At 38.6% G+C, this 115,343-nt stretch carries 103 protein-coding genes and 3 pseudogenes (1 of these 106 running past the window's edge); 66 read left to right on the forward strand and 40 right to left on the reverse strand.

Annotation, left to right across the window (positions count from 1 at the left end):
• The 4 genes and pseudogenes from POD11_RS14825 to POD11_RS14840 all read right to left on the reverse strand — a co-directional run.
• On the reverse strand, nucleotides 1-650 hold a 650-nt coding region (locus tag POD11_RS14825; protein ID WP_262457701.1), incomplete at its 3' end, for a 3-oxoacid CoA-transferase subunit A.
• Nucleotides 651-785: 135 nt separating this feature from the next.
• Nucleotides 786-1,705, reverse strand: a pseudogene (gene catA / locus POD11_RS14830) (catechol 1,2-dioxygenase).
• A 161-nt stretch (nucleotides 1,706-1,866) separates the two neighbouring features.
• The gene (gene catC / locus POD11_RS14835) at nucleotides 1,867-2,157 is read right to left on the reverse strand and encodes a muconolactone Delta-isomerase (RefSeq protein ID WP_000897236.1); all 291 of its coding nucleotides are present in this window, start codon (nucleotides 2,155-2,157) and stop codon (nucleotides 1,867-1,869) included.
• A gap of 23 nt (nucleotides 2,158-2,180) precedes the next feature.
• Complete coding sequence (locus POD11_RS14840) at nucleotides 2,181-3,287, reverse strand: muconate/chloromuconate family cycloisomerase (RefSeq protein WP_262457703.1); 1,107 nt, start codon at nucleotides 3,285-3,287, stop codon at nucleotides 2,181-2,183.
• Between the two features lie 100 nt (nucleotides 3,288-3,387).
• On the opposite strand from POD11_RS14840, the gene POD11_RS14845 reads away from it, so the two are divergent.
• A complete protein-coding gene (locus POD11_RS14845; protein WP_224992007.1) occupies nucleotides 3,388-4,302 on the forward strand; it encodes a LysR family transcriptional regulator in 915 nt (304 codons plus the stop codon).
• Nucleotides 4,303-4,383: 81 nt separating this feature from the next.
• Nucleotides 4,384-5,178: a TorF family putative porin gene (locus POD11_RS14850; protein ID WP_262457704.1), complete on the forward strand. Its 795-nt coding sequence runs from the start codon at nucleotides 4,384-4,386 to the stop codon at nucleotides 5,176-5,178.
• A gap of 68 nt (nucleotides 5,179-5,246) precedes the next feature.
• Here POD11_RS14850 and POD11_RS14855 read toward each other — a convergent pair whose 3' ends face one another.
• Both POD11_RS14855 and POD11_RS14860 read right to left on the reverse strand, forming a co-directional pair.
• Nucleotides 5,247-5,963, reverse strand: coding sequence for a FadR/GntR family transcriptional regulator (locus tag POD11_RS14855; protein ID WP_002113901.1), 717 nt, complete (start codon nucleotides 5,961-5,963; stop codon nucleotides 5,247-5,249).
• An 83-nt stretch (nucleotides 5,964-6,046) separates the two neighbouring features.
• Nucleotides 6,047-7,780, reverse strand: coding sequence for an IlvD/Edd family dehydratase (locus POD11_RS14860; RefSeq protein WP_061875033.1), 1,734 nt, complete (start codon nucleotides 7,778-7,780; stop codon nucleotides 6,047-6,049).
• Nucleotides 7,781-7,949: 169 nt separating this feature from the next.
• On the opposite strand from POD11_RS14860, the gene abaQ reads away from it, so the two are divergent.
• The 3 genes from abaQ to POD11_RS14875 are packed head-to-tail and all read left to right on the forward strand — an operon-like array spanning nucleotide 7,950 to nucleotide 11,848.
• Entirely contained in the window at nucleotides 7,950-9,254 is a 1,305-nt protein-coding gene (gene abaQ, locus POD11_RS14865; RefSeq protein ID WP_262457705.1) for a multidrug efflux MFS transporter AbaQ, read from the forward strand.
• 10 nt (nucleotides 9,255-9,264) lie between these two features.
• Nucleotides 9,265-10,263, forward strand: coding sequence for an AraD1 family protein (gene araD1 / locus POD11_RS14870; protein ID WP_031948462.1), 999 nt, complete (start codon nucleotides 9,265-9,267; stop codon nucleotides 10,261-10,263).
• A gap of 10 nt (nucleotides 10,264-10,273) precedes the next feature.
• Entirely contained in the window at nucleotides 10,274-11,848 is a 1,575-nt protein-coding gene (locus POD11_RS14875) for an aldehyde dehydrogenase (NADP(+)) (RefSeq protein WP_262457706.1), read from the forward strand.
• A gap of 52 nt (nucleotides 11,849-11,900) precedes the next feature.
• Here the strand turns inward: POD11_RS14875 and POD11_RS14880 are convergent, their stop codons facing one another.
• Nucleotides 11,901-12,797, reverse strand: coding sequence for an acetoacetate decarboxylase (locus POD11_RS14880; protein WP_262457707.1), 897 nt, complete (start codon nucleotides 12,795-12,797; stop codon nucleotides 11,901-11,903).
• Nucleotides 12,798-13,127: 330 nt separating this feature from the next.
• Here POD11_RS14880 and POD11_RS14885 point away from each other — a divergent pair, with 330 nt between their 5' ends.
• The 4 genes from POD11_RS14885 to POD11_RS14900 all read left to right on the forward strand — a co-directional run bounded on the left by POD11_RS14885 (nucleotide 13,128) and on the right by POD11_RS14900 (nucleotide 17,216).
• The gene (locus POD11_RS14885) at nucleotides 13,128-13,958 is read left to right on the forward strand and encodes an alpha/beta fold hydrolase (RefSeq protein ID WP_004792098.1); all 831 of its coding nucleotides are present in this window, start codon (nucleotides 13,128-13,130) and stop codon (nucleotides 13,956-13,958) included.
• Nucleotides 13,959-14,118: 160 nt separating this feature from the next.
• Nucleotides 14,119-15,357 (forward strand): NADH:flavin oxidoreductase/NADH oxidase family protein, encoded by a 1,239-nt coding sequence (locus POD11_RS14890; protein WP_262457708.1) that lies wholly within the window; start codon nucleotides 14,119-14,121, stop codon nucleotides 15,355-15,357.
• A 15-nt stretch (nucleotides 15,358-15,372) separates the two neighbouring features.
• Nucleotides 15,373-16,440 carry a saccharopine dehydrogenase family protein gene (locus POD11_RS14895; RefSeq protein ID WP_262457709.1) on the forward strand — a complete coding sequence of 356 codons (1,068 nt, stop codon included), beginning with the start codon at nucleotides 15,373-15,375 and terminating at the stop codon, nucleotides 16,438-16,440.
• A 200-nt stretch (nucleotides 16,441-16,640) separates the two neighbouring features.
• Nucleotides 16,641-17,216: a dihydrofolate reductase family protein gene (locus POD11_RS14900; RefSeq protein ID WP_262457710.1), complete on the forward strand. Its 576-nt coding sequence runs from the start codon at nucleotides 16,641-16,643 to the stop codon at nucleotides 17,214-17,216.
• A gap of 65 nt (nucleotides 17,217-17,281) precedes the next feature.
• Here the strand turns inward: POD11_RS14900 and POD11_RS14905 are convergent, their stop codons facing one another.
• Both POD11_RS14905 and POD11_RS14910 read right to left on the reverse strand, forming a co-directional pair.
• Nucleotides 17,282-18,088, reverse strand: a complete 807-nt coding sequence (locus tag POD11_RS14905) for a type 1 glutamine amidotransferase domain-containing protein (protein WP_262457712.1) — start codon at nucleotides 18,086-18,088, stop codon at nucleotides 17,282-17,284.
• A 76-nt stretch (nucleotides 18,089-18,164) separates the two neighbouring features.
• A complete protein-coding gene (locus tag POD11_RS14910; RefSeq protein ID WP_004792109.1) occupies nucleotides 18,165-18,581 on the reverse strand; it encodes a MerR family transcriptional regulator in 417 nt (138 codons plus the stop codon).
• Nucleotides 18,582-18,735: 154 nt separating this feature from the next.
• Between POD11_RS14910 and POD11_RS14915 the strand changes: the two genes are divergently transcribed.
• The gene (locus POD11_RS14915) at nucleotides 18,736-19,428 is read left to right on the forward strand and encodes a type 1 glutamine amidotransferase domain-containing protein (RefSeq protein ID WP_262457713.1); all 693 of its coding nucleotides are present in this window, start codon (nucleotides 18,736-18,738) and stop codon (nucleotides 19,426-19,428) included.
• Between the two features lie 91 nt (nucleotides 19,429-19,519).
• On the opposite strand, the gene POD11_RS14920 is transcribed toward POD11_RS14915, so the two are convergent.
• The 7 genes from POD11_RS14920 to POD11_RS14950 all read right to left on the reverse strand — a co-directional run bounded on the left by POD11_RS14920 (nucleotide 19,520) and on the right by POD11_RS14950 (nucleotide 26,668).
• Nucleotides 19,520-20,725: an NAD(P)/FAD-dependent oxidoreductase gene (locus tag POD11_RS14920; RefSeq protein ID WP_262457714.1), complete on the reverse strand. Its 1,206-nt coding sequence runs from the start codon at nucleotides 20,723-20,725 to the stop codon at nucleotides 19,520-19,522.
• Nucleotides 20,726-20,883: 158 nt separating this feature from the next.
• Nucleotides 20,884-21,432: an RrF2 family transcriptional regulator gene (locus POD11_RS14925; protein WP_016145382.1), complete on the reverse strand. Its 549-nt coding sequence runs from the start codon at nucleotides 21,430-21,432 to the stop codon at nucleotides 20,884-20,886.
• A 198-nt stretch (nucleotides 21,433-21,630) separates the two neighbouring features.
• Nucleotides 21,631-22,650 (reverse strand): MBL fold metallo-hydrolase, encoded by a 1,020-nt coding sequence (locus tag POD11_RS14930; protein ID WP_262457715.1) that lies wholly within the window; start codon nucleotides 22,648-22,650, stop codon nucleotides 21,631-21,633.
• 140 nt (nucleotides 22,651-22,790) lie between these two features.
• Complete coding sequence (locus POD11_RS14935) at nucleotides 22,791-23,360, reverse strand: TetR/AcrR family transcriptional regulator (RefSeq protein WP_224972240.1); 570 nt, start codon at nucleotides 23,358-23,360, stop codon at nucleotides 22,791-22,793.
• A gap of 196 nt (nucleotides 23,361-23,556) precedes the next feature.
• Nucleotides 23,557-24,867 (reverse strand): PQQ-dependent sugar dehydrogenase, encoded by a 1,311-nt coding sequence (locus POD11_RS14940; RefSeq protein ID WP_262457717.1) that lies wholly within the window; start codon nucleotides 24,865-24,867, stop codon nucleotides 23,557-23,559.
• A 12-nt stretch (nucleotides 24,868-24,879) separates the two neighbouring features.
• On the reverse strand, nucleotides 24,880-25,305 hold the full coding sequence (locus POD11_RS14945) for a DUF2231 domain-containing protein (protein ID WP_239969361.1): 426 nt from the start codon (nucleotides 25,303-25,305) through the stop codon (nucleotides 24,880-24,882).
• A gap of 430 nt (nucleotides 25,306-25,735) precedes the next feature.
• Nucleotides 25,736-26,668 carry a LysR family transcriptional regulator gene (locus POD11_RS14950; RefSeq protein ID WP_262457718.1) on the reverse strand — a complete coding sequence of 311 codons (933 nt, stop codon included), beginning with the start codon at nucleotides 26,666-26,668 and terminating at the stop codon, nucleotides 25,736-25,738.
• 99 nt (nucleotides 26,669-26,767) lie between these two features.
• Here POD11_RS14950 and POD11_RS14955 point away from each other — a divergent pair, with 99 nt between their 5' ends.
• Entirely contained in the window at nucleotides 26,768-27,202 is a 435-nt protein-coding gene (locus POD11_RS14955; RefSeq protein ID WP_004792134.1) for a DMT family transporter, read from the forward strand.
• A 9-nt stretch (nucleotides 27,203-27,211) separates the two neighbouring features.
• Nucleotides 27,212-27,670, forward strand: a complete 459-nt coding sequence (locus tag POD11_RS14960) for a DMT family transporter (RefSeq protein ID WP_262457719.1) — start codon at nucleotides 27,212-27,214, stop codon at nucleotides 27,668-27,670.
• Between the two features lie 60 nt (nucleotides 27,671-27,730).
• Here the strand turns inward: POD11_RS14960 and POD11_RS14965 are convergent.
• A pseudogene (locus tag POD11_RS14965) lies at nucleotides 27,731-29,112 on the reverse strand (amidohydrolase).
• Nucleotides 29,113-30,030: 918 nt separating this feature from the next.
• Here POD11_RS14965 and POD11_RS14970 point away from each other — a divergent pair.
• The 6 genes from POD11_RS14970 to POD11_RS14995 all read left to right on the forward strand — a co-directional run bounded on the left by POD11_RS14970 (nucleotide 30,031) and on the right by POD11_RS14995 (nucleotide 33,897).
• Entirely contained in the window at nucleotides 30,031-30,582 is a 552-nt protein-coding gene (locus POD11_RS14970; RefSeq protein WP_262457821.1) for a TetR/AcrR family transcriptional regulator, read from the forward strand.
• 135 nt (nucleotides 30,583-30,717) lie between these two features.
• A complete protein-coding gene (locus POD11_RS14975) occupies nucleotides 30,718-31,755 on the forward strand; it encodes a hypothetical protein (protein ID WP_262457721.1) in 1,038 nt (345 codons plus the stop codon).
• A gap of 224 nt (nucleotides 31,756-31,979) precedes the next feature.
• Nucleotides 31,980-32,486 carry a DUF2247 family protein gene (locus POD11_RS14980; protein ID WP_262457722.1) on the forward strand — a complete coding sequence of 169 codons (507 nt, stop codon included), beginning with the start codon at nucleotides 31,980-31,982 and terminating at the stop codon, nucleotides 32,484-32,486.
• A 66-nt stretch (nucleotides 32,487-32,552) separates the two neighbouring features.
• Nucleotides 32,553-33,032 (forward strand): SMI1/KNR4 family protein, encoded by a 480-nt coding sequence (locus POD11_RS14985; RefSeq protein ID WP_262457724.1) that lies wholly within the window; start codon nucleotides 32,553-32,555, stop codon nucleotides 33,030-33,032.
• Nucleotides 33,033-33,183: 151 nt separating this feature from the next.
• Complete coding sequence (locus POD11_RS14990; RefSeq protein ID WP_016140922.1) at nucleotides 33,184-33,324, forward strand: hypothetical protein; 141 nt, start codon at nucleotides 33,184-33,186, stop codon at nucleotides 33,322-33,324.
• Between the two features lie 129 nt (nucleotides 33,325-33,453).
• The gene (locus POD11_RS14995) at nucleotides 33,454-33,897 is read left to right on the forward strand and encodes a hypothetical protein (protein ID WP_262457726.1); all 444 of its coding nucleotides are present in this window, start codon (nucleotides 33,454-33,456) and stop codon (nucleotides 33,895-33,897) included.
• A gap of 74 nt (nucleotides 33,898-33,971) precedes the next feature.
• On the opposite strand, the gene POD11_RS15000 is transcribed toward POD11_RS14995, so the two are convergent.
• Complete coding sequence (locus POD11_RS15000) at nucleotides 33,972-34,436, reverse strand: DoxX family protein (RefSeq protein ID WP_262457727.1); 465 nt, start codon at nucleotides 34,434-34,436, stop codon at nucleotides 33,972-33,974.
• Between the two features lie 281 nt (nucleotides 34,437-34,717).
• Here POD11_RS15000 and POD11_RS15005 point away from each other — a divergent pair, with 281 nt between their 5' ends.
• From POD11_RS15005 to POD11_RS15015, 3 genes are all read left to right on the forward strand, one after another.
• A complete protein-coding gene (locus tag POD11_RS15005; protein WP_239969333.1) occupies nucleotides 34,718-35,047 on the forward strand; it encodes a serine protease inhibitor in 330 nt (109 codons plus the stop codon).
• Between the two features lie 205 nt (nucleotides 35,048-35,252).
• Entirely contained in the window at nucleotides 35,253-35,834 is a 582-nt protein-coding gene (locus POD11_RS15010; protein WP_239969331.1) for a hypothetical protein, read from the forward strand.
• A gap of 38 nt (nucleotides 35,835-35,872) precedes the next feature.
• Nucleotides 35,873-36,256 carry a hypothetical protein gene (locus POD11_RS15015; protein ID WP_262457728.1) on the forward strand — a complete coding sequence of 128 codons (384 nt, stop codon included), beginning with the start codon at nucleotides 35,873-35,875 and terminating at the stop codon, nucleotides 36,254-36,256.
• Between the two features lie 82 nt (nucleotides 36,257-36,338).
• On the opposite strand, the gene POD11_RS15020 is transcribed toward POD11_RS15015, so the two are convergent.
• From POD11_RS15020 to POD11_RS15030, 3 genes are read right to left on the reverse strand one after another with little or no spacing between them, the layout of a single operon-like run.
• Nucleotides 36,339-37,679, reverse strand: coding sequence for an MFS transporter (locus POD11_RS15020; RefSeq protein WP_262457729.1), 1,341 nt, complete (start codon nucleotides 37,677-37,679; stop codon nucleotides 36,339-36,341).
• Between the two features lie 9 nt (nucleotides 37,680-37,688).
• Nucleotides 37,689-38,501: an amidohydrolase family protein gene (locus POD11_RS15025; protein WP_262457730.1), complete on the reverse strand. Its 813-nt coding sequence runs from the start codon at nucleotides 38,499-38,501 to the stop codon at nucleotides 37,689-37,691.
• A 7-nt stretch (nucleotides 38,502-38,508) separates the two neighbouring features.
• The gene (locus POD11_RS15030) at nucleotides 38,509-39,798 is read right to left on the reverse strand and encodes an SLC13 family permease (RefSeq protein ID WP_262457731.1); all 1,290 of its coding nucleotides are present in this window, start codon (nucleotides 39,796-39,798) and stop codon (nucleotides 38,509-38,511) included.
• Nucleotides 39,799-39,909: 111 nt separating this feature from the next.
• On the opposite strand from POD11_RS15030, the gene POD11_RS15035 reads away from it, so the two are divergent.
• On the forward strand, nucleotides 39,910-40,641 hold the full coding sequence (locus POD11_RS15035; protein WP_262457732.1) for a GntR family transcriptional regulator: 732 nt from the start codon (nucleotides 39,910-39,912) through the stop codon (nucleotides 40,639-40,641).
• 210 nt (nucleotides 40,642-40,851) lie between these two features.
• Nucleotides 40,852-41,037, forward strand: a complete 186-nt coding sequence (locus POD11_RS15040) for a hypothetical protein (RefSeq protein WP_016140932.1) — start codon at nucleotides 40,852-40,854, stop codon at nucleotides 41,035-41,037.
• A 57-nt stretch (nucleotides 41,038-41,094) separates the two neighbouring features.
• On the opposite strand, the pseudogene POD11_RS15045 reads toward POD11_RS15040, so the two are convergent.
• Nucleotides 41,095-42,011: pseudogene (locus tag POD11_RS15045) on the reverse strand (LysR family transcriptional regulator).
• 97 nt (nucleotides 42,012-42,108) lie between these two features.
• Here POD11_RS15045 and POD11_RS15050 point away from each other — a divergent pair.
• The 3 genes from POD11_RS15050 to POD11_RS15060 all read left to right on the forward strand — a co-directional run bounded on the left by POD11_RS15050 (nucleotide 42,109) and on the right by POD11_RS15060 (nucleotide 46,663).
• Nucleotides 42,109-43,491 carry an aspartate aminotransferase family protein gene (locus POD11_RS15050; RefSeq protein WP_262457735.1) on the forward strand — a complete coding sequence of 461 codons (1,383 nt, stop codon included), beginning with the start codon at nucleotides 42,109-42,111 and terminating at the stop codon, nucleotides 43,489-43,491.
• Nucleotides 43,492-43,599: 108 nt separating this feature from the next.
• Complete coding sequence (locus POD11_RS15055) at nucleotides 43,600-45,168, forward strand: CoA-acylating methylmalonate-semialdehyde dehydrogenase (protein WP_262457736.1); 1,569 nt, start codon at nucleotides 43,600-43,602, stop codon at nucleotides 45,166-45,168.
• 103 nt (nucleotides 45,169-45,271) lie between these two features.
• Nucleotides 45,272-46,663 (forward strand): amino acid permease, encoded by a 1,392-nt coding sequence (locus POD11_RS15060; protein ID WP_262457738.1) that lies wholly within the window; start codon nucleotides 45,272-45,274, stop codon nucleotides 46,661-46,663.
• A gap of 59 nt (nucleotides 46,664-46,722) precedes the next feature.
• Here the strand turns inward: POD11_RS15060 and POD11_RS15065 are convergent, their stop codons facing one another.
• A complete protein-coding gene (locus tag POD11_RS15065) occupies nucleotides 46,723-47,811 on the reverse strand; it encodes an HlyD family secretion protein (protein WP_262457740.1) in 1,089 nt (362 codons plus the stop codon).
• Nucleotides 47,808-49,385, reverse strand: a complete 1,578-nt coding sequence (locus POD11_RS15070) for an MFS transporter (RefSeq protein WP_262457741.1) — start codon at nucleotides 49,383-49,385, stop codon at nucleotides 47,808-47,810. Before POD11_RS15070 ends, POD11_RS15065 begins: the two co-directional genes overlap by 4 nt.
• A gap of 165 nt (nucleotides 49,386-49,550) precedes the next feature.
• Here POD11_RS15070 and POD11_RS15075 point away from each other — a divergent pair, with 165 nt between their 5' ends.
• Nucleotides 49,551-50,171 carry a TetR/AcrR family transcriptional regulator gene (locus tag POD11_RS15075; RefSeq protein WP_262457742.1) on the forward strand — a complete coding sequence of 207 codons (621 nt, stop codon included), beginning with the start codon at nucleotides 49,551-49,553 and terminating at the stop codon, nucleotides 50,169-50,171.
• 76 nt (nucleotides 50,172-50,247) lie between these two features.
• Here the strand turns inward: POD11_RS15075 and POD11_RS15080 are convergent, their stop codons facing one another.
• The 3 genes from POD11_RS15080 to POD11_RS15090 form a co-directional block, all read right to left on the reverse strand.
• A complete protein-coding gene (locus tag POD11_RS15080; protein WP_262457743.1) occupies nucleotides 50,248-51,825 on the reverse strand; it encodes an aldehyde dehydrogenase (NADP(+)) in 1,578 nt (525 codons plus the stop codon).
• 16 nt (nucleotides 51,826-51,841) lie between these two features.
• The gene (locus POD11_RS15085) at nucleotides 51,842-53,629 is read right to left on the reverse strand and encodes an IlvD/Edd family dehydratase (protein WP_224991961.1); all 1,788 of its coding nucleotides are present in this window, start codon (nucleotides 53,627-53,629) and stop codon (nucleotides 51,842-51,844) included.
• Nucleotides 53,630-53,716: 87 nt separating this feature from the next.
• Entirely contained in the window at nucleotides 53,717-54,892 is a 1,176-nt protein-coding gene (locus POD11_RS15090; protein WP_262446807.1) for a fumarylacetoacetate hydrolase family protein, read from the reverse strand.
• A gap of 111 nt (nucleotides 54,893-55,003) precedes the next feature.
• Between POD11_RS15090 and POD11_RS15095 the strand changes: the two genes are divergently transcribed.
• From POD11_RS15095 to POD11_RS15125, 7 genes are all read left to right on the forward strand, one after another.
• The gene (locus POD11_RS15095; protein WP_224991959.1) at nucleotides 55,004-55,939 is read left to right on the forward strand and encodes a LysR family transcriptional regulator; all 936 of its coding nucleotides are present in this window, start codon (nucleotides 55,004-55,006) and stop codon (nucleotides 55,937-55,939) included.
• A 216-nt stretch (nucleotides 55,940-56,155) separates the two neighbouring features.
• Nucleotides 56,156-57,127, forward strand: a complete 972-nt coding sequence (gene denD, locus POD11_RS15100; RefSeq protein ID WP_262457744.1) for a D-erythronate dehydrogenase — start codon at nucleotides 56,156-56,158, stop codon at nucleotides 57,125-57,127.
• A 33-nt stretch (nucleotides 57,128-57,160) separates the two neighbouring features.
• Complete coding sequence (locus POD11_RS15105) at nucleotides 57,161-58,537, forward strand: MFS transporter (RefSeq protein ID WP_262457745.1); 1,377 nt, start codon at nucleotides 57,161-57,163, stop codon at nucleotides 58,535-58,537.
• The gene (locus POD11_RS15110; protein WP_262457746.1) at nucleotides 58,537-59,409 is read left to right on the forward strand and encodes an NAD(P)-dependent oxidoreductase; all 873 of its coding nucleotides are present in this window, start codon (nucleotides 58,537-58,539) and stop codon (nucleotides 59,407-59,409) included. The genes POD11_RS15105 and POD11_RS15110 overlap by 1 nt, the downstream gene beginning before the upstream one ends.
• Nucleotides 59,410-59,727: 318 nt before the next feature.
• Entirely contained in the window at nucleotides 59,728-60,348 is a 621-nt protein-coding gene (locus tag POD11_RS15115) for a TetR/AcrR family transcriptional regulator (protein ID WP_016140946.1), read from the forward strand.
• Between the two features lie 314 nt (nucleotides 60,349-60,662).
• Entirely contained in the window at nucleotides 60,663-62,057 is a 1,395-nt protein-coding gene (locus POD11_RS15120; protein ID WP_262457748.1) for a hypothetical protein, read from the forward strand.
• Between the two features lie 136 nt (nucleotides 62,058-62,193).
• Nucleotides 62,194-64,143, forward strand: a complete 1,950-nt coding sequence (locus POD11_RS15125) for an alkyl/aryl-sulfatase (protein ID WP_262457749.1) — start codon at nucleotides 62,194-62,196, stop codon at nucleotides 64,141-64,143.
• A 60-nt stretch (nucleotides 64,144-64,203) separates the two neighbouring features.
• Here the strand turns inward: POD11_RS15125 and POD11_RS15130 are convergent, their stop codons facing one another.
• Entirely contained in the window at nucleotides 64,204-65,145 is a 942-nt protein-coding gene (locus POD11_RS15130; RefSeq protein ID WP_262457750.1) for a LysR family transcriptional regulator, read from the reverse strand.
• 179 nt (nucleotides 65,146-65,324) lie between these two features.
• On the opposite strand from POD11_RS15130, the gene POD11_RS15135 reads away from it, so the two are divergent.
• The 8 genes from POD11_RS15135 (at nucleotide 65,325) to POD11_RS15170 (ending at nucleotide 74,378) form a co-directional block, all read left to right on the forward strand.
• Nucleotides 65,325-66,089 carry an SDR family oxidoreductase gene (locus POD11_RS15135; protein ID WP_262457753.1) on the forward strand — a complete coding sequence of 255 codons (765 nt, stop codon included), beginning with the start codon at nucleotides 65,325-65,327 and terminating at the stop codon, nucleotides 66,087-66,089.
• A gap of 12 nt (nucleotides 66,090-66,101) precedes the next feature.
• A complete protein-coding gene (locus POD11_RS15140; RefSeq protein ID WP_262457754.1) occupies nucleotides 66,102-66,857 on the forward strand; it encodes an SDR family NAD(P)-dependent oxidoreductase in 756 nt (251 codons plus the stop codon).
• Nucleotides 66,858-66,901: 44 nt separating this feature from the next.
• Nucleotides 66,902-67,813 (forward strand): SDR family NAD(P)-dependent oxidoreductase, encoded by a 912-nt coding sequence (locus tag POD11_RS15145; RefSeq protein ID WP_262457755.1) that lies wholly within the window; start codon nucleotides 66,902-66,904, stop codon nucleotides 67,811-67,813.
• A 2-nt stretch (nucleotides 67,814-67,815) separates the two neighbouring features.
• Entirely contained in the window at nucleotides 67,816-68,277 is a 462-nt protein-coding gene (locus POD11_RS15150; RefSeq protein WP_262457756.1) for a MaoC family dehydratase, read from the forward strand.
• Nucleotides 68,278-68,286: 9 nt separating this feature from the next.
• Nucleotides 68,287-70,110, forward strand: a complete 1,824-nt coding sequence (locus POD11_RS15155) for an acyl-CoA dehydrogenase (protein ID WP_262457757.1) — start codon at nucleotides 68,287-68,289, stop codon at nucleotides 70,108-70,110.
• Between the two features lie 156 nt (nucleotides 70,111-70,266).
• On the forward strand, nucleotides 70,267-71,640 hold the full coding sequence (locus tag POD11_RS15160; protein WP_262457758.1) for a long-chain fatty acid transporter: 1,374 nt from the start codon (nucleotides 70,267-70,269) through the stop codon (nucleotides 71,638-71,640).
• Nucleotides 71,641-71,777: 137 nt separating this feature from the next.
• Nucleotides 71,778-73,418: an AMP-binding protein gene (locus tag POD11_RS15165; RefSeq protein WP_262457759.1), complete on the forward strand. Its 1,641-nt coding sequence runs from the start codon at nucleotides 71,778-71,780 to the stop codon at nucleotides 73,416-73,418.
• Between the two features lie 75 nt (nucleotides 73,419-73,493).
• A complete protein-coding gene (locus POD11_RS15170; protein ID WP_262457760.1) occupies nucleotides 73,494-74,378 on the forward strand; it encodes a bile acid:sodium symporter family protein in 885 nt (294 codons plus the stop codon).
• A 174-nt stretch (nucleotides 74,379-74,552) separates the two neighbouring features.
• Here the strand turns inward: POD11_RS15170 and POD11_RS15175 are convergent, their stop codons facing one another.
• Complete coding sequence (locus POD11_RS15175) at nucleotides 74,553-75,440, reverse strand: AraC family transcriptional regulator (protein ID WP_262457761.1); 888 nt, start codon at nucleotides 75,438-75,440, stop codon at nucleotides 74,553-74,555.
• A 285-nt stretch (nucleotides 75,441-75,725) separates the two neighbouring features.
• Between POD11_RS15175 and POD11_RS15180 the strand changes: the two genes are divergently transcribed.
• Nucleotides 75,726-76,778 carry an NAD(P)-dependent alcohol dehydrogenase gene (locus POD11_RS15180; RefSeq protein ID WP_262457762.1) on the forward strand — a complete coding sequence of 351 codons (1,053 nt, stop codon included), beginning with the start codon at nucleotides 75,726-75,728 and terminating at the stop codon, nucleotides 76,776-76,778.
• A 75-nt stretch (nucleotides 76,779-76,853) separates the two neighbouring features.
• Here POD11_RS15180 and POD11_RS15185 read toward each other — a convergent pair whose 3' ends face one another.
• Entirely contained in the window at nucleotides 76,854-78,197 is a 1,344-nt protein-coding gene (locus POD11_RS15185) for a PepSY-associated TM helix domain-containing protein (protein WP_262457763.1), read from the reverse strand.
• Between the two features lie 324 nt (nucleotides 78,198-78,521).
• Here POD11_RS15185 and POD11_RS15190 point away from each other — a divergent pair, with 324 nt between their 5' ends.
• Genes POD11_RS15190 through POD11_RS15205 form a run of 4 tightly spaced genes read left to right on the forward strand, consistent with a single transcriptional unit; the run spans nucleotide 78,522 to nucleotide 81,803 of the window.
• On the forward strand, nucleotides 78,522-79,541 hold the full coding sequence (locus POD11_RS15190; protein ID WP_262457764.1) for an ABC transporter substrate-binding protein: 1,020 nt from the start codon (nucleotides 78,522-78,524) through the stop codon (nucleotides 79,539-79,541).
• Nucleotides 79,542-79,543: 2 nt separating this feature from the next.
• Nucleotides 79,544-80,554, forward strand: coding sequence for a FecCD family ABC transporter permease (locus POD11_RS15195; protein WP_262457765.1), 1,011 nt, complete (start codon nucleotides 79,544-79,546; stop codon nucleotides 80,552-80,554).
• A complete protein-coding gene (locus tag POD11_RS15200; RefSeq protein ID WP_199112612.1) occupies nucleotides 80,551-81,315 on the forward strand; it encodes an ABC transporter ATP-binding protein in 765 nt (254 codons plus the stop codon). The genes POD11_RS15195 and POD11_RS15200 overlap by 4 nt, the downstream gene beginning before the upstream one ends.
• Nucleotides 81,312-81,803, forward strand: a complete 492-nt coding sequence (locus POD11_RS15205; RefSeq protein ID WP_262457822.1) for a GNAT family N-acetyltransferase — start codon at nucleotides 81,312-81,314, stop codon at nucleotides 81,801-81,803. Before POD11_RS15200 ends, POD11_RS15205 begins: the two co-directional genes overlap by 4 nt.
• Here the strand turns inward: POD11_RS15205 and POD11_RS15210 are convergent.
• The gene (locus POD11_RS15210) at nucleotides 81,798-82,586 is read right to left on the reverse strand and encodes an AraC family transcriptional regulator (protein ID WP_262457766.1); all 789 of its coding nucleotides are present in this window, start codon (nucleotides 82,584-82,586) and stop codon (nucleotides 81,798-81,800) included. The genes POD11_RS15205 and POD11_RS15210 overlap by 6 nt on opposite strands.
• A 97-nt stretch (nucleotides 82,587-82,683) precedes the next feature.
• Between POD11_RS15210 and POD11_RS15215 the strand changes: the two genes are divergently transcribed.
• The 11 genes from POD11_RS15215 to POD11_RS15265 all read left to right on the forward strand — a co-directional run bounded on the left by POD11_RS15215 (nucleotide 82,684) and on the right by POD11_RS15265 (nucleotide 97,108).
• Nucleotides 82,684-83,493, forward strand: a complete 810-nt coding sequence (locus tag POD11_RS15215) for a sulfite exporter TauE/SafE family protein (protein WP_262457823.1) — start codon at nucleotides 82,684-82,686, stop codon at nucleotides 83,491-83,493.
• A gap of 181 nt (nucleotides 83,494-83,674) precedes the next feature.
• Nucleotides 83,675-84,559 carry a phosphoribosyltransferase family protein gene (locus POD11_RS15220; RefSeq protein ID WP_262457767.1) on the forward strand — a complete coding sequence of 295 codons (885 nt, stop codon included), beginning with the start codon at nucleotides 83,675-83,677 and terminating at the stop codon, nucleotides 84,557-84,559.
• An 11-nt stretch (nucleotides 84,560-84,570) separates the two neighbouring features.
• Entirely contained in the window at nucleotides 84,571-86,064 is a 1,494-nt protein-coding gene (locus tag POD11_RS15225) for a nicotinate phosphoribosyltransferase (RefSeq protein WP_262457768.1), read from the forward strand.
• 60 nt (nucleotides 86,065-86,124) lie between these two features.
• On the forward strand, nucleotides 86,125-86,892 hold the full coding sequence (ntrR, locus tag POD11_RS15230; RefSeq protein WP_262457769.1) for an ADPR responsive transcriptional repressor NtrR: 768 nt from the start codon (nucleotides 86,125-86,127) through the stop codon (nucleotides 86,890-86,892).
• 73 nt (nucleotides 86,893-86,965) lie between these two features.
• On the forward strand, nucleotides 86,966-88,360 hold the full coding sequence (locus tag POD11_RS15235) for a methylenetetrahydrofolate reductase C-terminal domain-containing protein (RefSeq protein ID WP_262457770.1): 1,395 nt from the start codon (nucleotides 86,966-86,968) through the stop codon (nucleotides 88,358-88,360).
• Nucleotides 88,361-89,433: 1,073 nt separating this feature from the next.
• Complete coding sequence (locus POD11_RS15240; protein ID WP_262457771.1) at nucleotides 89,434-90,495, forward strand: HlyD family secretion protein; 1,062 nt, start codon at nucleotides 89,434-89,436, stop codon at nucleotides 90,493-90,495.
• 24 nt (nucleotides 90,496-90,519) lie between these two features.
• Nucleotides 90,520-92,067: a DHA2 family efflux MFS transporter permease subunit gene (locus tag POD11_RS15245; RefSeq protein WP_262457772.1), complete on the forward strand. Its 1,548-nt coding sequence runs from the start codon at nucleotides 90,520-90,522 to the stop codon at nucleotides 92,065-92,067.
• A gap of 188 nt (nucleotides 92,068-92,255) precedes the next feature.
• Nucleotides 92,256-93,044, forward strand: coding sequence for a hypothetical protein (locus POD11_RS15250; protein WP_262457824.1), 789 nt, complete (start codon nucleotides 92,256-92,258; stop codon nucleotides 93,042-93,044).
• Entirely contained in the window at nucleotides 93,041-94,627 is a 1,587-nt protein-coding gene (locus tag POD11_RS15255; RefSeq protein WP_262457773.1) for a GH3 auxin-responsive promoter family protein, read from the forward strand. The genes POD11_RS15250 and POD11_RS15255 overlap by 4 nt, the downstream gene beginning before the upstream one ends.
• Nucleotides 94,624-95,952 carry a TolC family protein gene (locus tag POD11_RS15260; RefSeq protein ID WP_262457774.1) on the forward strand — a complete coding sequence of 443 codons (1,329 nt, stop codon included), beginning with the start codon at nucleotides 94,624-94,626 and terminating at the stop codon, nucleotides 95,950-95,952. Before POD11_RS15255 ends, POD11_RS15260 begins: the two co-directional genes overlap by 4 nt.
• Nucleotides 95,945-97,108: a hypothetical protein gene (locus tag POD11_RS15265; RefSeq protein WP_262457775.1), complete on the forward strand. Its 1,164-nt coding sequence runs from the start codon at nucleotides 95,945-95,947 to the stop codon at nucleotides 97,106-97,108. Before POD11_RS15260 ends, POD11_RS15265 begins: the two co-directional genes overlap by 8 nt.
• Nucleotides 97,109-97,188: 80 nt before the next feature.
• Here the strand turns inward: POD11_RS15265 and POD11_RS15270 are convergent, their stop codons facing one another.
• The gene (locus POD11_RS15270; RefSeq protein WP_262457776.1) at nucleotides 97,189-97,623 is read right to left on the reverse strand and encodes an HD domain-containing protein; all 435 of its coding nucleotides are present in this window, start codon (nucleotides 97,621-97,623) and stop codon (nucleotides 97,189-97,191) included.
• Nucleotides 97,624-98,428: 805 nt separating this feature from the next.
• On the opposite strand from POD11_RS15270, the gene POD11_RS15280 reads away from it, so the two are divergent.
• Complete coding sequence (locus tag POD11_RS15280; protein ID WP_262457777.1) at nucleotides 98,429-98,983, forward strand: TetR/AcrR family transcriptional regulator; 555 nt, start codon at nucleotides 98,429-98,431, stop codon at nucleotides 98,981-98,983.
• Between the two features lie 498 nt (nucleotides 98,984-99,481).
• Here the strand turns inward: POD11_RS15280 and POD11_RS15285 are convergent, their stop codons facing one another.
• The gene (locus tag POD11_RS15285) at nucleotides 99,482-100,072 is read right to left on the reverse strand and encodes a hypothetical protein (protein WP_262457778.1); all 591 of its coding nucleotides are present in this window, start codon (nucleotides 100,070-100,072) and stop codon (nucleotides 99,482-99,484) included.
• 144 nt (nucleotides 100,073-100,216) lie between these two features.
• On the opposite strand from POD11_RS15285, the gene POD11_RS15290 reads away from it, so the two are divergent.
• Both POD11_RS15290 and POD11_RS15295 read left to right on the forward strand, forming a co-directional pair.
• Nucleotides 100,217-101,467 (forward strand): hypothetical protein, encoded by a 1,251-nt coding sequence (locus tag POD11_RS15290; RefSeq protein WP_262457779.1) that lies wholly within the window; start codon nucleotides 100,217-100,219, stop codon nucleotides 101,465-101,467.
• Nucleotides 101,468-101,604: 137 nt separating this feature from the next.
• The gene (locus POD11_RS15295) at nucleotides 101,605-102,099 is read left to right on the forward strand and encodes a phage antirepressor KilAC domain-containing protein (RefSeq protein WP_262457780.1); all 495 of its coding nucleotides are present in this window, start codon (nucleotides 101,605-101,607) and stop codon (nucleotides 102,097-102,099) included.
• Between the two features lie 259 nt (nucleotides 102,100-102,358).
• Here POD11_RS15295 and POD11_RS15300 read toward each other — a convergent pair whose 3' ends face one another.
• Nucleotides 102,359-102,847, reverse strand: coding sequence for a hypothetical protein (locus POD11_RS15300; RefSeq protein ID WP_262457782.1), 489 nt, complete (start codon nucleotides 102,845-102,847; stop codon nucleotides 102,359-102,361).
• Between the two features lie 216 nt (nucleotides 102,848-103,063).
• Here POD11_RS15300 and POD11_RS15305 point away from each other — a divergent pair, with 216 nt between their 5' ends.
• Nucleotides 103,064-103,360 carry a hypothetical protein gene (locus tag POD11_RS15305; RefSeq protein WP_262457783.1) on the forward strand — a complete coding sequence of 99 codons (297 nt, stop codon included), beginning with the start codon at nucleotides 103,064-103,066 and terminating at the stop codon, nucleotides 103,358-103,360.
• A 109-nt stretch (nucleotides 103,361-103,469) separates the two neighbouring features.
• On the opposite strand, the gene POD11_RS15310 is transcribed toward POD11_RS15305, so the two are convergent.
• Nucleotides 103,470-104,393, reverse strand: coding sequence for an alpha/beta hydrolase (locus POD11_RS15310; RefSeq protein WP_262457825.1), 924 nt, complete (start codon nucleotides 104,391-104,393; stop codon nucleotides 103,470-103,472).
• A gap of 110 nt (nucleotides 104,394-104,503) precedes the next feature.
• Here POD11_RS15310 and POD11_RS15315 point away from each other — a divergent pair, with 110 nt between their 5' ends.
• Together POD11_RS15315 and POD11_RS15320 are read left to right on the forward strand one after the other, a co-directional pair.
• Nucleotides 104,504-105,403 carry a LysR family transcriptional regulator gene (locus POD11_RS15315; protein WP_262457784.1) on the forward strand — a complete coding sequence of 300 codons (900 nt, stop codon included), beginning with the start codon at nucleotides 104,504-104,506 and terminating at the stop codon, nucleotides 105,401-105,403.
• Nucleotides 105,404-105,733: 330 nt separating this feature from the next.
• The gene (locus tag POD11_RS15320) at nucleotides 105,734-107,038 is read left to right on the forward strand and encodes an MFS transporter (RefSeq protein ID WP_262457826.1); all 1,305 of its coding nucleotides are present in this window, start codon (nucleotides 105,734-105,736) and stop codon (nucleotides 107,036-107,038) included.
• Between the two features lie 112 nt (nucleotides 107,039-107,150).
• Here POD11_RS15320 and POD11_RS15325 read toward each other — a convergent pair whose 3' ends face one another.
• The 3 genes from POD11_RS15325 to POD11_RS15335 form a co-directional block, all read right to left on the reverse strand.
• Nucleotides 107,151-109,412: an excinuclease ABC subunit UvrA gene (locus tag POD11_RS15325; RefSeq protein WP_262457785.1), complete on the reverse strand. Its 2,262-nt coding sequence runs from the start codon at nucleotides 109,410-109,412 to the stop codon at nucleotides 107,151-107,153.
• 258 nt (nucleotides 109,413-109,670) lie between these two features.
• On the reverse strand, nucleotides 109,671-111,038 hold the full coding sequence (locus POD11_RS15330) for an NAD(P)/FAD-dependent oxidoreductase (protein ID WP_262457786.1): 1,368 nt from the start codon (nucleotides 111,036-111,038) through the stop codon (nucleotides 109,671-109,673).
• Between the two features lie 77 nt (nucleotides 111,039-111,115).
• Nucleotides 111,116-111,871: a hypothetical protein gene (locus POD11_RS15335; RefSeq protein ID WP_262457787.1), complete on the reverse strand. Its 756-nt coding sequence runs from the start codon at nucleotides 111,869-111,871 to the stop codon at nucleotides 111,116-111,118.
• An 81-nt stretch (nucleotides 111,872-111,952) separates the two neighbouring features.
• Here POD11_RS15335 and POD11_RS15340 point away from each other — a divergent pair, with 81 nt between their 5' ends.
• Nucleotides 111,953-112,549 (forward strand): TetR/AcrR family transcriptional regulator, encoded by a 597-nt coding sequence (locus POD11_RS15340; protein ID WP_016140998.1) that lies wholly within the window; start codon nucleotides 111,953-111,955, stop codon nucleotides 112,547-112,549.
• Between the two features lie 145 nt (nucleotides 112,550-112,694).
• Nucleotides 112,695-113,102: a hypothetical protein gene (locus POD11_RS15345; protein WP_262457788.1), complete on the forward strand. Its 408-nt coding sequence runs from the start codon at nucleotides 112,695-112,697 to the stop codon at nucleotides 113,100-113,102.
• A 41-nt stretch (nucleotides 113,103-113,143) separates the two neighbouring features.
• Here the strand turns inward: POD11_RS15345 and POD11_RS15350 are convergent, their stop codons facing one another.
• Both POD11_RS15350 and adeC read right to left on the reverse strand, forming a co-directional pair.
• Entirely contained in the window at nucleotides 113,144-115,144 is a 2,001-nt protein-coding gene (locus POD11_RS15350; protein WP_410374410.1) for an esterase/lipase family protein, read from the reverse strand.
• A gap of 162 nt (nucleotides 115,145-115,306) precedes the next feature.
• Nucleotides 115,307-115,343 carry the 3' portion of an AdeC/AdeK/OprM family multidrug efflux complex outer membrane factor gene (gene adeC, locus POD11_RS15355; protein WP_262457790.1) on the reverse strand. Its footprint extends 1,358 nt past the window's final position, so only the last 37 of its 1,395 coding nucleotides appear in the window; its start codon lies off the right edge, out of view; it ends in the stop codon at nucleotides 115,307-115,309.

Consider the following 115,343-nt stretch of genomic DNA (forward strand, 5'->3'; position numbering starts at 1 on the left):
ACAACGTGCTGTACAAAGATACCTGGGGTGATGATGTGTTCCGGGTCTAATCCACCTAGCTCAACCACCTCAGAAACCTGAGCAATAGTGACATCAGCAGCCATGGCCATGATCGGGCCAAAGTTACGTGCAGATTTACGGTAAACCAGATTGCCCCAGCGGTCGCCCTTGTAAGCTTTAATCAAGGCAAAGTCAGCCTTAATTGGATATTCAAGCACGTAATCTTTCCCATCAATCTCACGGGTTTCTTTACCTTCAGCTAAAAGTGTTCCAAAGCCTGTTGGGGTAAACACAGCACCAAGTCCCATACCTGCGGCCTGAATACGGCAAGCCAGATTGCCTTGTGGAACTACTTCAAGCTCAACCTTTCCGGCACGGTACAGTTCATCAAATACATAAGAGTCTGCCTGACGTGGGAAAGAACAAATCACTTTTTTAACTGAACCGGCTTTAAGCAGTTTCGCTAGACCGTAATCACCGTTACCGGCATTGTTGCTGACAATAGTTAAATCTTTAACACCCAGTTCAATTAGTCCGTCAATGAGTTCAGCGGGTTGTCCTGCGGTACCAAAACCGCCAATCAGAATGGTTGCACCATCTTTAATCTGAGATAGTGCCTCGCTTAGTGAGGACTTACTTTTGTCAATCATGTGAGAAACCCTAGAGCATGAGGTAACGTGATGTTATTACTACCGCTAAAAATTTATTTAAATTCTTAATGGTAGTAATAAATGGACTAAGTTTTGTGAGTCAAAAGCGAACTTTTAACTCACATATACTTTCAATTAAGCGCTAGCGCGACGACGTTCAACTTCAGTTGAAGGAGCAGCAGCGACATCTTTAACAAGTTCGATGTTAAATGTGATGTGTTTGAAGGCGTGATCTAAACCACGGCGTTGGATTTCAGCTGGGTCAGTCACATCAACTGCTGTTGCCACTAAACCGTCACGGGTTGCGAAAGCAAAGTCGTCCCATAAGTACTCATCACCCTCAATGTTGAATTGAGTTGTAAGCTTGCGGTAACCCGGTGCAGAAACGAAGTAGTGAACATGAGATGGACGGTTACCATGGCGGCCTAATTTGTTAAGAAGGGCTTGAGTTGTACCTTCTGGCGGGCAACCATAGCCTACTGGCATAGTGGTTAATGCCACATACTTACCATCGGCATCAGTCAAAATACTACGGCGTAAGTTGAAGTCAGATTGAGACTTATCAAAGAATGAGTAGTTGCCTAAACTGTTGGCATGCCATACTTCAACTTTAGCATTTTCAATGATATTACCTCAGTATCGGTTACCGTACCTTCAATAATTAAGGTATCGATTTTGCCTGTTTCAGTACCATCATCCATACGTGCAAAACCAACCGATTCAGGCGCACCTGCTACGTAAAGTGGACCTTCGATGGTACGAGGTGTGCCACCCGTAACACCAGCTTTTGCATCCGCTTCATCTGCACGTAAATCAAGATAGTGCTCTAGACCTAAGCCAGCTGCTAAAAGTCCAAGTTCGTTTGCTTGACCAGCATCGGTAAAATATTCCAAACCTTTCCATACTTCTGAAGGTTGGATGTCTAAATCTTCGATGGCTTGAAATAAATCCCCGAGAAGGCGCACTACAATTTGTTGGACACGTGCATCAACTTCGCCTTTTGCAGTGTCGACATTCATTTGTTTTACAAGCGCATCAATTTGTTGACGGTTCATACTAAAACTCCTTAAGTATGCAATACGGTTTTAGGTGACAGAGCTGCGGGCATTTTATTTTGCTAGCGAATAGTGCCTGCCACGTTCCTTGTTACCTTTTGAATCAGTGTATTCAATTTTTGAGTGTGCTTCAGACGGCACACTCAAACTATTTTCTTAGATTACGAATCATCATCACGAACAGAAGAAGGGTGGCGATTAAGTGCCATCACTTCGATGTTCATGTAAGGATAAAGTGGTAATCCCTGTAAAATGTTGTGCAACTCTTCATTGCTCTCAACATCAAAAATACTGATGTTTGAGTATTGGCCTGTAATACGCCAGATGTGGCGCCATTTACCTTGACGCTGTAAGTCTTGCGAATAGGCTTTTTCAACAGCCTTAATTTCATTCGCTTTGTCGGCTGGCATATCAAGTGGAATATGCACATCCATACGTACATGAAATAACATGGGAAACTCCTTATCCTGTTGCCTTAACGACGTAACTTTTCAACTTTATCTTCATCAATTTCAATGCCTAAGCCTGGAGCTGTTGGCAAGTGCAATTCAAAGTTTTCGTAGCGTAGTGGTTCTTTCAAAATTTCTTCGGTAAGTAATAATGGACCAAATAATTCAGTACCAAACGCTAGTGTTTCAAAGGTTGCAAACGCATGAGCAGAAGCCATGCTACCTACAGGGCCTTCAAGCATGGTACCGCCATAAAGATCGATTCCAGCCAAACCTGCAATCTTGGCAACTTCACATGCTTCGATCAGACCACCTGATTGTTCAATCTTCACCGCAAATACATCTGCACCATGACTTTTTGCAATACGATATGCGCTGTCAGGGCCAGTTAAAGCTTCATCTGCCATAATTGCGACATCAAAACGACGCGTTAAACGAGCAAGTGCTTCAGTATTTTGAATAGCGCAAGGCTGTTCAATTAAATCAATTCCGCCATCTTGTAGCTGTTGAATACCTTGAATACATTCCAACTCTGACCATGCACGATTTACATCAACACGTACACTAATATCTGTACCTAATGCTTTTTTAATTGCAATCACATGATCAACATCGTGTTGCAAAGGACGTGAGCCGATTTTGAGTTTGAACGTGTTATGACGTTTTAGCTCAATCATTTTGCGAGCTTCAGCAATATCTTTTTCTGTGTCGCCAGATGCGAGCGTCCAAAGTACAGGTAGACTGTCACGCAGACGGCCACCTAAAACTTCACTTAACGGTACGCCTAGTCGTTTTGCTTGAATATCAAGTAGGGCAGTCTGAATGGCACATTTCGCAAAACGGTTACCATTAATATTCTTACGAATCAGTTTTAGTGTTTGTGCAACATTTAAATCTTTAACTGATGCGAGTAATGGTGCAAAGTAAGTATCAATATTGGCTTTGACACTTTCAGGACTTTCTTCACCATAGTTCAGTCCACCAATGGTGGTCGCTTCACCCCAACCGACAATACCATCCGTGGTCGTAATTTTAACGAGCACCAAAGTCTGGGTACGCATTGTAGTCACAGACAGCTGGTGAGGACGGATAGTTGGAATATCCACAAGTATGGTTTCTATGGTTCTATACATGAAGTTTCAACTATTACGAACTTGTTTACATACCATAGAAGAATGTAATAGCCTAAAATAGATATAGAACGGTATTTTAAGATACTAAAAAGGTATATTAATGGAATTAAGACATCTACGTTATTTTGTTACCGTTGTGGAAGAACAAAGTCTCACAAAAGCGGCTGAGAAGCTTTTTATTGCCCAGCCACCACTCACACGACAAATTAAAAAACTAGAAGAAGAATTAGGTATTGATTTGTTTGTGAAAGGCTCACGTCCATTAAAAGTGACAGAGGCAGGGTTGTTTTTTTACCAACATGCTGTTCAGATTTTAACGCATACGGCTCAAGCTGCTTCGATGGCTAAAAAAATGAAGCTGGTCGAGAATGTCGTTAAAGTTGGCTATGTGAGTTCGCTTCTTTATGGGCGATTACCGCAGGTCATTTATCTATTTAGACAAAAAAATCCTGACATTCATGTCGAGCTTATTGAATGTGGTACACGAGATCAGGTCGAAGCTTTAAAGTTAGGAAAAATTGATTTAGGTTTTGGTCGATTGCCGATTAGTGATCCTGCTATTAAAAGACTTTTACTTCGCAAAGAAAAATTAAAACTCGCGATTCATAAAAAACATCCTTTAAGTGAGTTCCAAGAATCGGGAATTTATTTATCTCAAATTATCAATGAGACGATTTTTTCTTATCCAACTACACCTAAGCCGAATTTTTCGACCACTATTCAAGCTTTGTTTACCAAATTAGGTCTTGTTCCTGCCAAATTTACTGAAGTCCGCGAAATTCATATGGCACTTGGCTTAGTGGCATCTGGAGAGGGTATTTGTATTATTCCCGAAAGTGCCTGCGATATTGGAATGAAGAATCTAACTTATTTAAATATCTTGGACTTAGAAGCTTATAGTCCTATTTCTCTATCTATGCGTAATATGGACCAAAGTTCTTACATTCCTAAAATCTTAGACTGCATTGAAGAGATCTATAGCCAAGAAGAAGTGTCTAGAAATTTAAATTTATAACTTTTTAATACGTTTTAAATTGAATTATCATGTTATTTTTAAACTTTAAGATTATAGGTAATATTTAAAAGGAATTATTGAATGAGAAAAATTTTAGGGATAGCTTCTCTCATTATATCTACCGGTGTTGTACATGCTGAACAATTAAATGAACAAGAAAAAATTTCTCCATACAGTGCTAATGTCACCTTCGCAAGTCAATATATATCACGTGGTTTTCAACAAACTTGGGGCAAGCCGGCATTACAAATAGGTCTTGATTATACCAATCCAAATGGATTATTTGTGGGAACTTGGGCATCGAATGTAAGTTCTAACTATCTTAGAGATGCTTCAGTTGAGTGGGATTTCTATACAGGTTATATCAAAACTTTCGATAAGTTTTCGGCCGGAATGACGGTTTTTTATTACTACTATCCGGGAGCTGAAAGCACGCCTGAAACGGGGAGTACCAGTTATAACTATGGCGAAATTGTACCTCAAATTGGTTATGGACCTTTGACTCTTAAATATTATATTACCTATACCCCAGATTATGCAGGCTATAACTCCGATACGATGGGTGGCCCAGCAGGTAAACGTTCACGAGGAACAACTTATTTAGATCTGACTTTTACTCAGCCTATTAATGAGTCTTGGACTTTTGGTGCTCACTATGGCTATGAAAAGATTAAAAATTTCTCGGAAGCTAATTTCCAAGATATGAAAGTCGAGCTGATTAAAGATTTAGGTGATGGCTGGACTACTGGCTTAGCCTATACCAAAGCTTGGGATAAAGATGGGTTCTATAAGAAGTATAGTAATGGTGAACCCGATGCACCCATTTCAAACCCGATTGATTCGACATTTACTGTCTCAGTTAAAAAAGTGTTCTAATTAATAAATAAAAAAGCCTGATAATTTTATTTTAAATTATCAGGCTTTAAGTAATGAATATATAAAAATTATTTTTTAATTAAATCGTAAGCCATTTTGGTGTCATCCAGCTGAACAAGTGAAGCATGGCGAGCAGAAAGCGGATCTTTATTTTCAATTGCGGTTAAAATCGCTTTATGTCTCGGTAACGAATGGCCTTGTAAATTTGGACGTAGACTGGTGACTTGAATCGATTGCTGTAAAGGTAAGACCAGCATTTTTGACATATAAGCCAGCAAGTCATTATGCGTTGCTTTAGCAATTGCTAAGTGAAATTGAATATCTGGCTCTATAAATTCTTCAACTGTTGTCGCTTTTTCCATCCCATCATAGGCATGTTTAATGCGTTCAATATCTTCTTCGTTTGCCGTACTTGCCGCAATATAAGCAAGCTCAGGTTCTAAAACGCGTCGTACGGTAGAAAGTGTTTTAAAAAATTCGTGTTCAGGCGTGGTTTGAATCAACCAAAACAGTACATCCGGGTCGAGTAAATGCCATTCTTCTTTAGGTCTTACTACAGTTCCAATTTTGGGTCTTGAGTAAGTTAAGCCTTTAGCGTTTAAAACACGGATTGCTTCGCGAAAGACGGGACGGCTGACTTTATATTCCTCACATAAATCAACTTCACTTGGGAGCTTTTCATTTTCTGAGATTTCTCCAGAAACAATTTTTAATCCCAATTGTTGAACAATTAATGCATGTTGGCTTTTGCTTGGAATAGGATTTTTATAGTCAGCTTTACTCATATTTCACTATTACGACATGTTGAATATCCTATGGTATAGATGACCTTGTGTTTTAACAAGATCATCTTTTTCAAGAATAAATATTAATGGGAATGACGTGGAACTTCTGAGCCTCGGCAACCGACCAAGAAATCAAAATCACAACCTTCGTCTGCTTGTAAAACATGTTCTACATAGAGTTTGCGGTAGCCGCCAATAAAACTTGGCGGTGCTGGAGGTGCCAAATTCTCAAGACGTTGCTTAAGTTCTTCATCACTCACTTCCAGATGAAGTTTCCCTTCATAGGCATCAAGCTCAATGAAGTCACCATTTTGAACTACGGCTAAAGGCCCGCCAGCCATAGCTTCAGGGGCAACATGTAAAACCACGGTGCCATACGCTGTACCGCTCATCCGTGCATCGGAAATACGAACCATGTCCGTAATGCCTTTGGCTAAAATCTTTGGTGGCAACCCCATATTTCCAACTTCTGCCATGCCCGGATAGCCTTTAGGGCCTGCATTTTTCATGACTAAAATACAAGTTTCATCGACATCTAGATCTGGATCATTAATGCGGGTTTTATAATCATCAAAGTTTTCAAATACGACTGCACGACCGCGGTGTTTCATCAGTTCTGGTGTTGCAGCAGAAGGTTTAAGCACCGCACCTTTAGGCGCTAAATTACCGCGTAAAATACACATGCCGCCATCTTGTCGAATTGGATTATCTATTTTCCGAATCACTTCATCGTTATAAATAGGTGACTGTTGGCAATTTTCCCAAATGCCTTGACCATTTACGGTTAAAGCGTGTGGATGTGGTAAAAGATTGGCTTCGCCCATACGACGGATTACGGCCGGTAAGCCACCGCTATAATAGAACTCTTCCATGAGAAAACGACCAGAAGGCTGCAAGTCAACAATCGTTGGCATGCCTCGGCCGACACGGTTCCAGTCATCAAGTTGTAAATCAACTCCAATACGTCCAGCAATTGCCTTTAAATGAATCACGGCATTGGTTGAACCACCAATAGCGGCATTGACTTTAATGGCATTTTCGAAAGCTTCTTTGGTTAAGATTTTAGAAAGACGTAAATCTTCATGAACCATATCAACAATACGCATGCCAGAAAGATGAGCTAGCACATAACGACGAGAATCTACTGCTGGAATGGCTGCATTGTGTGGTAAAGAAGTGCCTAAAGCTTCTGCCATACACGCCATGGTAGAAGCAGTGCCCATGGTATTACATGTACCCGCTGAGCGTGACATACCAGATTCGGCAGAAAGAAATTCATTTAAATCGATTTTGCCTGCTTTTAACTCTTCATGCATTTGCCAAACGATGGTACCAGCACCAATATCTTTACCTTTGTGTTTACCATTCAGCATGGGCCCACCAGTTACTACAATGGCAGGAATATCACAGCTTGCTGCACCCATTAATAATGCAGGTGTAGTTTTGTCACAACCTGTTAGTAACACCACACCGTCAATAGGGTTACCACGAATAGCTTCCTCAACATCCATACTGGCTAAGTTACGTGTAAACATGGCAGTAGGACGTAAATTCGACTCACCATTTGAAAACACAGGAAACTCAACAGGGTAGCCGCCAGCTTCTAAAATCCCTTTTTTTACATGTTCTGCAATTTTTCGAAAATGGGCATTGCATGGTGTGAGTTCAGACCACGTATTACAAATCCCAATAATCGGTTTGCCTTGAAACTCATGATCTGGAATTCCTTGGTTCTTCATCCAACTACGATACATAAAGCCATTTTTATCCGTTGTACCAAACCAGGCAGCCGAACGAAGAACTTGTTTGTTATTCATACAAATTTCCTTATATAGTATTACTATTAGAACTAATTAAATTAAAAATACACTATAAATTTTATTTTTAAAAGGTTTGAAATTTAAATAGTATTACTATATTTTAAATTGAAAGGATAATTTACGAGCAAGATGCTCTATAAGTAAATAATAGGAAATGGAGTCGAACATGGATTTCGAAAAGGATGTAATACGGACGGTCACGTTTAAGCTGATACCTGCATTAGTCATACTATATCTGGTGGCCTACATTGATCGTGCCGCTGTTGGGTTCGCTCATTTGCATATGGGTGCCGACGTCGGAATTGGTGATGCAGCCTATGGTCTAGGAGCAGGCTTATTTTTTATTGGATATTTTCTTTTTGAAGTTCCAAGTAATTTGCTTTTAGACAAATTTGGTGCCCGTAAATGGTTTACCCGCATTTTATTGACATGGGGTTTAATCACCATGGCTATGGCGCTCATTGAAGGGCCGAAAAGCTTTTATCTCTTACGGTTTTTACTTGGTGTAGCGGAGGCAGGGTTTTTCCCGGGTGTTTTATACCTCATCACTCAGTGGTATCCCGTACGTCATCGCGGAAAAATTATGGGAATGTTTGTGCTTTCACAACCCATTGCCATGATGATTGCTGGGCCTTTAGCTGGTCTATTACTTGGAATGGATGGCATTGCAAACTTACATGGTTGGCAATGGTTATTCATTGCAGTCGGCTTACCTGCGGTTTTATTGGCTCTACCAACATTCCTGTGGTTACCAGATAATATTGATAAAGTGAAATGGTTAAGCATTGAACAAAAACAATGGCTTAAAAATGAACTTGTTAAAGATGAAGCCGAATATGATCAAACCCGACATGCCAATCCTCTACATGCTTTAAAAGACAAACGCGTACTTTTATTAGCATTGTATTACCTACCAGTGACTTTAAGTATTTACGGTTTAAATCTCTGGTTGCCTTCTATTATCAAGCAATTTGGAGGCGGTACTGATCTTCAAATTGGCTTCTTATCTAGCATTCCCTACGTTTTTGGAATTATTGGATTATTAATTATTCCACGTAGTACCGATCGTCTAAATGATCGCTATGGACATTTAAGTTTTCTCTACGCACTAGGCGCTTGTGCAATGTTTTTAAGTGCTTGGCTCAGTTCTCCAGTCATGCAGTTGGCTGCTTTGGCTGTGGTTGCGTTCTGCCTATTTTCATCAACTGCTGTGTTTTGGACATTACCTGGCCGTTTCTTAACAGGTGCAAGTGCAGCGGCTGGCATTGCCTTAATCAATTCTGTCGGAAATTTAGGTGGCTATGTTGGGCCGTTTGGCATCGGACTTTTAAAAGAATACACAGGAAATATGGCAGCAGGCTTGTATTTCTTATCTATCGTCATGCTTTTTGGTTTGATTTTGACTTACATCGTCTATGCCAAGCTCGAACGTCAAAAAACTCAAACAGTGAATATTCAAAAGCCTTTGTAAGGAATAAAACATGCAAATTATTCAATTTGAAAATCGTGCAAATCAACGTGCCGTTGCCAAAGTAGAAGGCAACATGGCATATCCGGTTAAAAATATTCAATCGGTTCGTGATTTAGCACTTTTGGCAATCCGCAATAAAGTTTCATTAGAGCAACAAGTTGAGACATTAGGGTTTGAATCAGAGACCTATGATTATTCATCTTTATTAGCAGATTTAAAGGTACTGCCACCTTTAGACCATCCAGATCCAACGCATTGTTTAGTTTCCGGTACAGGTTTAACTCATTTAGGTTCTGCATCAGCACGCGACAAAATGCATCAGCAAAATTTAAGCGATGACAGCTCAGTGACCGACACCATGCGGATATTTCAATGGGGGCTACAAAAGGGCCGTCCACCAGAAGGTCAGATCGGTGCGCAGCCAGAATGGTTTTATAAAGGTGATGGTTCAATTGTGGTGAGACCGGGAGCGGAGTTACCTTTACCTCCATTTGCTGAAGACGGCGGCGAAGAACCTGAAATCGCAGGTCTATATGTGATTGGAGAAGACTTAAAGCCTTACCGAATTGGTTTTGCACTGGGTAATGAATATTCTGACCATGTAATGGAGCGCCGTAATTATTTATATCTGGCCCATTCAAAATTACGTTTTTGTAGTTTTGGTCCAGCTTTACGAACAGGCGAATTACCAAAACATTTAGTGGGAACCAGCCGCTTGCGCCGTGATGGACAAATTATTTGGGAAAAAGAGTTTTTGTCGGGTGAGGACAATATGTGCCATAGCTTGGCAAATCTGGAATATCACCACTTTAAGTATCAACAATTCTTAAAAGCAGGGGATGTTCATATTCATTACTTCGGTACAGCCACTTTATCTTTTGCCGATGGTATCCAGGCACAAGTCAACGATGAGTTTGAAATCGAAATGAAAGAATTCGGTCTTCCTCTTAAAAACAAACTTGCTCATACACAAGCAGAGCTACCGATCGGTTCAGTTATCACACTTTAAGGAATTCAAAATGGTCATTGGACACAACTTTATTGGCGGTTCACGTAGCGCACAAAGTACAACTTTATTGAAAAGTGTGAATGCAACAACTGGTGAAGCTTTGCCTTATGAGTTTCACCATGCAACCGAACAGGAAATTAATCAGGCCTGTGAAGCAGCTAGCCAAGCCTTTAAAACTTACCGTCATACTTCACCTGAACAGCGTGCTACCTTTTTAGAAAACATTGCTGATGAACTCGATGCCTTGGGCACCGATTTTCTAGAGACTATTTCGCAAGAAACCGCTTTGCCACTTGCCCGTTTACAAGGTGAACGTGGCCGTACCAGTGGACAAATGCGCCTGTTCGCTAAAGTGTTGCGTCGTGGTGATTTCTTAGGTGCCCGTATTGATACAGCTTTGCCTGAGCGTCAGCCTTTACCTCGCCCAGATCTACGCCAGATTAAAATTGGTGTTGGCCCAGTGGCAGTCTTTGGGGCAAGCAACTTTCCACTCGCTTTTTCAACTGCGGGTGGCGACACCGCTTCGGCACTCGCCGCAGGCTGCTCTGTAGTGGTGAAAGCGCATAGTGGTCATATGGCGACAGCAGATTTTGTGGCTCAGGCAATTGAACGCGCCGTAGAAAAATCAAATATGCCTAAAGGTGTATTTAACATGATCTATGGTAATGGTGTGGGTGAACCACTGGTGAAGCATCCTTTAATACAAGCAGTGGGATTTACAGGTTCACTACGTGGTGGACGTGCTTTATGTGACATGGCCGCAGCCCGTCCACAACCGATTCCAGTCTTTGCTGAAATGAGCAGTATTAACCCGATGCTGATGTTGCCGGAAGCCTTGAAAAACCGTGGTGATAAAATTGCACAGGACTTGGCCGACTCAGTTGTTTTAGGCTGTGGTCAGTTCTGTACCAATCCGGGTTTAATTTTAGGTATTAAATCAGCCGAGTTTAGTCAGCTCATTCGTAACCTAACTGACATTATGGGTGGCAAACCTGCACAGACTATGCTGAATGCCGGAACCTTAAAGAGCTATACCGCGGGTCTTGAGCATTTAACCGAGCATCAAGGTATTAAACACTTGGCGGGTCAAACCCAGCAAGGCAATCAGGCACAGCCACAACTATTTAAAGCTGATGTTGAGCTATTATTGGCAGGTGATCAGCTTCTGCAAGAAGAAATCTTTGGGCCAGCGACTGTCATCATTGAGGTTGAAGATAAAGCCCAGCTCCTTCAAGCGCTACAAAGCATGAATGGACAGCTGACAGCAACTTTAATTGCCGATGAAGCAGACTTAACTGAATTTGCAGATGTGGTTCCTGTGCTAGAAGAAAAAGCAGGCCGTTTACTCATCAATGGTTATCCAACGGGTGTTGAGGTGTGTGATGCCATGGTGCACGGCGGGCCATACCCAGCAACCTCAGATGCCCGAGGCACCTCTGTTGGAACTTTGGCCATTGACCGTTATTTACGCCCAGTCTGTTACCAGAATTATCCGCAAAGTTTATTGCCGGAAGCCTTAAAAGACAGCAATCCATTGCAGATTTTAAGAATGGTCAATGGTGAGGTGACCAGAGCAGCGATCTAAAAATAAAAAAGAGACTACGAGTTGGTCTCTTTTTATATTCTGAATAATAAATCTATAGCGGAGTAGGCAAATTAAGCACGACCTGAGCATCGTCAATAACATCTAAGCGGAGAATTCTTGAGGCACCTAGCTCATTTAGCAATGTAGTTAAAGGTCCTTCATTTCTCTCGAGTTGAACATTCTTTGGGAAAAGTTTTTGAGCGAAAGAAAGAATATTGGATTGAACTTCTGTTTGATGCCATTTCCCATCAACAACATGTAACATAGTGGCTTTGTTGATATGTGTTTCAGAAGCGACATGTTTTAAAGCCGGTACTAAGGTTTTCAAGCTTAAATCTAATTTTCCATTAACATCGAAAATTTTAGCTTGAACCTCTTTTGAACTAATGTTGACGTCAATTTTAGTCAGCCATTTTGGAAGTTGGTAACCATATACACCACGAACTCTGGCAATTTCTGTATCGACAGGTAAAGCTAAAACATGCGCATAAAAATGACGTTGACGCATCGATTTCATCAACTCTGCAATATGTGGACCATGAGCATTAGGTTGACGTACAACAATCGCAATCGACACTTCGTTATAAGGGTCGTTATCACAAACTGAATAGGTAAAGAACGTAACAGCGACCAACCCATAACCCGGAAATGGTTGTAGTGGAGTTAAAGTCGCAGGAATTTTTGCCTTAATGAACTTAATTGGAGCAAGCATTAAAAGCTGTACATTTGCACTACGATAATAAAAGTTAGGTGCCCAGACAGGACCTACACGTGACTCTACAATTTTTTTAGGAATATGGCGGAAAAAATCGATGTTGCCCGCAGCAGGGTCTTGAGCGACTTCGTTTAGATCAGGGTTCATTCTAAAACGGTCATAATAACCATCTTTGGGTACTTTGACTTTTTGTTGCCCAAACTCAACCTCAGTAAACTGTTGTTTTATATTCATGAGAGTTCACCTTTAATATTTAATGACCGAGTAGCTACTGTTGTCCATATCCAGACATGTTAATTAATAGCCAATATGGGCACTATAAGATTAAAGCTAACTTTAAGGTCAAGGCTTTAATTTTTGATATGTCAAATCTTTGACATTTAAAAGAAATAAAATAAAAACAATTCAAGATTAAAAAGATACAAAGTTGATTAGAGTCTTCATATAAATTTTATTTTTAAAATATGATTTAAGATGATTGACCTTAAAGTTAACTTTAAGCTTAGTATAAATATTCAAACTTTTATAACGAATCTATAAACAGTTTTCAGCAGGAGAACAAAGATGGGATATGTAACGACAAAAGACGGCGTAGAAATTTTTTATAAGGACTGGGGACCACGCGATGCCCAAGTTTTATTTTTTCATCATGGTTGGCCTTTAAGTTCAGATGATTGGGACACACAATTGCTTTTTTTCCTTAAAGAAGGTTTCCGTGTAGTTGCTCATGACAGACGTGGGCACGGGCGTTCAAGTCAAGTGTGGGATGGTCATGATATGGACCACTATGCAGATGATGTTGCAGAAGTGGTTAAACACCTGAACATTAAAAATGCAATTCATATTGGTCATTCAACGGGTGGTGGTGAAGTAGCTCATTATATTGCGCGTCATGGTGAAGAAAATGTTGCGAAAGCTGTACTTGTTAGTGCGGTTCCACCATTGATGGTTAAAACAGAAAATAATCCTGAAGGTTTACCAAAAGAAGTTTTTGATGACCTGCAAAATCAAGTTCTCACAAACCGTGCGCAATTTTTCCGTGACCTTCCATCAGGTCCATTCTATGGTTTTAACCGACCTGATGCGAAGCCATCTGAAGGCATCATTTCTAACTGGTGGCGCCAAGGCATGACAGGCAGTGCAAAAGCACATTACGACGGTATCGTGGCATTCTCACAAACCGACTTTACTGAAGATTTAAAGAAAATCACGGTTCCTGTTTTGGTGTTGCATGGTGACGATGATCAGATCGTGCCTTATAAAACTTCTGGCGTGAAATCTGCTGAGTTACTTCAAAATAGCCAACTCAAAATCTATCCAGGTTTTTCTCATGGCATGTTAACCGTTAACCATGAAGTAATTAATGCTGACTTGTTGGCTTTTATTCGCGAATAATTAAAAGCGTTTAAACTTCAAAAAAGAGGCCTAATGAGAGCCTCTTTTTTTATATAAAAATTAATAAATTCAAAATATTAAATTTAGAAATACTAAAAGGTATTGACATTAAAGTTAGCTTTAATCTTAAAGTAAAGCCATACTGAATGAGGTCATTCCAATGAAAGTTTTCGAAAAATTAGTATTCCCAAATGGCTCATATGTTCCTAACCGTATTGCTAAAGCGGCAATGGAAGAAAACATGGCTGATTTAAACCACGCACCATCAGAAGAATTGATGCGTCTATATCAGGCTTGGGCAAATGGTGGTGTAGGTTTAATCATTACCGGAAATGTAATGGTAGATCGCCGCGCAATGACTGGACCGGGCGGTGTCGTGCTGGAAGATGAAAAGCATCTAGATACTTTCAAAAAATGGGCACAAATTGGCCGTTCAAAAGGCGCTCAGGTTTGGCTTCAAATTAACCATCCCGGTCGTCAAATGCAGTCAAATTTAGGGCAACAAACATGGGCACCTTCTGCTGTTGCTTTAGATTTAGGAAAAATGTCAGACCGTTTTAATACGCCCATCGAAATGACTGAATCTATGATTGCAGAGGTGATTCAGCGTTTTGCAAACACTGCGCGGTTAGGTGAAAAAGCAGGATTTACTGGTGTAGAAATTCATGCAGCGCATGGTTATTTATTAAGCCAGTTTCTTTCTCCACTGAGTAATAAACGCCAAGATCAATGGGGTGGTTCCTTAGAAAATCGCGCTCGTATCTTAATTGAAATTGTGGATGCAGTTCGTAAAGTGGTTTCGCCTGAATTTACTGTGGCGGTAAAACTAAATTCAGCGGATTTCCAACGTGGTGGATTTAGCGCTGAAGATGCTCAACAAGTGGTTAAAATGTTAAATGAGCATGCAGTCGATTTGGTGGAGCTTTCAGGCGGTAGTTACGAAGCGCCAGCAATGCAGGGCCAAGCACGTGATGGCCGAACACTTGCCCGTGAAGCTTACTTTTTAGAGTTTGCACAAGAAATTCGAAAAGTTGCCAAAATGCCTGTTATGGTGACAGGTGGCATACGCCGTAAGCAGATAGCAGAGCAAGTGGTTGAAAGTGGTGTAGATATGGTCGGTATTGCCACAGCACTAGCAATTGAACCTAATTTGCCAAATGCTTGGAAACAAGGCCACAATGTCACACCAGAGCTAAAACAAATTACTTGGAAGAATAAAACACTCGCTTCACTTGCGAATATGGCTGTGGTCAAATTCCAGTTACGTAATTTAAGTTCTGGCAAAAAAACAAAACCAAATGTTTCACCAGCTTGGGCTTTAATTTTGCAACAATCAGCGATGTCATGCCGTACCCGCCAATACAAAAAAGGTATGCGTGATTATTCATTTGCTTCTTAATAAAAGAGTAGTGTTATGACAAATCCTAACGATTCAAATTGGATAATCTATGGAGCAAATGGCTACACGGGTGAGTTAATCGCTCGTGAAGCTGTACGCCAAGGTCTAAAACCAACTTTGGCTGGTCGTAACAAAGCCAAGGTTGAAACACTCGCTCAAGAGTTGGGGCTCAACTATAAGGCTTTTGGGCTTGATAACGTAGATGCAGTAAGTGAGCAACTCAAAGGCTTTAAATTGGTCATGCACTGCGCAGGACCATTTTCAGCGACCTCGAAACCCATGATAGAAGCTTGTATAAAAGCAGGTGCTCACTATCTCGATATTACTGGTGAAATTGCGGTATTTGAATTGGCACAATCACTTAACAGCCAAGCCGAAAAAGCTGATATCGTGCTTTGTCCGGGTGTTGGTTTCGATGTGATTCCGACAGACTGTGTGGCAGCTGCCTTGAAAGAAGCACTGCCAGATGCGACTCATTTAGCACTTGGTTTCGACTCAAGAACAGGACTTTCACCGGGTACTGCCAAAACCAGTACAGAAGGTATGGCAGAGGGTGGAAAAATTCGTAAAAATGGAAAAATTACTACAGTTCCATTAGCGCACTACGTCCGAACTATTGATTTTGGTGACGGTAAAAAAAGTGCTATGAGCGTGCCGTGGGGAGACGTATCTACAGCGTTCTATACTACAGGTATTCCAAACATTGAAGTGTTTGTACCTGCATTTCCCAAAATGATTATGGGCGCGAAAATGATGAACTATGTACGCCCAGTATTAAAACTGAAAGCTGTGCAGAAGTTTATTAAGTCTCGTATTGAAAAAACGGTCGTTGGGCCAAATGAGGAACTCCGTGCGAAAGTACCGACCTATGTGTGGGGTGAAGCGAGAAACTCACGTGGGGAAATAAAAACCGCCCGTATCCAAACAGAAAATGCTTATAGCCTTACCGTAAATGGCTCTCTGACTGTAGTGAATTATTTACTCAAAAATACCGTTAAAGGCGGTACATATACACCTGCAAAACTGATGGGTTATAGGCTAGTGACTGAGCTGCCGGGTTCGGGTCCGCTGGTCATTAATTAAAAGCCTTTATTAAAACAGCGTGTTTATAAATAGTCCCGAACAAGGAGTCATTCTTGTTCGGGTTATTTTTAAATATTTCAATTAAATATAGTTTTATATAGATGAAAGAAAAACAGCAAACAAAACACTCCATAAGAAATAATTCAAATTGAATATACTAAAAAGCGATAAATATTTTTCATAACAAAGGAATGAGAATAATGAGAAAACTCATACTATTTCTACATGCATCGCTTGATAGTTTTGTGGAGGGTCCAAATGGGGCAATGGACATAGGTTGGATTGCTTACGACGCCGACTTAGCAAATCATGCCAAAGAAGTTTTGAGCACTGCCGATACGGTGATTTGGGGACGTGCGACTTACCAGATGATGCATAATTACTGGCCATCTATGCTTTCAAACCCAGACGCTTCAGAACACGAACGCAACCATGCAAAATGGATTGAAAAGACAGAAAAAATTATTTTTTCTACAACCTTAGATAAAGTTGAATGGAATAACTCCAGACTTGTGAAAGATCATGTCGAGGAAGAAATTAATAGACTCAAACAAGAACAGGGCAAGGATATGGTGATTCTGGGGAGTCCTCGCTTTGCGCATTACCTGATGCAACTTGGTTTAATTGATGAATACAAAATTACGGTTTCGCCTGTGCTGATTGGTAGTGGCTTGTCACTATTCCAAGGTATTCAAGAAAAGACTAATCTTAAACTTATTGAAAATAAAACGTTTGCTTCAGGTGCAATAGGCCTTCACTATCAAAAAATTGGCTGATTTTTTATAGTATTTATATGAAAAAGACGAATTACAGAATAGGGCTGTAATTCGTCTTTTTAGATTTATTGAATGCTACTTAAACGCTTAACAACTGCCTCGGCAATTTCTTTACTCGACTGAGGGTTTTGTCCCGTAATAATTCTGTCGTCCGAAACTACATATGAGGTAAATGGAACAAATGCTTGTTTATATTTTGCTCCACGTTCAATGAGTCCATTTTGTAGTGAAAAAGGAACTTGAGACTTAATACCCGACAGCGTTTCTTCAATATTCGCGAAACCCGTAACGGTTCTATCTGCAATTAAAGGTTTGCCATTTTCATCCTGCAAAGGTAATAAACCACCTACGCCGTGACATACTGCTGAAACGATCCCTCCTTGGCGATAGATCTGTTCGCTAATGTTTTGCAAGGCTTTATTGGTCGGGAAATCCCACATGGTGCCGTGGCCACCAGTATAGTAAATGGCTTTATACTGGGTAGGATTAATCGCGCTCGGAGCTAACGTTGTTTTTAACCGCTGCATAAACGCTGAGTCAGCTAAATGATCTCGTGCTGATTTGTCTAAATAAATAGACTTTAAGCTACGTTCATCCAGTGGAACCTGACCACCTAAAGGACTTACAAAATCCATATCATAGACAGCAGCCAAAGCGACATCATAAAAATGAGTGAGCTCTGTTAGCCAAAGTCCTGTTTTATCCGAACGGGAAGGGTAAGCCGAGTGATTGGTCATCACGACTAAAATTTTTCCATTTGCTTTAGCAGGGCTTTGAGTCTTAACTGACTCTGCAGCATGTGTCACATTGGCAGTCAAAAAAATAGCAAAAATTATGGTTAACCAACGCTGAAAATCCCAAACTTTAAACATCACAGGTTCCTCATCTATCACCTGTGAACCATCGTATGTTTGAAGTGTACTTTAAGGTCAATAGTTCTTTAAAAAATTACGGTGTTTTCGCTTTGTCGTAATAGAGATTCATGAGTCGTTCTGCATTTTCTTCGCAAGTAATTTCATCTGGTTTGTTATTAATCGCTTCAACCATGGTTCGTAAATTTTGCTTACTCACTTTTAGTTTTTGTTCTAAAAGTTCAATTTCTTGAATTTTTGATTCAAGTGTTTGGATGAGTGCGTCATGGTTCCAACTACTCACTTTAGAAGGGAGAAAGGCTTTAATTTCTGCTAAAGAAAATCCAACTTGCTGGGCTTGCTGAATTAAAGAAAGTTGCTTTAAATCGTTGTCGGTATATTCGCGGTAGCCATTTGATTTTCTTTTGGCTTTAGGCAAGAGTTTGATTTGCTCGTAGTAACGAATTGTAGGGGTACTTAAACCGCTTAGTTTAGATAACTCGCTAATATTCATAGCCACATACTCTATTGACATTCAAGTTAACTTTAGACTTATAGTCATGTAAAAGCAAGGTTCATAACTTTACCAAGCACAAACTTTCAGTAACAGCTTTCTATGTTTTGATAGATGAAAGATAAAATTATAAATATGAAAATGAGGTGATGAAATGTCTAAACGTATATTACACGTCGTGACCAATGTTTCACGCTATAAAGATATCGATGAACCAACAGGGCTGTGGCTAGGCGAGCTTACCCATGCCTATGACGAATTTGAAAAGCAAGGCTATATACAAGATATTGTTAGTCCCAATGGCGGAAAAACTCCGATTGAACCAAAATCATTAGGAGCTTTGGTTTCTGACAAGTCTGTAAAAGCGAGGGAAGATGATCAAGCTTTTATGACTTTATTGGCCAATACTTTTAAGCCTTCCGATATTAATTGGCAAGATTATGATGTGATCTATTACACAGGCGGTCACGGTGTCATGTGGGATTTTTTAGATAATCCTGAACTGCAAGAAATCACTAAAAATATTTATGAAAAGGGTGGCATTGTTTCGAGTGTTTGTCATGGGTATTGCGGCTTACTCAATGTAAGGCTTTCAAATGGCGAACGACTGATAAAAGACAAAAAGTTAACTGGCTTTGCATGGAGTGAAGAGGTTTTGGCAGGGGTTGCGAAAAAGGTCCCATACAATGCTGAAGAGTTAGCTAAAGAATATGGTGCACATTATGATAAGGCCTTTATTCCATTTGCACCACATGTAGTTCAAGACGGCAATTTAATTACAGGACAGAACCCGTTTTCTGCTAAAAAAACAGCTTTAGCGATAATAGAAGAGTTAGAAAATTCATAATTTAATGACTCAAAAAAAAACCTAAAAGCAAAACCAGCAACGGCTTTGCTTTTAGGGTATCTAAATAAGTAGTTGTTCTAGAAAACTAATATTAAGGGACAATCACAAAATCAGGGTTTGCGATTGCAAAAATTGCTTCACGATCTGCAACTGGTGGATAAATCCAGACCGTATTAATTTCTTGTTTAATTTTTTTCGCCTCTTCACGTACAAACTGAACTTTTCGATCCCATCCTTCAGTATAAAGTGCGCCCCATGGGCCTAAGTCAACACAAGTCACATACTTTGGTTGGCTATAGGCATGTAATGGTAAATCAACCAATTCTGCGGCAGCATTGTAACCAGCTACACGGCCTAGGCTCATCGCATGCTGACATGACATCACGTTAAAATTACCTAAATCGTCGGTTGGAACTTTTACCGTATCACCCGTCACAAAAATATTTTTTGCCTCAGGTGCATGTAAATAAGCATCACCTAAAATACGGCCTAAATTATCTTTTTCACCTGCAATTTGAGAGGTAAGCGAGTTCGCTCGCATGCCCGCAGTCCAAATAACCGTCTCTGCTTCAATTCTTTCGCCGTTAGAAAGAGTTACGCCAGAAGCATCAAGTGCAGTAACGCGTAGCTCAGCTTTACCTTCAACACCAAGTTCCTCGATAGCTTCACGAATGACAGCCGCAGCTTCGTTACCCAAGGCTGCACCAATTTCTGCGGATGAATCGACTAAAACCACACGAATATCAGTTTCACCTAAAATATTACGCAGACGCTCAGGCATTTCAGTCACTGTTTCAAGCCCAGTCAGGCCGCCACCAGCAACAACTACAGTATTACGAGCTGCATTTGCAGGTTTATGGGCTAAGTTTTTAAGGTGCTGGTCTAGTTTTTCGGCATCTTCTAATGTGCTTACGCTAAATCCATACTCGGTAAGACCTGGTATTGGTGGCATAAATGTGGTGCTTCCAGTTGCCAGAATAAAACGGTCATAGCTTAAAGTCTGTTTATCGCCCTGAGTTGTGGTAATCACAAGATTTTGGGCAGCAGCATCAATTTCATTTACCCAGCCAGCTACATATTTAACATCAACTACGCTTAATACTTCTGAAATATCAGGGTACATATTTTCAAGTACAGCTTCATAAAGACGAGGACGAATATCCACATTTGGACTAGGGGAAACCATTACCACTTCAATGTTTTGTTCTTGCGATGCTAAGTGAATTGCCCGTCGTGCAGCAAGTGCAGCCCATAAACCAGCAAAGCCAGAACCTGCAATAATAATACGTTTACTCATTTGATTATCCTTTTGATAAGTTTTCGGACAACACATTCCAGCTCATCACAAAATTTAGGGTGAGCGAATCCATTCTCTGATTGTCCGAAAAAATCTGAGAAGGCGTTTAAAAAGGATTAGGGGGAGTTTACTTTAGGGCGCGGAGCCCTATCAGCTTATTAGTCGGGCGTATCCCGTGATATTTTACTTTTTCGCATTTTTGCTGTTCTTCCTTCAATGCGTTCACTGATCCAACCATTTACATCACTAAAAAATACGTCGGGTGCATAACGGCCAAAACGGTCTGCAATATCGCCAAGTGTATGAGCACCTAAAGCGTCTCGCATGGCTTTTTCAGCCTGTAGCATGACTGCATGTACTGCGCACACACCACTGGTTGCCCAATCTGGTGGGGCATTGTTAAAGACTGCACATTTTCCACGGACTTCTTGACACTCAAAAAGCGGTTTTTCACCCTCAATTGCATTCACGATATCTAAAAAACTAATTTCGTGCGCAGAGCGAGCCAGTAAATATCCGCCGCGAACACCTTCTTGTGCTACAACAAGTCCAGCCTTTTCAAGTTTAGGAAAAATCTTGGCCATGAAACTTGGAGAAACTCCTTGTAATTCAGCAAGATCCTTACTACTCAAAGGTTTGTCCTCATTATTCACAAGAAAAAGAAGACAGTGAATCGCATACTCGACGCTACTAGTGATATAAGCCATTTAATTTCATAATTGATCAATTACAAACACAGACTAATGTAGTCTGTGTTTTAAGTCAATAATAAAACTAAGACAAAGTTAGTCTTAGTTTTATTTGGAATTGTTATAGAGAGGATAAATAGGCGATATATATCTGAATTTAAATATCTTTAAAGTAAATTTAGGGACAATAAATAATTTAAAAAATATTGAAAAAACTTACGAACGCCACCAATAATTTTCAACATTTGGCTCGTTTAAGTTTAAGAGTTCACCCATTTGAGGTGTACTAATCGCTAACTCGTTTTGTTGAGCCAAAGCGACGATACGTTCAAACGGGTCGTCCCAAGCATGAAGTGCCAAGTCAAAAGTACCATTGTGTATAGGCAACAAATGACGTCCTTTTAAATCGATATGTGCTTGCAGCGTTTGCTCGGGTTGCATATGAACATCTGGCCATTCAGGGTCATAAGCACCTGTTTCTAACATGGTGAGATCGAAGGGGCCATAGCGATGTCCAATCTCTTTAAACCCATCAAAATAGCCTGTGTCACCGCTGAAAAATACACGTAAGTCATTATCAATAATCACCCACGAAGCCCAAAGCGTCGCATTGCTATCGCCCACACCACGGCCTGAAAAATGATGGGCAGGGGTAGCAACCAGTTCAAGTCCATCTACATGTGTGGTGTCCCACCAGTCGAGTTGCTGAACTTTTTCTGCTGGAATTCCCCATTTAATGAGTGTGTCACCCACGCCAAGTGGCGTTAAGAAATGCTCGACTTTATCATTAAGTTGCATCACTGCATGGTAGTCGAGGTGGTCGTAGTGGTTATGCGACAAAATCACACCTTTGATGGGCGGTAAGTCGGCAATGTTAATAGGTGGTTGGTGAAAACGTTTTGGTCCAAGCCATTGAAAAGGTGAGGCACGCTCTGAAAAAACTGGGTCGGTTAACCAAAATTCATTTTGCAGTTTTAACAAGATAGTTGAGTGGCCCAAACGAAATAGAGAGCGGTCGGCTGCACTCAACAGTTGTTCTTTCGATAAACTTAAAACAGGAATTTCTCTGTTTGGAACGGTGTCTTTTGGTTTGTTAAATAAAAACTTCCACATAAGTTGGAGCGTTTTGCCAAAGGAAGGCTTGTGTTGGTTTGGACGCGTATTTCTAAATTTGCCATTGTGTTGCTGTGATGGCATTAAGGGATAAGGTAAGTCTGTTGTGTTTGAAATAGTCATCTTGTTTTTCCTTATTGGAACAAACCTATATGTGCAAATAAGAACTTGGGCTAAGTGCTTATTTTGATTTATTTAAATGAGTATTTACTCACTCATTAATTGGTTTAAAAATAAGGACGCCGTGCATCCTTAACTTTTATCTATATTGAAACTGCATGCCAAAACGCTTCAAAACCAGATTTACGATAACGCTCGGTTTGAGAAGGGTCTTGGGCAATAAAATTAAGTGTAACTTCTGCAAGCGCACCTAAAATTGAAGCAATAAATAACGGTGGATAATCTCTTAATTTGCCATCGTTAATTCTTTCTTGAATGTTTTGGGTGAGGTCACAAAAGGTTTGCATGCCAATTTGTTTGCTTTGCTCAGTAATTTGTTCTGAGGTTGAAAGCTGCGCCATCACTTTTCGTTTCAGAGGAGCTTCTAAACTCCAGTCCAAATAGCTTTGCCAGATATGCGACATTTGTGTTTGTAAGTCAGAATCGGCAGGGTAACCAAGCATCATGACCTGACGCAGTTCGGCCTTTAGTGAAAGGTATAACTGGTTCAGCAGTTCTTCTTTATTACTAAAATAGGTAAATAAAGTTCCTTCTGCCACGCCAGCAACTTTAGCAATTTTTGAGGTAGATGCACGCTCGCCAAGCTCAGCTAATGTTTCAATAGCAGCGCTTAAAATTGCATTACGTTTATCTTCACTACGAGGACGAGCCATATACAAACATATTAATTGAGTGATTACTCAATCATACATAAAAATAAAGAGAGAGCAAGAAAATATGAAAATATTTATGTCTATTCTTTAAAGTTTCTGTTCTCAAAAGAACAGCTCAAATTTAAGCTGCCAATCAATTAAAAAATAATGAAAGCCAACTTAAGTTTGAGCATGCAAAGTTATACTAAATGAGTATTTATTGAATACTTACTCGCCAGATCGCATTCCCAACATCATCTGCAACCAGTAAAGCTCCTGAGCGATCTTGTGTGAGGCCTACAGGTGCACCATACAAACTCTTTTGATCTTGAGAGTAAAAACCACTCACTACAGTCTTAGGTATTCCTGTTGGTTTTCCATTTATAAATGGGATGAACACTACGTTGTAACCATTTAAGGGAGTTCTATTCCAACTACCATGATTACTTACAAAAGCACCTTTTTTAAATTGATCGCCAAGATTTGTTGTTTCCGATGCAAACCATAAACCTAAAGGTGCGACATGCGAGCCTAATGAATAATCTGGCTTAATCGCTTTTTTAACCAAATCTGGGCGTTGTTGTTTTACACGTGTATCTAAATGCTGACCAAAATAACTATAAGGCCACCCATAGAAACCTTTATCTTGTACAGCAGTTAAATAGTCAGGGACTAAACTTCCACCAATTTCATCTCGTTCATTTACTATGGCAAAAAGTTGATTGGTTTCAGGTTCTATTTGTAAACCTGTTGGGTTTCGTATACCACTTGCATAGATACGACTAGCACCAGTAAGTACATCAACTTCAAGTACAGTTGCTCGGCGATATTCAACAGCTAAACCTTTTTCACCAATATTACTATTCGAACCAACGCCAACATATAGCTTGGTTCCATCTTTACTAGCGACTAAAGATTTTGTCCAATGGTGATTAATCGTGTCTGGTAAATCTGATAGAACCGTTCCCGTTTCATTAATGGACGTTGAGCCGTCTACATAATGATATTTAGTAATGTTGTTTGTATTAGCAACGTATAAAGAGTCACCAATGAGCTGTACACCAAAAGGAGAGTAGAGGTTTTTAAGGAAAACATATCGCTTCCATTCACCTGTTTCAGTTGGTCTTAGCAAGGTTATTTGGTTGCCACCTTTCCCACCTTTTCCGGAAAGGCCTTTAACTTTATTTGCAATAAGCTGTTTCGGTGTCGTAGTCGGTGCTTCACCAGGGCTATTCGATTCAACAACTAAAATATCGCCATTTGGAAGTGTGTAAAGCTGTCTTGGGTGTAATAATTTATCGGCAATTTTTTCAATTTTTAACCCTTGAGCCACAACAGGTTTTTGATTTTCTGCCCAACCCACTCCTCGTGGAACTTTCATAGGAGGAACTAAATAATTTTGGGCTTCTGGTAACTCAGGATTTGCACCATATTGTTTATCAAGATCAATAACATTTTCTCTACTGCATCCAAATAGGGCTAAGTTCATTAAAAAAAATAATGTGGTTTTTTTATAGATAGTTTTCATATTCCCTTCCTATTAATCTTCTACATCATTTCTAGCAGTTGATTCAAATATGTAATAAAGACCAATTAATAAAACAGTAATGAAAGAAAGAATTACGTTAGCAGGAACAATCCCATACGCATCTCTACTATGTATAAAAGCATTAAAAATTCCGCTTACTATGGCAAAACCGTAGAGAAAAAACCCTGTGATTTCAACTTTCCTGATATTTTGTATTGGACGAAACCACACATAAAATAAATTAATTAAACGGGGAATAATGGCAATGATGAGTCCAAGTACAACCAGCCAACTCGCTGCATTGGCCCATAATATTTCGCCTGTATTTTTATAAGTAATATCAAAAATTAAAGCCCCGACGAAGAAACCAAATGGAATGGGGTTTAATAATGAATAAAGGGTATAAAGCACTCCATTTCTTGATCTTACTATTTTCATAATCCATCCTTTTTTTATAAAAAGAGTGTTATTTTTATATATTTATATAAAAATTTTGGATGTTTGTTTTTTGTAATGTCAATTTAGTGAATTACTTTAATTTATTATCTGGTTGAAATAGTGGCGTGTTAATATAATATAAAGTTTTTTATAGGTTTTTATGAGGTTAACTTAATGTTTTTTTTGATTTAATTTTTTAACTTTAAATGTTTTTCATTAATTTAATTTATGAAAAAATTCTTATTAAAAATAAATTTTTATGATTTATATTCCTTATTTATACTTATAAATATATTATATAATAATATTTTAAGTGCTTATTAGATTAATTTATTTAAAACAAAAAATAATTGTTTTAAAAATGATGTTTCAAGTTTTGTACTTTTTTGTTTTTTTAAATAATTTAAAATAAAACTTGGTTTTAGCTATTTTAATCCTGCCAATAAGGTGTTTCACCATAGACCTCAGAAAAATAATCAATAATTACCCGAATATTTAAAGGCGGATGACGCACATTCGGATAAATTGCTGCGATGTGCTGTGGTTGCGATTTAATAGAAGATTCATATTGCGGTAAAAGTTTGATTAATTTGCCATTCTTTAAAGCCTCACCAATTAACCAGTCAGGAAATAAAACAATTCCCATTCCATGGAGTGCAGCCATCATTAAGCTTTCAGCATTATTTGAAGCAAGTAAGGGCACAATTGGATAATGTATCCATTCCTCATTGGGTTTTCTCACTAACCAACGATTAGGACCTTCAAACCCTTTATAGACTAAGCATTTATGGTCATTGAGTTGTTTAGGATGATCAAGCGCGCCGTATTTAGCAATGTAGCTAGGCGAGGCTGCCAAATGATATTTTTGTGTGCCGAAAATACGTGCATGAAATGATGAATCTGTCAGGGTTCCAATACGAAAAATTAAATCGGTACTATCCCGAAGAGGATCTATAAATTCGTCTGTCTGAATGAGTTCTATTAAAAGCCTTGGATAACGTTCTGATAAACCCGCTAACCAAGGGGCAATATGCCGTTGACCAAAAAATACGGGTGCATTAATTCGGACCAGTCCAGAGGGTTCTATTGTTTTATCTTGCAACGCCTTTTGAGCTTCATCAAATTGCTCTGTAATTCTTTTGGCATATTCAAAAAATAATTTACCCGATTCGGTCGGAGTGATGGCTCGCGTATTTCGATAGAAAAGTTGTTGCCCCAACGCATCTTCTAACTGTTGAATGGTCCGAGAAATCATCGATGACGACACATCTTCTTTTCTCGCCACAATAGAGAAGTTTTGAGCATTATATACACTGATAAAAAAGCGAAGGGTACGAATATCAATCGAATTGGTTAAATTCATCTGTGCAATTTCTGCAAAAGTGATTCATGAATTATGCTGTTTTTCTATTGAATTGACTACTCTAACATTCGTTGTCTAAATAAAATGAGACAATGTTTTATGCAAATTCTATTACTGTTCCTTACCATTTTGGGTGGAATGGGGCTATCCGTAGAGGCAGGGCTTTTAGGGCCATTAGGTACAGAAGTCGGGGAGTTGTGGGCCACTTTTAGTATTTTTGGCGTAGGGGCAGCCCTTACTTTTTTATTAATGCTGTTTTTTAGCCCACGTAACAGCCCTTCATTTTTTACCCTTCCATCTTGGCAGTTATTGGGAGGTGTTATTGGTCCCATCTACGTCATTATTCTCACCATTACTGCGCCGATTATTGGCATTGCCATGACCATGATTGGGATTTTGGCGGGTCAAGTTTTTAAGAGCCTTATTATTGATCACTATGGACTACTCGGAACTCCGCATAGAAAAGTAGACCGTAAGCGTGTGCTTGCGCTTGTTTTTATTGTGGTTGCACTTTCATTAGTCGCAAAAGCATAAGAGGATAATATGACAATATTCATGATTTTATTGGCTGTTATCGGCGGTGCGCTTTTAAGTGTTCAAGCCGCAATTAATGGTCAGCTTGGTAGTAAAGTTGGCGTATTTCGTAGTGCATTTTTGACGTTTTCGGTAGGCGCTTTAATTACGGCATTGCTTATTTTTTACTTTGAGCCAAAACAAACATTAACCCTGCTAGACGTACCTAAATGGCAACTGCTTGGCGCAATGTGTGGTGTTCCCTATATTGTGATTATGGTCTTAGCTATACAAAGAATAGGGGCGGCAGTTGCTACGGTTGCGGTGATTTTCGGGCAACTATTAATGAGTATGTTGATTGATAATTTTGGTTGGTTTGGCAATGAAATTCTGCCTTTTTCAACATATCGATTAGGCGCACTCATCTGTTTAGCGATTGCACTTTATTTTATCTATTCGAGTAGTAAAACGACTCAAATCGAAACCTAAAAACCAATGCCATCATAGTTTTAAACCTAATTGATGGCTTGATTTTCCAGATTTTAATTATTATCTCTCGCCATTTTTCCAAGCGGACTGTACTTGATTGGCAATCGCGGGATAGTCCATAACGAAACGTACATGAGTCTCAACACCTGTTTTTAAGGTCGTATCATCTACAATAAATTCTGGACTATGGTTTGGAGCAGCTTTAGTCATTTCTTGATCTTTAGGGGTCGCACCAAGTGAGATATAAAGAGCAGGCATAAGCTTGCCATAATGTGCAAAGTCATCACTTGCACTGGCATTGGTGTCCATTCGATGCAAATGACTTTTACCTACTGTATTTTCTAAAGTAGGTAAAATTAATTGAGTGAGCATCTTATTGTTATAAGTGACAGGCGCATAGGGCGAAAGTTCAATGTCTGCTTTAACATTATTTGCCAGCGCTGTATGAGTGATCATTTCAGGTAATTGCCTAAGAATATTTTGACGGATGTCTTCGCTATTGGTACGAATGGTTCCTTCCATATCAACTTCTTTGGGAATAATGTTGGCAGCAGTTCCACCAGAAATATGTCCTACTGTCACCACGGCCATACCTTTAGTTAGATCAGAGCGGCGACTAACCATGGTTTGAATATTGTTTATAATGGCAGCAGAAGCAATAATCGGATCTCGACCAGCCCATGGCATAGAAGCATGTACTTGTTGTCCAGTCAGTTTAATCCGAAATTCATCGGCACTATTTAGCATCGCTGCATCTTTATAGAAAATACTGCCACTTGGAATACCAGAAACGACGTGAATACCAAACATAACTTCAGGTTTTGGGTTTTTTAGTGCACCACCGCAATCATCTTTCTCGAACCAATTTGGTCACCTTGACTAAAACCTGCCAAATCAGCAGCTCCTTCTTCGGAGGGTTGGAAAACAAAAACAACAGTGCCTGCAAGTTTATTTTTATTTTCTGCCAATATTTTTGCTGCACCCAATAGCATAGCCGTATGCGCATCATGACCACACGCATGCATTACGGGTTGCAGCTCTCCTTGATATTGTGCTTTTACTTTGCTCGCATAACTCAAATTTGTTTTTTCTTCGATTGGTAAGGCATCCATATCGGCTCTTAATGCCATGACGGGACCAGGCAGATCGCCTTTTAAGATTCCAATAACACCTGTTTTGGCAAAACCTTTTCGAACTTCGACACCATACGACTTCAACTCATTTTGCACTAATTTTGAAGTGTTGAACTCCATGTTGCCAAGCTCTGGATGTTCATGAATATAATGGCGAATTTGGATTGTTTTTGATTCATTTTTAGAAATAGAATCTTTAATCCAATCGGCAAAACTGGTCTGAGCGGTAATGAGTAGGGGTGCCACCAATAATAATTTATGAAATCCTTTCACCGTCTTTTCAAAAGATTTATTCAATAAACAATCCATGTTTTGCCTCAGTAGTCAGTTCTTATTCAGAGGAGAACAAAGGGTCAATATACCCAGTTCTCAATATTAAATTTTGTGATAAAGCGTATTTAGCGTTATGGCTATACACGGTTTACATATGTTAAATGTATAATCACAACCTAACATGTATATACAACTTTATGTTGGTAAAATAGCTTATTTGCTAAAAAGAAAGCAATAATTATCGGGTCCTTCTTAGTATTTTTCTTAAGTTGAACTTATAGATATGGAGTGGAACTGGTTCATATAACATTTGAAAAAATAGAGAAGAGAGCTTGTACTTCTAAAACAGTGTTCAATATTACTTTATATAATGTTAAGTTGAATTACCTAATATGATGAAAAACAATAATTAATTAAATATTTTCTAGCCAATTTCACATTGACACCTTAAATGTTGCAGATTACCATTTGCGGGCTGGCCTACATTGCCAGTCGGTTTTGACGGACCGTTATTTGAACCACATCAGGATTATCTCTTCTGAGGAGTAGTCTTGTGTGCACACCTCGTTCCCTCCCGTTGCGGTAGGGCGGGAGTGGGACACCTTCGGGTGTGCTGGAGTTCAAACCAGTCCGTCAACCTGCTTCCGTTCTGCCACCATAATTTATAATGTTTTGGCAGAACTCCAAGTTTAAAGGAGTCGGCTTTGCACATTCATCATTTATTGGCAGACATTGCCAAGGTCTATAACGACACAACTTAAATCACTTTAAAGCAGCTCGATCGCCGTTAGGCTTTTCAGGCTTTAAATTATTTCGATTAAAAACTTAGCAACAATAAAACTTGAGATGTGCCAAGCACAGTCTTTACGGCTTTGCTGTGCCTTTTTTTCTCCCAGAGAAGGCACAGGCTTTTTAATCTCTTTTGAAACAACAAGAATTTATAACGGTAAAACGATGCCAACTTTAGAAACATCTTCAAAAAAATTACAGGTTATTCATACCGCAATAGAACTGTTCAATACCTATGGATTTCACAATGCGGGCGTGGACCTCATTGCTAAAAAATCCAAAATACCTAAAGGTACTTTTTATAACTACTTTCATTCAAAAGAACGCCTTATTGAAACGTGCATATCCTTTCAAAAAAGCAAACTTAAAGAAGAAGTGCTGGCAATTATCTACTCAAGCCGTTACCGAACCTCAAGCGATAAACTCAAAGAGATTATTGTTTTACATGTCAATTTTAATAGCCTGTACCATCTATTGCTTAAAGCCATTTTTGAAATTAAACAGATTTACCCGCAGGCCTACCGTATGGCAATTGAGTATAGAAAATGGCTGCTTCGAGAACTTTTTGATCTGGTTTTTAGTTTAGAGAACAGCACACTAAAACCCGATGCCAACATGGTTTTAAATCTTATTGATGGCTTGATGTTTCAGATTTTAAGCTCAAATCGTTTGGAGGAGAGGGATGTGGTGGTGGAGAGGTTTTTTTTGGGGGGGTAAGCCGCTAATAGCTTTTATCCTCACCTCTGCTATTAAATATAGTTGAAACTGAGAATTAATTATTTCATATAATAAAATTTTAAATTATTATATTTAAAAGTATTTTATACCAGTCAATAAAAAAGAGTAAATTTGATGACACTTAATAAAACTATTTTTCTTTTTCTACTTTCAGGTCTTATAGTGGGCTGTGGTGGTGGTGGCAGTAATGATACTGTTGCCACAACAAAAGATGAAATTCTTAGTACAGAGTTTGATAATACTACTTCTTACAAATGGGGATCTATTCAGTTTGATACAACATTTGTTGAGATTACAAAGAATTCAAGAAATGGAAATATTTGGTATGCTGATTATTCTAAGTTAGATAAAGGTACAGAACCAGATATTGGACGCTTAATGTTAAGCACAGATGGCCTTTATAAACCAGATGAGACGAAGTACCCATTGGGTTATAGACGTTATATTTTGAGATCTACTTCACAAGATGGAACTACTCTTAGAAAAACGCCTTATAACAAAGATGGTCTAAAAAATATTGTCGTTGAAGAGAAAGGGCGCTGGATTGATTTAACGAATGTCAGAATAAGTGACAGAACTGCCGTATATTGGAATCTCCTTGCAGAGAAAATTCCTACAAGCGTATTTTTTCATCCAGAACCTATTGGTGATCAATTTAAAGATTTTTTAGCTTTAACCAAGAAAAATATATTTCCTGCAGGCGCGAAATGTTTTCAGGTTGAAAGAACAAATTATTCAGTACCTTATTATGTAATTACTAATACAGAAAGTTTGGCTTATATTAATGGTGTTAGTGTTAATAATTTTTCAGATTATGTTTCTTTAGCAGGAGGGAATGCTGTTACTGGAAAATGGGGCAATATACAGTGGGCTTATTTAAATACTGAGGCGAATGATCCAAAGTATTATACGATTTCAGTTTATATGAATATAGACAATAAATTAGCTTCAGGTTATTGGCAAAAGAATCCTAATACTTCAATTGATAGTATTGTTGCCGGTTATGAAAAATCACTTAATTCATTTAATAATAATGATGATGTAATTTCATTCCAAAGTGCGATTGCAGAAGCAAAGAATGAATGCACTTACTATAATTCTGTTGCTTCTCAAAAAATTGAATCATTGATTAATCAGACTTTAGTGAACTAGATTCAGATTATTTAATTTTGATCAAGACTAGTAATTTTTTGAATTATTTTGATCATTATTCATCAGTAGAAGACTTGTAAAGATAAAGCTTACTTGAAAGAGTAAGCTTTTAAAATATTAAAATTATATTGTTTTTTCTTAAAAATTATTTTTGAAGATCAAATTAATAAGTATTCTGGGAATAGTCGAATTAATGATTTTTATGATCCCAGAGGCACAATGACATGAATTTATATCCGATACCTACTGATTTTATTAATGAAAAGGTGACACTTTCATGGTGTGATATCAAATGGGGCTATGAAAATAATTTTCTCACTTCAGAATTACCAATAAAAAAAGCAGAGAATAGTTTATTAACGGAAAACTATACTAACGCTGAACTTGAATTGTCATTCCTTAACCCGAGTGAATCAAATGACATCACTCCTTTTATTAATGAACTATGTCCTAAATTTAAAGAAGATGAATATGAGCACATCAGTCAAAAATGGTTATATGTAATTCTTAGTTGGCTCTGGATTAATCAAGAAAACTTTGAAGATCCATTAGATGAGGTGGAAAGTATTTATACAGATTTTGATTGTCCAGCCGAAATGGATAGTTTTATTAAATATATGCCTCCTACGGATGGATACGATCCCTCATTGTACTCTTATGCAGAAAATATTAATCGCTTAATGAAGAATTGGGAAAATTACTTACAAAAGAGTGCTCTAAAGTACAAATAAAGCACTGTATGATTTATGACACTTAAGAATATTAGACAAATTTTTTAAATAGTGGAGAACCATCAAATGCTACAAGATATTGGGGATCAGTATCCAAATGGCGCAATTAATAAAGAAATTATTGAAAATTTTGCAGCTACTTTAGAAATTACATTTCCACCAGAATATGTTGAACTTATTTCTCAACATGATGGAATTTATCCTGAAATTTCTAACTTTGATTATGTTGACACTGATGGTGAGCTAAATATCAGTACAGTAGAGTTAGGGGGATATTTGCATGAACCTCGAATAGAAGGGATGCAATTTCCCGAAGGTGCTGATGATTATGAAGGAAAATTAATAGGATTTGGATCTACACCTGGTGGAAATTTTATTTGTTTTGATTACAGATTTCCTTGGATAAAAGATCAACCAAAGATCGTGCTTGTTTTACATGACGACTTCTATAATTTTGGAATGAATGAGGGAAAAAGAAAGGTTCTGTACCTAGCAGATAACTTTGTACACTTTATAAATTCATTACATGAATTTATTGAATACTGATTATTATTATTTGAAAAAGCATCACAAAGATGCATGTTTTGTTATTACACATTGCTTAAAAAATATACAGAAACCTCCCTAAAACGAGTTGGAACGCTACAAACGCGAATGATACTTTAAGTTTCACTCTTCCCAATAAGTGAGGTGAGCAATGAAATTGTTAGCTTTGGTTAGCATGGGAGTTGCAGCAAGTTATTGGTATAAAACTATAAAAAATAGCAAGCTAACTCTCAGAAAATCAAATTTTGATGAAATAGTAAAAAACTTTGTATTAGCAGACTTTAAAGTCTAATGCATTTAATAATGTTAATTAAATAAGAAGCTCATCGGAAGATGGGCTTTTTTTATTGGAGTAGTGTTTATTGCGTTTCGAGTTAGTCGGTATTTATAATTGCATCGAATTTTTAAATAAAAATGGCAAATGACAACTACAGTAAGACTTAATCACACATCATCTTCTGGAACTAAAGGAGATGGACGTGATCAGAAAGAAAAATTTATAGATTATTGTGAATATAAGTATTTTCTACCTGATAGTCAGAAATGGGGTGTTTCAGTGAAAACTGAATTAACTCAAGCAGAAATAATAGAAAAGCAAAAATGCAATGACGCTATCAATAATCCTTTCACATCAGAATACTATCTTTTGCTTTGTCTCATAATTATTACGATTATATTTTTCACTTTTTGGAATATGAAAGGTTATCTTTCTATAAAAAGGAGAGAGCAAGAGACAGGAATTAAAGCGAATATATCATTTGAAATGAAAATCATATGTTTAGTTTCATTCTTACTTACTCTCTTTGTCGCGGGAGTATTGTACGTTCTCTATTTTCTTTATCTTAATTATAAATATCAGTACTGAAATATCTAAATTAGTCGAACATGTTTTGCTACAGAAAGTCCCACTAAATATCGAGTATGGGTGGGGCTTTTAATTTACATATACTTTTTAAATAATAAATTATCAAAAGTTAAAGGATCAGGCTTTTTGGAAAGAATAAAAGTTAGGATAAATATGTAAAGCAGATCATGAATATAAAAGAACCAACTTGTCCAAGTTATTAAGTCTAGCCCTGATGGAATTGTATAGATGCCTACTGTGATGAATGCAATAAAACAAATAAAGATTAAGATCACACAAGAAAGTTGAGTAAAAAGCCCGATAGTGAGCAGAAGTCCCAGTACAAACTCAAAAAGAGATACAAAGACAGCCATAAATTCCGGAAATGGTATTCCTGCATGAATTATGGTATCCAACATAATTTGTTGATTCTTTTCTACAAAGAGCTTGTTATAGCCAGTCGTTAAAAAGAATAGCCCAATCGATATTCTTATTAGAGTTAGAGAGAAATTATTAAACTTTGAGGAGTAGAGAGGATTTTGAAAGAATATTCGTAACATAACTAGATTAGTAGGAAGAAATGAAAATAAGAATTTAAAATATGGATTAACTATTCAAGCTTTAGCAAGTTTTGTGATGTATGCAATTTGTCTTTTAACTTTTTATATATAAAGCAAGTAACTGATTTTATTTTGGAAATTAATATACGGTTACAATGCGGTAAGCCTTATTCTATATGGGTTATGGGCAAGGCTTATCTTTATAATTTATGATATATTCGTTTCAAACAGATAATTAATATTTTTAAAATATGAAAATACATATTTTTTTAGGTTTAATGATGAGCCTGCTTTCAGCTTGTTCAAATAATGTATTAAACGGTGAAACTACTAATCAAGCTCAAGAACAGCCACTAGAGAAAGAAGCTCAGCCTCCAGTACTTAGCACAAGTAAAGAATGGGATCCGTCGTTTGATTGCGACCCAGTTAAAGCTAAGAATCTCATAGGTAAAACTGACTTAGCAGAAAAACAGGTACTATCGATAACTAATGCGAGAGTTTATCGAAGTGCTTATGTTGGGGAGCCAGTTACAGAAGAATTTCGCCCAGACAGAGTCACTATCGTTATCGATCCAAAAACTAAAAGAATAGTTGCTAGTATGTGTGGTTAACTTAGTAAATAAACAAAAAATAACGGATTATAATTTTTTGTTTTAGAAATTGTAATTTCCAAGCTTTTCCTTAAAAATATTATATTTACTTATAAAATATTAAGGGAAATCTTTAGGGGATTTGTTTTTCGCCTCAATTTTAGTTGGTTTTTATATAAACAATATATCGCTATATTTAAGTCTTATTTTTGACCAGAAGGTAAAAATGAAAAAAATATTAGCGCTAACAATTTTAATTTCATCATCTTGTACATTTGCTGCATCAAATGAAGGAATTGAGCAGGGCATCCGTAGTTATTCTTTATTGCATGGGGTTAACACAGCAGAAGCAAATAAAGCATTATTTTTAGAAGCTAACCGAGACTCTGCCTTAGATGCTATTGAAGAAGAATTTAAAGGACGTATCGCTGGTATTTATATTGAAAACTTGCCTACATATAAAATTGTGGTCAGAGTCAAAGGTTATGGCCAGAATGAAAAGAGAAATATAGTAGTAGGAAACGCAATTTCTAAAGGTGATCTGCCTATTGATATTCAATACGGGGCTAAAGAAAGTAGAGAAGAGGCTATAAGTCAGATAAATAAAGCACTAAAGCTTGTAAAAAATTATTTTTATACCATTCAAATAGTTAGCTACAATGAAAAAAATGGGAATATAGTTGTTGAAGTTAAAGGAAAAAGCACTGTTGAAAATTTAAAGAAGGTTGATGAAATACAATCTCTTTGGAATAATCCAAATCTACCAATAGAAATTAAATTTGTTAGTTGGTCTATTAAGCCATTATAGTTTGTATAATTGATTCTTCTAAGTAACGATAAAATAATATGTTTATAGAATTTAAAGATTTTAAGAAAAAACGAAACATCGCTTTATTAATTGTAATTTTTCTTATTTTTGGTGGGGCATATTTCATTATTAACAATAAGGGAAATATTCAAAGAGTTGAATCAGTAATATATACCGATAAAACGATAAGTGAGAAATTTGGAGAAATTAAAAGTTATAGTATTCGTAGTTTTGGATCGGACCATTATTCTAGCCCTAAGCGACCAGCTTCCTCTTATAAGATTGATATAACTGGGGAAAAAGCTGATGGAATAGTTGAAATTGATATGAGAAAAGATCAAGAACAGCTTAAATATCTATATACGATTAAAATTACGGATGTAAGTCCTCATAGTTTTCGTATAAGAATAGGAAAACATTGATACATCTTAGTCTTTAAGATTTGTTATAAATCAAAAGAGACCATTAATGGTCTCTTTTGATTAAATCTTTTATTTCTAAAACCTAAACTGCTTTTTGAACCTTCTGTGCTTTTGGTAACGACGGTTTTCTTCCTAAATACAACGCAATCATGGCACCCGTAAATGTCAGCATACATAACGGTAAAAGAGAAATAGGGAAGCTACCCGAATAATCTTTCACAATGCCCATAATAGAGTTCATGAGGCCCGTACCAATATGTGCAATGGTGTTGACCGCTGCAATGCCTACAGCAACCAGAGTCGGTGGTAAGCGTTCAGAAACTAACGCCCAGAAAGGCCCTTTGATTGCGTAGTTACCCATCAAAACGATAGAGAATAAAACTAAGCTCAAAGTTAAAGACGATGTAAAAATAGTAAGGAGTAAACCAAAACTGGTTACAAATAAGGGAATCGCTGTATTTAAGCTCTTATTGCCACTTTTATCGGCATGTACGCCCCAAACAATCATGAAAACTGCAGCTAAGCCAAAAGGAATCATATTTAAGAGACCTGTTTCCATGGCAGTCAGATGGAAGGCTTTTAAAATTTGAGGCATCCATAACGATAAAATATTGCTGGTTGCTGAGCTTCCTGCATAAATAATTGCGAAGAACCATAAATATTTATTGGTAATAAGAAGCTTAAACTTACTCTTTTTCTGCTCAGCACTGTCTTGTTTTTCAGAGTTTAACAACTGGGTTTTCTCAAAAGTTAAAGTGTTTGAGAGCCATTCCTTTTCTTCTTTAGTTAACCATTTAACATTATTTGCATTGTTAGGTAGCCATACGAGACACAATAAACCAAGAAGAATTGCGGGTAAGGCTTCAAGAATTAAAAGCACTTGCCATCCACTTAACCCCAGTAAACCATGTAAACCTAACAATAAAGCAGATAAGGGCGAACCAATAAAGTTAGATAAAGGAATGGCAACCATAAATACGGCAACAATTCGTGCCATATATCGTTTAGGGAACCAGAGCGTTAAATATAGTAATACGCCCGGGAAAAAACCAGCTTCGGCAGCGCCGAGTAAAAATCTTGAAATCGAATAAGAAATGGGGCCGGTAATAAAGGCGGTACAGCAACCCACAATTCCCCAAGTAATCATGATTCTGGCAATCCAGATACGTGCCCCCAGCTTTTCCATTGCCATGTTGCTGGGAATTTCAAATATAACGTAGGCAATAAAGAATAATGTCGCACCAAAGCCAAACGCGGTAGCAGTTAAACCAATTTCTTGGTTCATGGTTAAAGCGGCGAATCCAATATTCACCCGATCAATATAAGCGATAAAATAACAAAGAATGAGAAAGGGAAGAATACGAAAAGAAAGTTTACGGATCGTTGACTTTTCTACTTCCGATATAGATATATCATTTTTCATACATACTCCTTATGTACGTGAGAAATCAAACAGCTCGGTTGGGTTCTGATTTAAAATTAAACATTGCTCGTGTTTATCAAACACAATCTGTTTAAAAGTTTTAAATGCGTCCTCATAAGTTATTGAAGATTCATGTTGGGTATGCGGCCAATCGCTTCCCCAAATGAGTTTTTGTAAAAAACCTTTTTCTTTGAAAATGTTATATGCCTTCTGGGCTATATTTATGTTGTTAGGCGTAGTACCTAAACGGTAGAAACCGGACACTTTAATCCAATGCTGTTTTACATTAAATAAGCTTAGAAACTTCTGATAATCTGGATCTTCAATCCCTTTAACTGGGTCAACTCGGCCAAAATGGTCAATCACGACATCAAAACTATAGTCACCCAATTGTGGTAAAAGCTGGACCAGATATTTTGGTGGAGCGTGCAATTCAACTTGCCAGTTGAGACTTTCCACATTTCGTAAAAACTTTTGCCATTCAGGCGTATTTAGCGAAGGTGGGTTAAGACCGAATAGATTTAAGCGAATACCGACGATGCCTTGTTCTTTAAGTTGCAATAGCTCATCAAAAGTCGTCGTATGTTGAACAACCGCGATTCCTTTTAAACGGTCAGGGTATTGCTGAATTGCATTTAACATCGCTTGGTTATTTGTACCCAAAAAGCTGGGTTGAACTAAAACGCCATGCGTAAAATTGTGTTGATCAAGATGAGAGACAAAACTTTGTACAGTTGCATCGTAATCAGGTGCGTATCGTGCTGTTTCGATACTATGGTCCTGAGTCGAAAAAACATGTGCATGTGTATCTATACAGTTCATTTCCATCTCACATTACAAATTTTAAAGCGAAAATAGCGATTAAAGCAGCAATGACTCCTACAGGAATTGCTTTAAATAACAGTTGATTAAAGAATTTGGTTTTGTCGATATCTGCTGGCGCTGAAGCCATAATGAGGCTACCGCCAGACGAGAAAGGTGAAATCGCCGTAGACTGAGCGCCAACCACAATACAAATAAACAGCACTAGCGGATTTAGCCCAGAGGTAAGTGCAAGTGCTGGAACAATTGGGAATAAGGTAGGAGCAACTACGCCTAGAGTGCTTGAAAATACAGACATAATGGCACTGATGAGACATAACAATACTGGAATGACCCACACAGGAACATTGTTTGCTAACCATTCAGATAGGGTCGTAATAATGCCAAGCTTCACACCTAATGCGATGAGCATACCGACACCGCAAATCATGATCAGTGTTCCCCACGGCACAAGTGCAATGACCTTTTTCTCATCAGCAAGTTTCATAAGTAAACTAATGAGCGAGAAGGTAATGGCAAGGAAGGCAATATCAATTTTGGAGTTTAAAAAGCTGATGGTTTTTACATCTGGAAATAAGAGGTGCAAGATTGGAAAAACTAAAACAATCGACATCATTAAAATAATAAGGAAGATAGATTGTTTCTGTTTTTTGTCGAATGGCTCAGGCTTTTGATCTTCAATAACAATTGAATTACTTTTTCTATTCCAGAGGGTATAAATGCCCAACACTGCAATTGGAATAATTAAAGTTAAAACAAAAATGCCACTGCTATATGAAAAAGCTGTTTGTGAGCTAATGCCAGTATTTTCCATTAAACTTCGGAAAATAATGCCACTTTGTGATGTCATAAAATTTGCGCCAGCTAAAGCGCCGTAATTTGCAGCCATCCCACCAATAATCATATTCATATTGGTTTTTTTACACAGCAGCAGGGTAATCGGTGCCATAAACGCAAGTACCGTATAAAAACCTGCGCCTAGGCCTGCAATAATGGTTGCTGCGAAAAAAATTGCTAGAGGTAAAAACTGAGGAAACTTACGGCACTTGTATAAAAGATGACTAGCGAGCTTTTCTAATGCGCCATTTGCCAAAGCAAAGTTATAGAACAGAGTGACGGATAAAATAATAAAGAAAATTTTGACAGGCCATAATTCAATAACTTCGGACGGTTTAAGTCCCATGCCGAAGCAACCAATCAGGTAGGCAAACGCTATCGTAAAAAATCCGATATTAATTTTCGTTTTATAACCTAAACCTATCGATACGGCTAAAGCCATTAGCATCAATGCAGTCATATTATCTTCCTTGATAAATATATAAACATCTAAACATATATATGTTTGGTTTTTTGTATTACACAGAACTATGCTAATATTGTCAAATCGATTTCAGAATGTTTAACGCAAATGCTTGATGAGACTGCATTTAAAAATTTTAAATTGCCAAGATATGAAAAGGTCCGTTGGGAACTTCAAAAACTACTGATTCAGTCAAAATGGACAGTTGAAGAGCCTATTCCAAGTGAACAAGAACTTGCGCAAATGTATAGCGTATCGGTAGGAACCGTTAGAAAGGCGGTTGAAGGACTGGTTGAAGACGGCTTATTAGTTAAACAGCAAGGAAAAGGAACTTTCCTAAAACAACCTAATTTTGAAAATTCGCTCATTCGTTTTTTTAGATTACGCAATAAGAAAGGCGAATTCATTCAGCCTCAAGGCCAAATCAAAAAAGTAGAAGTGTGTGATGCAATATCGGAAGTAAATGCCGAGCTGGGGCTTGGGCTTACCGAAAAGTTACTTTATATCGAGCGTGTCCGTAAACATGAAGAAGTCGTTGTTTTAAGCGAGAAAATCTGGCTGCCTGAACGCTTATTTAAAAACCTGGAAGAAATTCCAATCGCTGATTTTGGTAACTTGCTTTATCCATTTTATTATCAGCACTGCGGTCAGTTTGTTTCTTCTGCGACAGAACGGTTAACTTTTGAGAAAAATATTAAAGACAGCTATCTAAATAATAATCTTGAAGATCCTTTAGTTAAGGTATGCCGCATTGCAAAGAATCTTGAAGGTGTAGCAGTCGAATACCGTGAGTCTTATGGTCTAGCCGATAATTTTCATTATGAAATAACAATTAATTAATTCTTTATGCAGCTTAATAGAGATTTCCTCATTAAGCTGCAAAAGTTGGTTCACTAACGTTAGGAAGCGAGTCATTACCCCATAAATCGAGCATCGGCTATTCCTTGAATGCCTATACTTTGTGCTGGTATTTATAAGGTATTGATAACAAATTCTTAGTTGTAAAAAGCTTCAGCCCATTCTATTTTTAAATAGAAAAGGGAGTGAATTATGAAAAATATTTTATTGATTTTGACTGTATTAAGTGGATTGAGTTTAACAGCTTGTGCTGTTCATACACGTGAAGGAAGCGTTGTGATTGATCCAGATGGTCGCTTGATTGATGGTGGTTATCATGACGGTGGTAGTCATGGCCGTTTCTGTCCTCCTGGACAAGCAAAAAAAGGGAATTGCTAAAACTTAAAATAATTGCATATATGACTAGATTTTCTTAGAACTTCCTTCGGGAAGTTTTTAGCTGTTAAGCACCCGCTTCTCAAGCATCTCCATAAAAGTTTTTAAAATATTATTATGGTTTTTGCCTTTATGAGTGATTAAGCAAATGGGGGTGCTGTAATGCATTTTTTCCTTTGAAACAGCTTGCATAAAACCATCTTCAACCCATTTCTTTGCATAGTGGTCGGGTAAAAAACCTAAGAATTTTCCTGTTAAAATTAGAAACGCAATTCCTTCTCGGTCACTTGCAGTCGCTTTACAGTCTAAAAGCTGGTGCAACTTTGCCGCTTCCGATGTAATCGCATAATTAGGGAGTACAGCTTGCCATTTTTTTAATTCATCTAAATCCATCTTGCTACATTTGCCAAACAAGGGATGGTTTTTGCCGCAATATAAAAACGAACTTTCACTATATAAATCAAAATAGTCCAAACCGGACAAAGGCGTAACAAGGGGAATAACGCCTGCATGCAAACGGTTATCGAGCACACGGCACTCAATATCTGACAGAGTACTCATACTAATGTTAATAATTACTTCAGAATGTTCTTCGGCGAGTTGTGTCAACGTGTTGGTGATATAGCCTCTTGGCATCGTTACAAGGTTATTAATAATCCCAATATTAAACTCGCCCTTAAGGCGGTTGTGCATTTGATTAACTTTGAGCGAAAATCTTCGATAGAAGCTGTGAGTACTTCGATATATTCTAAAATTTCCCGTCCTTCATCGGTGAGGGCAAAGCCAGCGCGACCACGTTGGCATAGCCGAATACCCAAACGATTTTCTAAATCACTCATATGCAAACTAATTGCAGAGCGGCTAATACCAAGAATGCTTTCAGCAGATGTAAAGCTATGACAGTCACAAACTGTTTTGAAAATTTTAAGAAGTTTTATATCAAAATCAGTAACTTGATTTAATTTTTTCGGTTTCATTTAGTTTTGTTTTTTTAAATCTAAACTCAAGATAATTTGAATTTATCAAACTTATCACGCTATGTACACTCAAAACATAATTTGAAAATAAACAGGAATGGTTATGTTTGATACGGATAAATTCAGCGACTCTGAGCATACTTCGGAAGCGATTCAAGCCAATAATAATATTCATATAAATTATCAGGCACACTGGATGCCTTTCTCTGCAAATCGTAACTTTGCTAAAGACCCGCGCATGATTGTGGGCGCAAAAGGATCGTACCTGATTGACGATTCCGGCCGAGAAATTTATGACTCACTTTCAGGACTATGGACTTGTGGTGCAGGTCATACCTTGCCTGAAATTCAGCAAGCGGTAAGTGCTCAGTTAGGTCAACTCGACTACTCACCAGCTTTTCAGTTCGGCCATCCGTTGTCTTTTAAACTGGCAGATAAAATTGTTCAGCATATGCCTGAAAAACTACAACACGTTTTCTTTACCAACTCAGGTTCAGAGTCGGCAGATACCGCTATCAAAATGGCACGTGCATATTGGCGTATCAAAGGTAAACCAAGTAAAACCAAATTGATTGGTCGTGCCCGTGGCTATCATGGTGTAAATGTTGCAGGAACAAGTCTAGGTGGTATTGGCGGCAACCGTAAAATGTTTGGTCAACTGATGGATGTAGACCATTTGCCGCATACCTTGCAGCCAAATTTAACATTTACCAAAGGCTGTGCAGAAACAGGTGGGGTAGAGCTTGCTAATGAAATGCTTAAGTTAATTGAGCTACACGATGCTTCAAATATTGCCGCCGTGATTATTGAACCTATTTCCGGATCAGCAGGTTGTATTGCACCGCCAACTGGCTACTTACAGCGTTTAAGAGAAATCTGTGATCAGCATGACATCTTATTAATTTTTGATGAGGTAATTACAGGTTTTGGCCGTTTAGGAACGTGGACCGCGGCAGAATATTTTGGGGTTACGCCAGATATTTTGAACTTTGCTAAACAAGTCACCAATGGTGCGATTCCTTTAGGTGGCGTGGTGGCAAGCCATGAAATTTACTCTGCTTTTATGCAGCAAGACTTACCGGAACATGCCATTGAATTTACCCACGGCTATACCTATTCGGCACATCCTGTTGCTTGTGCAGCCGCTTTAGCTGCGCTTGAAGTTTTAGAAAAGAAAAACCTATTCGCTCAATCTGCAGCGTTGGCACCAAGTTTTGAAAAAATGCTACATGGCTTAAAAGGCGCACCGCATATTTTAGATATTCGTAACTGTGGTTTGATCGGTGCTTTGCAATTAGCCCCACGTGATGGCGATGCCACAATCCGAGGCTTCGAGCTTGGTATGAAACTTTGGAAAGAAGGATTCTATGTTCGCTTTGGAGGCGACACCCTTCAGTTCGGGCCAATGTTCAACAGCACTGAGGCTGATATTGACCGCTTAATGAATGCCGTGGGCGATGCGCTTTATCAAGTGAATTAAGGCATATAGACATTTTACGGGTCTCTATAATTTTAATGGATACCCTTCAAAAACCAAATCAAAAATACAGATTGATCTGAAAACCAATTGTAGTAAGGAGTAACAACAATGACAAATGGCCTAGAAAATTTTAGCTATGACGAAGCTTCAACTGAAAATAGTACGCATAGCGAACAAGCCAAAAAAGTGCTAGGGCATTTCATTCAAGGAAGAATTGTATCTAAAACGGCAAGAAAACAGCCAGTTTACAATCCTGCGACGGGTGAAATTAGTAAAGAAGTCGAAATTGCAGATGCACAGACGGTAAATGAAGCTGTTCAGGCAGCCGAACAAGCATTTCCTGCATGGCGAGATACGCCTGTCATTAAACGTGCACGTGTCATGTTTAAATTTAAACAATTATTAGAACAAAATGCCGAAAAGATTTGTGCTTTGATTGGACAAGAGCACGGTAAAATTTCTCATGATGCTCAAGGTGAACTTCAACGCGGTATTGAAAACGTTGAATATGCTTGCGGCGCACCAGAGCTTTTAAAAGGGGAATATTCAAAAAATGTCGGCCCTGATATCGACTCATGGAGCGAGTTCCAACCACTAGGTGTTGTGACTGGTATTACACCATTTAACTTCCCAGCCATGGTGGCGTTGTGGATGTTCCCAATGGCGCTGGTTTGCGGTAACTGCTTTATTTTAAAACCTTCTGAAAAGGCACCTTCTGTGGTTTTATACCTTGCAGAACTATTAAAACAGGCTGGTTTACCCGACGGCGTGTTCAATGTGGTGAATGGGGATAAAGAAGCGGTAGATGCCTTATTGCATCATCCGCGCATTCAAGCAGTCAGCTTTGTGGGTTCAACACCAATTGCTGAATATATTTACCGTACAGCGACTTCAACGGGCAAACGTTGCCAAGCATTAGGCGGTGCGAAAAATCACGCGATTATTATGCCGGATGCCGATATTGATAACGTAGTAACTTCATTGCTAGGCGCAGCTTTTGGTTCTTCAGGCGAGCGTTGTATGGCACTTTCGGTTGCGGTTGCTATTGGCGATGAAGTTGCCGATGTCGTGATTGATAAGCTGACTCAAGAAATGAAAAAATTGAAGTTCGGCAACTATGCAGATGCAAGCAACGACTTTGGTCCACTCATTACCCAAGCACATAAAGACAAAGTGCAGGCTTATATTCAAAGTGCAGAACAACAAGGCGCAAAAATTGTGGTAGATGGCCGTGATGCAAAACCGGCAGGCTACGAAAAAGGTTTCTTTGTTGGACCAACTTTAATTGACCAAGTCACACCAGCTATGACCAGTTACCAACAAGAGATTTTTGGACCTGTACTGCAAGTTATGCGTGTAAATACTATGCAAGAAGCCATGCAACTGATTAATGACCATGAATATGGCAATGGGACATGTATTTATACCCGTGACGGTGAGGCAGCACGCTATTTTAGCAGTCACATTCAAGTCGGTATGGTGGGTATTAATGTTCCTTTACCTGTGCCTGTTGCTTACCATAGCTTTGGTGGTTGGAAACGTTCATTGTTTGGTGATTTACATGCGTATGGTCCAGATGGTGTCCGTTTTTACACACGCCGTAAAACCATTACGCAACGCTGGCCATCTGCGCAAGTCCGTGAAGCAAAACAATTTTCAATGCCAACTCTAAATTAATTATTGCAATAAGGGGAAGACATTAGTTTTCCCTTTTTCATTACCGTAGGATTTTCAAACATGTAATAGATTTTTATATGGATATATTTTTAAGGATTGAAATATGAATAATGATAGAACAAAAAAATTAGGCGAAGGACTTTCAAATCGCCATATCACAATGATTAGTATTGGCGGTGTTATTGGCGCAGGTTTATTTGTCGGTTCATCTTCTGCCATTGCCAAGGCAGGCCCAGCGGTTATTCTCGCTTATTTAATTACCAGTATTATGGTATTTCTGGTGATGCGAATGTTGGGTGAAATGGCCGTTTTAGAGCCGGACACTGGTTCATTTTCTACCTATGCCCGTAAAGCGATTGGCCCGTGGGCAGGTTTCACAATTGGTTGGTTGTATTGGTGGTTTTGGGTGCTCGCAATTCCGGTAGAAGCTATTGCAGGTGCTGAAATTTTACATTCATGGTTTCCGAACATTTCTGTTTCTATCTACGCATTTTGTTTTATTGTATTTCTAAGCTTAGCTAATTTTTTTAGTACCAAAAGTTTTGGTGAGTTTGAGTTCTGGTTTTCCTTAGTCAAAGTGGTAGCCATTATTGGCTTCATTATTATTGGTATTTTAGCAATTTCAGGTTTTTGGCCATTAGCTAAAAATGTAAGTGGGGTTGCCAATTTATACAATAATGCCGGTTTTATGCCACACGGTATGGGAGGAATTTTATCGGCAATTTTAATTACTGCATTCTCATTTTTTGGCGTAGAAATTGTCTCGATTGCAGCAGCAGAATCATCAAACCCTAAACAGAAAATTAGACGGGCAACGAACCTCGTGTTGTACCGTATTATTCTTTTCTTTGTGGTTTCAATGTTTATTGCCGTTTCACTTATTGATTGGCGTTCGCCAGACCTACAAAAATACGGAACATTCCAATACGTTTTAATGAGTTTGAACGTACCAGGTACTAAACTCATCATTGATACAGTCGTGTTCATTGCTGTGGCAAGTTGTATGAATGCCGCAATTTATACATCTTCTCGAATGTTATTCCGTTTGGGTACCCGTAGTGAAGCCCCTCAAGCAGTAACTAAAGTCAATTATGCAGGTGTACCTGCAATTGCGGTGTTCTCTTCAACTTTTATTGGTTTGATTTGTTGTATTATCAATTACGTATTCCCGGGAAAAGTATTTGGTTTATTGCTCTCAAGTACTGGGTCAATTGCTTTGCTTGTGTATTTAGTCATTGCATTCTCTCAACTGCGTTTACGACATAAACTGGAAGCTGCTGGAGCAGAAATTCCATTTAAAATGTGGCTATTTCCATGGCTCACTTGGTTTGTGATTATTATTATTCTAAGTGTATTGGCTTATATGTTCTTCTCGCCAGCATACAGTTATGAAACTACTTTATCTTTAGGGGTAACTTCGCTTGTGATTGTTTGTGGGTTGTTCGTCACGCGAAAGCGTAAAGCAACCAGAGCGGTTGCCATGAATCTAGATTAAATTAAAAAAGAGACCATAAAAGGTCTCTTTTTTCTCGCATGTCCCAAGATTTAAATGATCTATTTCTGAGCCGTATCAATAGAGACTAAAACGGATAAGCCGGGACGCAATAATTTAACGTCTTTTTGATTTTCAATAAGCTTGATTCGTAAAGGAAGACGCTGAACAATCTTGGTAAAATTACCAGTCGCATTGGTTGCAGAGATTGGAGAGAAAAATGCACCAGTTGATGGTGAAAAACTATCTACCACACCTTTTAGCTCAACGTTATAAGCATCTACATAGACATTAACAGGTTGTCCGATCTTAATTTGTTTTAACTCAATTTCACGGAAGTTGGCTTCTACATAAACTTGATCTAAAGGAACAACCACCATGAGTGGATTACCAGCGCTCACAAAGTTACCTACGTTAGCTGACTTTTGACCAATCATGCCATCAATAGGCGCACGAACTTCTGTATAACTCAAATTCAGTTTTGCTTTATCAAGTGCCGCCTGTGCTTGTTTAAGAGCAGCTTGTTTGGCTTGTACCTGAATCTTGTATTGGTTGAGCTGATACTGTGCATCAATCACTTTTTCTTTACTGCTGTCTAAGTCGGCATATTGTTCAGTCAATGTAGTTTTTGACTGTTGCGTAATCAATCTAGACTCAGCTCCAAGTGCCTGTAGTTGCTCATAACGCGCCGTATTATCTTTTGTGAGTTTAATCCCAGCTTCTACTTTTCTAAGCTGCGCTTCAGTTTCTCGAATAATAGTGGGTTGTCTATCAACTGCGAGCATCGCTTCACTCACGTCAGCTTGTGCTTTAGCATAATTAGATTCAGCCTCAGCCAAAGCAGCTTGATAATCGCGCGCATCAATCCTTGCTAAAAGTTGGCCTTTTTTTACGGTCTGATGATCTTTAATATAAATTTCCTCAATATTGCCAGATACCTTAGGGGCAATAGTTGAGTACTCTACATCTACACGTGCATCGTCTGTTTCAACAACCGAAGAGGGTAAAAATATAAGTTTTAAAACCCATAAAATAGATGCTAAGACAATAATAAACGCAATAGCCATAACCCAATGCTTTTTGAGAAATTGCACCTTGGTTAACTTGGGCGGTTCGGTATGGGTGGTGTCTTGGGCTTCGAGAGTACTCATAAAGATTTTCCTGAGTTATGACTATTCATTAACTTAATGAGAGCAATACGTGGCGGATAAGTTCGAACTGGCAAAATCAACATCACAATGAATAAAATAGCGGTAAGACCAGCTAAGATAAGATATTGATCGCTGATGACTAAAACAGATTGTTGCGCTTGAATCGCAGAATTTAGAGCAGATAAACCACCTGAAACACGATCTGCGTCATTTGCAGTGAGCACTGGTGGAGTAAGTGGATTAATAACAGGACCTTGAATATTTTGGAAAACATGTTGGGCGGTATTTTCAATCAGCCGTGTTGAATGGTATTCACCGCGTACTCGATTGATCCAGTCTAAAATACAAACACCCAGTACACCGCTAATCGCACGCGGGGTGTTAATCATCGGTGATGCATAAATTGCCATGGTGGGGTGAACACTGTTTGTACCCATCATTAAGAGTGAGAGCACTACACAGGTTTGCCCCAAACATGAGATTGCATGCCAAAAATAAAATTGGTCTTGATTCCATGTGGTATCAAGTTGACTTGCACCTAGGCAACCAGCAATGACCAGAAGTAAACCAAAACCGTGTACATAGCGACTATCCACCCAAGCTTGATTTAAAAGCTTCACCACAATAGGAATATAGATAAATTGCAATGCCGCAATTTGTAAGCCAATCCACATGGTCTGGGTCGGTTTATAGCCATGCACAGCACTGAGGTAATTCAGTGGCAATGTGCTGGTGGACATACCAATAATGACAAAGCAAAAGAGAGCGAAAACAGCATATGCAAAATTTCGTATTTCGAGCATTTGCGGCTTAATTAAGGGTGACGGATAACGCCATTCATGTATAAAAAACCAAGGTAAAGTAATTGCACTAATTAAGGCCAATACACAAATTAATTGAGAATGGAACCAGTCTAAATGATTGCCATGCAATAACATGGTGCTCAGGCTTGCTAAGCTAATAATCGCTAAAATGGCACCAGTCCAATCGTAAGTTTTTATTCTTGAATAATTTAATGGGTCTTGGGGAATACCAAAATAAACCAGAGCAGCGCTCAGCGCACAAAAAGGAATGGTTTGGAAAAATATCATTTTCCAGCCAATCACATCTAAATAAAAGGCAGAGAGTGCGGCACTTAAGTTCGGAAAAAAAGTCGCAGTTAACGCATAGCAAGCGAGGCCCCATAGCCGAATGTCAGGTCCTAAAAATCTAAGTGCACAGGCCATGAGTAAAGGAATGGTTAAACCATTGGCGAGCCCTTGTAGGCCACGCAATACATAAAATATTTCGATGTTGGGGCTAAAAGGAATTAAAACGCTAGAGAAGAGGCAAAGTCCTATCGCAAAAAGAAGAACTCTGCGCATAGAAAAAATAACGGCCCAACTGGTAGATAGGATCATGCCAATAATCATGGCACTTGCGTAAATACTGCTGACCCAATAACCAGAGTCGACACTAATTCCCATCGCGCCACGAATATCGACCAAGGTAATGCTGGTGATTCGGTTGTTAAATTCAACAGTCATTGCTGCGAATATTGCACCTGCCAAACCGATGAGTGGTCGTATATTCATCTTTTACCTTAAATTTTAAAATGAGCTTACTGCAATAGCAGTTATTGAGCTCAACTGTACCGATCGGTACTGTACTATCTTATTAAATTTACGTCAATTCTCGATTTTGAACTTTTCGATGAGTTACACTAAGAATGAAATTGCTAAATATGTTTGTAGGTTCGTATGTCTGATTGCACTAAAACGAATGAGAAAGATCAAAAAATTCTTGATGCAGCAACAAAGTTTTTTTTGATTCACGGCTTTAGTGGTACAACCACAGACATGATTCAAAAGGAAGCAGGGGTTTCCAAAGCAACCATGTATGGTTGTTTTAAAAATAAAGAAGCGATGTTTGCTGCCGTCATTGAACGTCAATGTACCAACATGCAAGAGCAAATTATTTTAGTCGAGACACAAGCTAAAAACTTACGCTCAGCTTTAACCGAGATTGGAAAAACTTATCTTTGTTTTATATTGTCACATTCAGGATTGGCTTTTTTTAGAGTTTGTATTGCAGAAGCGGTTAGATTTCCCGAGTTATCTGAAAAATTCTTTGAAGTGGGTCCACAACGACTGGCGAATATTATTGCGAGCTATCTTGAAAAGTCTGTGAAACAAGGAGAAATTAAATTAACATCTTCTTCGGAAGTTGCAGCAAATATATTTTTATCACTGTTAAGAAGTGATGCCCATCTAAAGTGTTTGACTCATCCTGAGTATTTAATATCAGCCGATGAAATTAGTGTTTGGGTTAAATATGCGGTCGATTTATTTTTAAAAAATATCAATTATAAACTAGATTAATTTGGGGAATTTGCTCCCTACAAAACCTTAAATGTAGAAGTAAAAAAGAGACCAACTTGTGGTCTCTTTTTAATTTTTAGATGGCTTCTTTGGTCATCTCCCCATTGACCAATCTTAAAATCTGCAATGGGTTGCTGTCTTTTAAGGCTTCCGGCAATAAACTTTGCGGGTAGTTCTGGTAACACACTGGGCGCAAATAACGGTCAATAGCCAAAGTTCCAACAGAGGTACCTCTTGCATCCGAGGTTGCTGGGTATGGCCCGCCGTGCACCATGGCATCACACACCTCAACACCCGTTGGATAACCATTGATGAGTAAACGGCCTGCTTTTTCTTCTAGCACAGGAACCACATCTGCAAACTCAGTTAAGTCTGCTTCATCGGCAATTAAAGTTGCTGTCAGCTGTCCATTCATGCTTTGTAGGGCTTGAAGGAGCTGGGCTTTATCTCCAACCTCAATCACCACTGTCGCTGGCCCAAAGATTTCTTCTTGCAGAAGCTGGTCACCTGCAAGTAATAGCTCAACATCAGCTTTAAATAGTTGTGGCTGTGCCTGATTGCCTTGTTGAGTATTGCCCGCCAAATGTTCAATGCCTTGATGCTCGGTTAAATGCTCAAGACCAGCGGTATAGCTTTTTAAGGTTCCGGCATTCAGCATAGTCTGTGCAGGTTTGCCACCGATAATTTCGGTTAGGTTGTTAATGAGCTGGCTAAATTCAGCTGATTTAATACCTAAAATTAAACCCGGATTGGTACAGAACTGACCACAGCCTAAAACAACTGAGTCGGCTAAGTCCTGTGCAATTTTTTCACCACGGTTTTTCAAGGCTTCCGGTAACATCAGCATTGGGTTAATACTGCTCATTTCCGCAAAGACTGGAATTGGCTGTGGACGGGCTGCAGCCATGTCACATAAAGCACGGCCACCGCGAAGAGAACCAGTAAAACCTACAGCCTGAATTAAAGGATGCTTCACCAGTGGTTCACCCACACCATTCCCATAGATCATGTTAAATACGCCTTTAGGCATATTTGATTTTTCTACGGCACGTTCGATTGCCTGAGCTACAAAGTCTGCTGTCGCCATGTGACCACTATGCGCTTTTATTACCACAGAACAACCCGCAGCAAAAGCTGAAGCCGTGTCACCACCCGCAGTTGAAAAAGCGAGCGGAAAGTTACTTGCCCCAAAGACTGCCACAGGGCCAACACCAATTTTAATCTGGCGTAGGTCTGGGCGAGGTAAAGGCTGACGCTCAGGTAAAGCTGTATCAATACGGGCACCTAAAAAGTCGCCGCGACGCAACACTTTAGCAAATAGACGCATTTGTCCACTGGTACGGCCACGTTCACCTTGTAAACGGGCAAGTGGCAAAGCGGTTTCTTGCGAAATAGTCTCTAGAAAATCGGTGCCCAAGGCATCGAGTTCATCAGCAATGTTTTCTAAAAAGGTAGCACGCTGTTCAGGTGAAGTATGACGGTAAGTTTTAAAGGCTTGGCTAGCTGCTTCACAGGCCTGATTAATTTCCTGTTCGGTTGCATGGTGAAACTCATAAGGCAAAGCCTCACCAGTTGTTGCATTCACACTTTTCAATAAAGTTGTACTTTGTGCGCTACGTGAACCGCCAATAAAGTTGTGTCCGATAATGGTCATAACAAATATCCTGAAATTAATGAGAGTGTCTTGGAAGGTTGTCTTGATTTATGACTCGCATATATAAAGTTGCAGGTTCCAAACAACCGCCAGTAGATAATTGCCCCACCATGTTGCGATACATTTCTTGCCAAGGTGTTTGAGAGGCAGAGACCGTCGGTTTCCATTCACGGCGGCGTTGTTCTAACTCTTCGTCAGAAATGAGTACGTTGACGGAGCGTTTATTGAGATCAATGCGTAAACGGTCATTGGTCTTTAATAAAGCAATTCCACCGCCTACCGCCGCTTCGGGTGACATATTTAAAATAGAAGGGCTAGCAGATGTTCCGCTTTGACGGCCATCTCCTAAGCAAGGCAGTGAATCGATGCCTTTTTTAATTAACTCCGCTGGAGGAGCCATATTGACGACTTCTGCGCTGCCCGGATAGCCAACAGTGCCAGCACCACGGATGACCAAAATACAATGTTCATCAATGTTTAAAGCAGGATCATTTATTCGTGCATGGTAGTCTTCGGGGCCTTCAAAAACAATTGCACGTGCTTCAAAGCTATTTTCACTATTTGGGTCAGATAAATAGGTTTTCTTAAATGCTTCACCGACGACAGACATTTTCATAATGGCACTGTCAAAGAAATTGCCGCTAAGCACGATAAAACCTGCACCATGTTTCAATGGTTGTTCATAAGGGAAGATGACATCTGCATTTGAGGTTTTTGCATTTTTAGCAATTTCCCCAATTGTTTTACCGCTGACTGATGCACAGTCTTCATGTAAAACACCTGCTTTTTGTAATTCATGCAAAACAGCAGGAACACCACCCGCACGGTGGAAACCTTCACCCAAATATTTGCCCGCCGGCATACAGTTCACAATCAGCGGAATACTTTCTCCAACACGTTGCCAGTCTTCTAAACTCAGCTCAATCCCCATATGACGGGCAATTGCAATGAGGTGAGGAGGGCAATTACTTGATGCCCCTAATGCTGAAGCTACCGCGATGGCATTTTCAAATGATTGTTTGTTCATGATTTTAGAAGGGCGTAAATCTTCTAAAACCATTTCACAAATTCTTTTGCCTGTCATATAGGCCATTTGCCCACGTTCACGATACGGCGCTGGAATACTTGCACATGTCGGTAAAGACATGCCTAAAGCTTCTGCCAAGGCATTCATAGAAAGTGCAGTGCCCATGGTGTTGCAATGCCCGACCGAAGGCGATGCTGAAGTGGTCATTTCCATGAATCCTTCATAGTCAATCTCACCCGTGGCAAGTAAATTTCTCGCATGCCAAAGCACAGTACCAGAACCGATTAACTCACCTTTAAAATGACCATCTAGCATTGGTCCACCAGACAACACTATGGCTGGTATATCTGTTGTTGCGGCAGCCATTAAACAAGCAGGTGTAGTTTTGTCACAACCTGTGGTTAGCACCACACCATCAAGCGGATAACCATGTAATATTTCAACTAAGCCTAAGTAAGCTAAATTTCTATCAAGTGCAGCAGTAGGGCGACGGGTTTGTTCTGCAATCGGGTGAACGGGGAATTCCATGGGAATACCGCCCGCATCTCGAATACCTGCTTTAACGCGTTCAGCAAGTTCTTTGTGATGACGGTTACATGGAGTTAAATCACTGCCAGTTTGTGCAATACCAATAATCGGGCGACCTGATTGTAGCTCGGCACGGGTCAGGCCATAATTCATATAACGCTCAACATAGAGTGCTGTCATGTCGGCATGTTCAGGATCATCAAACCATTCTTGGCTACGTAAAAAAATCCGTTTATTTTGATCATTCATTTTTTGATCCTTTTACTCATACTTTTTGAAATTTAGTTTATTCACGAGATGAATCTTACAATTCAGCCGATCGATAATACGTGAAAACTATAGTAATTCACGTTGCTTTAAATTACGCATCAAAGCATTTATTCCAAAATTCCACGGCGTTGCTTTGTCGCTGGTCATAACCGTGTTGTATAAAGTACCAAGTTTAGGTGAATGAATACGGACCACATCTCCGACTTTATGGGTAAAGCCAGCCCCAGCTTGCTCACGATCTTGAGTAGGTGCAAACAAAGTTCCCAAAAACAGAACAAAACCGTCTGGATATTGATGATTTTCATTCAAGGTTTGTTGAATTAAATCTTCCGGATCACGGCTAATTTGAGACATAGAACTTACACCATTGAGCACAAAATTATCTGTACCTTCAATTTTCAGTTCAACATCACAAGCACGAATGTCATTTAAAGTAAAAGTATGATCAAAAAGGCGAATAAACGGTCCGATTGCACAAGATGCATTGTTATCTTTGGCTTTACTCAACAGTAAGGCGCTACGGCCTTCAAAGTCCCGTAAATTCACATCGTTTCCTAAAGTTGCGCCTAAAATTTTACCGTGGCTATTTGCAACCAATACAACTTCTGGTTCCGGATTATTCCATTCAGATTTCGGGTGAATACCAATATTTTGACCAGTTCCCACAGCCGCTAAAACAGGTGCTTTAGTAAAAATTTCAGCGTCAGTACCAATGCCCACCTCAAGATATTGAGACCACATTTTTTGTTCAATTAAATATTCTTTGAGTTGAAGGGCTTTTTCCGAGCCGGGTTCGATTGTTTTTAAATTATCACCGATTACCCCTTGTACCACTTCACGGATCGATTGAGCTTTTTGTGCATCGCCACCCGCTTGTTCTTCAATTACACGCTCTAACATGCTTGCTGCAAAAGTAACACCAGCCGCTTTAATCACTTGTAAATCAATAGGGGCTAAAAAATATGCCTTGTTTGTATCTGGTTCAGCGACTGTGTTGGCAAATAACTCATCAATTGACCCAACTAATTTTCCTTCAATTTCAGACAAAGCTTTTAAAGGATCTGAACTTTCAAGCAACTGGGAAATCGTGTGAAACTTTTCTGAAATATCAAAAACCTGATCACCTTTTAAAAGAATCGGAGATGGGCCGGAAATTTGATTTGGAATCCACGCGCGACCAATTAAGCATCCTTGAGTTGCATCGTCTGGTAATGAGTTCTGGGAATTTAACGTAAAGTTCATTTAAAGCATCCTTCTTTTATTTGAAATCATGATATGTTTCTTATTTAATAAACACCAATCGTAATAATTTAATTATTAATAACGAATAGTTATCAAAAAGGATTTTTATAAATGGCGGATTTGACTTATACAAGCCTAAATAATTGGTTGAAATTCAAACATTTGGTTTTACTGGAAACTTTAGCACGAACCAATAATATGCATTTGGCAGCCGAGCAGATGAACTTAAGTCAGCCTGCGGTGAGTAAAATGCTAAAAGAAATTGAGAGCCTTCTCGGATTTCAAGTTTTTGAACGTCTGCCTCGCAATATGCCAGTAACAGCTTTGGGCGAGCAGGTGATTCGATATGCGCAGCGTGTTTTAAATGATGCAAAGCATTTTGTCGAAGACATAGAAATTTTACGGTTGGGTGGTCACGGTTTTTTAAAAGTAGGCGGTATCTTTGCCGCAACCGCTGTGGTGATTCCAAACTCAATTATTGAGATTAAGAAACAATGGCCACTACTTTCTATCGATGTTGTTGAGCAAACCAGTGACCATTTAATGGAAATGCTAAGTGAACATACTCTAGATTTAGCCGTAGGTCGTTTTACCGCGGTGACGCAAAGTCAATTTTTTGATTTCCAACCTTTGGGCCCGGAGCCGTTTTGTATAGTGGTAAATAATGCTCATCCCTGTGCCCATAAAAAGTTTTGTACATTAGAAGAATTATTAAATTGGCCATGGGTACTCTATCCGAAAGGCACGCCAATTCGAGAACGTATGGAAGGCGCATTTGCCAGAGCAAAAGTCAAAATTCCTTTAAATACGGTCAATACCATGTCGATGCAGACCTTTTTGCAGATCTTAAAAGGTGCACCTATGGTGGGAATGTTGCCCGAAGCGATGGTGATTGATCAGGTAAAAGAGGGGCAATTACAGATTTTAGAAACAGATCTAATTTTAGATGCGCAGGATTATGGAATTTTGACGCGCAAAGATGAACCAGTGTCTGATATTGCAGCAGCGTTTATTAATATCTTACTTAAAAATGCAAAACGTAAATAAAATATTCAGCCTCAATCCATAGTTGGGTTTGAGGCTTTAAAATCAAAAAGAAAAACCTGCTTTGTTTAGTAAATTTATAAACATAAAATTGATATTAAAAAGTTATCAATATTTAGAAATTATTCATTGGAAATTATTAAAAGGAGTCCTTATCGTTTAATTCACGACAATTACAAAAGTTTTTTAAGTGAATAAAAACTAGGAAAGGACCTCTATATGAATGTGCTAATCACTGGTGGAACAGGTTTTATTGGAAAACAAATCGCTAAAGAGATCTTAAAAACTGGCAGTTTGACTTTAGAGGACAATAAACCTGAGCCCATCGATAAAATTATTCTATTTGATGCATTTGCAGGCGATGATTTGCCGCAAGACCCGAGAATTGAAGTGATTGTCGGTGATATCACCGATAAAACTACAGTTGCTCATATTACAGAAAATATTGATGTAGTTTGGCATTTGGCCGCTGTGGTGAGCTCAGCAGCAGAAGCCGATTTTGATTTAGGTATGGATGTTAATTTATATGGACTCTTAAATTTATTAGAAGAATTAAGGAAGAAACAAACTACGCCTCGAGTCATTTTTGCTAGTGGCTGTGCTGTATTTGGTGGTCAATTACCAGAAGTTGTGACAGATGAGACAGTGGTTACACCAAAGTCTTCTTACGGCATGCAAAAAGCAGTAGGAGAATTACTTGTTTCAGATTATTCACGTAAAGGCTTTATTGATGGCCGTGTTTTAAGACTACCAACTATTGTGGTTCGTCCCGGTAAACCTAATAAAGCTGCCTCGACATTTTTTAGCTCAATCATCCGTGAACCGTTAAAAGGCGAAACGGCTGTTTGCCCCGTACCTTCAGATACTCCAGTCTTTGTTACTTCACCGCGACGTTGTGTTGAATCAATGATTAAAGCAGCGTCACTTTCGTCAGATGTACTTCAAGATAACCGAATTATTCCTCTACCGGGATTAACAGTCACGGTTAAAGAAATGCTTGAGGCACTTGAAAAAGTTGCAGGTAAACAAGCAACTGATTTGGTGCAATGGCAAGAAGACAAAACCATTCAACGTATTGTTAAAAGTTGGCCTGTTCAGGTGAAAGCTGAATATGCCGAATCTTTAGGTTTCCAAGCAGATGAAAATTTTGAAAGCGTGATTCAAGCACATATAGAAGATACCCAAAATTAATGGCAGTGATCGCCACTTAATGTGAGAGTTATTATGGAAGATATCAAAAATGTAACTGCTCTCGAAGAGCAGACAATTAAACGTATTTCGAATCGAATTATCCCGTTTCTCATTATTCTATTCATTATGGCATTTTTAGACAGAACCAATATTGGTTTTGCTGCCCTACACATGAATGATGCACTTGGAATTACTCAAACCATTTTTGGTCTAGGTGCGGGTGTATTTTTTCTAGGTTATTTTATTGCAGAAGTTCCAAGTAATATCTTACTTCATCGTTTTGGAGCACGAATCTGGATTGCCCGAATCATGATTACTTGGGGCATTATTGCTGGACTTATGGGCTTTATTCATAGTGGCACTCAATTTATCGTTTTACGGTTTTTACTCGGTATTGCAGAAGCGGGTTTCTTTCCGGGCGTTATCTTTTATTTAACCTTGTGGTTTCCTGCAAAATATCGTGCCCGTGTTTTTGCAACGTTTTATCTTGGATTACCAATTGCTCAAATTATTGGAGCGCCAATTTCAGTCGGTCTCATGCAATGGGGTAATACGATTGACTATGAAGGTTGGCGTTTGATGTATGTGCTAGAAGGGATTCCTTCCATTATTTTAGGATTAATCTGTCTAAAATATTTAACCAATAACCCAAAAGAAGCAGAGTGGTTAACAGCTGAGCAGCGTCAATGGTTAATGACTACATTAGAGCGCGAAGAAAGAGAAAAAGCGCAATCTGCCGATGCTGCTTTAACAAAAGGTGAACTCATTAAACAAGTGTTTAAAAACCCTTTAGTGTGGATTATGGCAGTTGTGTACTTTGGAATTACCTCTGGTTCAAATGCGATGTTCTTCTTCTTACCAAGTGTTTTAGAGTCATTCCGTAACACATTTGGTATGCAAATTAGCCTTATTCAAAATGGCTTACTTACCGCAATTCCATATGCATTTGCAGCTGTTGGTATGGTTTTATGGAGCCGTCGTTCTGACCGTAAACAAGAGCGTTACAAACACGGTGCTTGTGCTGCACTTATGGCGGCTTTCGCAATTGCGATTGCTCTTATTGTGAATCAACCATGGGCAATTATTGTAGGCTTTATTCTTCTTGCGATTGGTGTATTTAGCGCGATTAATATTTTCTGGACCATTCCTGGGCAAACTCTAACGGGTGTTGGTGCCGCAGCAGGAATTGGATTAATTAACTCGGTGGGTAATTTAAGTGGTTTTACTGGTCCATATTTAACCGGATATTTATATACCACCACAGGCACCTATACAGTGGCATTCCTTGCGATTGCTGGCTTTGTAGCGATGGGCGGCTTAGGACTACTGCTATTAGCAAAGTTAAAATCGAATAGCTTAAAAGTAGAACAACAGCAACTTAAAGTTCGAACAGCTGCGGAGATGAAATAATGGCGACCATCGGGTTTGTGGGTACAGGCATTATGGGCATGCCGATGGCTATGAATTTATTCAAGGCAGGTCATCAAGTTAAGGTCTGGAATAGAACTTCCTCTAAAGCAGATAGCTTAAAAGAGGCGGGAGCCTATGTTTGCTCTGACCTTGAACAAGTTGGAAAAGATGTAGAGTTTCTGATTTGTATGCTTAGCGACGGAAAAACCTGTGATGAAATTCTATTTAAAGAGCACGGTGCAGTTTCAGAGTTAAAACCTGAAAGCACGGTTATTGTCATGAGTTCGATACCGGTTGAAGTTGCAAAAACACAAAGTGAAAAGTGTAAAGAAAGAGGACTTAGATACTTAGATGCTCCTGTGTCCGGTGGAGAAAAAGGTGCCCAAAATGCAAGTCTTGCTATTATGGTAGGCGGTGATGCTAAAACATTTTCACAAGCTGAAACTATTTTAACTGCAATGGGCCGACCAATTTTAGTGGGCGGGGCTGGCTGCGGAATGCTTGCAAAACTTGTAAATCAAATGATTGTAGCCACCACCATTGCAACAGTAAGCGAAGGTTTATTGCTTGCCAGTAAAGCTGGCGCCGATCCTATTAAGCTAAAACAGGCACTCACGGGAGGCTTTGCCGACTCCCCAATTTTACAGCAGCATGGTGAACGTATGCTAAATCGAGATTTTAAACCGGGAGGCACTGCTCGAAACCAGCATAAAGATATTCATACAGCCGTTAACTATGCCAAATCGCTTGAGCTGAATTTACCTATTGCCCAACAGGTCAGTCAATTATTTGAAAATATGCTTGTTGCCGGAGACGGTGAGTTAGACCATTCTGGTTTAATTCGTGAACTTGAGCGAATGAATCATATTTAATCATGTTTAAATATCTTAATAGGTAATTGATTGATGCAGCAGAACTATTGCTGCATCAATCACTACAGCTTTACAACAAATTAGGATACTAAAAGTAAGCTGACAAACCCAAATCCCTCCAATAAAAAACTTGCTATTTAATCTATATGGATTATTATTTTTCTTTTAAAGATGAACGCCCTTAAACAAAATAGTTAGAAATTTTTGAATTCATCTTTGATTGTTTGACTTACTTATAAGGCCAATATATTAAATTTTGGTTTATTTGTTATGTCTATGCCCTTAAGGAATTTAATTTTAACTGAATTGTGGAATCTAATGAGTAAACAGCAGACTAAAGAAAAATTGATAGAAGCAGCAATCATTCTTTTTTCACAAAATAATATTGAAACGCTATCAGTGCAAAAAATTAATGAGACCGCAGGCGTAGCAAACAAGTCGGCACTTTATTATCACTTTAAGTCTAAATGGGGCTTAGTAGAAGCGGCCTTAGATCATGTTATGCAGCCATATATGGCTGACAGCCTTGAATTACTAAATGCTATTCCTTCAGATAACGTACAGGTTTCTGATGTGGTAGATGCATTAATGAAGCCAATGGTAAAAATACTTTTACAGGATAATGGAATTCATTACTTAAAGTTTTTCTCTAAGACCATTAGTGCCGGAGATGAAGGACGAGTTATTGTTGCGAAAACCTTAGTGCCGATTGCAAATAAAGCTGTAGCTTTATTAAAACAGGCTTTACCTGATGCTGATTCTAATGCGATTTCACTTAAAGTTCTTTTTACTTTTAATATCATTTTAAATGTGATTAGTGATATTGGGCTTGAGCATTTTTGGCCAACAGATGTTAAGGACCATAGATTATTAGGAAAATATTTAAAAGACTATATTGAAGGGGGAATTCGTTTTAAAGCTGAACATTTTTATAAATAAAGAAAGAAGTTCGTCTAATTTCACAAAGATAAATTTAGAGTGTCTCATTTATCATTTTTAGAGTATCTGCATATTCACTATGCCTCAAAACAATATGTTTTATTACTTATCATTTTGATATTAAAAATAATTTTATTGACTTGACGGAAGAGAATAATTTTCTTGATTGGTGATAAAAATAGCTTGATATTTAATCTATTTGGATTATTATTTTAATCTAAATGGATTAGATCTTAAAATTTAAGGTTCAAAATATAACAAGGGAAACCAAAGGATGAAGTTTTTATAATTTGGTCAAAATGGAAAAAAGAATTATGGAAAAGATTAATCGATTAAAGATTGCAATATTATTGACTGTTGTTGGTTCAGTGAGTTTAAGTGCATGTAATGACAGCGATGATCCCACTCAGGTAAATAATCCAACCACCCCAGAAACTGAGTTAACAGATTGCATGTGGCAAGATTCTGTGACAAGTAAACAGCATACGGGTGAAGATCCTTTAAACTATGCTTTTCCCGACTCTAACGTGACATATTGGTCATCAGAATTTACTGTACCTGAGGGTGCAAAAGTGATGATTGATGGTGATTATCCTTATTCAAGACACTTTTCATTGGTGAGCTATACTGCTAAAGGTGAGCGGGTTAACTCATTATTAGACGCTACTATTTTGCCTAACCAAGGTTCAGTTAACCCGTTTGTAGTCGGCAATAACCGTCTAGGTAAAAACCGTGCTTACTCAGCGCAATTACAATTGGGAGACCTACCAAATAGTCCTTTAAGTAATACTTTGTATGCGCCTAAAACAGCAGACGGTAAAGTTGCTATTTTGTACCGTGTCTATGTACCCAATAAAAATATGGATATTAAAGGTAATGTAAGTTTTCCGCGTTTTAAAGTACAACTAGCAAACGGTGACATTAAGAAAGGGCAAGACGTTTGTAATACTTTACAGGTAAAAAAAGCACCGATTGAACGTATATCAACAATGCCATTAAAAGTTACTTTGGATGCTTTTAACCAAAACAGATATGAGGGTTTTCCTGCACAACAAGAGCCAAAATGGTACAAAGCCTTTAGTGCTTTAGACAGTTTCAAATGTATTTATAAATTTGATCCGATTACCAAGCAGCCGATCGATAAATGTGAAGGTTTAACGGTAACGCCTAAACTTGGTTATTGGGCAACTCCGGATAATGAATATGTCTATGCTGCGGTAAGCCGTAAATTAGGTAAAGTCATAGAACTTCGAGGTAAGCTTCCAAACACAGAGAAAACATTTAATAACGATGCATTTGTTCAAAAAACTGATGTCCGTTATTGGTCAATTTGTACTAACGAAGTGATTACCACTGCAACAAATTATTGTCTTTATGATGAAAATATTCAAAAAGTAGATAAAGACGGTTTCTATACCATTGTTGCGTCTTTACCAGAAGATCGACCAGCAAATGCCCGAGAAGAGTGTGGCGTGTATTTTCTTGAGCTAAGCCCGCGTGGTTCAGGCTATACAGCCGAAGATGGTAAAGCTTTTGGTCACACAGACTTTGGCTTATTTATTATGCGTAATTTATTACCGAATAATGATTTTGCTTACGCCGTTCAAAAAGTGAAAGCACCAGGCGAAGAAAAAGCAGTCATGGGCGACTATTTACCAGATATTCGTTACACCTCGAAAGACGCTTTTGAAACAAAAGGATGTTCTTAAAATATTGGTTCAAACTAAACCAGTCTTTTGATGAAAGATTGGTTTTTTGTTAGCTCAATAAGAAAATTTAATTCAATAAAAAGACTCCCAAATATGATGGGATACAACGTATATAGAACATAAATAAGGAAATTTTATGAAACTTAACGTACTCACTACTTCATTATTATGCGCTTTATCTTTCAATACATTTGCAGCAACTAAAGTAGAAAAAGCAGTTATTGATTCAAATGCTTCTTATAGTAGTAAATACAATCTCCAAAATGCCGATGAGTTTAATAACGCCGCAAGAGGTTTTATTGCTAAACCCAGTGGGCAAATAAAGAATGAGCAAGGAGATGTGATTTGGGATTTTGATGCATTTAATTTTATTAAAGATCAGGCCCCTGATACTGTAAATCCGATTCTTTGGCGGCAGGCTAAATTAAATAATAATGTGGGTTTGTTTAAAGTTGCAGACCGTGTTTGGCAAGTTCGCGGTTTTGATCTGGCAAACATGACCATTATTCAGGGGAAAAGCGGTTGGATTATTGTTGACACTTTAACGTCAAAAGAAACTGCCGAAGCTGCTATTAAATTTGCAAGGCAGCATCTAGGTGACCAAAAAATCTCAGCGATTATTTTCACACATAGCCATGTTGACCATTTTGGGGGAGCGCTAGGTGTTATCTCTACCGAAAAATTAAAGCAAAAGAAAATACCGATTATTGCACCCGAAGGCTTTATGGAAGAAGCGACCAGCGAGAATATTATGGCTGGCCCGGCAATGACTCGGCGAGCAACCTATATGTATGGAACATATTTGCCTAAAAATACCGAAGGTTTAGTAGATAATGGTTTAGGTAAGGCTGTAGCAGTCGGACAAATCGGGATTTTAGAACCCAATCAGTTAATTACCCAGAAAGAACAAAAATTGAATATTGATGGGTTAGATTTCGTATTTTATAACGTTCCGAGTTCTGAAGCTCCTTCAGAATTAACCTTTTCAATTCCCTCACTGAAACTGTATAACGGTGCAGAGATCCTTTCTCATACTTTGCATAATCTCTACACATTACGAGGTGCTAAAGTCCGTGATACGTTAAAATGGGTCAGTTATTTAAGTCAGGCTTTAGAGCAAACTCAAAATTCAGAAGTTTTTATTGCTCAGCATCATTGGCCTGTTTGGGGTAATCAAAATATTCAAGATTTTATTAAAACACAAAGAGATGTCTATAAATTCATTCACGACCAAACAGTTCGTTATATGAATTCTGGTTTAAATGGTGCTGAAATTGCAGAAAAAATTAAACTGCCACCAGAGTTAGATCAAAAGCTATATGCGCACGGCTATTATGGCACCTTAAAACATAATGCGAAGGCTGTATATCAATATTATATGGGCTGGTTTGACGCCAACCCTTCAAATTTAGACCCATTACCGCCTAAAGATGCGGCAAAGAAATATATTGAATTGGCGGGAGGAGAAGCGAATGCCTTAAAGAATGCTCAGGAAGCCTATAACAAAGCTGAATATAGATGGGCAGCAGAAGTTTTAAAGTATGTGGTATTTAATAATCCGGCAAATTCTCAAGCAAAAGATTTATTAGCAAAAACCTATCGACAATTAGGTTATTCAGCAGAAGCGGCAACTTGGCGTAATTTCTATTTATCAGGTGCTCAAGAATTACAAGGCTTTACTCCACTTAAGAGTACGTCTGGTCGTTTAGGTTTACTGATTCATACGCCTACTGAAAGATTTCTTGAGGCTATGGCAACCAATCTGGATGTTGAAAATTTAAAAAATGAAAATCAATGTATGAACTTGGTCCTGACCGATACACAAGAAAATTTTTCATTGCGGATTGAAAACTCCGTAATGATCTTTGATAAATATGAGAATGATCGCTTACCAACAAACTGCCCAACGTTAAAGCTGACTAAACTTTTATATTTGCAGTTAATTACCGGTGGGGCCGATGCTTCAAAAGTCTTAGTTTCTAAAGACAGTGAAGTAAAAGGAAATCCCTTAAAAATTGGTAAGTTCTTCTCTTTATTTAAAAAGTCTAACAATGGTTTTCCAATTGTGACTCGACCAAAGAGTTGAAAATATTGGCAGCTCTTGCACTGAGAAAATCATCAGGTGCTGCATGAGTAAGCCTTAAGCTTAGCAGTTCAAATTGCTCATAATCTGTAATAGTTGCATTTTGCACCATGCTATTTGATGTTCATCGGACTTTTGACGGTCCCAATATAAATTCATTTGGTATCCGTCTATATGAATAGGGAGCGGATGTATCTTAAGTTGAGGATAATCCTCTTTAAAATAAGCAATTTGACGTTGAGGAATAGTGAGTAAATGATCCGTTTGGGTAATCAGCTTAATCGCGGTTTCATATTGTTGGCAGCGGAAACTTATTGTTCTTTTAATACCTTGTTTAGACAAGAAAAAATCTTCAAATACACGACCTGTAGGGCGAGAGGAAACGGTAATGTGTTTAGCCTCTAAATAGATTTCTTTTGTTAGTTCCGCTGACGATAATAAAGGGTGCTGGTTACGGCTTATGACTACAAATTTATCTTTAGAAAAGCATTCGTAATTAATGCTTTCTTCGACAGAATGTTCAACATCAATCGCAAAATCGATTTTTCCTGTTGAAAGCTCATGTCTTAAATTCTTACGGTCAATACGTACACTGTTTAGCTGCAAATTAGGGTTAAATTGGGTTAAGTGTTGAATTATATAAGGTAAATAAATCCATTCATATTCATCATTCATAGCAATGGTGAGATGAGTCAAATCACGTGCGGGCTGAAAGTCATGTGTGCTTTGAATTGCTTGCTGCATAAGTTGCAATGACTGTTCAATTGTAGGCCACAAACGTTTAGCTAACGGTGAGGGAACAACGCCATGTCCATCTCGAATAAATAGTGGGTCATTAAAATGATCGCGTAAACGAGCCAAAGCATGACTAACAGCAGGTTGACTAAGAAAAAGTTGTTCACTCGCCCGTGTTAGATTTTTTTCTTTATAAATTGCAACAAATACACGAAATAAATTGAGATCAATACGAGCAAGAGAGGCAATATTATTATTCATTTCATTCATAGTTTGTTATTCAAACAATTCATTTTATTCATTGTAACAAGTTAGTTATGGTCAGGAAATAGCATAAAAAATAGAGTGATTAAAACCGTGAATTTTGAACGTAGCGCTTGTAGCAAATAATATTTAGAAAGCGTTGCTTACAACTAATTTTATAAAACCTAGGAACATAAGGAAATGATATGGCAACACATTTGTTTGATTTGACTGGAAAAATAGCCTTAGTTACAGGTGCAAGTCGTGGCATTGGTGAGGAAATTGCCAAACTATTAGCTGAACAAGGTGCACATGTAATTGTCTCTAGTCGAAAAGTTGAAGATTGCCAACGTGTTGCTAATGAAATTATTGCAGCAAATGGAAAGGCGGAGGCTTTTGCTTGCCATGTCGGTAAGTTAGAAGATATTGCAGAAATTTTTGAATATATCCGTAAAGAACATGGACGTTTAGATATTTTAGTCAACAATGCGGCCGCCAATCCCTATTTTGGGCACATTCTTGATACGGATATTGCTGCATATAACAAAACGGTTGAAGTCAATATTCGTGGATATTTCTTTATGTCTATTGAAGCGGGCAAATTAATGAAAGAACAGGGCAGCGGTGCAATTGTTAATACGGCATCTGTAAATGCTCTACAACCAGGAGACCAACAAGGAATATATTCTATTACCAAAGCTGCTGTGGTTAATATGACAAAAGCATTTGCAAAGGAATGTGGGCCGTTGGGTATTCGAGTGAATGCTTTATTGCCGGGTCTTACCAAGACCAAATTTGCTTCGGCACTATTTGAAAATGAAGATATTTATACAAGCTGGATGAGTTCAATTCCATTACGCCGTCACGCAGAACCACGTGAAATGGCTGGAACTGTACTTTATTTAGTGTCAGATGCTGCGAGCTATACGAATGGTGAATGTATTGTGGTTGATGGCGGTTTAACGATTTAGGGAAGAATAGCAATGTACGAACATTATTCAGGTCAAGTGGTCTTAATCACAGGTGCGGCGAGTGGATTTGGTGCATTGCTGGCAGAGCAACTGGCAAAGTATGGCGCAAAATTAGTGTTGGGTGACTTGAATATTGAAGGGTTAAATATTGTAGTTGAACCGCTACGCCAAGCAGGAGTGGAGGTGGTCGCGCAAGTGTGTGATGTCAGCTGTGAAGCAGATATACAGGCTTTGGTGCAAAGTGCAGTTACTCAGTTTGGCAGAATCGATGTCGGGATCAATAATGCAGGTATGAGTCCGCCTATGAAAAGCTTTATTGATACCGATGAAGCAGATCTGGATTTGAGTTTTGCCGTCAATGCCAAGGGTGTGTTCTTTGGAATGAAGCATCAAATTCGTCAGATGTTGCAACAAGGTGGTGGCATTATTCTCAATGTTGCTTCTGTTGCAGGTTTAGGCGCGGCTCCCAAATTGGCTGCCTATGCTGCGGCAAAGCATGCTGTGGTGGGATTAACCAAAACAGCAGCGATTGAATATGCAAATAAAGGCATTCGAGTTAATGCAATTTGTCCATTTTATACAACCACCCCGATGGTGGTCGACAGTGAACTCAAAGAGAAACAAGACTTTTTAGCGCAGGCCTCGCCAATGAAGCGTCTTGGGCATCCAAGCGAAGTGGTGGCAATGATGCTGATGATGTGTGCCAAAGAAAATTCATATCTCACAGGGCAAGCCATTGCAATTGATGGCGGCGTGACAGCCTATTAAAACATTTATTAAATACATCTTATTCATTTATTTAGGAAAAAATCATGACAATTAATTTAAACAATCGAGTGGCTATTGTTACAGGTGCAGGCGCTGGTCTAGGGCGGGAACATGCGCTGTTACTGGCTCGTTTGGGTGCAAAAGTGGTCGTGAATGATCTGGGTAGTGATGTAAACGGTAAAGGCGGCTCAACCATGGCAGCCCAAAAAGTTGTAGATGAAATTATTGTGGCGGGTGGTGAAGCAATTGCAAACGGTGCTTCAGTTACGGATATTGAACAAGTTCAACAGATGGTAGAGCAAACCATTTCCCGTTGGGGACGGGTGGATATTTTGGTCAATAATGCAGGCATTCTCCGTGATAAAACCTTTAGCAAAATGTCACTAGATGACTTTCGTACCGTGATTGATGTCCATTTAATGGGGGCAGTCAATTGTACAAAAGCGGTATGGGATACCATGCGCGAGCAAAAATATGGTCGTATTGTTATGACGACTTCATCTTCTGGTCTATATGGCAATTTTGGACAATCGAACTACAGTGCTGCAAAAATGGCATTGGTTGGACTCATGCAGACACTGGCCTTAGAAGGTGAAAAATCTAATGTTCGGGTGAACTGCCTAGCGCCAACAGCTGCCACTCGTATGCTTGAAGGATTATTGCCCGAAGAAGCCCTTAAAGCGCTTGCTCCAAGTGCGGTCAGTCCTGCAATCGCGACTTTGGTTAGCGAAGATGCACCTACCCGTATGATTCTTTGTGCTGGCGCAGGTAGTTTTGAAGCTGCCCACATTACCCTTACGCAAGGAATTTATTTAGGTACGGATGAACAAGTTCCGCATGTTTTAGCACAACGTTTAGCTGATGTTGCAGACCGAACAGGTGAGTTTGTGCCTGTCAGAGGAGGCGCTCAAGGTGAGCTTGAGCTGAAAAAAGCTTCATTAATGGCAGGAGAATAATTTTGACAAAAAATACATTAAGCATCGACCAACTGGTTGAGTTGCAAGGCCAAGCATTAGGTAGCTCGCAATGGATGACCATTGATCAAAGCATGATTAATACCTTTGCGGATGTCACACAAGATCATCAATTTATTCATGTGGATGAAGAAGCTGCTCGTCAGACACCTTTTGGTGGCACGATTGCCCATGGTTTTCTAACACTTTCTTTACTTTCAGCGATGGCCGCTCAGGTCTTGCCGACTGTTCAGGGGCAGAAATCTGGCGTGAATTATGGCATCAATAATTTGCGTTTTATTAGTCCTGTGCATAGTGGTAAGAGAGTGCGTGGACATTTTCACTTAAAAAATGTTTCCCCAAAAAATAAGGGAAGTTATCAATTGATCATGGAAGTCACGATTGAAATCGAAGACGAAGCAAAACCAGCACTCGTGACAGAGTGGCTTACACTTGTAAATGTATAGGAATAACCCATGAGCAATGAATTAATTCTCTCTCGTCGTGATGTAGATTTTTTGCTATTCGATTGGCTAAAAGTCGAAGAACTCAGCCAACGCAATTCTTTTGCAGGACAGGACCGTTTTGAATATACGTCTGTTTTAAACGTTTACGAGGCCCTAGCAACCGATTTATTTGCTCCACATAATAAAAAAAATGACAGTAACGAACCTGTTTTTGATGGTGAACGTGTCACTGTTAATCCTGAAGTCGGGGTTGCACTTAAGGCATTTGCTGAGGCGGGTTTGATGAGTGCAGCGTTTCCATCGGATTGGAATGGCATGAGCTTACCTAATACCATTGAGCGGGCTGGTATGGCCTATCTACTCGGTGCCAATTCAGGGACAGCAGGCTATGCTTTTTTAACCATTGGTAATGCAAATTTATTGATGGCGCATGGTGAGCCTGAAAAAGTTAGACCCTATGTCAATGCCATGATAGAAGGTAAATGCTTCGGAACGATGTGTTTGTCTGAACCACAAGCTGGTTCAAGTCTTGCTGATATTCGGACACGTGCGATTAAAACAGAAGATGGTCGTTATCGTTTGTTCGGCAACAAAATGTGGATTTCAGGCGGTGAGCACGATATCTCTGACAATATTGTTCATTTGGTTTTGGCAAAAATTCCAGATGAAAATGGACAATTACCAGCAGGTGTACAAGGCATTTCTCTGTTTACCGTACCGCGTAAATTACTCGATGAAAATGGACAACCAAGTGAACGCAACGATGTGGTGTTGGCTGGAATTAACCATAAAATGGGCTATCGGGGAACCGTTAACTGTGTGCTGAATTTTGGTGAAGGTCGTTACACACCTGAAGGAGAAACTGGCGCAATTGGTGAATTGGTTGGTGAAGCCGGTAAAGGGCTGGCCTACATGTTCCATATGATGAATGAGGCCCGAATTTCAGTTGGTCTGGGTGCGGCCGCATTGGGGTATACAGGTTATTTGCATGCCTTAGATTATGCAAAAACTCGAGTACAAGGACGATCTCGTAGCGAACGTAATCCAAGTTCCCCACAGATTCCACTTATTCAACATGCCGATGTTCGCCGTATGCTCTTGGCGCAAAAAGCGTATGTCTCAGGTGCGTTGGCACTGTGCTTATATGCAGCTCGATTAACCGATGATATTCACTCACTTGATGATGCAGAGCAACGCAATCAAACCCATCAATTACTTGATTTATTAACGCCAGTGGTGAAAAGCTGGTCTTCTGAATGGGGGCTTGTGGCAAATGATTTAGCGATTCAAGTTCATGGCGGATATGGTTATACCCGTGAATATAATGTTGAACAGTTTTATCGGGACAATCGACTTAATCCAATTCATGAAGGAACATTTGGCATTCAGGCACTCGATTTATTAGGACGGAAAACTCGTCTTAATCAGGGGCTGTCAATGAAACTATTACATGAAAAAATCATCAATACGATTGAACAAGCCAAAGCAGAGCCTTCTTTAAAAGATCATGCAGATCAATTAGCTCAAAAGTGGCAACTCATCCAAAATATAACAGAGAAATTGCATGCCTTAACCGATGTAGAACTTCAACTGGCAAATGCAGCTAATTATCTAGAAGCTTTTGGACATCTTGTGGTGGGATGGTTATGGCTTGATCAGGCGGTAGTTGTTCATAAGCTTCTGCCAAACTCAACAGACCCTGATTTTCTGCGCGGGAAACTTGCAGCTTGTGATTATTTCTTTGGTTGGGAAATGCCAAAAATTATGAGTTGGCTAGCTGTACTGGATCCGGTAGAGACGACTCCACTCAATATGCCGGAAGAATGGTTCTAGTAAGAACCATTCCTTAGACAACCCATTAAATGAGCAGGAGTAGAACCTGATTTTATAGAAATTGCTTAATAACAATCATCATGTAAAAACAAACATCAGGCGTTCAGTAAAGAGCGCCCTAATAAGTAAAAATAAAAATCTAGGACGGATTAAAAGATGAAAAAGAAAACATTAGTCATGGTCATGGCTTCATTTTGTACGAGCCCACTCTATGCAGCAGCATTTGATCGAACAGGACAATCAATTTCTGCATTTCTACAACCCGGTAATTATTTTGAGGCAAGTTTATCTGTTTCAGACACTTCGTTAGAAGGACAAGAAGCAGGTACGAACCCCACGCGTAATAGTATTTCTGATATTGCAAACTCTGATTATCGTCCCAGTGCAGCTTTGAAATTACAGTTAGCACCTCAGTTTTCATTTGGTTTTCTTTACGATCAGCCATTTACTTCCGACTCTGAATATTACGGAAATAACAGCTTTGTTGCTAAGCCGAGTGATACGGTTTTAGTACCAGGGATTGATTCAGCAACACTTGCCCAAAAGACAGGGGGACAAGTCGTAACAGGAAACACCAAATCGAATTTTGTTATGCAAAATTTTAGTCTGATTTTTGGTTACCAACCTGATAAAAACTGGAATTTTTATGCAGGCCCTGTTTATCAGACGTTTAAAAGTAACGTCAATTTAAGAGGTCAAGTTTTCAGTTTATATAATGGCTATGACTTTAATGCCAAAGAAGTTGGAGATTGGGGATGGTTGGCAGGATTTGGTTATCAAATTCCCGAAAAAGCCATAAAAGCCTCGTTGACCTATCGTTCAGAAATTATGCATGAAGTGACTGCCAATGAAAATGCGCCACTGGTTGATATGTTGAGTACACAACAAGGCCGTGATTTTCTTGATCAGCATTTAGCCTATATGGTTTCTATAGGACAACTCACTGAATCTCGTAAGGAGGCACTCAATCGTATTGTTGCGGGCTTACCCGAAGCAGGAATATCAGGCTCAACTAAGTTTAGAGCACCAGAGTCAGTAAATCTGGAGTTTCAGACTGGGCTACGCAAAGGCACTTTATTGTTTGGTAACGTGCGCTGGGTTCACTGGAATGATTTTGAGTTTAAACCGTATCGTTTTGGTGAAATTTCAGAAGTTGTTGGTGTTTTATCAACGCCAAGTCGTCCAAATGGCTTTAATTTAGTTCGTTATTATGACGATCAATGGTCTGCTAATCTTGGGATTGGACAACGTCTAAGTGATAAATGGACAGGTTCAGTTTCTGTAGGTTGGGACTCGGGAGCAGGTGAGCGCGTGTCCACAGGTGGGCCAGCTAAAGGTTATTACAGTGTTGGTCTTGGTGCGCAATATAGTCCAACTTCAAAATACTTTATTTCAGGTGGAATGAAGTATCTATGGCTAGGTGATGCCAAAGGTCAGCTTGGTGCTCAGGCAGGCAGTGAATATTATGTGGGTGAATATAAAAATAACTATTCAATCGGTTACGGTTTGAAAATTGGTTATAAATTTTAATTCAACTATTTGATGGATCGCTTAGCTATATAAACAGTTTATTTCTGTACTAGAGTAAGCAGATTAAGAGATTAAAGAAAATATAAAAAGTGGAGTAGGAACAGTTCCATTTCTCCCTCTCATAAAAGGACAATAAGATGAAAAATCAAATTTGGTTAGATGAATATAAGCAATCGAATATAGAAAGTACGATTACATTGCCGGATGAACAAACTTCACTTCTCGATTTTTGGGACAACAGTTTTAATAAGTTTCAGAAAAGAAATGCTTTTATATTTGCAGATAAGTCTTTTACTTATGCGGAAATCGACTTATACAGCCGAAAAATAGCAACGTTCTTGCAAAGTTTAGGACTAGAAAAAGGTACACGTGTTGCCGTGATGATGCCCAATATTATTCAGTACCCAATTATTTCGCTTGCCGTGATTCGCGCAGGGTATATTTTGGTCAATATTAATCCACTCTATACGGCACGTGAATTAAAGCATCAATTAAACGATGCAGGCGCAAAAGTCTTGTTTATATTGGAACAGTTTGTACCTATTTATGAGGCTGTCAAAGAGCAAGTAGTCGTTGAACAGATTATTACTACAACTATGACAGAAATGTTAGACGAACCCGCTCTAAGGTTAGACACATCAGATTCAAAATACTACGATTTTAAGCAAATCTTGTTGACGGTAAATGCCCAAGATTATATACGCCCCAAACTTATTCTTGAGGATACTGCACTTTTGCAATACACAGGTGGAACAACAGGTGTATCAAAAGGTGCAGAACTAACCCATAAAAATATTGTCGCCAATTTATTACAAAATAATGTGATTTTTAAAAGCTACTTTGGTGACAGAGATGCTTTTGAAGATGAAATCGCAATCTGTGCTTTACCGCTTTATCATATTTTTGGTTTTACAGTCTGTTTATTGCACAGCGCAATAAATAAAGGTTATACCACTGTTTTAGTTCCGAACCCACGTGATTTAGATGCTCTCGTGCATTGTTTTGAAAAGTACCGTCCTACCGTTTTTCCTGCCGTAAATACTTTATTTAATGCACTGCTTAATCATGAAGGCTTTAATAAATTGGACCATAGTCGTTTGGAGATTACTACAGGCGGCGGTATGGCAATTTTGAAATCCACCGCCGATGGATGGGAAAAACTGACAGGGCGTATTATCCGTGAGGGATATGGCTTATCAGAAACCTCTCCTGTTGCGACATTTAACCCGCCGATTTCTAATTGTTTTAGTGGCACGATTGGTATTCCTGTGCCAAGTACAGATATCGCTATTTTGGATGATGAAGGCAATCCATTACCGCCCGGTGAAAATGGAGAAATTGCAATCCGCGGTCCGCAAGTCATGAAAGGTTATTGGAATTTGCCAGAAGAAACTAAAGCAGTCATGACTGATGATGGTTTCTTTAGAACAGGCGATATTGGTTTCATGAATGAAAAAGGCTATACCAAAATTATTGATCGTAAGAAAGATATGATTTTAGTTTCAGGCTTTAATGTTTTTCCAAATGAAATTGAAGAAGTTTTGGCTCAGCATCCAAAAATTTTAGAAGTCGCCGTGGTTGGTATTGCCGATGAAAAATCGGGTGAAGTACCGAAAGCTTTTATTGTTAAAAAAGACGCTTCTTTATCGATTGAAGAAATCCAAACCTATGCCAAAGAAAACTTGACAGGATATAAACAACCCCGTCATATCCAATTTATCAATGAATTACCTAAGTCAAATGTGGGTAAAATTTTAAGAAAAGAACTCAAGGTTTAGTCAGAATTTTTTAATTAAAAACATAAGTATTCATGGGCTGGAATGCCTATAAATAAATGGAAAAGGAATGAGATTATGGGTTCAGGATTAATTACTGTATTTTTACCTATTGCACTTGCAATTATTATGGCTGGTTTGGGACTGGAGTTGACTATAAATGACTTTAAACGTGTGCGCCAACATCCAAAAGCAGTCTTTATCGCATTATTTTGCCAACTGGTTATTTTAGTCAGTATTGCTTTTATTATTTGTAAAATTCTTGCTTTACCACCCATGCTCGCCGTGGGTTTAATGCTACTTTCTGCATCACCGGGTGGACCAACTGCCAATTTATTTAGTTATCTCTATAAAGGTGATATTGCTTTAAATATTACTTTAACCGCTATAAATTCGGTGATTGCTGCATTTACACTTCCATTAATTGTGAACTTTGCAATACAACATTTTATGGAAAATGGACAAAATGTAGGATTGCAATTCTCTAAAATCATACAAGTTTTCCTTATTATTTTAATACCTGTCGGTATTGGAATGTTAATCCGTCATTTTTCACCCCATATAGCTGAAAAGCTCAATAGACCTGTACGTGTTTTTGCTATTGTTTTTCTAGTAACAATTATCATATTAGCAGTTGTGCGGGATTACCAAAATCTGATGACGTATCTTGGGCAAATTGGGTTAGCAACTTTACTGTTCTGTGCGTGTAGTTTATTGGTGGGCTATTTTGTTCCACGATTATTCGGTGTAAATAGCTTTCAGGCAAAGGCTTGTGCGTTCGAAATCGGGATTCATAACAGTACTTTAGCCATGACCATTGCTTTTACAGTAATGGAAAGCAATATGGCTGCCATGCCAGCAGCGGTGTATTCATTGTTTATGTACATTGTTGCAGCAAGCTTTGGTACATTGTTAAATCGATTGGAAAAGAAAGATATTTCGCAGCTCTCAACAACGACTTAAATGAACTAAAAGGTTTCTTTAATTCTAAAAGTAAAGGATCTTTAAAAATATCTATCAGATAAAGGTTGTTTGCCCAATTTAATACCACTCAAGGACAAAAAGTTCCAAGCGCTGTAAATATTATTCCTGAGTAATAAGCGATATATATAAAAGTCCTGAATCTTCAGGGCTTTTTTATATATTCTTAATATCTACTGAGGGAGAAACCCCAAAAAAGCGTTTATATTCTCTGGAAAATTGGGACAAGCTTTCATAACCGACTTGCATGCTGGTAGATGAAATATCATATTCTTGAGTCATTAATAAACGCCGTGCTTCGGTCAATCTCATTCTCTTTTGATACTGTAAGGGACTCATTGAAGTTATATCCCTAAAATGTTGATGAAAACTTGATGCACTCATCCCCATGGTACTTGCCAGTTCTTCAATACTAAATGGTTTTGCAAAATTTGTTTTCAGCCATTCAATCGCCTTCACAATTCGATGGCCTGTAGTTCCGGCCGCCACAATGCGTTTAAGTCGATCGCCTTGTGGACTCATCAATAAACGATAAAAAATTTCTTTAATAATAAGAGGAGACAAGATGGGTATGTCTTGTGGTGTATCCAGTAGTTTTATTAACCGTATAAAAGCATCATTCAGCTCTGAATTGACTACTCCAACAGCCATTCCTTTTTTCTCAGTATTTACATCTTTAAAAGGAATATGCGCCTCAAGCATGATTTGGGCGAGTACATAGGGGTCTAGCCGTAGCACGATTGAAAGATACGGTCGCTCAACTGAAGCTTCAAGAACTTGAGCAATTACAGGCAGGTCAATTGCAGTAAAAAGGAAATGGTTAGAGTCGTAGGTATAGGTTTCTTCGCTAAGAATCACCTGTTTTTTACCTTGAGCAATCATACATAGACTCGCATCCATCATACTGCTACTTGGTTGGGTCAATGTTTCTGCACGGTATAAAGTCAGCCCCATAATAGGTGTTTCGAATGTACCTTTTTCCCGGGTCCATTGGTCGACAAGTTGAACTAACTCTTGATCATGGTTTAGAGACCTATTTGCCATTCAGATTCCACCAATTATCCTCTGTGTTTTTATTGTAGGCATTTCAAATCAGAAAAATAGAGAGAATTGCAACAATTCGGAGGATTAGGCAAATCTCTAAGAGGAATAGAACAACACCTTATAGCTTTCATTTTTATACTGAGAAACATGGCGAAAAGACGATGAGTTGCAACCTATTGAGCCAACACCTTTTAAAACACATTCATGAGTTTAAAAAACTGTAGCCCTCTCTGAGTATGCAACGAAAAAATCGTCTTTATTTACATTAAGCATGAGAGAAAAAATATGACAATTGAAGTTTTAGGTTATGCCGCGCTGTCATCAGAAACTCCCTTGGTTCCGTTTAAATTTGAACGTAGAACCCCACGTGAAGATGATGTTGTCATTCAAATTGAATATTGTGGTGTTTGCCATTCCGATCTTCATCAAGCTAAAAACGATTGGGGATTTAGTGCTTATCCGTTAGTTCCGGGCCATGAAATTGTTGGACGTGTCACTTCAATCGGCCCTAAAGTCACGAAGTATAAAGTTGGTGATTTAGTAGGTATTGGCTGTATGGTCGATTCATGCCGTACTTGTTCTGCTTGTCATTCAGGGCTAGAGCAATATTGTGAAGAAGGTAACATCCAAACTTATGGCGGCGTAGATCGCCACGACCAACGCCCAACTTATGGTGGATATTCACAAAGTATTACCTGTAGCCAAGATTTTGTATTAAAAGTACCAGAAAATCTGGATGCTCAAGCTGTACCACCATTACTTTGTGCGGGTATTACCACTTGGTCACCGCTGCGTCACTGGAATGTTGGAAAGGGCAGTAAAGTCGCTGTCGTTGGATTAGGTGGTTTAGGGCACATGGCGATTAAACTTGCCAATGCTCTAGGCGCTGAAGTGACATTATTCACTCGTTCAGCAAACAAAGAACAGGATGCAAAACAACTTGGCGCGCATCATGTTGTGTTATCAACAGATGAAGCTCAAATGAAATCAGTGTTAAATCAATTTGATTTAATTATTGATACGGTGCCTTATAACCATGACTTGAAGCCTTATATTCCAACACTAGCTTTAAATGGAACCATTGTGTTGGTTGGTTATTTAGGTGAAATTAGCGCAAATTCAGTACCTATGATTTTAGGAAGAAAATCAATTGCAGGTTCAGTGATTGGCGGAATTAAGGAAACACAAGAGCTACTCGATTTTTGTGGTGAGCATAATATCGTTTCTGAAGTAGAGATGATTGATATGCAAAACATTAATGAAGCTTTTGAACGTATGCTAAAGAGCGACGTGAAATATCGTTTTGTGATTGATATGAAAACTCTATCTGAAAATTAATTTAGATATTATTTGTTGAGCTGTGCATACTATATATAGTGTGCACAGCCTATCAGGTTAATGATAATGTGAGTTTTATGATTTAGAAGGAATATATTTACGCATAATAAAGATAAATAGCGTAACTAAAAGACTAAAACCAAAAACAGGTAAGCTTAGCCCTAACACGATTCCCACCAATATTAACCATAATTTTTGCGGCCCAGTTGCGCGGTTCCAAATCAATAAACTTTGACCAACAAAGTGGGTTGTCATGTGTTTTAAATTCGAGTTTTTAAACGCAGCTCTATATGCGTAAATAATCATGATACACAGCGCAAGCGCGTAAAGCACCAGTACCAGTTGGTTTATCCAGCCAAATAAAACCCCAATATGCGCATCAACTCCCCAACGGGTGAGCTTTGCTACCAGTGAATAGTCTTTAAACGCAAGTTGATCGATAACTTTGTGTTGTTCCATATCAATGGCGATACTGTCTGCTTGAGTTGGCCATTTGCGCTGAATCTCGGCTACGGTCCAAGCTTGATTTCCACTGGTCGGTGGTTTGATTTGTATTTGTGCTGCGTCAATACCATGAGCTCTAGCTATTGAAAGAGCGCTATCGTACTCACTGGAAACGATATTTAAATTGAGATTTTCACTGTGTGGCATTTCGTGATGTTCATGGTGCATCACTGTAGGTAAATTATCTTCTTGAAGAGAGGTTGCCAATGTTGGGGTTTGCCAGTTCAGCCATTGACGAGCAACTCGAATATTATCTCCAGCCCATTCAGACCATGTAAGGCCCGTAATGGCGATTAATAATAAGAGTGGAAATAGAGTTAAACCCAGCGTGCTATGCCATTTCAATAATTTATTTTTTTGTGTTTGTCGGATTTTAAGATTTTGACGACGTTTCAACCAATTATATAGTCCAGTTAAAGTCAAAATAGCTAACCAGCTTGCTGCCAATTCACTATAAAAGCGCCCCCATTTTCCTAGCAATAAATTACTATGCAGTTGATCAAGCGTAGTTCGAAACGGCAGCACTCCACTCGTGCCATAGACCGCTAAATGGCCTTGGGCTTTAAGCGTAAACGGATCAATAAAAACAGCTTCACTCGTAAAATCATGTATTGGATCTGAAAAAATGACACGGGTCGTCTGGTCAGCGCTTGGTGCTGGTCTAACTTCAATCACCTGTGCAGACTTAGACATTACTTGCTTTGCGGCTTCAATTTGCTGGCTCAGCTTATGTGGCGGTTGATCCAGCGGCTGAACGTATAGAACATCTTTATAAATGGCTTGTTCTAGTTGAGGCGTAATGGCATAGAGTAAACCAGTAATTGCAGCAAACAAGATTAATGGTGCAATAAAAATACCAGCATAAATATGAATTAAACGGTAAAGACTACGCCAGAAGGATGATTGAGTCAGCATCAGAAAAGAGTGTCTATCAGGTGTTGGGGCGGATTATAGCGATTTATTTCTGTTGATGTTGAATGAGCTGTAAACATGATTAAATTATTTGACTTGCTTTTATGTAGGCTTTTTAGCCCAATCATTCAATAGTTTTTATTACTTGGTAAATTTGGCGTTTTTTTTGCTTACTATCTAAGACCTTATCTAACATACTTAATTTGATGGTTGTATAAATGATGATACAAACCGTTTTGCTCTCTTATAGTGTTTTTTTACATGAAAAATGCACCAAATAGATACGTCTTTTTATTTTGCACCACATTTGTGCGCAAGATGCCGAAAATGAGATTGCTGGTTTCAATACTCACTTTATTCATCCTGTACGGATGCTCTTCATCTGAACAAAATAGAAAAACTCAAGAAAAGTTAACAACTCATTCGATATGCGTTTTTGATAGTACAAATACAAAAGTCTGTGTAGCCAAACCAGCGCAAAGAATTGTTTCTTTGTTTGAGTCGGGTTTAGATGGCCTCTATATGCTAGGGCAAGGTCACAAAGTGATTGGTATACCGGCCGAAGTATACATTCAACCTTTATTATTTAATGCTTATTCAAAAATAGATCAACGCATTGCCAATAAACAGCTTGCGACACCTTCACAAGGTGTTAATGCAACCAATATTGAAAGTCTTGTGTTGTTAAAACCTGATCTGGTGATTTTGGGGAGCGGGCAAACCCAAACGATTGACCTGTTGCGGCAGTTTGGCATTGCTGTATATGTCATGGAGTCAGGTACTTACGTGCAAGTAAAAGAAGAGTTATCTGAAATTGCGGTTTTAAGTGGTGCTCAAAAGCGCGCTCAGGAAATTTTAAATTTTTCGGATGAAGTTGTTGCGGAGATCGCCGCCAAGACTGCACGTCAACCAAATAAGCAATCAATTTACTATGCATGGTCCGGAGGACGTATTTTTTCTACTTCTGGACGTGAGTCAATTACCAATGACTTTATTGAGCTGGCGGGTGCGTACAATGTTGTTCAGACCAATGCCAATCAACCTAATGTAAACCCCGAGACATTAATTGAGTGGAACCCTGACAATATTGTGCTTTGGAATACCGATCCCAAACTGATTTATGAACGAAAAGAATTACAAGGCTTAAGTGCCTTACAACACCGTAAGGTATTTAATCTGAGTCCTGCATTTATATATAACCCACATACCATCAAAATTATTATTACAGCGATTTATCTAAATCACAGTATTTATCCTGAACAGTCTGATTTACCTGTAAGTGCTTTACAACAGCGTATTTTAACCAAGTTATATGGTGAGCACCTTGCTAAAGCGTTGGTGCAATGAATATGGAAAAACTCAAATATTATTGGTTTTACCCGTTACCGTTCCTCATGATTTTTATCTCGTTGCTTATGGGGCCAACTCAGACCTTGAGTGCATCGGACTATGTGCGGTGGGGTGTGCAAGCAGTGTTTGGTACGCCATATTTTGACCCGGAACAATTTAGACTGATGCAAAACATTCTGGTCAATGTCAGATTGCCCAGAATCTTACTCACCTTTATGGTGGGAGCTGCATTAGCAACCGCAGGGAATGGTTTGCAGGCATTATTTCGTAATCCCTTGGTTGATTCTTATGTACTCGGTATTTCATCTGGTGCAGCATTCGGGGCAGCTTTAGCACTTTCTTTAAGTTGGCTTTCGCCAAATCTATCAGCCTTTATTTTTGGTGTGTGCGCTGTTGGCTTAACCTATTTATTTGCACATCAGAAACATGAAAGCCAGACGTCTTTAGTGATGGTGATTTTATCGGGCATGATTGTTTCAGGGCTGTTTTTAGCAGGCCTTACGATTATTCAATACTTAAGTGATCCATTTAAACTGCAAGCTATTGTGCAATGGACCATGGGTAATCTACATCAAGCCTCTTGGCAAAAGGTTCAATACGCTGTGCTACCGATTTGTATTGGTCTTGCTGGATTATTTGCGATGCGTTGGCGCCTAAACTTAATGGCACTCGGTGCTGAAGAAGCGCAGGCGGTTGGAGTTAACCCGCGCTGGGAGCAGCTTATTTTAATTGCGCTGGTGACCGTATGTACTTCAACATCTGTGGCAGCGGCGGGCATTATTAGCCTATATGGACTGTTTATGCCGCATATTGTGAGAATGTTGGTGGGACCAGATCACCGCTACAGTATTCCTGCCAATATGATTTTGGGCGGCAGTTTTCTACTGTTGATTGATAACTTTTCTCGGGTTTTACTGACATTTGAAATACCAATTGGTATTTTTACCATGCTACTTGGCGCGCCATTTTTCTTATTATTAATGAAAACACAGAGGACTCATTGGGCATGATTCAAATTGATCAGTTAAATTATGCCTATGGGCACAAACAGGTACTTAAAAATATTCATCTGGAGTTTCCTGAAAATCAGTTTTCCGTCATTTTAGGGCGCAATGGCTGTGGTAAATCGACACTTTTTAAATTGATGGCAGGCTTGGAATCGGTAAAAGATGGGTTGATTCGTTACTCTGGAAAACCACTATCGGACTTTAAAGGGAAAGATCGGGCAGCCTTACTCGGCTTTTTACCGCAGTTTCATAAAACCGTATTTCCATTTTTGGTTAAAGATGTGGTGATTACAGGGCGTGCTGCTTTTAGCAGATATAGACCTTCAAAATCAGACTGGGAACGTGTAGATCAGGCTTTGCTTGATTTAGACATTGAGCATTTACGTGACCGACCTTATACCGAGCTATCGGGTGGTGAAAGGCAATTGGTTATGATTGCCCGCATTTTAGTGCAAGCCCCAAAAGTTATTTTGCTTGATGAACCAACCAACCATCTTGATGTTTATTATCAGTCTTATTTAATGAAAAAATTGCGTCAGTTGTCGCGGCAAAATTTTACGGTGATTGCGATTATGCATGATCCTAACTTGGCTTTTTTATTTGCAGATCATCTGTTTTTTATGCGACAACATGAGGTGGTTAAGCCTGAGTCAAAAACACGAATAACCGATCCAAAGTTTTTAAAAAGTGTGTACGATGTTGAGTTTCATGAGGCCATGATTCAAGACAAAACTATTGTTATCCCTGATCATTCTTGGCTATAAATATGTTTGATTATCAGTTGGTTGAAAAATCTGACTACGATTCTGCGGTAGAGTTTGCGCTTTATACAAGACAGCAGCTATTCCCAGAAATTTATCATGGGCAAGTTCCCAAAGATTTACAGAATTTTGAGCAATATTATGTTCATGACCCATTGGGCTGTTTCATTACAGTAAAAGACCAAAACCGCATTATTGGCACCATTGCATATCGAGCTTATGACCATCGTTTTGATTTAAATTTACCGTCCAATACGGTAGAAGTGGTTAAGTTATTTGTATTGCCTGAATACCGCCGTAAGGGCATCGCAACCCAACTATGTGACATTTTATTTAGTCACGCACAGAAGAATAAAATTACCACTTTGTATTTGCATACTCATCCATTTTTGCCTGCGGCTGAAGAGTTTTGGCATCTACAGGGTTTTGACGTTATTAAACGCGAATGGATCGATACGTATGACACCATTCATATGAGTAAATCTTTATAGCGCTTTATCATGCGTATGAAATCTTTTTTGAAAATGGGTAGGTGGATAACCCATAATTTTGCTGAACATTGCGGTAAAAGCTGCCGAGTGTTCATAGCCCAAACTAAAAGCAATTTCCGTAATCGAGATATTTTCTTTTAAGGCATTTAAAGCATAAATAATGCAGACTCGATTACGCCAAGCTTGAAAGGACAAGCCAGTTTCAGACTTAAACCAGCGGTGAAAAGTCCGTTCACTTTTATTGTGGTCATGTGCCCAATCTTTAGGGCTGCTATGAATATCAGGATGCTCCATAAACTCAGCACATTGTTGAGATAGTAATGTGTTGCGAGGCAATGGAATAAACAGAGACAGGGCTGGTGCAATTTCTAATTCATATAACAATAAATCGATAAGAGCACCATCACGGCCTGCACGTTGGTAGTCAATAGGCAGTTGATTTGCCTGAATGAGCAATTGATGTAACAAAGGCGAGACTTGTATAACCTCGCAATAGTTTGCTTGTCTTGGGGCACTACTCACTTCTATATACAAACTATAAGTACTGACTTTAGATAGCCATACCCGATGTGGTTTGCCTGCGGGTATCCATACACCGCTGTACGGTAATACGAGCCATTGTCCATCTTCAGTTTCAACTTTCATGAGGCCTTCGGGTGCATATAAGAACTGTGCACGGCGATGGCTATGTGTATCTAACAAGGTATCAGCAGGATAATCTGATCCTAACGCTAGAACCGCTTGAGGTAGATGGTCTACCTCGTTAATTGGAATATTACGCATATTTTTTGGCTGAAATAAATAAAAAGATGGCTTTTCTACGTTAGCTTGCCATAGAGCTATTTTATATCATGCCTCTATAAACGTGAGGAAGATGATGATGCTATATGAGCTATTTTTATTTGGGCTACTTTCAGGCATAACCACTTGGTTATTTGGTTTTGGCGGCGGATTTGTTGCTGTACCTTTGCTTTATACAGTCATTATTCAAAAGTGGGGCAATGAAAGCAGTATCAGCATACATGCCATGCAAATCGCCGTAGCCACATCAGCCTTTGTCATGCTCTGCTCGGCAAGTTTTGCAGTCTTTCGGCACTATCGTTCTGGACATATAGATTGGCAAAAAATCCGCTTTTTATGGGGTGGTATTGCACTTGGTGGAATTGTCGGTGCGGTAATGGCCTCATTGTTTAATGGAAATTGGCTTCGCTGGATATTTATGGGCTATGTGTTCATAACGATTATTGATTGTTATTACCGACCAGGGTTTATAGTGACCTTAAGGCAAAAGCAACACTATGGACAAAACAGTGAACTCATTAAAGGGGGAATTATTGGTTGGGTTGCAGCACTTTTAGGTGTGGGTGGCAGTGTAATGACGGTTCCTTTATTACGGCGGCGGGGTAGTTATATGGCAGAGGCTGCGGCTATTGCAAACATTCTCACGCTGCCTTTGTCTTTAACTGCAACGCTGACCTATTGCGTATTGTCAATTTGGCAATCTACATGGACACCCAACGGATTTATCGGACTAATATGGTTTGAAGCTGCTTTATTCTTGGTTGCTGGAACATGGATCGGACTATATTTTTCAGAAAAATTTATTTCAAAACTACCTGATTTATGGCGGGCAAAGTTATATCCGCTACTTTTAATAATAGTTCTACTCGTCATGCTTTTTTTAAATTAACTTTTTATTTCAATTAATTGAAGAATCATCTCTCTTAAATATCAAATTTTTAAATGCTCTAAAACTGCAAATTTTATGCCTTAAATGGCTTTGAAAAAAGTTTAAAAATTAGACTTGAAACATATAGTGGCTTTATGCCACTATATATTCATCGAAGGTCATCAGACAAAAAGAGGATGATATGGCTATCCAGCTTTTAGATGCGGCAAGAAACGAAATTCCAGTGAAATTTACGCAGTTTTCTGGTGGCGAGCGTCATGTTCAAATTGATGAGACAACCTTAGGTTCACTATATGGCAATGTATTGGTTCGTGCACACATGGCCTCAAGTCACGATATGATGGACTATTTACTACTTGAAAATATATTGCTGACTCAGGGTTTAACCATTGACCTAGAAGTTCCGTATTTTCCATATGCACGTCAGGACCGTATTTGTGCAGTAGGCCAAGCGTTCTCGCTTGATGTGATGACCAAGTTACTCAACATCAATGCTGACAAAAAGGGGGGCAAACAAGGCAAGGTGACTGTTTGGGACTGCCATAGTGAAGTAACAACAGCATTACTTGCTGCCAATACTTCTTTTAGTGAAGTTGTAAACATTAGTTCAGTCGACATCATCGCAAAGAGTGAAGCGCTAAGCACATTGTTAAAAGATGAAAAAACAGTGCTGGTTTGCCCAGACAAAGGCGCAAAAGCGCGTACACAAATGGTCGCAGATGCTTTTAATTCTGAGCGCAAACAACCAATCACTATTGTTCAGTGCGATAAAAAACGTGATCCAGTAACTGGCAAAATTTTAGGTACACATGTACATGCGACTGATTTATCAGGCCTCACAGCGCTCATTACCGATGATATTTGCGACGGCGGTGCAACCTTTATTGGTATTGCCAAAGAACTGCGTCGCCTCAATTGCCATAAGATCGTTCTGTATGTGACCCACGGTATTTTCAGTAAAGGAATAGAGGTTTTTGATGGACTATTAGATCAACTATTTACCTCAGACAGCTTTCCACAACAACCATCAGACAAAATTTCAGTAATTGCTTTTGCAGCAAAATAAAGAGAACAAAGATGACGATTAAACTTAATCCATTAAACGCTATCGATTTTTATAAAGCTGATCACAGACGTCAGTATCCAGTAGGTACAGAGTATGTATACGCCAACTTTACGCCGCGTTCATCTCGACTCGCTAAAATGTTGCCTGACTTCGACGATAAAGTGGTGTTCTTTGGGCTTCAGGGTTTTATCAAACACTTTTTAATCGATACATGGAATGAAGGCTTTTTCAAGCAACCTAAAGACAAAGTCGTGGCTGCTTATAAACGCCGTATGGATAGTTCATTAGGTGAAGGTGCAGTACCTGTTGATCACATTGAAGCGTTATACGACTTGGGCTATTTACCATTACGCATTAAAGCATTGCCAGAAGGCAGTCGCGTCAATATGCGTGTACCCGTGCTCACCGTCATTAATACCGACCCGCAGTTCTTTTGGTTAACGAATTATATTGAAACTGTATTAAGTGCCGAGCTTTGGAAAAGCTGCACTACGGCCACAATTGCCTACGAGTACAAACGATTATTAACACAATATGCCGTAAAAACTGGCGCACCACTTGATTTTGTACCTGTGCAAGGACACGATTTTAGTAGCCGTGGTATGAGTGGCATTTATGATGCGGCGCAATCAGGCGTAGGTCACTTAACCAGTTTTATTGGAACAGACTCGGTTGCTTCTATTGACTACGCCGAAGAATATTACAATGCAACTGGTGTGATTGGGGTATCTGTACCTGCAACTGAACACAGTGTGATGTGTATGGGTACAGAAAACAGTGAGCTAGACACATTTAAGCGTTTAATCTGCGAGCTTTATCCGTCTGGTGTTGTCAGTATTGTGTCTGATACATGGGACTTTTGGCGAGTGATTACCGAGTTTACGGTGGCGTTAAAATCTGAAATTTTGGCAAGACAACCCAATGCTTTAGGCTTGGCTAAATTAGTTTTCCGTCCAGACTCTGGCGACCCTGTTAAAATTATTTGTGGTGACCCAGACGCTGAAGTTGGCAGTCCTGCCTACAAAGGTGCAGTTGAATGCTTATGGGAAGTGTTTGGAGGTACAACAACTGAGCAAGGCTATAAAGTACTGAATGAACGTGTCGGTTTAATTTACGGTGACTCAATTACTTTAGACCGCGCACAGCGTATTTTAGAAGGATTAGAAGCCAAAGGTTTTGCATCAAACAACTTGGTGTTTGGTATAGGCAGCTTTACCTATAACTACTTAACTCGCGATACCTTTGGGTTTGCTGTAAAAGCAACTTGGGGGCAGGTCAATGGTGTAGGTCGAGAGCTATTTAAAGACCCGATTACTGACTCAGGTGTAAAAAAATCTGCGAAAGGTCTATTACGTATCGAAGAAAGTGAAAATGGTTTTACCTTATTTGATGAGCAGACGGCCGAACAAGAACAAGGCGGAGCACTAAAAACAGTCTTTGAAAATGGTAAACTTCAATATGAGTGTACTCTAGATCAAATTCGTGAGCGTTTATCTATCGTATAACTGAATTTAGATGAGCCGTTGCGTGTGTATCGGCTCATCGTTTTTATTGAGAGGCTGAACGTGACTATTCAAACTGAACAAGAATTCCTTGCCAGTTATGATCGCCGAGATTATGACGCACCTTTACTCACGGTCGATATGGCTATTTTCTCGGTATTTAATGGACAGTTGCAGGTACTCCTCATTAAGCGACCAAACTTTCCAGCCAAAGACCAATGGGCTTTACCCGGTGGTTTTGCCGATTTAAAGCATGATCAAGACGTGATGGCTACTGCATATCGTAAGCTGGTCGAAAAAACTGGGATTGCTTCACCTTACTTAGAACAAGTTGCCTCGGTCGGCAATGCCAAACGTGACCCACGTGGTTGGGCCGTAACTATTTTGTATTTTGCTTTAATTGATTTTAATGCCTACCAACACCAAGCCTTGGCTGAATACAGCGAATGGGTGCCTGTAGCAAAAGCTCAAGATTTTGCATTAGCTTTTGATCATAATGAATTGCTCAGCTTAGCATTAGAGCGTTTAACCAATAAAACTCGCTATACCGCATTGCCAGCTAGTCTAATGCCCGAGTTATTTACGCTAACCGAATTACAAACCATTTATGAAATTATTCTTGGGCAATCCTTAGATAAAAAAGCGTTTAGACGCCGTATGATAGAAGCGGGCGCAGTTGAAGAAACCAACCACAGTAAAATCGTGGGTAAACGACCAGCTCAGCTTTACCGCTATGCACTCGATTCTTTCGATTTTATATTTCCTCGTTCACTCGAATTACCCAGAAATAAAGAGGGTGAAGATAAGCAAAACAATGAGCTTTCTGACTAGCGCATCTTGATGCACTTTTGATTTATAATGCCGCGCTTATGATTGATGTCATGTTTTAATCAGCACTTTGCCTATGTCACACGTTTCTCCCTGCTTCCAGCAAAACCAGTTTTTTGTGTTGGTGGAATATCTCACTTCACTGCATGAGATTTATCCTGTGAAACATGAGTTTGCCGGATATCCGGCTGCAATGACATTGGCAGATCGTGTACATTCCGATCATGATATTGCACCGCTTGAAGCCAGTAAAAGTTACCCTGACTCAATAGAGAAAGTCTTACACTTTTCAGGTAAGGCCCGAGACATACAAGACTTCGAGCACTTTTTAGAACAAGCTCAGTCAGCCAATATTCAAAACTTGTTATTGCTTACAGGCGACAAACTTAAAGAGCATCATCATGGTCGAGATGGACAGCCTCGTAGTCGATACTTAGAGTCTGTAAATGCTGTAATGGCAGCCAAGCAGCATAGCGGGTTTCGTATCGGGGTGGCTTTTAACCCATTTAAATATGTTGAAGCCGAGCGTGATGCACAATATTTAAAACTGCATAAGAAGATTAAAGCAGGTGCTGACTTTATTATTACCCAATTGGGCTATGATATTGAAGCCTTAAAGCAAGCCAAATCATTTTTAACTAAGCATAATTATTCGCAGCAAATACTCGCTTGTGTGATGCCACTGACTTTGGCACGTGCCAATTTTATGGTGAAACATAAAGTGGCAGGTATTGTCATTACCCCACACATGTTAAAAGTCTTGGCAGAAGAAAAACAGGCGGGACATACAGACCGCGTTTATTTACGTTGTGCTTTACAGATTTTGATATGTAAACATTTAGGGTTTGCTGGAATTCATTTATCTGCTTGTCATAAGCCAGAAGAGCAAATGCTGCTTGAAAGCTATATTGAGCAATACAGACATTTGGAGCTTAAAGCTTTAGAAGAGCTGTGGAATTCACTGTGGCAAGTCACCACAGGCAAAGAGTTTGCACCTGAAATTACGCATTTTTCACGTCAGCCGACCTCCAAACAAATCATTAAATATCGCCAGCTACATGTTATGCATGAAGCAATGTTTGGATCAAAAATTGCTAAAGGCGTCGGACGTTTTATTTTCAAAGCATCTTTTTGGGAAAATGCTTTGGTCGCCAAATTCTTACTTAAAACAGAAGTACTGAGTAAACATAGCCTAGTGGGTTGTGAAAGCTGTGGTCAGTGTCGCCTAAGCGATACTTTATACATTTGCCCTGAAACGTGTCCAAAAGGTTTAGCTAACGGGCCTTGTGGAGGTACAACTTTAGACCGCTGCGAATTTGGTGACCGTGAATGTATTCACTCTGTTAAAGCACGACTTGCAAAAGCCATTGAACAAACCGAAATATTAAAAGAAAAACTGATTCCAACTGTGCCTATTGAAACTAGGGGAACCAGCTCTTGGAAAAATTGGTATTTAGCGACTGAGGCATAAGTTGTATAACTTCCTTGATTTGATTTTGTTAAAAAATCAATTTATATGCTAAAGCACAGCGATAATTTAAAAATAACAATCGTTTGCCTTAATTATGTCCAATCAAAGTGATCACCTAGGAGTATACTTAAAGCAAATCTTTTGCGTTAAAAGAAAGGCTGTCTCAATGAAAAAGTTGGTTGCTGTACTTACTGTAATTGTTGTTTTAACTGGATGTGTCTACGACCCTGTTAATTACAACAAAATACACGACCAAGAGTTCCAAGATCACCTCAGGCAAAACGGTTAGCAATAAAAAACCCACTCAATGAGTGGGTTTCATTTAGAAGAAATTTTTAAGTTTTTAAATAAATAATCAAAAATCCTTAAATCACTATTTCCTAAATAAAAAAGAGTTACTTTTAACTCTTTTTTAAGGGTTAATTTACTTTTTGATAATATGTTTAAATTTATTGATATGTTGCTTTTTATCTAAAAAAAGATGTCATTTTTCTCAATATAACGACTAATTTGTTAAAGATTTATTACTTGATGATTTTATTTAATTTAGTCAGTTTTACTATTGTCATTTGGGTAAATTATAATATTTATATTTTATATGTATTCTGATTTTATAAGGATATAACGAGTATTGCTAACTACTTTTTAAATTACAAAACATCTTAATTAACTTTACTTAAATTATACAAATTAAAAATATTATTTTAATAGCTGTATAACAAAGAATGGTATTCATTGCACTTTTTATTATTTTTAAGTGTAGTTTTAAGTATTTGATTAATATTATTTATATGCTGATTTGTACATAAATTTATAAGTAGAAATGAGTTGGAATATAAAATTACATAATTTTTAAATATATTATTTATAAAATACTACCTATTGGCACAAAGAGAAAAAATATATGTCAAAGAGGTCAATGATATTTAATTAACTTAAGAACCATAATTTGCACCAAATTTTACGCTGTCACGATTCATTGAATAAAACCAAGTGAAAAGTTACGTAAAAAAGACGCCAATATTTTATTGGGGTAAATAAAAAATCGAATATTACAAATACACGGAATGAATATGGATAACGTAGCTCAGCTAGAAACTGATACTAATTTCCAAAGCCGAAAGAAAATAACTTGGGGTGTTTTTAGTGTCCTGCTGTTATTTTTAGTTGCTGGCATCTTATATTATTTTTTTGTATACCGATTCTATCAATCTACTGATAATGCTTATGTACAAGCCGATGTCACTTGGGTGATGCCAAAGATTTCAGGCGAAGTGATGGAGTTATTAATTAACGATAATCAGGTGGTAAAAAAAGGGGAAACTTTAGCGGTATTAGATCATCGCGATTACCAAGCTCGCTATGATCAGGCCCGTTTTGTGGTCAGCTTAAAAGAAGCAGCGCTTGGCGTACAACAACAAAATGAAAAATCTGCTCGGTCTTCAATTACGGAAGCAAATAGTGGTGTAGTGGCAGCGCAAGCTGATTTAACTCGTTTAAGAAAAGATTTTGATCGTTATCAAGATTTATTAAAAGATGGGGTGATTACTCGTCAAAACTTTGAAGGCATTCAATCTCAATATTTAACAGCTCAAGCGCAACTCAGCAAGGCACAAGCCGCCGTCAATGCAGCAGAAGCTCAGTTGGGAAGTTTACAGGCTAGTCGAGCGCAGCTTTTAGCAGATATTCAAAGTGCCAATGCAAATTTAAATCTGTATCAAGTCGATCTGGCTTCGTCAAAAGTGGTCAGTCCCGTAGATGGCAAAATCGGTAGTCTTGCAATCCAGAAAGGTTCGCGTGTTTCTCCGCAAACGCGCTTAATGGCGATCATTCCTGAAAACAGTTTGTATGTACAAGCGAACTTCAAAGAAACCCAAATTGAAAAAATGCATATTGGTCAGAAAGTTGAATTAAAACTTGATGCTTACCCAAGCCTGACCTATAGCGGAAAAATTGAGAGTTTTTCACCAGCTTCTGGCGCAACTTTTTCACTCATGCCACCAGACAATGCCACTGGTAACTTTAACAAAGTTGTACAACGCATTCCTGTGCGTATTGCCATAGATTCAAGCCCGCATATTGATTTGATAAAACCTGGAATGTCGGTGAGCGCTACCGTTGACCTAAGAACTTAATAATAAAATTTTAGGTAATAACAAATGAATAAGCACCTTGAAGCCGAGTGGATGTTTCCCGCAAAGACGGCATGGGCAATTTTTGCGGCCATGATTTTTGGCAATTTCATGGCGATTCTTGATATCCAGATTGTGGCGAGTTCTTTAAACGAAGTTCAAGCGGGGATGAGTGCAAGTCGTTACGAAGTGACTTGGGTGCAAACGGTTTATTTAATTGCCGAGATTATTGCAATTCCAATGTCGAGTATTGTCTCTCGGGTGCTGTCGACACGGGTCTATTACACCCTCTGTGCAATTGGTTTTACGGTCAGTTCTTTACTTTGTGCGTTGGCATGGAACTTAGAAAGTCTATTGGTATTCCGTGGCATTCAAGGTTTTATGGGCGGCGGTATGATTCCGACTTCCATGACCGCGTTATATCTACTTTTTCCTGAAGCAAAACGTTCTTTGCCTTTGGTGATGTTTGGCATGATCAGCACTTTGGGTCCGGCCATTGGCCCAACCATTGGCGGCTGGCTCACCAATAACTTCTCATGGCACTGGATGTTCCTGATTAACATTATTCCGGGCATTATCATCGCCACCGTCATCTACTCGGGGCCAAATATCGACCGCGCGAACTATTCACTCATTAAAAGTATGGACTGGTTTAGCCTCGTTGGTATGGCGATGTTTTTAGGTGGACTTGAATACTTTCTTGATGAAGGTGCACGACATGACTGGCTTGCAGACACAGGCGTTCGTATTGCTTTCATGATCTGCATTGTAGGCGGCATGATTTTCTTCTCTAGAAGCTTCACCCAGCCTAAGCCTTTGCTCGATTTATCCGTATTTAAAAATAAAAACTTTACCTTAAGTGCCATCACCACTTTTGTGATTGGTATGGCGCTCTATGGCTTGGGTTACATGATTCCCGTGTTTCTTGGGCAAGTCCGTGAAATGAACAGTAGCCAAATTGGTCACGTCATGATGGTGACAGGCATTGTCATGTTCTGCTTTGCGCCGTTCCTTGCATGGCTGATTCCCAACTTTGATACCCGTAAAACCGTATTTGTCGGAATGATTCTGGCGGGTTTTGGTGTATGGCTCAATTCGCACCTCAGCATTCACAGCGATTACGACTTTATGTTTTGGCCGCAAATTTACCGTGGTATTGGCCTCATGATTTGCCTGATTGTGGTTTCACATTTAGCCATGAGCACTTTACCACTCAGCAAAGTAGCCGATGCCAGCGGAATTTATAACCTGATGCGCAATATCGGCGGTGCGGTTGGACTGGCACTGATTAACTCATCATTAGATTGGCTCACTGCGCTACATGTCACCCAGATTAATCAGTCGATGACACCGCAGAACTGGATCTTTATGGAAAGGCTGGATCAGCTCACGGCGCAATATCAGGAAGTTGGCTCAAACGCACAGCAAATCGCGCTCAGTGTGATTTATCGTGATATTCATTTTCAGGCACTGACATCGAGTTTTAATGACTTATTACGCATGCTCGCAATCATCATGTTTGTGACCGCCTTTTTAACCATCTTTATGGATCGGGGGAAGAAAATGAATATGTAGCGATTTAGAAATAAAGAGCAGCTTTGAAAGAATGAAAAACAATAGGGCATATCAAAACATATCCCTTCATAGAAAAAGAACATTGAGATGAGTTTTCTAAAATCGGTTGATGAGGTCGGGGAACTCGCAAATTAGAGGTGGAAGGTTAAAGGATTATGATTAATACAACGTATAAACTGATTTCAAAATTGAACCTGAAAAATAGTACCTATGGGCAATATTTTGAAAAGGAACAAATCGATACAGAGCGATTAAAAGTGATGTATTCCATTTACGAGCAGTATTATGAAAATACGAGATTTTCTATTTTCGTAGATGATTTCCAAAATAAAAGTGGTGCGATCTTAATTTTTGACTCTCAAACAGATGAGATTGTCGGTTTCTCTACTGTTGTTGTGCAGCATTTCTACTTAAATGGTAAGGACTACACCGTGTTATTTAGCGGTGATACGGTCATTTTGAAAAAGTTTTGGGGCACGCGTAGTCTGCAAAGTACCATGCTCAAACTGATGATTAAGCTTCGAATCAAATATCCATTTAACGAACTCTATTGGCTCTTGATCTCTAAAGGCTATAAGACTTACCTGTTACTCGCCAATAACTACTATGTCTATTATCCAAATATTAAAGATGAAAACCAGCATCTCTCGGAAGTTGTCGAGCACTACTGCGAGAAATTTTTTGGGGAATATTATGACCGTGAAGCGGGCCTTTTAAATTTTGGTGATGACTATCAGCCATTAAAAGGTGAAGTCGCACCAATTACTACCGAAATGAGAGAGAAAAATCCAAATATTCATTTTTTTGAGCAGATGAATCCAACATGGAAAGCAGGCACAGAACTACCGTGTATTGGTCGGTTAGGTTGGAAAGACATTGCTCGTTTCCCAGTGAAGCTAATGACCAAACCTACAAGTAAGGGAAGATTTGAAGCTTGCGTAACACATAAAACAAAACGTAGAGAGGCCATCCAATGAAATCTAATGAATGGCTGACTTTAGGTTCACATTTGATTTTAAAAAAATGGTGTGATGCAACTGACCGTAATTTTCAAAAACAGTTTAATGCTTTAGAGACAACGCAACGTCAAATTCTGCATTCAATTTTACAAACCTCGACCTTTGCTAAAGATAAAAAAGTTCAAAACTATGAGCAGTTTGTAAAATCATTTCCTGCGACACGTTATGGCGCATGGCGAGAAGACATTCAACGTTACCGTGAACAAAAGCTTTCACTGTCGAGTAGTAAGCTGGTTCGTTTCCAGCCGACCAGTGGTTCGAGTGAACAAATTAAGTTTATTCCATACACCAAGCTGTTTTTAGATGAACTTGACCATGCGATTGCGCCGTGGATGGCAAGTCTATACCGTAAGTGCCCACAGTTGAGTTCGGGCACACATTACTGGTCGGTGTCATGGTTGCCTGAAAGCCAGCGTGAAGTTTTAAAAGATAAAAACTTAAATGATGACAGTGCGCTACTCGGTGTCGGTAAGCGAATTTTATCTAAGTTTACTCAAGCGGTTCCAAGTAATGTTGCATTTGCCGCCAACGCGGATGATGCACTGTTTGCCACCATTTGTTATTTGGTCGCAAACCGTAACCTAGCTATGATTTCGGTGTGGAGTCCAACATTTGCGCTGCAATTGCTGGAACGTTTGGAGCTACTGCAAAAAGACGTGATTGAGGTTTTACAAAGTGGTTCATGGGGCAGCCGTCAGGCTTCATTAAAAGAAGTCACCGCACCGCACAGCCCTAAAAGTGCTCAAGCATTAATAGCGAGTTCAAACGGCGAGCAGATCGACTTTAAAAAGCTCTGGCCAAAGTTAAGTCTGGTGTCGAGCTGGGATACCGCAGGTTCAAAAGCTTGGGCTGAAAAATTAAAAGAGAAATTGCCCAGTGTTCAGTTTGAAGGCAAAGGGTTATGGGCGACCGAAGGGGTAGTGACCATTCCCTATAACGACCAATACCCGCTGGCATATCAAAGTCACTTCTACGAATTTGAATATCTAGAAGGTGACAAACAAGGGCAAATCATTCCCTCATGGCAGCTCAAACAAGGCGATGTGGTCAGCCCACTGATTACCTCGGGTAATGGCTTGCTGCGTTACTGTCTGGATGATTGCTTACGGGTCACGGGCTTTATAGAGCAAATTCCGTGTTTTGAGTTCCAAGGTCGCCGTTTTGGTGTAGATCTGGTCGGTGAAAAACTTGCGCCTGAAACAGCCCAACAGTTGTTGTCACAATTAAATGAAACTGAATCGAAGGCGATTTCTTTACTCGCAATTGATACTCAGCAACAGGTCAAACCATTTTATTGCGTGCTTTTTGAAGGTGAAATTCACCATAGCATTAGCAACGAATATATCGACAGTATTTTGCGACAGAACTTCCATTACGAACTTGCGCGAAACTTAGGACAGCTCGACCAACCTCAAATTCGCCAAGCCAATAATGGCTGGAATGCCTACAAAAAACTGGTCATGTTTGATGGCATTATCGAAGGCAATATCAAACCTGAGCCACTCAAAAAAGTCACCCTCAATAGTTTGGAACAACTATGAAAGGGATGAAGCCATTTAATACTCGGTTTTTAACACTTCGACACGCCTTATATTTAGGCGTGTTGGTTGTGTCGAATGTACACGCCATGACTTTAGATGAGGCTTTGTCTGCCAGTTTAAGACATGAAAGTCAGCTTGAAGTCAGCCGTTTAAGCGTGAATCAGTCTACCGCTATGCTCGAACAGGCCAAACAGCGTGATGGACTCAAAGTCAATTTAGTCGGCCAACTGGACTATGAAAGAATAGATACACCTTCACACGTCCTGTTTCCAACCGAAGGAAACCGTAAAGGCCGAAGTTTGCAATTACAGGCTGATTATCCGATCTATACCTCTGGACGACACCGTTTAGGAATTGATGTTGCCGAAAGTCAGCTTTCTGCACAAAACCAAGGTTTGTCAGATCAAAGATCGGAAACCATTTTAAATACCGTGATGGTCTATACCGACGTATTAAAAAAGAAAGCGATTTTAGAACTCAGACAAAAGACCATGGCAAATCTGCAACGGTCTTTATATGAATCGAAACGTCGTTTTGATGTGGGCATGATTACCCGTGCGGACTTGGCTCAGGTTTTGGCACAAGTCGCGCAAGGCCAAGCCGATATTACACAGGCCCAATCTAACCTGACCGTCAGTGAAGCACAGTTTTACCAAGTAACAGGTGTAATGCCTGACAACCTTGTTGCGATTAAACAACTACCCGCTATTCCCGCTAACTTAGATGAAATTTTGGCGCAAACCAAAAACCATCCGGCTCTCATGCGTAGCAAATATGAAAAGCAGGCTGCCGACAAACAATACGCTTTAACTAAACGCGAACTCTGGCCAACGGTGATGCTCACCAGCCGTGCCGGAAAGCAAGATGAAGCAAGCTATATTGGCTCTGAAAGCAATAACTATATGGTTGGGGTGCAGCTCAATGTACCGCTCTATGACGATGGTTTAAATCGGGCCAATGTCAAAAAAGCACAGGCCGATATCGATTTGGCTAAGCAAAAAACACGAAGTCTTGAACTAGATTTAAATAAGCGAACGCGTACCACCTATGCGCAGCTTCAAACCATCCGACAAAATAAAGAAGCACTGGCAAATGCCATAGAGGCCGCGTCTATTGCTTTTGTCTACACACGTAAAGAGTTTGATGTGGGCACCAAAACCACGTTTGATTTGCTCAATACCGAACAAAAGTTACTCGATGTCCAAACCCAAAAAACAGTCAATGACCAAGACGAAGTGGTGTTTGTCTATCAGTTACTCGACCAAATGGGGCGTTTAAATAACTTGGTTCCCGTACAAACCGCACAACAGGTGAATAATGAATAAAACAAATACACCACTTGCTGATAATACGCTTATTACCCGTGAAGCGACTTTGGCAGATGATCAGGCTTTACGAGAGTTAATTGCCGTACCGATGACCACTAAAGGCATACAAATTAGCTTTCAGCGTGAACCGAGTTATTTTAGAGCGTCCGACATTGTCTATCGGCATAAACTGCACGTCGTGATTGAAGACACCGAGAGCCAAAAGAAGGTGGCTTGTTATAGCAACGGTTACCGTCCGTGTTATGTTGATCGAACCGTTCAAAATTTAAGATATGCGGGAGATTTACGGGTAGATCATAGCTATCGTGGTAAATCACTGGTAAAGGTTTTAGGCAAGCATGTAAAAGATACGATGCACGCACCTAACTTTAGCCAAATGATTATTTTTGATGATAACCATGCCGCGCGCGCTGCCATCCAAACGGGCAAAACGGGAATGCCTGATTATTATGATGAAGGGCTTATAGAGACATTAAGCCTCACCGACACTGGCGCAAAACGAAAAATCACGGCTTTTTTAAAACAGGTTGCTAAGCAAAGTGATCTTCAAGAAGTCCGTAACTGTGTTGCCGAAGCCAAACATGTAGCCGCAATGAATCAGTTTATTGCCGACATGGCAGGGTTTTATAACTTTATTCCAGCTTATAACTTTGAAGAACTGGCGCAAGGTCATCAGTATTTTTCAGGAATAAAACTCTCAGACTTTTCACTTTATTTTAAAGGTGAAAAACTGGTGGGGATGTTTGGTTTGTGGGATCAGCATACGATTAAGCAAACCAAAATTTTGCATTACAGCTCAGCCATTGGTGTGCTTAGACCCATTTACAACTTGTTGACTCCAATCACCAAAGGTATGCGTTTGCCTAAACTCGGCGACTCTATTCAGTATCATGTGCTACATACCCTTATGTGCCATCCCGAAGATTTAGCTTTGCATCACAAAATGCTTGAAGATGCCTATGACAAGTCAAAACAGCAGGGCGTTGGTGTGGTGAGTTTTACGCTTTCCCATAAAGACCCGCGTTATCAATTAAACCAGTTTTATAAAGGAGAGCGCCTAACAGGAATGCATGGGTTTATTAGTTATGAGGGCGACCCAAGACCAAGTTTTGATAAAAACCTGATTCCATACTTAGAAGTTGGGCGTATTTAATCTTAAGAGAGGTTCGCCGTAAGTTATTAATGCGCAAAATTTTACGGATGTTATCCATAAACTTGCTCTTGCATAGATCTTTATTTCTCTTGGGCCGTTGAAACAATTAACATGGTTTGAAGGTAATAATCTACACGTGAGTGATTATTGTCCTTATGTGAGTTATGCGCATTAAAGGCGGCGTCATGAAGTTTTACGACTCGAGCGATCGGATTCGAACTACAACGAATTAAATATTCCTCGCGTGTTTCAATTTCCCGTTTAGTTAATGCATCAACGGCATCGCGGACTTCTTTTCTAAATAAGCTTTCGATTTTGTCTAGCGTAAGAGGCGTGTCTTCAACGCTATCGTGTAGAAGGGCTGCAATAATATAAACTTCTGAAAATTGATGCTCAATTAATGAATTGACCACACCTTTAATATGGTAATCAAAGTAATCATAAGAACCATACTTTTGACCTTGATGAGATTCTTTTGACAATTTCTCTGCTAATTCAACTTTATTTTGAGTCATTTTTTGCTCTTGTTACTTTAAGTATATGGCACGGTCTAATTTGTGAGTTTGGGCGCTTAAATCACAAGTTTATACTGAATAGCCACTCATAAAAACTCCCTTTAATAACAGTAGTTACTCATTCTTATTTATTCATTCTTAGCTGCGGTGGGCCAATCCAGACCTTAAATTTCTGAAATTTTAAACTTTAACTTAATGATATAAAAGTAGATTGTAAATAATACTTAAGAATTTCCTTAATTATCTAATTAAATGAAAAATAATAATTATTTAAATATTTTCTAGCCAATTTTACATTGACACCTCAAATGTTGAAGATTAACATTTGGCTTCTGGCCTACATTGCCAGGCAGTTTTGACAGACTGCTATAGGACCGCATCGGGATTATTCCTTCCGAGGAATAGTTTTGTGTGTACTTCTCGTTCCCTCCCGTAGCGGTAGGACGGGAGAGGGACACCTTTGTGTGTGCTGGAGTCCTACCAGTCTGTCAACCCTCTTTCGTTCTGCCACCATAATTCTAATGTTTTGGCAGAACTCCATATATAAGGAGTTGGCTTTGCACATCCATTATTTCTTGGCAGCCATTGCCAAAAGCTATAACAACACAGCTTAAAACATTTTATGCAGCTTGATCGCCGTAAGGCTTTTAGGCTTTAGCTCGTTATTACTTAAAACTTAGACAACTAAAACTTGAGATGTGCTGAGCACAGTCTTACGGCTTTGCTATGCTTTTTTCTCTCCCAAAAGGCAGCAGTTTTTATATCTCATTTATATACAACAATAATTTTTTATAACGGTAAAAATATGCCACATATAGATCTCCCATTTCGTGCTTTAAGCGTGCTTCACACTTCAAGGTTTTTATTTAATAAATATGGTTTTCATAAAGTCGGGGTAGACCGAATTGTTGAGTCGGCAAACATTCCAAAAGCCACGTTCTATAACTACTTTCACTCAAAAGAACGACTTATTGAAATGAGTTTAACTTTTCAAAAAGATGGGCTTAAACATGCGGTCATTTCAATTATCTATGTTGAAAAACAATTAACCGTGGTTGAAAAACTCCGCAAAATTTACTTTTTACATGCTGACTTAGACGGGCTTTACCATTTGCCGTTTAAAGCCATTTTTGAAATTGCGAAGACCCACCCAAAGGCATATCAGCTTGTAATTGACTATCGAAACTGGCTCATTAATGAAATCTATAATTTACTTTTAACCACCAACAAAAATGCTTCAAAACAAGATGCCCACATGTTTTTGTTTGTGATTGATGGAGCAATGGTTCAGCTTTTAGATCCGAACAAACCAGATGAGAGAGAAAGATTGCTGGAGTATTTTTTATTGGGGTTTGGGTGAGGGGAATTTACATAATTAAGATTTAAATTGTAGAGGGGATCTTTGATTTTTTGATATCAAATGAAGAGTTAATTAAAGCAGGTATTTACCCACTAACACAACAGAAAAAAATAACCTATTATGCAGATATTCGAAATAATTCTGCTCATGGAAAACCAGAAAACTTCGATTCTGATGAAGTGAAAGATATGATAAAAGGTATCGAAAAATTCTTAATAGACTATCTATCCTAATATAAAAAGAGTCCACCGTTATTTAATAGTGGATTCTACAATCCAAAGCATAAATTCTTTACTATTTTATATATTTATTTAGATAACTATAATATTCTACGATATTTTTATCTTTTACAACCTTTTTATTTTATATTAATTTCTCAGCTATTTTATTTGAAGCGATGTTCTCTGAGTCTACATTAGCTTCAATATAAAAAGAAGTAAGGAATAGATCGGACAAAAGTTGTTAGTTAAAAAACATAAAAATATTCGGAAGTATAAATTAAATTTTATTTATATCCATGTAATCACTTATTTTATTGTATATAGTTGAAGTGGAATTTACAGCCGACCTAATAATTTCTTTACCCACAAGAAAATCAACTTCTCCACTCATAATCAACTCTCTGTAACTCAATACTGTCTTAAAAGATCCCTGTATTTCTTCTTGAAACACTAGAAAATCTTCACTTTTTGTAAGCTTATGAAGCATATTCATTGAGAGGTAAGCTGCATAATATACTGATTGTAATTCTTCGAATTCTTTGACTGTTATTTCTTCTTTATGAGATAGATGAAGGTTAATTGTTATATATTTTTGTAAAGTTTTAATAGATTCTATTGCTTGATCACGTATCAATTTTTTATGTTCTTGTTCACGCCAATCAGTAAACAACAAGTAGGCTACAATGGGAGTATAGATGGTTGCTGACCATGAGAGTAATCCTGTCAAAACTGATGACCAATCAGAAGGTTTATTAAATAAGTTTAAGCTAACTAATGATTGAAATATCAGATATATAAAGATACATACAATAAGAATAATTCCATAAAGAACTATCATTTCACATATTAGATCCACTTTTGTTTTCATATTTTTTCTAGAGAAATTTAAAAATAGAGTGTAAGTAAGTCATGATTTTTAAATAATACAGAACCTTACTTGTAATTTCCATCCCCACAAATGCCTCAAGTTGGGGTATATTGAGATTTTAATTTAGGTATTGCTGGGCACCATATGGGATTGTTAGATAGCAGAGAGCAATTTATTAAAGAAAACTATATCGGGGTTTGGGAACTTATTAATTTTTTGTCAAGAAATAATGAATATAAAGAAATAGGGGGATATTTGGGATATATAGGAGCACAGACTTCTGCTTTAAAACTTTATTACTTAAATTCATTCTACCAAATAACAGAGGTAAATCTTTTATATGGAGTATATCCTGTTATTAAAGATGTAATTGAAAAATTAATTTATGAGTTAAGTGATCCCAATAATGAAAAAAAAGAAATTCTTGAAGATATCCAGTTTAGAGGTGAGAAATATTATTGGAAGAAGTCTGATTTATCTAAATTTCCTGAACTAAATGAAATAATAATACAGATTCAAAAAATAGAGATATCAAATTTAGATGACATGTCACCTAATGCAGAACCTTCTAAAAAAGATAAATTATATATAACTGATGTATTGGATGAAAAAAAAGATAGATATGATTCCTTTATTTATCTTATAGAACATTTTTGCCATACATTTGATCTGCTAATCTATGAGTTATCAACATTTTTACTTATAAATGGTTTTGAGAGTAATATTACGGTATATATAAATATTAATAAAATAGAGTATACGGCTTTAGATGAGCTGAGTTCGAAAAAAGTTATATATCATATTCTAAATATTTTAAGTGATAAAAAATTTAATAGTACGAGATTTGAAAGTAGTTTTGATGATGAGTTGATGTATGATTTTGGATATATTCATATTGAGAAAAACTCTCTTTATCAATTCCAACCTCTGAATGATTTACAAGTTAATATATGTTCTGGTTATGAAGTTTTTGGTTCTGCTAAATATGGGGATTTAAATATAGAAGAATTGAATAAGGCTTTACGGGATTATAATAATTCCCAACCTGAAATATTTAGTGATGAGTGGTATGATAAATATCCTAGATCAAAAGAACTCAGAGATGTTACACCTCCACAAATGCCTGAGGCTCCCTCTAATCTCTTGAGACAAAAGCACCCAGCCTTAGACCCTGATCATCCCAACCATGCACCAGAATTGAAGTTGGCATTTGAATTGTGGGAGGAAATCTATATGAATGGAAAGTTTATTGAATCACATAGCAAATCTATAGAACAGCTTTTATGTGAAAGAGGGTATGAACCACGCTCAACTAAAACATACGACTTGAATAATCTAGCAAAAAGAATAATCGCTGTTACTAACAGAGGTAATCCAAAGAAAACAAATACTTAGTTGTGTGTCATATACATGTGCCACATAACTGATTTATTGCTTATTTATATGTGTCACAAATTAGTTCAAAGGTGACACTTGTATGACACCTCATATCTTTTGTTTTAATAGCCTCATCCCCACGATGAGGTTTTTTTATGAGTATTACAGTTTTAAAAAATGATTCATTAATAAATTACTTTTCTGATGACGCGGTAGCAACAGGACAAATTCAACCGACCGATCCAATGCAATTACTAGCAGATCCAAATCTTTTACGTAATGCTTTACTGATTTATTCAGAAAAAGTGATTGAGCTAGAGCACAAAGTTGAAGTTATGCTACCTACCATGGAAGCGTTTGACCGTATTGCTACAGCCGAGGGAAGTATGTGCCTAACTGATGTTGCTAAAGCTCTACAACAAGAACCACATAAATTTAATAAGTGGCTTCACATGAATGACTGGATTTACAAACGTAATGGCTGCAAACATTGGATTGCTTATCAAGAGAAAATTAAAGCGGGATATTTAGAACATAAAGTAAAGGATATTCAGCTGCCTGATGGGACGATCAAAATCACAGAGCAGGTAAGAGTAACGCCAAAGGGCTTAACCAAGCTTTCAAAGCTTTTAGGAAACAACAATGCATAATCTAGGCAATAAAAAAGCCCTTCAGAGAATTCTTGGCGGAATCAAAGGGCTTTGGATTGCTAACACAAGGAGTATTAACAGTGAACAGTATGGTGCAAGTAATGGGGGGAAATCAAGTCTACGATACGAGTGATGTTGCTGAAGGTCATGGTTTACTAACGAAATATATAGCCAGCTTAGAGTGCTTAAGTCAGATGTTTCTATTTAAGTTAAAGCAATTTAAAAAGCCCTGAACATTCAGGGCTTTTATAGTAGTGATCTATTCACATACTTCTACAAAGTTTCGAGCAGTTTTATCTTTGCTGTCGCGCAACTTAATTATTTTTTTGCGCTCACCATAAAGGTTGTGAACATCATTTAATGTTTCATCCTTAAGTTGGCTTTTGTATGGGCCTTCAACCTTGTTTACATAGTTTTCCATGAAGACTGTCATCCAACATATTGTGTTGAGGTCACCATAGTCATAACCATTCTTATCTAAGCCTTGAACCCAGTCTGGATATTCATCACTTAAAAGGCTCCGTGCTGTTTCTAACTTAACATAGGAATTATTAAACAAAGAGTTTTTCAAAGCAGGCTCATTGTTTACATTCTTATTTGCTTCAATGATCAATCTATAATTGTCAGTAGCATAATTTTTTAAATCTACTTTCACATATTTATCAATGTCTTCTTTATCTGTTGAAGCCTTACAAGAAGTCAGGAATAAGCAGGAAAGTAATAGTATTGGTATTAATGTAATTTTCATATTGAAAAGTGGTTATTAGGTGGAGAGTAGTGGTAATTTTGAATATATAACGAAACAAGTGCTGTATAGTTTTATGTATCAGGGCGTACAGTCCATACGATCAATAATAATATGATTTAAAAAGATAGTCATAGGTTCTTTAAAAGAAATTTTTATGTCATTCTCTTTAGAGATTAAATGTTTATTCGAGTAACTTTATGAGGATGGTCAGTAAAAATGAAGTCATTCCTTATATATGACTCTTTAACAAAAAGATATATTTTATTAACTGTAGGATTAATTGTTATTGCCTTGATGATAGGTATCTTTTTTAGAGGGATACTTGAAATTGATTTTGCGATTGGGGTTATTTGCGGCTATTTAAATATTTTTCTTTTATTAAAGAATTATAGATTTCCACTTATTCCTGAAGTTGAAGAAGATAGTGACGACCTTGTTATATACGCAAGGTTGACTCTTCTTCTTCTTTTTGTTTTGACAGAATTTGGCTTTTTAATTGTCGCATTGTTTTAAATTTTTAAGAACGTTTTACTAAAAATAAATTTAAAATTGCTTAAGAAATGCATGTTTAAGCTTATCTATTTGGAAAGTTCCCCGATTGAGAAACTTTCCAATATATGTCTTATAGATGCTTTTGAAAGAACGGAATAATTTTTTCTAAAGCTTGAGCAACAGGTTCAGGTTGGTCATATAAGTCATAATGGCTTGCATCTTTCACCACAAAAAGGTTTTTATCTTTAGAAGCGGCTTTGCTAAATAGCTCATAACCATCTCTATAAGAACCAAACCCGCCCGGAATTTCGCCAATCACAATTTGTAAGGGTTGGGTGAGTAGGTGTTCTGCCAAATGAAATGCATCGAACCCAACAGCAGCCGCTAAACTTGAAAAGCGAAGTTTATTTGGTGAACCTTCTGCCTGACCACGCGGAGTTTTGTAGTAATCAATCGCTTCTTTAATATCAATATCATTGATGCCAGCTTGTTCACGCGCTTGTTGTGAGTTTGGAATGTACTGGGTAATAAAGGGTTTAGCACCACGCGCTTCGGCAGTTCGCTGTGCAGCAATGACTTCTAAAGTTTTAATGGCTGCATCAGGTGTTTGATCACCTTCACGCATGAGACGACCATAATTTGCACCCACAACAGTCGCCACCGCTTTAAAACGACGTTCAGTCATAGCCGCATTAACCGCATAACCACCGCCACCACATACACCTAATACACCAATACGGTTTTCATCAACATAAGTAAGCGTTGTTAAATAGTCGGCTGCACAGCGGAAATCTTCAACACGTGTTGCAGGGTCTTCAAGAAAGCGCGGTTCACCACCGCTAGCACCTTGATACGATGCATCAAATGCTAAAGTTATAAAACCAGCTTCAGTCAGTTTTTCACCATAGATGCTGCCAGCAGTTTGTTCCTTACAGCTACTAATGGGGTGAGCACATACAATGGCTGCATATTTTTTGTTTTCATCAAAATCTTTTGGAAAACGAATAGTTGCAGAAACATCGATGTTTTTATTTTTGAAGGTTACAGTTTTCATCATCTTCTCTCCGAAAGAGAAACTAGGTCGATGAAATCAATATACCCGTAGTGATTTATTATGATAATCCACTATAATTAGATAGCACTTATATTGAATACTTATAAATAATGAAAGAAAATTTAAACGATTTGCATACTTTTATGATCGTTGCTCAAGAACGGAGCTTTACCCGTGCAGCCGCAAAACTCAGAACGTCACAGTCAGCCATTAGCCAAACCCTCCGCAATTTAGAAGACCGAATTGGTATAAAACTCTTATCACGAACCACAAGAAGCGTAGCGCCTACAGAAGCGGGGGAATATCTACTCAATTTGCTTCAGCCGGCAATACAAGAAATAGAACATGGCATAAATCAAATTAGTGCTTTAAAAAATGATCCAACGGGAACATTGCGTATCAGTGCCGATGAATATGGAATCCAAAGTGTTATATGGCCAGCAGTTGAAAAAGTCATCCAACAATTTCCTAAAGTTTCAGTAGAAATCATCTCTGACTATGGTCTTGTCGATATTGTAGAAGGGCGTTTTGATGCAGGACTTCGAAGAGGCGGTTTGGTTTCTAAAGATATGATCGCTTTACAAGTGAGTGAGCCAATACAAATGCTAACGGTTGCCACTAAAGAATATTTGGATCGTTATGGTCATCCTAAGCAACCAAAAGATTTAGTTGGACATCAGTGTATTAATTTAAGATTACCCACGCATGGTGAACTCTATCGTTGGCAATTTACTAAACAAGGTAAAACTCAGACAGTTACCGTTAACGCTAAAGTTATTTTTACAACCCTATCTCCAGTGCTTCAAGCAGCAAGAAGTGGTGTAGGAATCGCTTATTTACCTATTGATATGGTTCAGCCTTATATTGAAAGTGGTGAGTTAGAAGAAACACTAAAGGACTGGCGACATAGCTATGAACCTTATCACCTGTATTATCCTCATAGACGTGAGCAAGCACCTTTATTAAATATCTTAATCAATGCGTTAAAGGAAAATTTTAATAAGAGATAATTCTAAGTAAAGATACTGTTAAGAATAATAATTTTGATATTGATATTTCTAAGTCAGGAGTTGAGAGATGCAATTTCTAAGTTCCAATAGTTTGGAAGAAAGAGATGTCATGCTAGAACAGTTTTTAAACTAAGTAGTTGAATTAAAATAATAATTTAAAAAATAAGGTGGTGAGTAGACCATAAGCGCTGTGTGATCAACCGAAAAAGTTAATGTTTTGACTTTTGGGGGAGAATATTGTTATTTTATTTTACGTTATTCATAAATTGATTATGAATAACGTAATTAGAATGAAAATAATTGAAAGCGCAACATGGAGAAAGGATGACCATGAGAGAAGTTGCATTAAGTGATTTGATCAATCAGCAGAAAGTTGGACGATATCAGAAATTTATTTTATTCACCTGTTTATTACTGATGATTATGGATGGATATGACATTCAGTCCATGGCTTACGCAGCCCCAATGATTATAGAAGAATGGGGCGTACATAAAACCATGTTAGGCGTTGTGTTTAGCGCCAGCTTATTTGGTTTGTTTGTCGGATCATTTTTATTAAGTTCACTTTCTGACCGTTTTGGCCGCCGTCCAATACTACTGATCTCAACCTTTATGTTCTCCATATTGATGCTGGTAACACCACATGTCGGCAGTATTGAGCAATTGACTGCAATCCGCTTTGTTACAGGAATTTTTTTAGGAGGTATCATGCCAAATGTCATGGCTTATAGCTCCGAAATTGTTCCATATAAATCTCGTATTTTCACCATGATGGTCATTTCTTGTGGCTATACGGTGGGGGCAATGTTGGGAGGAGGCATATCAGCCTTACTAGTTCCTTGGGGAGGATGGCAGGCGATTTTCTATTTTGGCGGTATTGTTCCTTTAATTATTTTCTTTATCACGTTCTTTAAGCTGCCAGAGTCTTTATATTTTTTAAGTGAAAATAGCAAAAATACTCCCAAAATTTTGTTCTGGCTAAAGAAATTTTATCCTGCGTTAACATTCAATTCAGAGATGAAAATCATTAATACTACTGAAGTTCAGGTTAAGAAGTCACCGCTTGAGTTATTTAAAAATAAGCGTGCGTTTTTTACCTATTCCATTTGGATCATCAGTATTTTAAACATGATCAGCCTCTATTTTCTGGCGAACTGGCTACCAACTTTGGCCAAAGAGTCTGGACTCTCATTAAATCAGGCATTGATGATCGGCTCTACCTTACAATTAGGCGGTACGATTGGTAGTGTTGTAATGGGTCTTAAAATCGATAAGACTGGGTTTTATAAAGTATTAATTCCTGTTTTTTTAGTTGCAGTGATGAGTGTTGCTTTAATTGGCTATGCTGTTAGCCATATTGTTTTATTATTTATCATTATTTTCATTGCTGGCTTTGCTATCGTTGGCGGGCAACCTGCCATTAATGCGCTGTCTGCCAGTTATTATCCAGTTTCACTTCGTACCACTGGGGTGGGCTGGAGTATTGGGATTGCCCGTTTGGGTTCGGTCATCGGTCCGTTGTTTGGCGGTTATCTCTCTCAATTTCTGGTCATTACTCATTTATTTGTGATTGCTGCAATACCTTCGTTGTTCGTTATTATCATGCTGATGATTCAGGCCAAGTATCGAACATAATGCTACCTAAAAGTGAATGAGCGTGAGAAGTTGGTTAATTATTTAAGGGTATGAGAGTCTAAAAGACTCTCATATTTAAAACTTGATTGTGCCAAGCTGGTCAATCAAATTACTACAGCTCTAGATATTTTTTCAAATAGTGGCCAGTTAAAGATTTTTCTGCTGTAAGTAAACCACCAACAGTTCCTGAGAACACCAGTTCACCACCTTTATCACCCGCCAATGGACCAATATCAATAATCCAGTCTGCTTGACTCATGATGTCTAAGTTATGTTCAATCACAATAACAGTGTTGCCTTTATCAACTAAGTTATTTAATAAACTAATCAATTTTTCAGTATCAGAAGGGTGTAGGCCCGTACTCGGTTCATCTAATACAAAAATATTATCTGTTTCATTGATTTGTTTTGTGAGTTTTAACCTTTGACGCTCACCACCCGAAAATGTATTTAAGCGTTGGCCGATTGCAATATAGTCTAGCCCCAAGCTGACCAGAGCGTTAAATTGCTGCTGCAAAGTTTGATCTTCAAAAAATTGACTTGCTTCTGCAACCGTCATTTTTAAAATTTCAGCAATATTTTTACCTTTATAAAGATACTTTAATACTTCAGGCGCATATCCTGAGCCATGACAAACATCACATGTCATTTCAACATCATCTAAAAATGCGAGTTCAATTCTTTCGATACCTGCGCCTTTACATTGAGGGCATGCACCTTCGCTATTAAAACTAAACAGCTTGGCGCTTACTTTATTGGCTTTTGCAAATAGATGGCGAATCGGGTCAAGAAGGTCGAGATAGGTCAGTAAATTGGACCGAATGCTGGCAGTAATTGCAGATTGATTAATGACTTTTGTTTCAGGATATTGTTGGGGTAATACTTTACTGATTAATGTGCTTTTTCCTGAACCAGCCACTCCTGTAATCACGGTTAAACAGTTCTTAGGAATATCGACATCAATATTTTTTAAATTGAATAAATGAGCATTTTTAATTGAAATCCATTTTTTGCCTATACGTGGTGTTTTCTTATAGGTATTTGGCCGTCTAAAAAACTCACCTGTTAAACCTGATGAATTTTTTAATTCTTCGAAAGTGCCTTGGTAAATAATTTCACCGCCGTTGGTTCCAGAAAGAGGCCCCATATCAATGACATGATCCGCTGTTCTAATCAGATCAGGGTCATGTTCAACCAGTAAAACGCTATTTCCTTTATCTCTAATTTTTTGAATAATTTTAATAATATTATCTAAGTCTTTTGGGTGAAGACCAATGCTTGGTTCATCAAAAATATAGAGTAAGTCAACCAGACTGTTACCCAAATGTTTAACCATTTTGATTCGTTGTGATTCACCTCCCGACAACGTATTGCTCACACGGTTAAGGTTTAAATAGCTAAGCCCAACGAGTTTTAAATTAGTCAGTTTATTGATGATTTCATGCAAAACGGTTTCAAATTTTTCACTTTTTATCGATTCGATAAACTCTAAAAGCATTGAAACAGATAGGGCCGTACATTCCGCAATATTTTTACCGTTAATCTTACAGGATAAAGATTTTTGATTAAGCCGTTGTCCCTTACATAGGGAGCATTCTTTGGTGGTAATAATTTGCTCAAGTTTATTTCGATAGCGATTTCTTTCCTGCGCTTCGCCTTTTAAAAAATTACGTTCAAAGCGGGTCACTAATCCTTCATATAGTGCCGTTTTTCTCCATTTACTTGTTGGGTTTAAAGGCTTGTGCTGAGGAGCATACAAAAACAATTCCCATTCTTTTTCACTATAATCTTTTAATTTTTTATCTAAATCGAAATAACCTGAATCTGCATATCGTGTCCAACGCCATGCGGTAGGTTGATAAGTCGGGAAGTCTATAGCACCTTCTTCATGTAAGGATTTATCTAAATCTAATATTTTATAGATATCAATTGTTTGCTCTAGTCCAATACCTTCGCATTGCGGGCACATGCCGTTGGGGTGATTAAAAGAAAAAACATTGGAATATCCAACAAAAGGTTCACCCATACGTGAAAATAATAAGCGAAGATTGGCGTAAATATCTGTAATTGTTGCCACTGTTGAGCGGATGTTACCCGTTAATGGCTTTTGATTAATAATGACAGGTACATTTAAATTCTCAATTTTATCAACATCAGCGACTCCAAAATGCTGTAAACGATTACGCACAAAACTGTCTTGAGTTTCGTTGATTTGTCTTTGTGCCTCCGCGCCAATGGTTTCAAAAACTAAAGAAGATTTCCCTGAACCTGAAACTCCGGTAAAGGCGACAATTTGGTGTTTAGGAATTTTTAATGAAATATTTTTAAGATTATTTTGTCTTGCTCCATAAATATTTATTGTTCTTTTAGTCATGTGTAATCACTTGAAGTTAAAGATTTAGGCTAAAGGTAAAACAAAATTTGTGAAAAGGATGTATATGTTTATTAAGTAAATAGTTTAAATATTAAACTTATATGTCTTTTCTTTGCCTAGCCTAAATCTCTGGTGGTGACATGTCGGTATGTACCATATGGGGTAATTCAGTAAAGAGATATAGAAATGTTTCGAGTTTAAAATGGACTACAACCATGTAGTCCATTGATTATTTACCACACTAAAAAATGCTTAGCTCTATGAATCCTTTTTAGCTGCAAGCGCTTTGCGGTCAGTTAAACGATCATAGAATGCCGCTGCCTTGAAACCTGTTTTAAATACGCACCACTGGAGTGGTTCAGGTAGCGTAGAAGGGGTCTTGTGGTATAAGTTTTTCAGAATAGGATTTTCTACTCCTTTAATTTTCTCTGCAAGAAGCTGCCCCATGAGCGACTGAGTCGCAAGCCCATGTCCTGTACAGCCAGCTGCATAGATAATATTTTGATGTGGCCCAGTTGATCCAACCACAGGCAAAAAGTCATAAGCTACGCTAACATATCCACTCCAACAGTGCTTAATACCAAGACCTTTCAAGGTTGGGTGACGTTCACGTAAGGTCTGTGCGAGTGCCGCATAGGCGTCGTGATCTGGTACGTTCGGAGTTTTTGAACCGTAAACATAATTTAACTTCTTAACTGTCAACACCATTGTGTTGTGTGCAGTCAGTCGATGGCTTTCCATCATGAGATGCGGTGTAATAATACCTTCTCGGCCAGGCCAACCCAGAGACTCCAATTGCTTTGGAGTTAATTGTTGGGTTTCAATTGCCGACACCCGTATCGGAGCAACTTTATCACGTAGCAATCCCAACTGAGGTGTGAAAGCATTTGTGGTTAACACCATGATGGGTGCGCTGGCACTACCGCGAGCGGTTTTGCAGGTAATAATTGGTCCTTCGCTATAAGAGAGCAATGGTGTTTTTTCATAAATTTTAACACCTGCCTGAATGGCTGCACGGCGTAAACCACTCACGTATTTACCGGGGTTTAGCGTGCCGCCGCGCTGTTCGCTACCAAACAGAAAAGCTGGTGGAATTCCACGAGCACGCATTTCGGCTTGATCTACAAAGCGAGTATGGGATCCTAGTTCCTCACCAACTCTCATACTGCGGCGTAGCCATTTTTCCTGCGAAGGATCTATAACAGCGCGTATAATCCCAGAAGGGTTGTAATCACAATCGATGCCTAACTCGGCCAGACGTTTTTCAACATAGGTCACGCCCTCATCGTAGAAATTGATAAACTGTTTTGCACGTTCAACGCCGAGGCGCTTGGCGAACACTTCGAATTCAATTCCCATACTACCAAGCAGATAACCCGCATTACGGCCGCTGGCACCAAAACCACCGAACTCTTGCTCAAGTACGATGACCTTAGCACCTCGTGCAGTGAGTTCAAGAGCTGTAGACAACCCGGCAAAACCAGCACCAACGACAATGACATCTGCGCTGACCGAACCCACCAACTCAGGTTGAAGGTCGCTAGGCTGTTCTATCCAGCCACCTAAAAGACGAAATGGCACGGATTCAGGGTTGTCACTCATCACTTGTTCATTTGAATAATTCATTCGCTATCCTTCTGTATTATTTTACAGTTCTAGACATCGTCTTTAATCTTTTTTAAAAACAATGCCCCTAGTGCGTTTTACTGTCGGGCTGGAATAAAAGATCCAATAGAAACTTTCTGTGCGCGTTCTAGGGCTTCATAGGCGTAATACAACTGAATGATGGCATAGCCCCACGTCACGAAAGCCCAAGTCATGAAAATCATATGAGTATCGTCGCCAGGGATCGGGAAAAAGTCATATACGATGGCTACTGCCAAACTCACTACAGCGGTTATTGTGGTGGCCAATGCATGAAAAGCCTCTCCAGCGCGTACCAAGCAAATAATGAAATAGAACAGATACATCACAAGAATGCTCCAAGTGATGACGTAAAAATACGGACGTATTTCTTGAAAAAAATCTGCTAGAAAAACCACGAAAGTGCCGGCGAATGCCAATACGAACAGCATGACTTCCTTAAAAGCGGATGGTTTGTAATTATGGGTTAGTGCCATCAAACCAATTACGGCAATAACCGGCATGCCGAAACTACGCGAGAATGAATCGAGAAACATGGTAATTGAAAAATTAACATTTGAAGCTGTCAGCATGTAAGAGACAAAATTCGTCGCCGAGAATGCAACAATCCACCACTCTAAACCAAGTAGATAATTCTTTTTCTTAAGAAATTTTGCACCATAAATCCAGCCAGCAAGCGCTAGAATGATACAAGCGACCAACCCAAAGATATTTATAAGTTCCAAAATGGCAGCATGTGTCATTTCACTGTTCGTTAAGATTTTTGAGGTAGTAGCTTCCGTTTGGCTACCCGCATCAAGGCCAAGAATTTTCATAATATGACTTCCTTGTAATTAATTGACTGTCATGCCAGTAAAATAATATGCTATGATGAATTAGTAAACAATTTTTTATTTATGACGATGATGGAAAACAAAATAGGGCGCCCAAGTAAAGCTCAAGAAAGGTCTTATGAAATTCTTCAAGCTGCTGTTTCAGTTGTGGCGAAAGAAGGGTTAGAAGGAATTACTTTTGCCAAAGTAGCGGAAGCTTCAGGCATGCAACGTACTCTCGTACATCATTATTTTTCGTCACGTTCAGATTTAATGAACGCTTTCATTGAACATTACATTTCAAAAATGGGCACTGAGATTATTCATCGTTTTAGTGGGAAACCATTGAGCGAGCGAATCATCATGATGTTCACACCTGAAGTGTATCGGACTCAAGATGATTTAATAGTTTGGTTCGAGTTGGTGGCTCAAAGTGCGAGAAATCCATTTATCCAGCAAATGCTCCATACACTTTGGACAAAACACTGGCTTCCGGATTTTGAAAATCAATTGGCACAAGAATATCCAAAAGCGACCCCAGAGGCGATTAGCTCAGCGACCTATGTCATTGTTTGTTTATTTGAAGCTTATTGGGCGTTTAGTATTCAAGGCGTCACTGATCAACAGAGACAAAAGCAAATGGAGCAAACGGTATTAATGATTTTAAATGGGCTAAGCTAAATTTAAATAATTTAATACTTAATAAAAAGGTGTATATAGGGGGTGTTAAAGTTCTCTAGAAGTGACTACATCTTCTAAGGAGTGGTTGCGTAGTGAACACAATAGGTAAGATGAAAGAATAGAGATTTTATAAAGTACGGTATCTATGAAGAAAAATTTAAAACTTGATCAAGATACACTTTTTATTAAATTACTATTTAAGTCATCTGCCAAAGTGACAGAGGATGAAGTTGAGTACTACCGAAAATATCCTGACCAAATTGACCAAGTCACAGCACCTATTAATATCCATAAAATATTCTTATGGACTGGAGCATTATTAGGAATCGTAATTGTAGCAATTGCTAAACTCCTTAAGTTTTCAGGAAGCTTAGATTTTCTGTCAGAAGGCATTTTAGAATTTGTTATTGATATTATTTATGAAAGTGGAATTGCTTTAATTGGTGCAGCAGTGACCGCTTATATGCTCGGTGTTCTGCTGAATAAACAACAAGAAAACGCCGTAAAATGGCGAGAAGAAATTCGTAAACGTATAGAAGAAACTGAGCAATAGATAGCAAAAAGCTAAAGGATTTCACTTTAGCTTTTTTATTTTTAGTTCTTTAAGTTATATAAACCATGATCGATTAAATGTTGACTTAAGATCCGACGGAGTTCTAAAACTGATTCGGGCTTTAGTTGAATTGAATGTCCACCTTTAATGACTTTTTCTGAAATGGCACCATCCAAATGAGCACTTTTATAGGGAACAATACCGTCTGTAATGGTGTTTGGATCATCACTTTTTGTGATATTGCCCATAATAGAGTGGAAAACTAATCCTTTTTTAGGCGTTATGCCTGAGGTGAGCTCCATAAACTCAGATTTATTACTCAGATCACTCGGTCCATTTTGGAGTTGATTGTTAATTGTTCTTACAAAGTCTTTAAGGTCGTCATCATAACTCGTCAATGTATCGGTTAATGTTTTTAAATAAGTCGAAGGTAATCGAATAATTTTTCGTGCTGTTACAGTAAACCAGCGATCTGCATAACTTGTTCCACGATGAGGGGCAGCAAGGAAAATGACGCGATCAAAGTTTGGAATGGCCTGCATTCTTAAACGTTCACCAATGACTGGATGTTTTCTCATACGTGCTTGTGCATATTGGCTCATCATAGGCAAAGCTTCTTTTGAAATGTCGGCATTACTCACTAATAGTCGGCTAATAATTCCTCCCATGCTGTGACCAATTAAAACGGCATTAGTGGCAGCGGGGTCTTCTGGATTAAGAGATCCAAATGCTTGCTTGAGTAATGCGTAAATTTGAAAACGACTTTCTAAAATAGGCATATTGGTTGAGTAAAATATTTGCCAAACTTGATAATGCTCACGTAAGGTTTTATCTCCCATAATTTCGTTGGTTACCGCAATCCATGCCTCAGGACTACTGGCAAGTCCGTGAACTAACACAATTACTTTTTTATTGGGATTATAGGGTTCAAGCATATATAAATGCGGCATGTTTAAACGTTGATTACGGTCAATCAGGGTTAAATATGCGGCTGCACCAAGATTATTTTCGGCTAGCCATAAACCATAAGGTGCAGAGAAATTTGCTGCCAGTGAGTATTCTTTACCTGCAACATTAATTTTTTCAACATTGTAAGGGTCATAGATTTTTATTTTGAAATCTGGACTATTTAATATGTCGCTTTGGGACGCAACCTCATTTTTTGGTTGGGCCACCAGTGTAGAAGCAAGGTAATGGGCTTTATGAATATTCGGATTGATGCCATTTGGATAATTGTAAGCTAGAGGATCAAGAATATATGGGTTTTCTTTTTGGTTCGGGTCTTCATTAGAGTGTAAAACCGCAACAAAATCTGAGCCAAAACCATCACGACGGTTAATGCTTCTTAAACCGGAAAAATTCATGTTGTAACTTGAGGTGAATTTCTCAAGTTTTTTGTCTTGTAATTTTTGATAGGCTTCAATATCAATCGTATATGTACTTTTACCAATTTTTATCTCGGAGGGAATTGTTGCAGAAGCTTTTTTTTCACTATAGGCATTCACTAATTGGTTAAGTGCTTGATTATAAAAATCTCGAATTTGTACCTGTCGGTTATCAAAAATACGATCTTGAGGTTCGCGAGACGACTTAAATAAATAAGCATAGCTATAGCGAATACTTTTATCTAAAGCTTGAAGTTCTTGTTCCAAACAATTGCCCTTGTTTGCTTCTTCAGTTTTAGTATTTACATTATTGTTGGTTTTGCAATCATAAGACTCCGAAAGAGCCAAAGCTTTTGAGAGGTAGAGTTCACTGGCGGTAGATAATAATTGCTCTCCCTGTATTTGAGGAATCTTCTCTAAATCAGAAATACATGTTTCTGGAGTTTGCATGCAAATTTTTGCATCCATACCAGACATATATAAAACATTTAAACTGGCTTCACTTAATTTTTTTTGGGTAAGAATACTATTACGTTCGTTAGAAATAGTGGTGTGAAGTGTTTGTTTCTTCAAACTCACTAACTGACAGCCACTTGTAATTAAAATGCTAAATAGGCTGAGGATACACAGGGATTGGCGTGGTGGAAATACTAGCATGTTCATAAATAGACCTCGTAAGCAAGGCAGCGCAAAATTCAAATCAACTGAATTAAAGATGCGAAATAACGAATTTCTAATCGTCCTTTTTTAGAAAAAACATGAAATTTAAAGGCTAATGACGGGTGCAAATTAGCCTTTAAAAGATTTATGAAAAATGGGTTATTTATTTAACCCTCCACCCAAGGCTTTATAGAGT

Origin of the sequence: Acinetobacter sp. P1(2023) (genome assembly GCF_028367635.1) — a bacterium.
Classification (GTDB): Bacteria; Pseudomonadota; Gammaproteobacteria; order Pseudomonadales; family Moraxellaceae; genus Acinetobacter; species Acinetobacter pittii_E.

Coding starts and splice junctions, on each gene's coding strand:
- catC (WP_000897236.1), bottom strand. CDS start 2,157: ATGTTATTTCATGTACGTATGGATGTGCATATTCCACTTGATATGCCA.
- POD11_RS14840 (WP_262457703.1), bottom strand. CDS start 3,287: ATGTATAGAACCATAGAAACCATACTTGTGGATATTCCAACTATCCGT.
- POD11_RS14845 (WP_224992007.1), top strand. CDS start 3,388: ATGGAATTAAGACATCTACGTTATTTTGTTACCGTTGTGGAAGAACAA.
- POD11_RS14850 (WP_262457704.1), top strand. CDS start 4,384: ATGAGAAAAATTTTAGGGATAGCTTCTCTCATTATATCTACCGGTGTT.
- POD11_RS14855 (WP_002113901.1), bottom strand. CDS start 5,963: ATGAGTAAAGCTGACTATAAAAATCCTATTCCAAGCAAAAGCCAACAT.
- POD11_RS14860 (WP_061875033.1), bottom strand. CDS start 7,780: ATGAATAACAAACAAGTTCTTCGTTCGGCTGCCTGGTTTGGTACAACG.
- abaQ (WP_262457705.1), top strand. CDS start 7,950: ATGGATTTCGAAAAGGATGTAATACGGACGGTCACGTTTAAGCTGATA.
- araD1 (WP_031948462.1), top strand. CDS start 9,265: ATGCAAATTATTCAATTTGAAAATCGTGCAAATCAACGTGCCGTTGCC.
- POD11_RS14875 (WP_262457706.1), top strand. CDS start 10,274: ATGGTCATTGGACACAACTTTATTGGCGGTTCACGTAGCGCACAAAGT.
- POD11_RS14880 (WP_262457707.1), bottom strand. CDS start 12,797: ATGAATATAAAACAACAGTTTACTGAGGTTGAGTTTGGGCAACAAAAA.
- POD11_RS14885 (WP_004792098.1), top strand. CDS start 13,128: ATGGGATATGTAACGACAAAAGACGGCGTAGAAATTTTTTATAAGGAC.
- POD11_RS14890 (WP_262457708.1), top strand. CDS start 14,119: ATGAAAGTTTTCGAAAAATTAGTATTCCCAAATGGCTCATATGTTCCT.
- POD11_RS14895 (WP_262457709.1), top strand. CDS start 15,373: ATGACAAATCCTAACGATTCAAATTGGATAATCTATGGAGCAAATGGC.
- POD11_RS14900 (WP_262457710.1), top strand. CDS start 16,641: ATGAGAAAACTCATACTATTTCTACATGCATCGCTTGATAGTTTTGTG.
- POD11_RS14905 (WP_262457712.1), bottom strand. CDS start 18,088: ATGTTTAAAGTTTGGGATTTTCAGCGTTGGTTAACCATAATTTTTGCT.
- POD11_RS14910 (WP_004792109.1), bottom strand. CDS start 18,581: ATGAATATTAGCGAGTTATCTAAACTAAGCGGTTTAAGTACCCCTACA.
- POD11_RS14915 (WP_262457713.1), top strand. CDS start 18,736: ATGTCTAAACGTATATTACACGTCGTGACCAATGTTTCACGCTATAAA.
- POD11_RS14920 (WP_262457714.1), bottom strand. CDS start 20,725: ATGAGTAAACGTATTATTATTGCAGGTTCTGGCTTTGCTGGTTTATGG.
- POD11_RS14925 (WP_016145382.1), bottom strand. CDS start 21,432: ATGGCTTATATCACTAGTAGCGTCGAGTATGCGATTCACTGTCTTCTT.
- POD11_RS14930 (WP_262457715.1), bottom strand. CDS start 22,650: ATGACTATTTCAAACACAACAGACTTACCTTATCCCTTAATGCCATCA.
- POD11_RS14935 (WP_224972240.1), bottom strand. CDS start 23,360: ATGGCTCGTCCTCGTAGTGAAGATAAACGTAATGCAATTTTAAGCGCT.
- POD11_RS14940 (WP_262457717.1), bottom strand. CDS start 24,867: ATGAAAACTATCTATAAAAAAACCACATTATTTTTTTTAATGAACTTA.
- POD11_RS14945 (WP_239969361.1), bottom strand. CDS start 25,305: ATGAAAATAGTAAGATCAAGAAATGGAGTGCTTTATACCCTTTATTCA.
- POD11_RS14950 (WP_262457718.1), bottom strand. CDS start 26,668: ATGAATTTAACCAATTCGATTGATATTCGTACCCTTCGCTTTTTTATC.
- POD11_RS14955 (WP_004792134.1), top strand. CDS start 26,768: ATGCAAATTCTATTACTGTTCCTTACCATTTTGGGTGGAATGGGGCTA.
- POD11_RS14960 (WP_262457719.1), top strand. CDS start 27,212: ATGACAATATTCATGATTTTATTGGCTGTTATCGGCGGTGCGCTTTTA.
- POD11_RS14970 (WP_262457821.1), top strand. CDS start 30,031: ATGCCAACTTTAGAAACATCTTCAAAAAAATTACAGGTTATTCATACC.
- POD11_RS14975 (WP_262457721.1), top strand. CDS start 30,718: ATGACACTTAATAAAACTATTTTTCTTTTTCTACTTTCAGGTCTTATA.
- POD11_RS14980 (WP_262457722.1), top strand. CDS start 31,980: ATGAATTTATATCCGATACCTACTGATTTTATTAATGAAAAGGTGACA.
- POD11_RS14985 (WP_262457724.1), top strand. CDS start 32,553: ATGCTACAAGATATTGGGGATCAGTATCCAAATGGCGCAATTAATAAA.
- POD11_RS14990 (WP_016140922.1), top strand. CDS start 33,184: ATGAAATTGTTAGCTTTGGTTAGCATGGGAGTTGCAGCAAGTTATTGG.
- POD11_RS14995 (WP_262457726.1), top strand. CDS start 33,454: ATGACAACTACAGTAAGACTTAATCACACATCATCTTCTGGAACTAAA.
- POD11_RS15000 (WP_262457727.1), bottom strand. CDS start 34,436: ATGTTACGAATATTCTTTCAAAATCCTCTCTACTCCTCAAAGTTTAAT.
- POD11_RS15005 (WP_239969333.1), top strand. CDS start 34,718: ATGAGCCTGCTTTCAGCTTGTTCAAATAATGTATTAAACGGTGAAACT.
- POD11_RS15010 (WP_239969331.1), top strand. CDS start 35,253: ATGAAAAAAATATTAGCGCTAACAATTTTAATTTCATCATCTTGTACA.
- POD11_RS15015 (WP_262457728.1), top strand. CDS start 35,873: ATGTTTATAGAATTTAAAGATTTTAAGAAAAAACGAAACATCGCTTTA.
- POD11_RS15020 (WP_262457729.1), bottom strand. CDS start 37,679: ATGAAAAATGATATATCTATATCGGAAGTAGAAAAGTCAACGATCCGT.
- POD11_RS15025 (WP_262457730.1), bottom strand. CDS start 38,501: ATGAACTGTATAGATACACATGCACATGTTTTTTCGACTCAGGACCAT.
- POD11_RS15030 (WP_262457731.1), bottom strand. CDS start 39,798: ATGACTGCATTGATGCTAATGGCTTTAGCCGTATCGATAGGTTTAGGT.
- POD11_RS15035 (WP_262457732.1), top strand. CDS start 39,910: ATGCTTGATGAGACTGCATTTAAAAATTTTAAATTGCCAAGATATGAA.
- POD11_RS15040 (WP_016140932.1), top strand. CDS start 40,852: ATGAAAAATATTTTATTGATTTTGACTGTATTAAGTGGATTGAGTTTA.
- POD11_RS15050 (WP_262457735.1), top strand. CDS start 42,109: ATGGTTATGTTTGATACGGATAAATTCAGCGACTCTGAGCATACTTCG.
- POD11_RS15055 (WP_262457736.1), top strand. CDS start 43,600: ATGACAAATGGCCTAGAAAATTTTAGCTATGACGAAGCTTCAACTGAA.
- POD11_RS15060 (WP_262457738.1), top strand. CDS start 45,272: ATGAATAATGATAGAACAAAAAAATTAGGCGAAGGACTTTCAAATCGC.
- POD11_RS15065 (WP_262457740.1), bottom strand. CDS start 47,811: ATGAGTACTCTCGAAGCCCAAGACACCACCCATACCGAACCGCCCAAG.
- POD11_RS15070 (WP_262457741.1), bottom strand. CDS start 49,385: ATGAATATACGACCACTCATCGGTTTGGCAGGTGCAATATTCGCAGCA.
- POD11_RS15075 (WP_262457742.1), top strand. CDS start 49,551: ATGTCTGATTGCACTAAAACGAATGAGAAAGATCAAAAAATTCTTGAT.
- POD11_RS15080 (WP_262457743.1), bottom strand. CDS start 51,825: ATGACCATTATCGGACACAACTTTATTGGCGGTTCACGTAGCGCACAA.
- POD11_RS15085 (WP_224991961.1), bottom strand. CDS start 53,629: ATGAATGATCAAAATAAACGGATTTTTTTACGTAGCCAAGAATGGTTT.
- POD11_RS15090 (WP_262446807.1), bottom strand. CDS start 54,892: ATGAACTTTACGTTAAATTCCCAGAACTCATTACCAGACGATGCAACT.
- POD11_RS15095 (WP_224991959.1), top strand. CDS start 55,004: ATGGCGGATTTGACTTATACAAGCCTAAATAATTGGTTGAAATTCAAA.
- denD (WP_262457744.1), top strand. CDS start 56,156: ATGAATGTGCTAATCACTGGTGGAACAGGTTTTATTGGAAAACAAATC.
- POD11_RS15105 (WP_262457745.1), top strand. CDS start 57,161: ATGGAAGATATCAAAAATGTAACTGCTCTCGAAGAGCAGACAATTAAA.
- POD11_RS15110 (WP_262457746.1), top strand. CDS start 58,537: ATGGCGACCATCGGGTTTGTGGGTACAGGCATTATGGGCATGCCGATG.
- POD11_RS15115 (WP_016140946.1), top strand. CDS start 59,728: ATGAGTAAACAGCAGACTAAAGAAAAATTGATAGAAGCAGCAATCATT.
- POD11_RS15120 (WP_262457748.1), top strand. CDS start 60,663: ATGGAAAAGATTAATCGATTAAAGATTGCAATATTATTGACTGTTGTT.
- POD11_RS15125 (WP_262457749.1), top strand. CDS start 62,194: ATGAAACTTAACGTACTCACTACTTCATTATTATGCGCTTTATCTTTC.
- POD11_RS15130 (WP_262457750.1), bottom strand. CDS start 65,145: ATGAATGAAATGAATAATAATATTGCCTCTCTTGCTCGTATTGATCTC.
- POD11_RS15135 (WP_262457753.1), top strand. CDS start 65,325: ATGGCAACACATTTGTTTGATTTGACTGGAAAAATAGCCTTAGTTACA.
- POD11_RS15140 (WP_262457754.1), top strand. CDS start 66,102: ATGTACGAACATTATTCAGGTCAAGTGGTCTTAATCACAGGTGCGGCG.
- POD11_RS15145 (WP_262457755.1), top strand. CDS start 66,902: ATGACAATTAATTTAAACAATCGAGTGGCTATTGTTACAGGTGCAGGC.
- POD11_RS15155 (WP_262457757.1), top strand. CDS start 68,287: ATGAGCAATGAATTAATTCTCTCTCGTCGTGATGTAGATTTTTTGCTA.
- POD11_RS15160 (WP_262457758.1), top strand. CDS start 70,267: ATGAAAAAGAAAACATTAGTCATGGTCATGGCTTCATTTTGTACGAGC.
- POD11_RS15165 (WP_262457759.1), top strand. CDS start 71,778: ATGAAAAATCAAATTTGGTTAGATGAATATAAGCAATCGAATATAGAA.
- POD11_RS15170 (WP_262457760.1), top strand. CDS start 73,494: ATGGGTTCAGGATTAATTACTGTATTTTTACCTATTGCACTTGCAATT.
- POD11_RS15175 (WP_262457761.1), bottom strand. CDS start 75,440: ATGGCAAATAGGTCTCTAAACCATGATCAAGAGTTAGTTCAACTTGTC.
- POD11_RS15180 (WP_262457762.1), top strand. CDS start 75,726: ATGACAATTGAAGTTTTAGGTTATGCCGCGCTGTCATCAGAAACTCCC.
- POD11_RS15185 (WP_262457763.1), bottom strand. CDS start 78,197: ATGCTGACTCAATCATCCTTCTGGCGTAGTCTTTACCGTTTAATTCAT.
- POD11_RS15190 (WP_262457764.1), top strand. CDS start 78,522: ATGAGATTGCTGGTTTCAATACTCACTTTATTCATCCTGTACGGATGC.
- POD11_RS15195 (WP_262457765.1), top strand. CDS start 79,544: ATGGAAAAACTCAAATATTATTGGTTTTACCCGTTACCGTTCCTCATG.
- POD11_RS15200 (WP_199112612.1), top strand. CDS start 80,551: ATGATTCAAATTGATCAGTTAAATTATGCCTATGGGCACAAACAGGTA.
- POD11_RS15210 (WP_262457766.1), bottom strand. CDS start 82,586: ATGCGTAATATTCCAATTAACGAGGTAGACCATCTACCTCAAGCGGTT.
- POD11_RS15215 (WP_262457823.1), top strand. CDS start 82,684: ATGCTATATGAGCTATTTTTATTTGGGCTACTTTCAGGCATAACCACT.
- POD11_RS15220 (WP_262457767.1), top strand. CDS start 83,675: ATGGCTATCCAGCTTTTAGATGCGGCAAGAAACGAAATTCCAGTGAAA.
- POD11_RS15225 (WP_262457768.1), top strand. CDS start 84,571: ATGACGATTAAACTTAATCCATTAAACGCTATCGATTTTTATAAAGCT.
- POD11_RS15235 (WP_262457770.1), top strand. CDS start 86,966: ATGTCACACGTTTCTCCCTGCTTCCAGCAAAACCAGTTTTTTGTGTTG.
- POD11_RS15240 (WP_262457771.1), top strand. CDS start 89,434: ATGGATAACGTAGCTCAGCTAGAAACTGATACTAATTTCCAAAGCCGA.
- POD11_RS15245 (WP_262457772.1), top strand. CDS start 90,520: ATGAATAAGCACCTTGAAGCCGAGTGGATGTTTCCCGCAAAGACGGCA.
- POD11_RS15255 (WP_262457773.1), top strand. CDS start 93,041: ATGAAATCTAATGAATGGCTGACTTTAGGTTCACATTTGATTTTAAAA.
- POD11_RS15260 (WP_262457774.1), top strand. CDS start 94,624: ATGAAAGGGATGAAGCCATTTAATACTCGGTTTTTAACACTTCGACAC.
- POD11_RS15265 (WP_262457775.1), top strand. CDS start 95,945: ATGAATAAAACAAATACACCACTTGCTGATAATACGCTTATTACCCGT.
- POD11_RS15270 (WP_262457776.1), bottom strand. CDS start 97,623: ATGACTCAAAATAAAGTTGAATTAGCAGAGAAATTGTCAAAAGAATCT.
- POD11_RS15280 (WP_262457777.1), top strand. CDS start 98,429: ATGCCACATATAGATCTCCCATTTCGTGCTTTAAGCGTGCTTCACACT.
- POD11_RS15285 (WP_262457778.1), bottom strand. CDS start 100,072: ATGAAAACAAAAGTGGATCTAATATGTGAAATGATAGTTCTTTATGGA.
- POD11_RS15290 (WP_262457779.1), top strand. CDS start 100,217: ATGGGATTGTTAGATAGCAGAGAGCAATTTATTAAAGAAAACTATATC.
- POD11_RS15295 (WP_262457780.1), top strand. CDS start 101,605: ATGAGTATTACAGTTTTAAAAAATGATTCATTAATAAATTACTTTTCT.
- POD11_RS15300 (WP_262457782.1), bottom strand. CDS start 102,847: ATGAAAATTACATTAATACCAATACTATTACTTTCCTGCTTATTCCTG.
- POD11_RS15305 (WP_262457783.1), top strand. CDS start 103,064: ATGAAGTCATTCCTTATATATGACTCTTTAACAAAAAGATATATTTTA.
- POD11_RS15310 (WP_262457825.1), bottom strand. CDS start 104,393: ATGAAAACTGTAACCTTCAAAAATAAAAACATCGATGTTTCTGCAACT.
- POD11_RS15315 (WP_262457784.1), top strand. CDS start 104,504: ATGAAAGAAAATTTAAACGATTTGCATACTTTTATGATCGTTGCTCAA.
- POD11_RS15320 (WP_262457826.1), top strand. CDS start 105,734: ATGAGAGAAGTTGCATTAAGTGATTTGATCAATCAGCAGAAAGTTGGA.
- POD11_RS15325 (WP_262457785.1), bottom strand. CDS start 109,412: ATGACTAAAAGAACAATAAATATTTATGGAGCAAGACAAAATAATCTT.
- POD11_RS15330 (WP_262457786.1), bottom strand. CDS start 111,038: ATGAATTATTCAAATGAACAAGTGATGAGTGACAACCCTGAATCCGTG.
- POD11_RS15335 (WP_262457787.1), bottom strand. CDS start 111,871: ATGAAAATTCTTGGCCTTGATGCGGGTAGCCAAACGGAAGCTACTACC.
- POD11_RS15340 (WP_016140998.1), top strand. CDS start 111,953: ATGACGATGATGGAAAACAAAATAGGGCGCCCAAGTAAAGCTCAAGAA.
- POD11_RS15345 (WP_262457788.1), top strand. CDS start 112,695: ATGAAGAAAAATTTAAAACTTGATCAAGATACACTTTTTATTAAATTA.
- POD11_RS15350 (WP_410374410.1), bottom strand. CDS start 115,144: ATGCTAGTATTTCCACCACGCCAATCCCTGTGTATCCTCAGCCTATTT.